Here is a 111933-nt window from a genome sequence, read left to right as displayed (position 1 = left end):
ACGATCAGACCGCGGTCGTCTCCGATACCGGCAGCGCGATGATGCAGTGGACGCCGTCGGCGGTCAGCGTGAAGCGCGTGTCGGCGTCGAGCTGATAGGGCAGGGCGCGCTCGATCAGGTCGCGACCCTGGCCGGCGCCGCCCTGTCCGGGCGGCGGCATCGTCACCCCCTGCTCCCGCCAGTCGATCGTCAGCCACGGCCGACCGTCGGCTTCCGGTGGCGTCCAATGCCAGCGGATCGTCAGCCGCGCCCCCGGCTGGCCGAGCGCGCCATATTTGACCGCATTGGTCGCCAGCTCGTGCAGCGCCAGCGCGAGCATCTGCACCGTCGACGAGCGCAGCCGGATCCCCGCAGGGCCGTCGAGCGTGACGCGGGCGGGATCGCCGCTCATCGCCTCCATCTCGCCGCGGATCAGCTGGTCGAAGCCGATCCGGTCGTGCTCGCCCAGCCGCGACAGCAGGCCGTGGACGCGGCTCAGCGCGGTCATCCGGTCTTCGAAGCGAGCGTGGAAATCAGCGAGGTCGCGACTGGCGTCCATCGCCTTGTGCGCGATCGAGCGGATCACCCCCATTAAATTGCGGGTGCGATGCTGCAGCTCGCCGACCAATGCGGTCTGACGGTTCTCCAGATCGCGCCGCTCGGTGGTGTCGACCATTGCGCCGACCATGCGCACCGCCGCGCCCGCGGCGTCGTAGACGAACTGGCCGCGTGCCGCCATCCAGCGCACCGTGCCGTCGGGATGGACGACGCGGAATTCGTGGACATATTCCTCGCCGCTCGTCATCGCGTGATGCAGCGCGGCCTCGGTCGCGGCGCGGTCGTCGGGATGCAGCCGCTGCGACCAGGTCTGGTAGCTCGGCGTCACCTCGCCGACGGCATAGCCTTCCATGCGGAAATGCTCGTCAGACCAGTGGATCGCACCGGTGGTGACGTCCCAGTCCCACAGGCCGACCTGACCGACCTCGACCGCGCTGCGCAGCCGTTCCTCGCTCTTGGCCAGCGCCGATTCCGTCCGCACCCGGGCCGCCGCCGCCCAGGTCCGCTCCGCCACCTCGTTGACCAGCTGTATATCGGCGGCGGTCCAGGATCGCGGCGCCCCGTGCTGAACGCCGAAATTGACCGTCTCCTCGCCATCGCGCAGCAGCGACACCAGGATCATGGCACGGGCGCCGCTGGCGATCAGCGCGGCGCGGCTGCGCTCGTCGAGCCGCGGATCGCCGGCGACGTCGGCGATCACCACGCGCTCGCCGCGGCGCAGCCAGTCGCTGATCCAGCCGCCGGCGCGCCGGTCATAGTCGACCCGGTCGGGCAGCGCCGCGCCGCGGCGGACGTGCTGGGCGCGGATCACCGCGGTGCGCGCGCCCGCCGGGCCGTCGATCTCACTGTAGAAGGTGCGGTCGACCGCCATCTGCTCGCCGAGCAGCCGCGCCGCATAGCGCAGCAGGTCGGTGGCGTCGGCAATCGACGCCAGCCCGTCGCTGAGCCGCAGCAGGAAGGCCTGCCGTTCCTGGCTGTCGCGCAGGATCTCCTCGGCGCGGCGGCGCTCGTCGACGTCGATATTCATGCCGACCCATTTCAGGATCGCGCCGTCGCGCGCGATCAGCGGCACCGCGCGCACGTTGGTCCAGCGCCAGCGGCCCTCTGCGGCGGACCATAAGCGGAATTCGGCGTTAAACTTGCCAACGTGCATGGCTTCGCGCCACTGCCGCTCGGCATAGCTGCGATCATCCGGATGGATCGCGTCGAGCCAGCCATAGCCCAGCCACGCCTCGCGGCTCTGCCCGGTATAGGCGCGCCAGCTCGGGCTGTCGGCAACGACGACGCCGGCGGGATCGGTTTCCCACACCGCCTGGGCGTGGCCCTCGACCAGCCCGCGGAAACGCTGTTCGCTCTGGTCCAGCCGCGCCGCGGCGATCGCGTCGCGCAGTTCGGCGACCTGGTGCTCGGCGCGTTTCAACTCGGTGATGTCGGTGGTCGTGGTGGCGACGCCGTCGCCCAGCTTGACCGCCGACTGGTAGAACCAGCCGTCGAACTGCTCATGCCTGTATCGTCGCTCGGACCGGTCCGGCACGCCGGTCTCGACCACCCGGCAGAAGGCTTCGAAGATGCCTTCGGCAATCACGCCGGGGTTGCAGTCGAGCAGGCGGCGACCGACCATGTCCTCGCCATAATAAGCGTCGGCGGTGCGGTTGTTGAGCACCCAGCGGAAGTCGACGATTGCGCCGCTGTCGTCGCGCACCGCCTCGAACAGCTGGATCATGTCCATCGAGGCGTCCAGCGTCGCCTGGACGCGGTCGCGGCTGGCCTTGAGCGCCAGTGACTGCCGATGCGCCCGGTTGAGCGAGACCACGACCTGATGCGCGACCGAGGCGAAGCGGGCGAGGCTGGCGAGCAGCCGCGCATCCTCGCCGTCGAAGCGACGCGTCGGATCGTCGTGCATCGCCCAGACGGTACCAATGGGGCGATTCTCGAACTCGAACGGCGACAGCAGCGCTTCGCTGACCGGCACCGGCGAGGGCGCCTCCGTCTGATAGACCCGGCCGGGGTCGCGCAGCAGCAGCGTCGTACCGCGCGCGATCACCTCGCCGCACGGGCTGTCCTCGCGCGGCAGCAGGCTGCCCTCGGCGGCGTCCAGCGCGCCGGCGGTGGCGACCCAGCGGAACTGGCCGTAGCGCCCGCCCGGCTCGAGCAGGCTGATCCCCGCCGACGCGGCGCCAGTCAGCCGCATCGCCGCCTGCGCCAGCCGGTCGAGCACGGTGTCGGGCGCGCTGGTCATCGCCGCGGCGAGTTCGGCGAGCGCGGCATTCTCGCCTGCATGGTCGGGCGCGCGGTGCGGTCGCTCTGCCAGTTCGGCGGTGATGTCGATCGAATCGACCGGCTTGCGGGGCATATCGTCGTCGATTCGAAGCATGGCCGCGGTGTCCCCGCTGGAGGGCAGTGGCCGCCACCATAAGCCGCTCGCCGCCCGTTTCACTATGCCATCTATATGCGAAAGCGGCGTTTCGCCCTCGCATTGCTACGCGGCCCGGGCCTAATCGGCTGGCCCTGGAGGCGCCGTCCGATGGTGGATGCGCGCTCCGACCATGGGGCCATGATGACACCGATCCTTCCCGTCGCCGCCGCCTTGCTGGCGATCCTGCCGGCCGCCGCCGCGGCCCAGAGCGACACCGCGCCGCCGCCCCCCGTCACCGTCAGCGGTTCGGCGGCGATCGTTTCCGATTATCGCTTCCGCGGCGTGTCGCAGAGCGACGACCATCCCGCGGTGCAGGCGGGCATCACGGTCGCGCACGCGAGCGGCCTGTACGTCGGTACCTGGGCGTCGAACCTCGCCGGCTGGGGTACGTTCGGCGGCGCCAACATGGAGCTCGACCTGATCGGCGGCTACAAGACCAAGGTCAGCCCGACCGGCACGCTCGACGTCGGCCTGACCTGGTACGTCTATCCGGGCGGCGCCAACAAGACCGACTTCGCCGAACCCTATGCCAAGCTGTCCGGCACGATCGGCCCCGCCAGCCTGCTCGCCGGCGTCGCCTATGCGCCGAAGCAGCAGGCGATCGGCAAATGGTACGACACCGGCGCGAGCGCGGCGGCCGGCGTCTACGACCATCCGGGCGCCAAGGGCGACAACCTCTACCTGTGGGGCGACGGCGCCTATGCGATCGCCGGCACGCCGTTCACCGCCAAGGCGCATGTCGGTCACAGCTGGGGCCAAAACGGTCTTGGCCCGAATGCCACCGCGGTGACGCCGACGGGGAGCTATTGGGACTGGTCACTCGGCGCGGACACGACCTACCGCAATCTGACGCTCGGCCTCGCCTGGGTCGACACCGACATCAGCCAGCGGCGCAGCGCCTATCTCCAGCCGAGCTTCAGCAAGGGTCAGGACGGCAGCGGCAGCATCGCCGGCAGCCGCCTGCTCGTGTCGCTGACCGCAGCCTTCTGACGACAGGAGCGACACGCATGGACGATCTGATCTGGATCCTCGTCATGGTCGGACTGGTGGCGGCGACGCTCGCCTACGCCCGGCTCTGCGATGCGGCCTGAGGAGGCAAGCATGACCATCGACCTGTGGCTGGCGGCGCTGACCGCGCTCGGCCTGCTCGTCTATCTGGTGGCGGTGCTGATCCGCCCCGAACGTTTCTAGAGGGGGCGGCATCATGACGCTGCAAGGATGGGCCCTGATCCTGGGCTTCGTCGCGATCCTGCTCGCGCTGACCAAACCGGTCGGCGCGTGGCTGTTCGCGCTGTACGAGGGGCGGCGCACGCCGCTCCACGCCGTGCTGTCGCCGGTCGAGCGCGGCTTCTACGCACTCGCCGGCATCGACCCGAATGCCGAGCAGGGCTGGCGCCGCTACGCGCTGCACATGCTGCTGTTCAACGTCGCGTTGATGGTGCTGACCTATGCGGTGCTGCGCCTGCAGGGCATGCTGCCCGGCAATCCGCAGGGGCTGGCGGGCTTGAGCCCGCATCTCGCGTTCAACACCGCGATCAGCTTCACCACCAATACCAACTGGCAGAGCTATGCCGGCGAATCGACGATGTCGAACTTCAGCCAGATGTTCGGCCTGACCATCCACAACTTCCTGTCGGCATCGACGGGCATCGCGCTCGCCTTCGCCTTCTTCCGCGGCTTCGCGCGGCGCGAGACCAAGAGCCTGGGCAATTTCTGGGCCGACATGACGCGCGTCACGCTCTACCTGCTGCTGCCGCTTTGCGTCGTCTACACCGTCTTCCTGATCGCCAGCGGCGTGCCGCAGACGATGGCGGGCGTGGTCAACGTCCAGACGCTGGAGGGGGCACGCCAGTCGATCCTGCTCGGCCCCGTCGCCAGCCAGGAAGCGATCAAGATGCTAGGCACCAACGGTGGCGGCTTCTTCAACGCCAACAGCGCGCATCCGTTCGAAAACCCGACCGCCCTGGTCGACTTCGTCCAGATGCTGTCGATCTTCCTGATCGGCTTCGGCCTGACCTGGTGTTTCGGCAAGGCGGTCGGCAACACGCGCCAGGGCTGGGCGATCCTGGCGGCGATGGTGATCCTGTTCCTGCTCGGCGCCGGCGTCGCCTATGGCGCCGAAGCCGCGGGCAATCCGATGCTCCATCACCTCGGCGTCGCCGGCGGCAACATGGAGGGCAAGGAGGTGCGCTTCGGCGTCGCCGCCAGTGCGCTGTTCGCGGCGGTCACCACCGCGGCCTCGTGCGGCGCGGTCAACGCCATGCACGACAGCTTCACCGCGCTGGGCGGCCTGATCCCGCTGTTCAACATGCAATTGGGCGAGGTCGTCATCGGCGGCGTCGGCGCGGGCATCTACGGCTTCCTGCTGTTCGCTATCCTCGCCGTGTTCGTCGCCGGCCTGATGGTCGGGCGCACGCCGGAATATGTCGGCAAGAAGATCGAGAGCAGGGAGGTCAAGCTCGCCGTGCTCGCCATCGCGGTGCTGCCGCTGATGATCCTCGGCCTCACCGCTTTGTCGTCGGTGACGGCGCAGGGGCTGGCCGGGCCGCTCAACAAGGGGCCGCACGGCTTCGGCGAGATCCTCTACGCCTTCACCTCCGCGGTCGCCAACAACGGTTCGGCCTTCGCCGGCCTGACCGCCAGCACGCCCTGGTACGACGGCCTGCTCGGGGTCGCGATGTGGGTCGGCCGCTTCTTCATCATCGTGCCGATGCTGGCGATCGCCGGCAGCCTGGCGGCGAAGAAGCACACGCCGGCCTCGGCGGGCTCGTTCCCGACCACCGGCGGCCTGTGGGTCGGCCTGCTCGTCGGCATCGTGCTGGTGCTGGGCGGCCTCACCTTCCTGCCGAGCCTCGCGCTCGGTCCCATCGCCGATCATCTCGCGATGGTGAAGGGGCAGTTGTTCTGATGTCCGCCGGCAACCTCATTCGTCACCCCGGACGTGTTCCGGGGTCCACCCTTCCACCCGCACCGCCGTCGCCCGTCGCACGGTGGACCCCGGAACGAGTCCGGGGTGACGGGTCCTTCGGAGTCGCGCGCTGATGGCTCAGACCGCATCCAAATCCCTGTTCACCGCGGACCTGATGGTCCCGGCGATCAAGGCCTCGTTCCTCAAGCTCTCCCCGCGCGAACTGATCCGCAACCCGGTGATGTTCGTGACCGCCAGCGTCGCGGCGCTGCTCACCGTGCTGCTGGTCGTCGGCCACGACGGTCTCGGCGTCGGCTTCAAGCTCCAGCTCGTCGTCTGGCTGTGGCTGACCGTGCTGTTCGGCACCTTCGCCGAGGCGCTGGCGGAAGGCCGCGGCAAGGCGCAGGCGGCGAGTCTGCGCGACACCAAGGCGGAATTGCGCGCCAAGCTGCTGACCGGAGTCGGCGACACTTGGGAACTCGTCCCCGCCACCCGCCTCGCCAAGGGCGACGTGGTGCTGGTCGAGACCGGCGACCTGATCCCGTCCGACGGCGAGGTGATCGCCGGCGTCGCGAGCGTCAACGAGGCGGCGATCACCGGCGAAAGCGCGCCGGTAATCCGCGAGGCGGGTGGCGATCGCTCGGCGGTCACCGCCGGCACCCGCGTCATCTCCGACTCGATCCGGGTGCAGGTGACGGTCAATCCGGGTCAGGGCTTTCTCGACCGGATGATCGCGCTGGTCGAGGGCGCCGAGCGGCAGAAGACGCCGAACGAGATCGCGCTGACCATCCTGCTCGTCGGGCTGACGATCATCTTCCTGATCGCGGTCGGCACCATCCCCGCCTTCGCCACCTATGCCGGCGGCAGCATCCCGGTCGCGATCCTCGCGGCGCTGCTGATCACGCTGATCCCGACGACGATCGCGGCGCTGCTCTCGGCGATCGGCATCGCCGGCATGGACCGGCTGGTGCGGTTCAACGTGCTCGCCAAATCGGGCCGTGCGGTCGAGGCGGCGGGCGACGTCGACGTGCTGCTGCTCGACAAGACCGGCACGATCACGATCGGCGATCGCCAGGCGAGCGAATTCCGCAGCGTCGGCGGCGCCACCCCCGATGCGCTGGCCGACGCCGCACTGATGGCCAGCCTCGCCGACGAGACGCCGGAGGGCCGCTCGATCGTCGCGCTTGCCCGCGACCGCTTCGGTGCCGCCATTACGCGTCTACCCGACGGGGCGGAGGTGATCCCGTTCACCGCGCAGACGCGTATCTCGGGCGTCCGCATCGGCGACCGGCTGATCCAGAAGGGCGCGGTCGATTCGATCCTGCGCGCCAATCCGGGCGTCGGCGAGACGGCGGCGGCGACCGAGCTTCGCCGCATCACCGACGAGATCGCCCGCGCCGGCGGCACGCCGCTGGCGGTGGCGGAGGATGGCCGGCTCTTGGGCGCGATCTTCCTCAAGGACGTGGTCAAGGCGGGGATTCGCGAACGGTTCGGCGAACTGCGCCGGATGGGCATCCGCACGGTGATGATCACCGGCGACAACCCGCTGACCGCGGCGGCGATCGCGGCGGAGGCGGGGGTCGACGATTTCCTCGCCCAGGCGACGCCGGAGGACAAGCTGGCGCTGATCCGGTCGGAGCAGCAGGGCGGCAAGCTGGTCGCGATGTGCGGCGACGGCACCAACGACGCGCCCGCTCTGGCCCAGGCCGACGTCGGTGTGGCGATGAACACCGGCACGCAGGCGGCGCGCGAGGCGGGCAACATGGTCGATCTCGACAGCGATCCGACCAAGCTGATCGAGGTCGTCGGCCTCGGCAAGCAGCTGCTGATGACCCGCGGTGCGCTGACCACCTTCTCGGTCGCCAACGACGTCGCCAAATATTTCGCGATCATCCCGGCGATGTTCGTCGCGCTCTATCCGGGCCTCGGCGTGCTCAACGTGATGGGGCTCGGCACGCCGCAGTCGGCGATCCTCAGCGCGATCATCTTCAATGCGCTGATCATCCCCTTGCTCGTGCCGCTGGCGCTGAAGGGCGTCGCCTACAAGCCGATGGGGGCGGGGCCGCTGCTCGCGCGCAACCTCGCCATCTACGGCCTCGGTGGCCTCGTCGCCCCGTTCGTCGGGATCAAGATCATCGACGTCGCGGTCACCGGCCTCGGCCTGGCGTGACACCGAGAAGCCCCTCCCCTTCAGGGGAGGGGTTGGGGTGGGGCGTCGCCACAGGCGCCGCGTCCGCGGACAGGCCCCACCCCCTTACCCCTCCCCTGAAGGGGAGGGGCTTTGCAGAGGAACGGTACAATGAACCAAGACATCACCTCCGCCCTGCGGCCTGCGATCGTCATGACGATCCTGTTCGCGATCCTGCTCGGACTGGTCTATCCCTTCGCCATGACCGGCATCGGACAGGCGATCTTTCCCGCCCAGGCGAACGGCAGCCTGGTGCGCGATGCGTCCGGCCGCGTGATCGGTTCGACCGTCGTCGGCCAGGCGTTCACCAGCGACCGCTATTTCCAGACGCGCCCGTCCGCCGCCGGCAAGGGCTATGACGGCCTTGCCTCGTCGGGCTCCAACCTCGGTCCGACCGCGCGCGTGCTGATCGACCGGGTCAAGGCGGACGTCGCGAAACGCCGGGCGGAAGGGATGACCGGGCCGCTGCCCGCCGATCTCGTCACCGCCAGCGGCTCGGGTCTCGACCCCGATCTGTCGCCGGAGGCCGCACTGGCGCAGGCACCCCGCATCGCCCGCGTCCGCGGCCTGCCGGTCGCGACCGTCCGCAGCCTCGTCACGCGCGCGACCGAGGATTCGGTGTTCGGCGACCCCCACGTCAACGTCCTTGCCCTCAATCGCGCGCTGGACGCTGCCGCGCGCCGATGACGGCGGGCGAGCGTCCCGATCCCGATGCCCTACTGCGCGCCGCCGCGCAGGAGGGGCGCGGCCGCCTGAAGATCTTCCTCGGCGCCGCGCCGGGGGTCGGCAAGACGTTCGAGATGCTGTCCGAAGGCGCGGCGCGGCGGCGCGACGGCGTGGATGTCGTCGTCGCGGTGGTCGAGACGCACGGCCGCGTCGAGACCGAGGCGCTGGTCCGCGGCCAGGAGGTGCTGCCGCGCCGCGCCGTCCCCTATGAGGGGCGCACGCTGCACGAGATGGACCTCGACGCCGTCCTCGCCCGCAGCCCCCGGCTGGCGCTGGTCGACGAGCTGGCGCACACCAATGCGCCCGGCAGCCGTCATCCCAAACGCTATCAGGATGTCGAGGAACTGCTCGCCGCCGGGATCGACGTCTATACCACGGTCAACATCCAGCACGTCGAGAGCCTCAACGACGTCGTCGCCAGCTTCACCCGCGTCCGCGTCCGCGAGACGGTGCCCGACCGCATCCTCGAGGCGGCGGAGATCGAGGTCGTCGACATCCCGCCCGACGAGCTGATCGAGCGGCTGAAGGCGGGCAAGGTCTATCTGCCGCAGGAAGCGACGCGGGCGCTGTCGCATTTCTTCTCCAAGTCCAATCTGTCGGCGTTGCGCGAACTGGCGCTGCGCCGCGCCGCGCAGGCGGTCGACGCGCAGATGCTCGACCATGTCCGCTCGCTCGGCGTCGGCGGCACCTGGGCAGGCGGCGAGCGGCTGGTCGTCGCGGTCAGCGAATTCCCCGGTGCCGACGAACTGGTCCGCGCCGCGAAGCGCGCCGCCGACGCGCTGCGCGCACCCTGGACGGCACTGTTCATCGACACGCCGCGCACCGCGCAATTCGGCGAGGGGCAGCACCGCCGCCTCGCCCAGACGATGACGCTGGCGACCCAGCTCGGTGCGGCGGTGGCGACGGTGCCGGCACCCAATGTTGTCGAGGGAATCCGCGGCTTCCTCGCCGATGCGCGCGCGACGCAACTGGTCGTCGGCAAATCGAAGCGCTCGCGCTGGTTCGAGCTGCGCCACGGCTCGGTGGTCGACCGGCTGGTCCGCGAGACGCCCGGCGTCACCGTCCACGTCCTGCCCGTCGAGGAGGCGCCGGCACCGCGCGAACGCGTCGCCAGGCGCGGCGCCTGGGGCTCGCCGACCGGCTATCTCGCGACGCTGGCGCTGGTCGCGGCGGTCACCGCGGCGGCGAGCGCGCTGTTCCACGTCCTCAACCTCGGCAATGTCGCCTTGCTCTACCTGCTGCCGGTGATGGCGGCGGCGAGCCTCTATGGCCTGCGCACCGGCCTGTTCGCCGGCCTCGCCTCCAGCCTCGCCTATAATTTCTTCTTCCTGCCGCCGGTCGGCACGCTCAGCGTCAGCAATCCCGAGAATGTCGTGTCGATCTTCGTGCTGCTCGGCGTCGCCATCGCCACCAGCCAGCTGACCGCGCGGGTGCGTGCGCAGGCCGATCTCGCCGCGGCGAGCGCGCGCGCCAATGCGACGCTCGCCGGCTTCCTCCACCGCTTGGGCGGGATCAACGACCCGGCGGAGGCGGCGCGGGTGATCTGTGAGGATATCCGCCGCCTGTTCGACGTGCAGGTCGTGCTGCTCGCGCCCGCGCCGGGCGGCGGCGTCGCGGTGCAGGCGGCGACGCGGTCCGACTACAGCCTGCAGACGATGGACATGGCCGCCGCCAATTGGGCGTTCGACACGGGCAATCCGGCGGGCAAGGGATCGGCGACGCTCGCCGCCTCGGAATGGCTGTTCCAGCCGCTGAAAGCCGGCGAGCGGACGCTGGCGGTGCTTGGCCTCGCCAGCGAGAGCGGCGGCGATCCGGTCCGCGCCGACCGGCTGCCCCTGCTCACCGGCCTGATCGACCAGGCGGCGCTGGTGCTCGAGCGGCTGCGGCTGGAGGCGGAGATCCGCGACGTCGACGCGGTGCGCACCCGCGACCGGCTGCGTGCGGCCTTGCTGTCCTCGGTCAGCCACGACCTGCGCACGCCGCTGACCGCGGTGATGGCTGCGGCCGCCGAACTGCGCCGCGGCGCCGCCGCCGACCAGCAGGGCGAACTGGTCGCGACGATCGAGGGCGAGGCGGCGCGGCTCAACCGCTTTGTCGCCAATCTGCTCGACATGGCGCGGGTCGAGGCGGGGGCGCTCAAGCTCAAGGTCGAGGCGATCGACCTCAGCGATGCGGTCACCGGCGCCGCCCACGATGCGCGCCGCGCGCTGGAGGGGCATGCGGTGCGCCTCGACGTGCCGCCCGACCTGCCTTTGGTCCGCGCCGATCCGCAACTGCTCCACCATTGCCTGCTCAACCTGCTCGACAATGCCGGCCGCTATGCCGATCCGGACACGGAGATCGTCGTCGAGGGCCGCCACCGCCATGGGAGCCTGCGCCTCGCCGTGCTCGACCGTGGCCCCGGCCTGCCGCCGGGCCGCGAGGCGGAGGTGTTCGAGACGTTCCGCCGGCTCGAAGGGTCGGATCGCGCGATCCACGGCACCGGCCTCGGCCTTGCCATCGTCAAGGCGTTCGCGGAAAGCATGGGGATGAGCGTCGAGGCAAGCAACCGGACGGACGAGCGCGGCGCCGCCTTCACCCTGATCTTCCCGCACGCGCTGATCGTGCGCGATGGCGGCGGCGGGCTGTAGATGGCCGCCAAGGTCCTCATCGTCGACGACGAGGTCGCGATCCGCCGCCTGCTGCGCAACACGCTGGAACGCGCCGGCCATCAGGTGGTCGAGGCGCGCGACGGCCGCGATGCGCTCGCCCTCGCGGCGGCTGAGCATCCCGATGCGGTGCTGCTCGACCTCGGCCTGCCCGATCGCGACGGCCTGGGGCTGGTGCCGCTGCTCCGGGGCGACGGGCAGCGGGTGGTGCTGGTCGTCTCGGCGCGCGATGCCACCGAGGAAAAGGTCGCCGCGCTCGACCTCGGCGCTGACGATTACGTCACCAAGCCGTTCGACACCGACGAACTGCTCGCCCGCCTGCGCGTCGCGCTGCGCCATCGCGGCAGCGGCAGCGCGGCGGCGCCGATCGTCCATGCCGGCGAGCTGGCGATCGACCTCGACCGCCGCCGCGTCACCCGCGCCGGCGAAGAGCTGCACCTGACGCGCAAGGAATATGACGTGCTCGCGCTGCTCGCCCAGCACGTCGGCCGCGTCGTCACCCACGATCGCATCATCGCCGCCGCCTGGGGCGGGGACGAGGACCCGCGCATCGAATATCTGCGCATCGTCGTGCGCAATCTGCGCGGCAAGCTGGAGGCGCCCCTGCCGGTCGGCAGCGTCATCGCCAACGAACTCGGCGTCGGCTACCGGCTGCGCGGCGAGGGCTAGGGGCGCCCGACCACTCCGCCCGGTCAGCCTGCCAGTTGCTCCGTCCGCCGTCGTCCGTCGGCGAGCAGCCGCTGGTAATAGCCCCGCGCCCCTGCCACGCTGGAGCGCCGCGCACCGTCCGCGATGCCGAGCCACGCCAGCGCCTCCGCCGCGCGGCTCGCCGGTTCGCGCGGGATGCGCGCCAGCTCGACGTCGAACGGCGCGAAATAGGCGGGCTCGCCCTGCCAGCCGACCAGCCGCGCGCGCGTCTCGTCCGCGCTCCAGCCGTCGTGGTGGAAGCCGATGTCGGCGAGCGCCCGCCCGACGCGGAAGATCAGCCAGTGCAGATGCCCCAGTCGCGCATGCGGATCGGCATAGGGCGCCAGCGTTTCCGCCTGGATGCCCCAGCCTTCGACGAACGCCGCGGCATAGGTGAGGCGCAGTGGATGCGGCGGCGCCGCGCCCTCCAGCCCGAGCTGGATCATATGGCCCGGCAACAGTTCGTGCGCGACGACGCTCGGCAGCGTCCACGCCGGCCGCCGCCGCACGTCACGCAGATCGACGATATAGGCGCCCGGCGCCGTCGGCGTCGGCACGATGCGATAGCCGTTCTTGCCCGCGGCGATCTCGGCGGGCGACAGCGCCCGCACCGAACAGGCCGCGGCCCAGGCCGGCACCGCGCCGACCTGCACGGGGACGCGGCCGCGCGCGGCGTCGAGTTCGCGCGTCATCGCCGCCACCGCCGCGGCGCGGCCGGCATCGTCGTCGGCGAACAGGAAACGCTCGTCCTGCCACAGCGCGCGATAGCGGTCGGCGACGCTGCCCCGCGTCAGGCCGATCGCGCGGAAGCCGCGGTCGGCCCGGGCCTGCAACGCCGTCATCGCTTGCGCCAGCCGCGCCTGGGCGGCGCGTGGCTCGACCGTCCCGAGGCTGCGGCCGAGCAGCAGCCGGTACCAGTCTGCCCCCTGCGCCAGCCGCGCCATGCTGCCGGGCTCCGGGCGGTAGCCCTGCTTCGCGCCGCCGCCGAACCGGGCGAGATCGCGATCGATCGCCAGCCCGGCGCGCGCCGCCTCGACGTCGAGCCGCTCGCGGGTCGCCAGCTTGCGGGTGTCGATGGCGGCGAGGCGGACCAGCGCCTCCGATGGCGGAAGGGCGGCGGCCTCGTCGAGCGCCGCGCGGGTGTCGGTGGTGGAGGGCAGCAGCGGCAGGGCGAGCGCTCCGGCGAGGAACGAGCGGCGGTCAACTTCTGATCTCCCCTCCCGCTTGCGGGAGGGGATGGGGGAGGGCAGTGACCACAAGTCGTTACGTGCGAGAATTCCCTCCCCTAGCCCCTCCCGCAAGCGGGAGGGGGACGGGGGCGTCCCGCCAAGCTCTCTCACCGCCCCACCGCCACCGCATTGTTGAGCAGCGTCACCTCCGGCGCGTCGCCCGCCATCGCAACGCGTGCCGTCACGCCCGCTCTCGCGTCGGCCGGCAGCGTCATCCGCACCTGTACCGTCCTTGGCTTGAGGTCGAGAGGCGCTTCGATCGGCGGGATTGCCGCGCGGGCGAGCTCACGGCCGTCCGCCGCCATCAGCGTTGCGACGCCGGCGCCGGTCGCGACCGAGCCCAGGCTGTGCACGGTCAGCGTCACCTGTCGGCCCTTCACCACCACATCGTCCGCGCCGATGCCGAGATCGGGACGCGCCTCGACCGGCGTGCCGGCCCGGATCAGTTCCGCCTCGATCACCGTCGTGGTACCCGGCGCGAAGGTGACGTCGGTGCCGGCGCTGCGCTCCAGCGTGACCTCGCGCGTGTCTCCGCCGGTCAGCGTCTTGCCCTCATCTTTACTGGTCGCGACGCGCAGCCGCCAGGTGCCGGCGGCGACGTTCCACGTCGACATGCGCGCGCTCTGCGCCACGCCGCTGGTGTTGTAGGCGATGACGCGGAATTTCTCGCGCGTCGCGCCGGGCACCAGGATCGCGACCTGCTCCGCCGCGCCCGGCGTCGCAAACCGCCAGCTGACGGTGTTGCCCGGCCAGGTCATGTTGCGCCGGAGGGCGATGCCGCCCAGCCGCTCGCGCTGCAGGATGTCGTTGGGCTGGTCGACGCGGTCGGACCACCAATGGCCCTCCGTGTACATGTACTGGTGCTGCGCCTTGTCGGTCCACGCCGCTTCGTGCAGCGATGCCAGTCCCGCAAGATTGCCGCCCGCCGCCCAGCGCGCATAAGCCGCGAACGGATCGTCGCCCGCCGTCTTGGCCAGCTTCGCACGGAGCGCCGCCCCGCCCGGCATCGTGTCGAAGGCATTCTCGGCGAATTCGTTGAGCCCGCCCGGCGCCTTGCCGACCCGCGCCTGCACCGGGCGCAGATATCTGTCATCGCCGGTGAAGCGCCACGCCGCCCAGGCACCCTGCAACGGCGTCGTCACGCCGCCCCCGTCGCCGACCCGCGTCGCATCGGTGCGCCAGTTGATCTCGTTGGGGTAGCTCCAGCTGCCGTCGGCATTCTGCTCGCCATGCGCCATCCAGCCGTCGATCACGCCGGTGACGAGGCCACGCGCCGCCGGATTACCGTTGTACAGGCCGATCAGGATCGGCCCATGCAGAACGGTGAAGCTGTACGGCTTCTGCCATTCCCACGGCCCCTCGCGGTACATCTTGCGCCCGCCATACCAGTTGGACGCGAAATGCATGTGGCCGGCAGGGTTCTTGAGGATGACGCCCTGCAGCGCACGCACCGTGTCCATCAGCCGCTCGACCGCCTTGGGCTCGCCCCAGTTGAGATAGAGCCGCTCGGCGTCGCTGTTCAGCCCCTCCTCATAGGCGTGGAGCTCGTCGGTGGTGATGTAGCCGAGTCCGTTGACCCGCATGCCGTTCTTGTAGACCGCGTCGGACAATGCGCGCAGCGAGGCGTTCACCTTGTCCGGCTCGACCCCCATCAGCGCCAGACCCGGCCATTGCTGGGTCAGGTCGACGTCGTCCGAAATGCCGCCGCCGAAGTCGCCATAGGGCACCTGGCGATGGTCGATCCACCATAGCACGAAGTCGCGGGTGATCTTCAGATCGTCGAGCTGCCGCGTCGCCCATAGCGGCACGCCGGCGGGGGCAGGGGGCAGCGCCACCGGCGGCAGGTTTTCCGGCCGGTAGTTGATGTCCGCCCAATAGGCGCGCGCCTGTTCATGGTCGGGCGCGACGCGCAGCAGGTCGGTGATGTCGGCATAGACGCGGCGGTACAGGCCGGCACGCTGCGAGGCGGTATGCTCCTCGACCAGGAAGCCCCAATTGTCCTTCACCTGCGCGAACCGGTCGGCGACATGCTCCTTCAGCGCCTCGGCGCGCGGCTTGAACACCAGCCGGATCTTCGCGCCGTTCAAACTGTCGGCGTCGAAGCCGGCATCGGCGGAGGCGAGCGTCAGGAACAGGCTGTCGTTCGGCAGGATGCGGTCGCGCAGATCGAGCCAGAGCGTGCGCGCCTCGCCCGCGCGGACGGAGACGGACACGTCGATCATGTCGCGCCCCGGCCACAGCGGATCGTGGACGCGGATGTTGAGCGGGATCGTGCCCCCGGACCCGACGCCACCCTTCAGGGCGGGCAGGTCGATGGCGATCCCGTCCAGCCCGTCGTGCAGATTCTGCCAGCCATAGTCCCAGGCGCGCGCCAGCGGCTGGTCCGGGAAGGCATCGCCGAAGCTCGCCGGGATCAGCACATGGACGATCGGCCGGCCGGCGGCGCGGCGCACCGCATTGCCCGATGCACCGGCGGCGCCGGCACCGACCGCCACCTTCATTCCCGCCGACGGCATCGCCACCACGGTGCTGCGTTCCTCCGGCGCGAAACGGCCGGCGATATAGGCGTTGAGCGGCGCCAGCGCCGCCAGCCGAGGCGAGGCGGCGGCATCGACCGTGTAGCTCAGCGTGACGCTGCCCTTCGGCACCGCGCCGGCGCCGACGTCATAGGCCCAGAGCTCCTGGATCGGCTGTTCCTGCATCACGTTGGTGAAATGCAGCGTGCCGCCGGTACGGGGCTTCACCGCATCGACGCTGCGCACGACGCCCTTGGCGCGGGTGGCGAGGGTCTGATCCTTACCGCCGGCGTCCGTCCAGGACAGGTTGCCGTATGCGGCACCGCGGATCTCGACGCGGTTGAACGTCTCGCCGGCGGGCACCGTCAGGTCGTAGCGCTTGCCGCCCTCGACATAGACGTTCCAGTCGGGCAGCTCGAAATAATCGTCGCGCCCCGGCAGCTTCGATCGATTGTAGACGCCGGGCCAGGTCGTCTCGGCGATGCCGTCGACGCCCTTGTACATCCACTCCTTCAGATCCTTGGCGTCGGCGAATTCGACCTTGCGGATGCGCGTCACCGGGTCGGTCAGCAGCGGCGGCGATGTCTTGTCCCAGCCGAAACGGTGCAGCCATGCTGACCTATCCTGGCTGACAGGCTGCGGGGCGGGCTTGCCCTTGGCGGCCAGCGCGGCGACGTCGCCGGCGCCCAGCATCCGGTCATATACGCGAAGTTCGTCAAGATCGGACCCGCGCATGAAATTGTATCGGCTCTGCACCTGATGCGGCGACATCACCCGCCCGGCCAGGCCGAACTGGTCGAGGCCGGAATCGAGGTCGGCACGCTGGTCGAGCTTGGCGACCGGCTTGCCGTCGACGAACAGCTGCACCCCCTTCGCCTCGTCCCAGGCGAAGGCGATATGCCGCCACTGGTCGGGGCTGGGGATCTGGTCGATCCGCCACGACACACGGATGCGCGACAGATTGGTGTCGGTGACGAAGGCGTCGAAGCCGTGACCGTTCCAGTCGATGCGCAGGAACGCCATGTCCCAGCTGGTATGATCGGCGAAGCCGGCGCGGAAGATGACGAAGGGCGCCTCGCCGAGCGGCGCGCGCGGCCGCCAGAAGAAGGACACAGTGCCGCGCTGCGCGATCATGTTGCCCGGCGCGGACCAGGCGACATAGCCGTCGTCCGCCCAGCGCGCCGCGCCGCCGATCGCGCCGTCCGGCACGACGCCCACGTTGCTGCGGAAATTGGGCACCGCCGCCCCGCCCGCGACCTCGGCGGTCAGATCCTTGTCGGCGGACATGCGGAACAGCAGCCCATCGGTCTGCGCCGCGGCCGGCGTGGCGGCGGCAAGGGCGGTCGCCAATGCTAGGAGCGAGTAATGCATAGAGCCTCTCCGTGGCTCCACCCTCATCCTCCCGGCGCTTCTCGCCTCCCGACGCAGCCGGGCAGGAAGGGTGAGGGCGGTTCGTGCTTACGTGACCGGCGGCTTGCTGCCGCTCTGTCTTGGATAGATCAGGCCGCGTCGACCCGCGCCAGCCGCGGGCTGAGCAGGTGGATGACGATCACCGCGATCAGATAGGTCGATCCGGCGACGGCGAAGATCGGCGTGTAGCTGCCCGTCGTCTGCAGGATGTAGCCGGTGAACTTGGCCATCATCATGCCGCCGATCGCGCCGACCGTGCCGCCGATGCCGACCACCGATCCGACCGCGGCGCGCGGGAACATGTCCGACGGCAGCGTATAGAGGTTGGCCGAGAAGGCCTGGTGCGCCGCGGTGGCCAGGCCAACGACGGCGACCGCCAGCCACAGGCTGCTGATGTACTGCGCGGCGAAGATCGGCATCACTAGGAAGGCGCACACCAGCATGGTGATCTTGCGCGCCGCATTGGCGCTGAGCCCGCGCTTCATCAGCCGCGACGACGACCAGCCGCCCGCGACGCTGCCCAGGTCGGAGATCAGGTAGATGACGACCAGCGGCGGACCGAAGCTCTTGAGGTCGAGATTGTAGGTCTTGGCCAGGAAGTCGGGCGTCCAGAACAGAAACAGCCACCAGATCGGATCGATCAGGAACTTACCCAGCGCATAGGCCCAGGTCTCGCGATAGCGCAGGATGCGGCCCCAGCCGATCGGCTGGACGGGGTCGGCGGGATCGCTCTCGATATAGGCGAGCTCGCTCGCCGACACCTTGGCCGTCTCGCGCGGGCGGCGATAGACCGCGATCCACGCGACCAGCCACAGGCAGCTGGCGATGCCGGTGACGATGAACGCCATCCGCCAGCCGAAGGCGAGGGTGATCGCCGGCACGACCAAAGGCGTCACCACCGCGCCGACATTGGCGCCCGCGTTGAAGACGCCGGTGGCGAGCGCCCGCTCCTTGGCCGGAAACCATTCGGTCACCGCCTTGATGCCGGCCGGAAAGTTGCCGCTCTCACCGACGCCCAGGATGAAGCGCGCGATCGAGAACTGGAAGGCGGAGTTGACGAAGCCGCACAGCGTGTGGCCGAGCGTCCAGATCACGAAGGCAATCGAATAGCCGATGCGCGCGCCGACCAGATCGACGATCCGCCCGAAGCTCAGATAGCCGATCGCGTATGCGGCCTGGAACCAGAAGATGACGTCGGCATAGGTCGTTTCCGACCAGCCCAGTTCGGCGGAGATCGTCGGCTTGAGCACGCCGATCATCTGCCGGTCGACATAGTTGATCGCGGTCGCCGCAAACAACAGGCCGCAGATCACCCAGCGATAACGACCGACGCCGGCGGGCGGGGCTCCCTCGTGGACTGTGGTTGCCATCCTCTCGCTCTCCTGGTCTTGGGGCCTCTCAGCGGGCCTTGATCGTGCAGGCGACGGCGAACCGGCCGTCGAAGCTCGTGTCGACCCGGTCGCCGACCGCGACCGGATGGACGCCGGTGACCGCACCGGTCGAAATCCATTGCCCGGCGGTCAGTGCGATCCCACGAGCGGCCATATGCTCGAACAGGAAGCGGGCCGCGCCGAACGGACCGTCGAGCATCGTCGCGGTCGTCGCGTCGCCGATCTGCTCGCCGTTGACCGACAGCGTCACCCGCCAGTCGTTGAGGTCGCCCTCGCGCCAGCCCTCCGCCTCGGCACCGACGACCAGGCCGTTGTTGTTGCCGAAGTCGCTGATCGTCACCGTGGCGCCCAGCGCGTTGATGCCGGGGAAGGGGGAGGAGGCGATCTCGATGCCGACATGCACCGCGTCGATCAGCGCCCGCGCCTCGTCGATCGTATAGGCCGTCTTGGCGGGATCGGGCGCCGTGCCGATGCGCAGCAGGAATTCCGCCTCCGCCGCACCGAAGCCCTCGGCGAAGATCGGCATGGCGACGATGTCGCCGTTCTGCGCGTCGATCACCTGATCGGCGAAGATCGGGCCCGACAGGCGATCGATGCCGTCGATGGGGGGATTGATCCGGCCGACCTTCCAGCCCGCAACCGTGCCGCTTGCCAGGCTGAGCGCATGATCCTGCACGCGATAGGCGTCGGCCAGCGTCGCCGGCACGTCGCCCGGATAATCGGGCAGTGCAATGCCGTCGCGCCGCGCCGCGACGAAGGCGTCCGCGATGCTGCGGCTGTTGTCGGTGGTCACGTCGGGCTGCACTGGCCCCCCTCTCTCTGATCTATTCTCGTTGGCCGCGACGCTATGGGAAACCGGTGTCAATGGCAAGCGCCCGACCGGCGCTATCGCAACAGTTCGTCCCATCGGCCGGCGCCTGCCGCCTCCGCCGAGGCGGTGATCGCGCGCTGCAGCGCATCGTCGCCGGCGATCGTCGGCGGCAGGCCCAAACCGGCCTCGACGAGCCGTCGGACGACCGTGCGCGCGTCGCCATCCGCCGCCGCGGCGGCAAGGGCGGAGCCGTGCGGATCGGCGATGGACACGCCCTGCCGCGATCGCATCATCAGGAAAGCGACCCAGCCCCCGAGCGCGATCGCCACCCGGTGCGGCAATCGACCGGCGGCACGGTTCGCCGCCAGCGTGTCGCCGAGCCGGTAGGGCAGCTTCTGCGAGCCGTCGATCGCGATCTGGTCGAGCCGGTGGACGATCGCGGTATTGCGGAAGCGGGCCAGCACGGCGGCCCGATAGGCATCGAGGTCGAGGCCCGGCACCGCCGGCAATTGCGGGGTGATGTCCTCACGGATCATCGCGTCGACGAAGTGCGCCAGCGGCCCATCCTGCATCGCCTCGGCGACGCTGGCGTGGCCACGCAGCAGCCCGAGATACGCGAGCGTCGAATGCGCGCCGTTGAGGATGCGCAGCTTCGCCTTCTCATAGCCCGCGACGTCGGAGGTCAGGGTGGCGCCCGCGGCGGCGAGATCCGGGCCGAGCGGCACGCCGACATCCTCGATCACCCATTGCGCAAAGGCCTCGCGCTGGACGGCGGCGTGATCCTCGACCCCGATCGCCTCCGCGACTGCGGCATAGAGCGCATCGTCGGCGGCAGGGGTGATCGAATCGACCATGGTGGACGGCACGCGGACCTCGCCCGCGATCCAGTCCGCGAGAGCAGGATCGCGGCCGCCGGCGAAGGCGACCAGCGCGGCGTGCAGCTTGGCGCCGTTCGACGCGAGATTGTCGCACGGCATCGGCACGAACGGAGCGGCGCTGGCGGCACGCCGCGCGGCCAGGCCGGCGACGATCCAGCCGACGACGCTGCGCGGTACCGCGCCACCGTCCGCAAGATCGTGGACGATGTCCGGGTGATCACGATCGAGCGCGCCGTCCGCGCTCAGGCAATAGCCCTTCTCGGTCACGGTGGTGGTGACCAACGTGACGGCCGGATCGGCGAGCAGCGCCAGCGTCTCCGCCGCCGCGTCGGGCGCCAGGAAGCGCGTGTGCGCGCCGATGACGCGCATCGCCGGTTGCGTATCACGGATGGCGAGCGTGTAGAGGCCGTCCTGGTCCGCCAGCGCCGCGACCGTGCCGCGGCTGCGCATCGACACGGCGGCGATGCCCCAGCGCGGGTCCGCATCGAGCAGCGTGTCGATATAGGCGGCCTGATGCGCGCGGTGAAAGGCGCCGGGCCCGAAATGCACGATGCTGGTGCCGATCGGCGGCCGGCTGCGCGGCGCGGCGATCTCGCCGGGCAAGGTCGACAGGGTCGCGCGGGACAGGCGGGTCATAGCGTCACCCCGCGTTTCCAGATTGCGATCTCGCGTTCGTCGTTGCGCTCGGCCGCGGTTTCCTCTCCCGATGCGATCGCGCAGATGCGGTCGAGCAGCGCGATCTCCGCCGCCTCGAACCCCTCTTCGAGGACGAGGCCGGCATCGAAGTCGATCCACCCCGGCTTGCGCGCGGCGAGCGTCGAATTGGATGCGATCTTGATCGTGGGCACCGGAAAGCCGAGCGGCGTGCCGCGCCCGGTGGTGAACAGGATCACCGTCGCCCCCGCCGCGGCGAGCGCGGTCGACGACACCGCATCATTGCCCGGCGCTTCGAGCAGGGTGAGCCCGTCGGTGCGCGCCCGCCCGCCATAGGCAATGACGTCGGTGACGGTCGCCCGGCCGCCCTTCTGCACCGCACCCAGCGACTTTTCCTCCAGCGTGGTGATTCCGCCCGCGACATTGCCCGGCGACGGATTTTCGGAGATCGGCTCGCCGTGATCGATGAAATACTGGCGGAAGCCGCCGATTACGCTAACCATCGCCTCGAACACGTCACGGTCGGCGGCGCGATCCATCAGCATCTGCTCGGCGCCGAAGATTTCCGGTATCTCGGTCAGCACGACGCGCCCGCCGGCGCCTGCCACCGCGTCGCTGATCCGCCCGACCAGCGGATTGGCGGTCAGACCCGAGAGGCCGTCCGAGCCGCCGCATTTGACGCCCAGCACCAGCCGGTCGATCCCAACCCGCTGCCGCGGCGCCCGGGCGAGCGCGGCGAGTTCCTCGACCAACGCGACGCCTTCGCCGACCTCGTCGGCACTGAACTGCGCGGCGAGGGAGCGGACCATCGGATGACGCTCCGCCGGGATGGCGGCGAGCAGTTCGGCAACCTGATTCTCTTCGCAGCCGAGCCCGACGAGCAGCACGCCGCCGGCATTGGGATGGCAGGCGAGACCGGCGAGGATCGCGCGGACACCGTCCAGATCTTGACCGAGCTGCGAACAGCCGTGCGGATGCGTGAAGGCATGGACGCCGTCGACGACCCCCGCCAGTCTGGCCCCGGCCTCCCTCGCGATGCGCTCGGCGGTGCGGGCGACGCAGCCGACCGTCGGCAACACCCAGATCTCGTTGCGCGTCGCCACCCGTCCGTCGGCGCGCACATAGCCTTCGAATGTCGCGGTTGACGCCGTTGCGATTTGGGCTTGGGGCTGGGGATCGTAGCGATAGGCGCCGCTCCCCTCCAATGCGGTCGCCACATTGTCGCTATGGACATGCTCGCCGGGAACGATCGGGCGCGTGGCGCGACCGATCGGATAGCCGAATTTGAGGACGGGTTCGCCGGGCGCGACCGGCGCCAGCGCGACCTTATGGCCACGCGGCACGTCCGCTGCCAAGGTCACGCCCATCGCAACGTCGCCGACGCGGCCATCCTCCAGCAGCGTCGCGACGGTGTCGCGCGCGTCGATTTGCAGCGCTCTGGCCATCATCCTCTCACTGTCTTGGGCGTTCATCGGAAACCGGTGTCAGATAGTGGGTCAAAAATGGCGCCAGCACAAGACTGGTCCGCCTTTCGGAGTCACGCTAGCGTGGGTCATGCGAAAGAGCGGCCAGCCCACGATCAACGACGTCGCCCGCATCGCCGGCGTCTCCAAGAAGACGGTCAGCCGCGTCATCAACCGGTCGCCGTTGCTCGGCGAGGAGACGCGGCGGCGGGTCGAGGAGGTGATCGGCGGCCTGGGCTATATTCCCAATCCGCAGGCGCGGGCGCTGGCGCTGCGCCGCAACTTCCTGATCGGCCTGGTCCACGACAATCCCAATGCGCAGACGGTGATGAACGTCCAGCAGGGCATGCTGGAGGCGCTGCACGGCACCGAATTCGAAATGGTGGTGCGGCCGCTGGATCGCGGTTCGGCGACGATGCTCGAAGACCTGCGCCATTTCCTCGAACGACAGCGGTTGTTCGGCGTGCTGCTGATGCCGCCGGTCAGCGAGAATGACTCGGTGGCGCAATTGTGCACCGATATCGGCTGCCGCTACGTCCGCATGGGGTCGGCGGCCCTGGATACGTCGGGGCGCATGGTCGCCTCGAACGATCGCGAGGCGGTGCGCATCGCCACCGACTATCTGATCGCGCAGGGGCATCGTCGCATCGGCCTGGTCGCCGGTCCGCACGGCTTTCGTTCGGCGCGCGAACGGCGGCTCGGGTTCGAGGAGGCGCTGGCGCAGGCGGGGATCGCGCTGCCTCGGTCGATGGTCGCGGACGGCAATTACACGTTCGAATCGGGGCTGGTCGCGGCCGAGCGGTTGCTCGACGTGATCCCGCGGCCGACGGCGATCTTCTCCAGCAACGACGAGATGGCGGCCGGCGTCATCCATGCCGCCCGCCAGCGCGGCCTTGATATCCCGCGCGACCTGTCGATCATCGGCTTCGACGACACGCCGATCGCCGCGCATGTCTGGCCGCCGCTGACCACGGTGCGCTGGCCGATCGCGTCGATGGCGCGGTCCGCCGCGCTCAAGCTGATCGGCGGCGACGATGACGAGGCCGAACCGGTCGAGGAGCCGTCGCTGTTCCTGTCGACGCTGATCCGGCGCGGGTCGGTGGCGTCGCCACCGGCCTGACCGGGTTGCGCATGGCTCTGACACCGGTTACCAGATCGTCAAGAGGAGAGGAATCGTCATGACCCGGGCGCTCGCATTGCACCCCGACCGGCTGCTGCCGGCCGACCCGACGACGCGCGGCATCGCGCGGGCCTTGTACGCTGAGGTGGCCGACCTGCCGATCGTCAGCCCGCACGGACACACCGATCCGCGCTGGTTCGCGGACAATGCGGCATGGTCGGATGCGACGCAGTTGCTGCTTGCGCCCGATCATTACATCTTCCGCATGCTCTACAGCCAGGGCGTCGATCTGGATGCGCTCGCCATCCCGCATCGTGGCGGCACGCCGGCGACCGATCCGCGCGCGGCATGGCGGCTGTTCGCCGACCATTATCACCTGTTCCGCGGTACGCCGTCGCAGCTGTGGCTCGACCATGTCTTCGCCGAGGTGTTCGGGATGGACGTCGCATTGGAGAGCGCCACCGCCGACCGCTATTTCGACACGATCGGCGAAAAGCTCGCCAGCGACGCCTTCCGCCCGCGCGCGCTGTTCGACCGCTTCCGCATCGACTTCCTCGCCACCACCGAGGGCGCGCAGGACAGTCTCGACGCGCATCATCGCATCCAGGCATCGGGCTGGCAGGGGCGGGTGGTCACCACCTACCGCCCCGACGGCGTCATCGACATCGAGCATGAGGCGTTCGTGCCGGCGATGCGGCGCTTCGCCGAACTGACCGGTGAGGACGTCTACAGCTGGCGCGGCTATCTGGCGGCGCATGCCAAGCGCCGCGCCGACTTCCGCGCCGCCGGCGCGACCGCCACCGACCACGGCCACCTGACCGCGCAGACCGCGAATTTGTCGACCGCCGAGTGCGAGGTGCTGTTCGCGCGCATCGTCGGCGGCGACTGGACGCCCGCCGATGCCGAGCTGTTTCGCGCGCAGATGCTGACCGAGATGGCGCGGATGAGCGTCGCCGACGGCATGGTGATGCAGCTGCATCCCGGCGCCTATCGCAACCATAACGCCGCTCTGTTCGCCAGCCACGGCCGCGACAAGGGTGCCGACATTCCGACGCGCACCGACTACGTCCATGCGCTCAGGCCGATGCTCGACGTCGTCGGCAACGAGCGCGACCTGACGATCATCCTCTTCACGCTCGACGAAAGCGTCTATGCGCGCGAGCTGGCGCCGCTGGCCGGCCATTATCCGTGTCTGCGCTTGGGGCCGGCCTGGTGGTTCCACGATTCGCCGGAGGGGATGCGCCGCTTCCGCGAGATGACCACGGAGACGGCGGGCTTCTACAACACCGTCGGCTTCAACGACGACACCCGCGCCTTTCTGTCGATCCCGGCGCGCCACGACGTCGCCCGCCGGGTCGACTGCGGCTTCCTCGCCCGCCTCGTCGCCGAGCATCGGCTGCAGGACTGGGAGGCGGCGGAACTGGCGCAGGAACTGACCAGCGGATTGGTCCGCCGCGCCTATCGGGTCGATGCGCCGTCGTCTTCCCCTATGGGAAGTGATTTCAAAATGTGCGACAGCGTCGCCGCCTGAGCCTTTCGGAGACTTTCATGTTCGACCGCACCTATTACGCCACGCATCCCGACATGATGGAATGCGTCTCCAATGACGAGCTGCGCGACCGCTATCTGATCCAGAACCTGTTCCGCGAGGGCGAGTGCGTGCTCGTCTACACCCATGCCGAGCGGTTCGTGATCGGCGGTGTCGCGGTGGCGGGCGCTTCGGTCAAGCTGCCCGATCAGACCGAACCCAAGTCGGCCGCCGGCCACCCCTTCCTCGAGCGTCGCGAGCTGGCGATCGTCAACGTCGGCAAGGTCGAGGGCACCGTCACCGTCGACGGCGAGAGCTTCACGCTCGGCAACAAGGATTGCCTGTACGTCACGATGGGCGCCAAGGATGTGCAATTCTCCGGCGAGGGCGCGCGCTTCTATCTCGCCTCCTGCCCGGCGCATAAGGCGTTCCAGACGCGCCTGCTCGGCATCGCCGACGCCAATGCGCTCGAGCGCGGCAGCCTCGAGGAATCGAACGAGCGGACGATCTTCCAGCTCGTCATCCCCGGCGTCTGCGACAGCGCGCAGCTGGTGATGGGCCTGACCGTGCTGAAGCCGGGGAGCGTGTGGAACACGATGCCGCCGCACATCCACGAGCGCCGCAGCGAGATCTACTTCTACTTCGAGCTCGACAATCTCGATACCGACCGCGTCATGCACTTCATGGGCGAAGGCGAAGCGACCCGCCACATCGTCATGCAGAATGAGGAAGCGGTGATCAGCCCGCCCTGGTCGATCCACATGGGCGCGGGGACCAAATCCTATGCCTTCATCTGGGCGATGGCGGGCGAGAACCAAGACTATACCGACATGAACGTGCTGGACATCTGTCAGCTCGCGTAAAACTCCCCTTCCGCTTGCGGGAGGGGCTGGGGGAGGGCGGTTGCGCCATGCCCCCGGCCGGACTGTCGCGACCTGCCCTCCCCTAACCCCTCCCGCCAGCGGGAGGGGAATCTGGAGCTGATATGACCAACCCCTTCGATCTCACCGGCCGCGTCGCGGTCGTCACCGGCGCCAACACCGGGATCGGCCAGGCGATCGCGCTGGCGCTCGCGGCCGCAGGCGCGGATGTCGCCTGCGTCGGCCGTACGCCGGCGGAAGAAACGGTGGCCAAGGCCCGCCAGCTCGGCCGCCGCGCCGAGATCGTCTCCGCCGATCTGTCGACGATCGAGCCGGTTCAGGGCGTCGTCGACGAAACGGTCGAGAAGCTCGGTGGCCTCGACATCCTGGTCAACAATGCCGGCATCATCCGCCGCGCCGATGCGGTGGACTTCACCGAAGAGGACTGGGATGCGGTGGTCGACACCAACCTGAAGTCAGTGTTCTTCCTCAGCCAGGCCGCCGGGCGGCACATGATCGGCCAGGGCAAGGGGCGGATCATCAACATCGCCTCGATGCTGACCTTCCAGGGCGGCATCCGCGTGCCGAGCTATACTGCGTCGAAAAGCGGCATCGGCGGCCTGACCAAGCTGCTCGCCAACGAATGGGCGGCCAAGGGGATCAGCGTCAACGCGATCGCGCCGGGCTATATCGCGACCAACAACACCGCGGCCTTGCAGGCGGACGAGGCGCGCAACCGCTCGATCATGGAGCGGATTCCCGCCGGCCGCTGGGGCGATCCGGCCGATCTGGGTGGCGCCGCCGTGTTCCTGGCGAGCGATGCGGCGGCCTATGTCAACGGGCATATCCTGGCGGTCGACGGCGGCTGGCTGGCGCGCTGAGCCCAAGGCCGCGCGGAGCAGGGGCAAGGGGAGGTAGGACAGCATGGGCAAGTTGCTGGCATTCGGCGAGATCATGCTGCGCCTGTCACCGCCGGGGCGCGAATTGCTGCTACAGACGCCGCGCTTCGACGTTTGGGTCGCGGGCGCGGAGGCGAACGTCGTCACCGCCCTCGCCAAGCTTGGCCATGACGTCGGCATCGCGACGCGCGTGCCCGACAACGATTTGGGCCGTAGCGCGATCACGACGCTGCGCGGCCATGGCGTCGACACCGCCGCCATCCGGTTCGGCGGCGACCGGATGGGCCTGTATTTCGTCACCTCGGGCGCGGGAATGCGCGCCACCGAGGTGATCTACGATCGCGCCGGATCCTCCTTCGCGGAGGCGCCCGTCGACGCCTGGGACTGGGACACGCTGCTCGCCGGCGTCGACCGGCTCCACCTGTCGGGCATCACACCCGCGCTCGGCCCCGTTCCGGCCGAGAGTGCCATCGCCGCCGCCGAAGCCGCCAGCACGCGCGGCATTCCCGTCTCGTTCGACGGCAATTGGCGCGGCAAATTGTGGGAGCGGTGGGAGTCCGATCCGCGCGGCATCCTGACCCGCCTCGTCGCCCATGCCGATCTGATGTTCGGCAATCATCGCGATATTGCGCTGCTGCTCGGCCGCGACTTCTCCGGCGAGGGCGAGGATCGCCGGCGCGAGGCATGCGATGCCGCCTTTGCCGCCTTCCCCAAGTTGCAGACGATCGCCTCGACCGCGCGGCATGTCGAGCATGTCGACCTCAACCGCCTGTCCGCGCGGATCGACACGCGCGACGCGCATGCGCAGACCGAGGAGGTGGTGCTGGCCGGCATCGTCGACCGGATCGGCGGCGGCGACGCCTTCGCGGCCGGCGTGCTGCACGGCCTGCGCAGCGGCGGCGACATCGCCCAGGCGGCGGCGACCGGTTTGGCGCTGACCGCGCTCAAACATTCGCTGCCCGGTGACGCGGCGCTGTTCCGACAGGCCGATATCGACGCCTATCTCGCCGGAGGCCTCGATGTCCGGCGCTGAGGGCTGGACGCGCCGTGGCGCGCTTGGTGCCGGCGCCGCGCTGATCGCCGCAGGAGCGAAGGCGGCGATTGCGCCGGCGGCGCTGGTGCGTTGCCGCGCCGGAGCCTTCGCCGGCAGCGTGGTCGACGGCGTCGGCAGCTGGAAGGGCATCCGCTACGGTCGCGCCGCCCGCTTCCGTGCGCCGGTCGCCGAGCCGCCCGCGCGCACCGTGATCGCCGCCCGCGCCTTCGGCCCGGTCTGCCCGCAGAGGGGATCCTACGGACCGCAGGACGAGGACTGCCTGTTCCTCAATGTCTGGTCGGCCGAACCGCGGGCCGGCGCCAACAAGCCGGTGATGCTGTACATCCACGGCGGCGCCTATTCCAACGGCAGCGTCACCGATCCGCTCAACGACGGGCAGGCGCTGGCGGCACGCGGCGACGTGGTCGTGGTCACGGTCAACCACCGGCTGAATGCCTTCGGCTATCTGTATCTCGCCCGGCTCGACCCGCGCGTCCCGGACAGCGGCAATGCCGGGCAACTCGACCTGATCCTCGCGCTGCGCTGGGTGCGCGACAATATCGCGGCCTTTGGCGGCGATCCGTCGCGGGTCATGGTGTTCGGCCAGTCGGGGGGCGGCGCCAAGATTGCGACGATGATGGGCATGCCCGCCGCTCGCGGCCTGTTCCAGCGCGCCGCAACGATGAGCGGACAGCAGGTCACCGCCTCGGGGCCGCTCAACGCGACGGCGCGTGCGCGCGCCTATCTTGCGAAGCTGGGCGTCGCGACAAGCGACCTGTCGCCGCTGCTCACGCTGCCCACGGCGCGGCTGGTCGAGGCGCTCGACGCGACCGATCCGATCCTCGGCGGCGGGGTCTATTTCGGGCCGGTGCTCGACATGACGTGGCTGACCCGCCACCCGTTCTGGCCCGACGCCAACCCGCAGGGCTTGTCGATTCCGATGATGCTGGGCAACGTCCACGATGAGACGCGCGCCTTTATCGGCATCGACTCACCCCGGGTCCGCGGCCTGACCTGGGACAATGTCGCCGAGCGAATGGCGCCGGAGCTGCGCATCGACATCCTGCCCGAATGGGTCGTGCGCGAATATCGGACCCGCTACCCCGATTGGAGCCCGACCGACGTCTTCTATGCGGCGACCACCGCGGGGCGGAGCTGGCGCGGGCAGGTGATCGAGGCGGAGGAGCGGGCGAAGGCCGGTGCGCCCGGCTTCGTCTACCAGGTCGACTTCACCTCGCGGATCGAGCCGCGGCGCGGTGCCTTCCACACGATGGACATCCCGCTCGTCTTCGGCACCTTGGGCGCGAAGGGCTCGGAGACGGGCACTGGCCCCGACGCCCGCGCCGCGAGCACGGCGATGCAGGAGAGCTTCGTCGCCTTCGCCAAGACCGGTGATCCCAATCACGCCGGGCTGCCGCGCTGGCCGCACTATACGCTGCCGACCCGCGCGACGATGGTGTTCGACGTTCGCACGCATGTCGAGAATGACCCACGCGCCTGGCAACGCGAACTGTTCGCGCGAGTGCCCTATATTCAGCCCGGTACCTGAGCGCGGCGCGCGGCGGTGATGCTGCTCCAGGCATAGAGGGCGCAGCCGGTCCAGACTGCGGCGAAGGTCACGAGCTGCGCCGGCCGCACCGGCTCGCCATAGACGAGCAGCGCCTCGAGGAATTGCAGCGTCGGCGCGATATATTGCAGCAGACCCATGGTCGTGTAGCGCAGCCGCCGCGCCCCGGCGGCGAACATCAGCAGCGGCGCCGCCGTGACCGGGCCGGCGAGGACCAGCAGCCAGCTGAGCTGCGAGTCGTGGCCGAAGGCGCCATGCCCCCCTCCCGCCGCGACGAACAGCACGCCCGCGGCGAGCGGCGCGAGCAGCGCGGTTTCCACGGTCAGCCCACCCAGCGCATCGATCGCCACCACCTTCCGGATCAGGCCGTAGAAGCCGAAGCTCAGCGCCAGCGCGAGGCTGATCCATAGCGCCCCGCCGCCGCTGATCGCCAGCACCAGCACCCCGGCCGCGGCGATGCCGACCGCCAGCGCCTGTACCCGCCCGAGCCGTTCGCCGAGCACCAGCACGCCGAGCAGGACGTTGAGCAGCGGGTTGATGAAATAGCCGAGGCTGGCCTCGACCAGATGGGCATTGTCGACCGACCAGATGTAGACGAACCAATTGACCCCGATCAGCGCCGCGCTCCCGGCCAATGCGAAGAGCGTGCGGCCCCGTGCCGCGGCCAGCACCGCGCGCCAGCGTCCCGTCACGATCAGGATGGTGACGAGCAGCAGCAGCGACCACAGGATGCGGTGCGCCAGAACCTGCAGCGGCGGCACCGCCGCGAGCAGATGGAGGTAGAAGGGCAGCAGGCCCCAGGCGGTATAGGCGCCGATGCCGAACAGCAGTCCGGCGCGCGTCGAAGAACGGTCCCCCATGATGATGCCGGGATGGCGCTTCGGGGGCGGGGCCGCAACCCGAGGCTTGCTTTCGAACCGGCAACGGCAGGTTGCCGTCGCGTGCCGTCACCCGCGCGGGCGGGCGGCGTCGTCGGCGTCGGCGGCGACCTCATCGATCTTGCGGCGCAGGCAGGTGAGGGCGGTGTCGCGCGTCTCATTGCCCTCGCGGACGCAGGCGCGCAGCATCGCGCAGCCGATCCGGTCGACCCTTTTGTCGCCGCTGGAGACGTCGGCATGGCACCAGGCAAGGATGCGACCGCTCGACGCATAATGCAGCCGCATCAGCCGCAAACGCCGGGCGATCACGACGATGTCGTTCGGGTCGCCTTCGACCTTCGGCACCGGCAGTGGCGGGAGGTTGGACTGTTCGGACGGCGCCTCGGCGGCTTCGCGGACGATCTCGGCTTCGGCGCGGGACTTGGGCGACAGCTGCTGGCCCGGTGCCGCTGCTGATTGCGGCGGGGCGGGCAGGGCGACGGTCCGGGCGCCTTCAGGGGAGAGGGCGCAGTCGCCGATGCGTATGGCCTCAACCCCATGGTCCTGCGCCAGGGCGATGCCGCGCTGGGCGATCTCGCTCTTGCGGTCGTAGCGGATCGACACGGCATTATCCCCAAGGTCAGCGCGGACGCGCAGCACGCTGGTCTGTACCTTCGGGGTCAGGCCACCGGCCGAGCGCATGCAGCTCTGCCGGCCGCGCAGCCTCGCGCCCGTCAGGGCGAAGCGCAGCGGGCCACAGATCTCGGCCGACGCGCCGCTGGCGTTCGCTACGGGAAGGCGATCGATGAGCTGCATCAGCACGGCCGTCCTGTCCCCGGCCGCGATGCAGCGCGCCCATGCCCGCGCGCTCCCGCCGCGGCGGGTCGTGTCGAGCACCCGGGTGCTGCTGAACCGCCACAAGCCGCCGTCGATCCGGATGCGCTGGCCGTTGACGATGATGTCGTCGTCGCGCGGTGCGGTCGTGACCGGATCGGATTGCGGCATGGCGGGGATCGCAGCGACCGGCATGGCGAGGCCAAGCGCGAGCACCATTGTCAGCCGCCGCATCCGTGTCGTCATCGCGGCCCTCTCCCCGTCAAACTTCACTAACCTGACGCAAGTGGGGACGCTGCGCCAGTGGGTTCGGCTCGACCCTGGAGCGATACGGTGTTGACAGGAGGCGGCGGCCACGACATCCTGCTGACACCGGTTACCCTAAAGCAGTGGGAGCCGGTCACGGACCGGTCAAAACCGGCCATGCCGATGGGGAGGATTGCTGGACAGGGGCTCTGCCGGGCCCATTCTCCCCTCAAACCGCAAACCGCCGGGGTCCGCACAGCGGAACCGGTGTCAGGAACGGAAAACAGCGGCCCGCCGGGTCGATGGGGAGTGGATGCGATGACCAAGATTTCGAGCCGCCGCCTGGCGCGCCTCGCCGGCGTATCGTCCGGCGCGCTGACGCTGGCGATGCTGCTGCCCGCCGCCGCCTTCGCGCAGGCGGCGCAGATCCCGCAGACGGCGACGCCGGGCCAGCCGCCGCACGTCGATCCGGCCCCGGCGCAGACCGCGGTGGTGCCCGGTGACGCGCCGCAGGATACGGGCGCCGACGTGCGCAACCCCGACGGCACCCCCGCCGACGCGTCGCAGACCGCCGCCGACGGCGGCCCGGACATCGTCGTCACCGGCTTCCGCCGCTCGCTCGACGCCGCGCTCAACGTCAAGCGCGAGGCGGTCGGATCGGTCGATGCGATCGTCGCCGAAGACATCGCCAAATTCCCTGACCAGAACCTCGCCGAATCGCTGCAGCGCATTCCCGGCATCTCGATCCAGCGCGACGCCGGCGAAGGCCGCGCGATCACCGTCCGCGGTCTCGGCGCGCAGTTCACGCGGGTCCGCGTCAACGGCCTGGAAACGGTCGCGACCTCGACCGACGGCGCCTCGTCGAACCGCGATCGCGCCTTCGACTTCAACGTCTTCGCGTCCGAGCTGTTCAACTCGATCGTCGTTCACAAGACCGCCGAGGCGAGCCTGGACGAAGGGTCGCTGGGCGCGGTGGTCGATCTCAACACCGGCAATCCGCTGGGCGGCAAGACCGGCTTCACCGGCGTGCTGTCCGGACAGGCGAGCTACAACGACCTGTCGAAGAACTGGGGGCCGCGCCTCGCCGGGCTGCTGTCGTATAAGAACGATGCGGGCACGTTCGGCGTGTCGGTGTCGGCGGCCTATCAGAAGACCAACAATTTCGAGCTCGGCAACAACACGACGCGCTGGGCGCAGGGCGTGTTCGATTCGGTCAACGGCACGCCGTGCTTCAGCGCGCCCAATCGCGGCGGCACCTATACGGCGGCGGTGGGCAGCGCCTGCGACCAGGTCGCGCTCGCCTTCCATCCGCGCATCCCGCGCTACGGTTCGGTGCGGCACGACCGCGAGCGGCTGGGCCTGACCGGCAGCATCCAGTTCGCCCCCACCGATTCCACCAAGATCTCGATCGATGGCCTCTATTCGCGCTTCAAGGAGACGCGTGAAGAGAAGTGGGGCGAGGTGCTGCTGCGCTCCAACGAGCGGCAGATGGACATCAGCAACTACACCATCGACGCCAACAACAATCTGGTCGCGGCGACGATCAACGACGCCTATGTCCGCACCGAACATTATCTGCGCCAGTCGCAGACCGAATTCTACCAGATCGGCGGCAGCTGGGATCAGGACGTGACGGACAAGTTCCGGTTCACGCTGCTCGGCGGCTATTCCAAGTCCGACGCGACGATCCCGGTCGAGACGACCTTCGTGTTCGACGACCGCGACGCGCAGAACTTCCGCTACGACTATACCAACATGAAGCAGCCGCTGATCAGCTTCGGCACCAGCGTCACCGATCCGGCCAACTTCCAGCTCGCCGAAATCCGCGACCGGCCGTCGGAGACGGTCAACGACTTCCGCACCGCGCAGCTGCGCACCGAATGGGACGTCACCGACGGCTTCCAGATCAAGTCGGGCGCGCTGTGGCGGCGGTTCTCGTTCAACACCAAGGCGTTCGCGCGCGACGCCGTGGTCTGCCCGAACGCTGGCGGCCGTGACGTCGTGCTCGGCACGATCACCTGCACGCCCAACACCAACATCGGCCCGACCGGCGTCTACGGCTTTCCGGCGACCAATCTGGGCGAGCTGTTCACCCTGCCCGACGCCGGCCAGCCGAACGGCACCACGACGCAGTTCCTGATCCCCAACATCGGCGCGGCCGCGCAATATACTGGCCTGTACAGCCGCACGCCGACCGTCACCGTCGGCGATACGCGCAGCGTGTCGGAAGAGGTCAGCGGCGGCTATGCCGAGTTCGACGTCAAGGGCGACATCCTGGGCCTGCGCTATGCCGCCAATGCCGGCATGCGCTATGTCCACACGCTGCAGAAGTCGACCGGCCTGACCTCGACCACCGCCAATGGCGTCACCACCAACACGCCGGTGACGATCGAGCGGACCTATGACGACTGGCTGCCGGCGATGAACGTCGCCTTCTTCCCGGCCAAGGACGTCATCATCCGCGGCGCGATCGCCAAGGTGATCACCCGGCCGAGCCTGGGCAGCCTGACCCCGGGCGGGTCGGTCGACGGGTTCAACTATCGCGTCAACTTCGGCAATCCGCAGCTCGACCCGTTCCGCGCCACCGCCTTCGACCTGTCGGGCGAATGGTATTTCGCGCCGCAGTCGATCTTCTCGGTCGCGCTGTTCAAGAAGAACATCCAGAGCTTCCCGGTGTCGGCGACGCGCAGCGGCACCTTCGCCTCGACCGGCCTGCCGCTCGGTGTCATCCCGGCGAGCTCGCCGGCGGCGCTCAATCCGGAAGGGCAGCTGTGGCAGATCACCTCGCCGGTCAACGGTACGGGTGCGTCGCTGAAGGGCATCGAGATCGCACTGCAGTCGACCTTCCGCTTCCTGCCGGGCTTCCTGCGCAACTTCGGCTTCCTTGCCAATGCGACCTTCGTCGATTCGAGCGCGACCTATACGCAGGGCGGGCCGGCGACGGGCATCACCCGGCCGAGCGGGGCGTTGGGTGCTTTGCCCAACACGACGCGGACCGAGACTCTCTACGGCCTGTCGAAGCGCGCCTATAACGGCACGCTCTATTATGAGGACAAGCGCTTCTCGGCGCGCGGCTCGGTCAGCTATCGCAGCCCCTATATCGACGGCGCATCGGCGACGGGCAACCTGTTCGAAGGCTATAACGAGACGGTCAACGTCGACGCCTCGTTCCGCTACAAGATCACGCAGAACTTCGAACTGTCGCTGGAAGGCACCAACCTCACCGACAATTATCGCAGCCGGTACACCGACCTGTATGCGAACCGCAATTACGAGTATAACCACTTCGGCCGCACGTTCCTGATGGGTGCGCGCTTCAAGATGTAAGGAACACGAGGATGCTCGACCGCCGCCAGGCCCTGATCGCGACACTGGCCGCAGGCCTGGCGGGGCGGGCGGTCGCGCAGACCCCGGCGCCGCGCGCACCGGCCGGGCCGGTGGCGGGCGATCCGTCCGAGACGATCGACCTCTGGCCCGGCACGGCTCCCGGCCTGCCGGCCAATCCGCCGACCGAGGTGACGACGGAGCGGAGCAAGGATCCCGCCTTCCACGACCGGATGGTGATGGGCGTCACCCGGCCGCGCCTCGCCGTGTTCCGACCGGCGACGGCGAACGGATCGGCGCTGCTGGTGATGCCCGGCGGCGGCTATGCGCGCATGGCGATCGACAAGGAAGGCTATGAGATCGGCCGGCTGCTGGCGGCGCGCGGCTGGACGGTCTTCGTCCTTTTCTACCGCCTGCCGGGCGAGGGATGGGCAAACCGTCAGGACGTGCCGCTGGCCGATGCGCAGCGCGCGATGCGGCTGATCCGCGCGCGGGCGGATCGTTATGGCATTCGGTCAGACCGGGTCGGCGCGATGGGCTTTTCGGCGGGCGGGCATCTGTGCGGCGATCTCGCGACTCGCTTCGCTGCACAGGTCTATGCGCCGGTCGATGCCGCCGACCGCGGCAGTGCGCGGCCGGACATCGCCGCGCCCATCTATGCCGTCCAGTCGATGACGCTGCCGCTGGCGCATGCCGGTTCGCGCGAGCTGTTGCTCGGCAAGGACGCGAGCCCGGCGCTGGAGGCGGCGCACAGCACCGCCAACAACGTCTCGGCGCAAACGCCGCCGACGTTCCTGGTCCATGCCGAGGACGACCAGACCGTGCCGGTGGAGAATAGCGTGCGGATGCGCGCGGCGCTGAAGGCGGCGGGGGTGCCCGTCGAGACGCATCTGTTCGAGCAGGGCGGTCATGGCTTCGGCCTACGCGGCGCGGCGGGGAAGCCCGCGGCGATCTGGCCCGAATTGTTCGTCGCCTGGGCGCGGAGCCATGGTCTGGGATAGGCGCGGGGTGACTTTCGCCGCCGCCGCCCTATCTGGCGCGGGATGACCAGCGGCGATCTCCACGACCTGTTCCTCTCGACCCTCGTCAAGGAGGCGGGCGGTACGCGCCGTCACTGGCGACTCGTCGTCGGCGACGTGAAGGTCTATCCGCTCGACACCCATCCGCATTGCAACTGGAGCGTGACGCCGTCCGGATCGGCGGCCGCGACGGGTGAGGTGGAGCGCGTCGCCGACACCCTGCGCGCACGGCATCCGGTGGTGACCGGCTGAACATTGCGACGATCGACGGTGGCCTCATCCTCCTGCCACCGAAGTACAGGAGGGCAGGGCCGGCCCGGCATCGCCGGCGCGCGAGGCGGGCACCCGTCAGGGTGATGCGCAGCGGTGGATGGCGGCTGCGTCGGGGACGCGCCGCCGGCGTTCAGCCGCGCATCGCCGCGACGGTCGGATGCGCCTCGATGATTTCGTTGAGCCAGTCGCGCAGCGTGTCGCGACCCGTCCCGGTCAGCGCCAGCATCGTCACCCGCCGGTCGGCGGCGTCGTCGCTGCCCTCGACCAGGCCGCGGTCCTGCAGCAGCTTGATCCAGCGCAGCGCCGTGGTCCGCGGCACGCCGGCCGCGGCGCAGCAGGCATTGGTCGTCACCGTCGCGCCATGGATGCCGCTGGCGAACAGGAACAGCATGATGTCCATGCCGGGATTGGCGAACAGCGCCGGATCGAAGCGCGTCGCCAATTTGCGCCGCGAGGCGAGGATACCCCCGGCGAGTTCGACGAGACGGTTGTCCTCGTCGTTCAGATCGGCACCGTTCACCCCGTCGATGTTACCGGTGTCTCGCCCCTTCGCGGCGGCAAGATAGCTGCTTTCGCTCACGCCCATTGTTTTTGGCCTCCCCGCACAGGCCATACGCAGCGAAGCAACGAAATCAAGGGTCGTCAGTGATGCTGCCGGAATCTTCTGCCTGCCGATCGCGATATGCCTGCAACTTTGCTGTGAGGTCGTACGCCAAGCTTTCCAAAGTGATCGCGGCAACGCGCTGTTCGGCCGGCGCGGTGGAGCGCAGCACGTCGGCGATCGCCAATTGGGCCTGGGTGATGCGATCGATCGCCTGCAGGCTGTGCATATGCCGGCGCAGCGTGTCTGGGTGCCCGCCCAGGTCGAAGGCGAGGTCGGACAGCGATTGCGTCAGCTCCACCAGCCCGTCGGCCAGCGCCAGCGCCAGCGCCGGCTCGACGCCGTCGATCGGCGCCACGGCTGCCGCTGCCGCTGCCGCCGGGGCGGGATTGGGCCAGGCAGTGGCCACGGTCAGCGCTGGCACAGTTTGAGGATGCTCTTCGACAGCTGGTCGGCGGGCACCGGCTGGCTCGCGAGCTTGCGCTGCAGCGTGAAACCGTCGGCGCGGTTCTCGGCCGGGATGATGCTGTAGCTGCCGCCGCCCTGCAGCGCGCGGACGCCGGCGTCGCCGTCCTCGCCGTCGGCGCCGAGCACCAGTCCGATCGCTTCCGTGCCGCACGCCTTGGCGACCGAGGCGAACAGGATCGAGATCGACGGCCGCTCGCCGGCGACCGGATCGCGCGGCAGCAGGCGCAGCTTGCCGTTCGGCCAGCCATCGACGACGACATGCGTATCGCCCGGTGCGGCGAGGTAGATGGTGCCCTGCTCGATCGCCATGCCGTCTTCCGCCAGCACGATCCTGGGCGCGATCTCCGCCCCCAATTTGTCGATCAGTGTCGCGGCGAGGCCGTTGCCGAGATGCTGGACGACGATCGTCGGCGGGCAATTGGCGGGGAAGGTCCCGAACAGGTCGAACATCGCCTGGGTGCTCGATGCCTCGGCGCCGATCGCGACCAGCCGGCCGTTCCAGTCGAGCGGCGGCGCCGGCGGCGCCTTGGCGGCGGCGGCACGGACCGCGGCGCCCTTGGCGGCCTTGATCCGCTTGCCAAGCTTGGCGAGGATCTTGTCGAACTCCGCGGCGACGGCGACCTTGGGCTTGGGGAAACAGTCGATCGCGCCCAGGCGCAGCGCCTCGATCGACGCCTCTGCCCCCGCCTCGGTACGGGTTGAGAACATGATCACCGGCATCGGCCGCTTTTCCATGATCTCCGCCAGATATTCGAGGCCGCTCATGCCGGGCATCTCGACGTCGAGCGTCATCACGTCGGGGCGCAGGTTCTCGACCATCTGGCGCGCTTCGTCGGCGCCGTCGGCGGAACCGACCACGACGACGTTGGGGATGCGCTCCAGCGCCCCGGAGAGAAGCGCCCGCATCGTCAGCGAATCATCGACGACGAGAACCTTGGTGGCGGCGGCCATGACGAGGGTGTTCCTTCACACGTACGGTAAGAGGTCAGGCGAACTCGGCATAATCGGTGCTGCTGTCGATCAGGCGTTCCAGCGCAAGCACCAGGATCAGCCGCTGGTCGATCGTCGCCAGCCCCTCCAGATAGCTTGCCGCCGGCGTGTCGCCGAGATCGGGCAGCGGTTGCATACCGTCGTCGGGAACAGTCACGATGTCGTTAACGGCGTCGACGATAAGACCCTGTAATTGCTCGCCGATTTTCACGACGATGATGACGTGGCGCGACGACGGATCGGTCACGCCCCAACCCAGCCGGTGGCTGAGGTCGAGCACCGGCAGGACGACGCCGCGCAGGTTGACGACGCCGCGGACATGCGCCGGCACGTTCGGCAGCGGCGTCGCCGGCGACCAGGCGCGGATCTCGCGGATCGCCATGATATCGACGCCGAGCACCTGGTCGCCGATCTGGAAGGTAATGAGCTGGCGGGGCATGAAAGGCTCCTCGAAGGCGGAAGGTCAGTGCAGCACGCGGCGGATCGCCGCGGCGAGCTTTTCGGGATGGAAGGGCTTGACGATCCAGCCCGTCGCGCCGGCGGCCCGGGCGCGCTGCTTCTTCTCGTCGGAGCTTTCCGTGGTCAGCACCAGGATCGGCAGATTGCGATGCTGGTCCTGCTCGCGCACCCGCTCGATCAAGCCGAAGCCGTCGAGCCGGGGCATGTTGATGTCGGTGATGAGCAGGTCCGGGGTGGCGCCGTCCAGCCGCTCCAGCGCCTGGACGCCGTCCTCGGCCTCCAGCACCTGATAGCCTAGGTCGGACAGAGCCGCGCGCAGCAGCATCCGCATGCTGGGCGAATCGTCGACGGTCATGATCGTGCTGGTCACAGCTGGTCCTTTGCTGGGGAAGTTGGTGGCCATCAGAAGAACTCCACGTCGCCGAGGTCGGCGGGCGCGGCGGGGGCCGGGATGACGAGACGCGGGCGTTCGACCGGCCGCTCGCTGGCGATGCGGCAGCGGGCGAGGCCCAGCGTCGGGCGGAATTCGACGCGGCGCGCGCCATGGCCGCCGACATCCTCGCCGACCAGGGCGATCCGCTCGTCGCGCAGGAAGCGGCGGGCGAACAGCGCATTGGCCGCGCCGATGTCGCGGAAGCCGTCGCGTAGCGAGGCGCCGCCGTATAGCCGCGCCTTCAAATTGCTGCGCGTCGCGCCCATCGCGAGCATCGCGTTGATCAGCACCTCCATCGCATAGACGCCGTAGCGTTGCAGGGAACGCATGTCGGTCTCGCCGCCGCCCGGTTCGGCGAGCAGGAAGTGGTTGAGGCCGCCGACCTTGACCACCGGATCGTACAGGCAGGCGGCGATGCAGCTGCCGAGCACGGTGGTCAGCACCGCCTGCGGATTGTCGGAGACGCGCGTCTCGCCCTGCATCACGGTGATGCGGACCAGCCCGTCGGCGGCGCGGGGCAGGCCGCTCATGCCTTGCACTCCGCCATCAGCCGGGCAGCGATGCGTGGCAGCGACAGTTGCACCTCGATCCCGCCGGCCAGCCAGGCGGCCTGCGGCATGCCATAGACCACGCAGCTGTCCTCGTCCTGGCCGATGGTGCGACCGCCGGCGTCGCGGATCGCCTTGATCCCTTCCGCCCCGTCGGCGCCCATACCGGTCAGGATCGCCGCCACGGCGTCGCGGCCGTGCGTCTTGGCGACCGAATGGAACAGACGGTCGACCGACGGGCGGTGGCCGCTCATCTTCGGTCCCTCGACCAGGCGGCAGCGCGGCAGGCTGCCACCGGTCAGTTCGAGATGCTGCGCCCCGCCGGGGGCGACATAGACCTGGCCGACGGCGAGCGGTGCTCCCGGCCGCGCGACCGAGACGGTCGGCGCGGACAGTCGGTCCAGCCGCGCCGCGAAGGTCGGCACATAGGGTTCCGGCATATGCTGGACGATCAGCGTCGGCGGGCAATTGGCCGGAAAGCCGGAGAGCAGCTCGATCAGCGCCTCGACCCCGCCCGTCGACGATCCGACCGCGATCACCGCCCCGTCGCGCGGGGTGAAGTCGGTGGTGACCCGCGGCGTGGCGGGCGCGACCGCGCGGCTGCGCCGGCGGCTCCGTGCCGCCGCCTTGACCAGCGCATTCAGCCCCTCGCCGAGCTGGTTGCCGAAGGCGCGGCTGGGCTTTTCGTAGCAATCGAACGCGCCCAGTTCGAGCGCGCGGATCGTCGCTTCCGCCCCCTGGCCGGTCAGCGTCGACAGCATGACCACCGGCATCGGCCGCAGCCGCATGATCTTGTCGAGGAACTCGAGCCCGTTCATCCCTGGCATCTCGACGTCGAGCGTGATCACGTCGGGGTTGAGCGCCTTGATCATTTCACGCGCGGTGGCGGGCCCGTCGGCGGTGCCGACCACTTCGATCTCGGCATCCTGCGACAGGCTGTGCGCGATCATCGCGCGCATCGTCGGGGAATCGTCGACCACGAGAGCGCGGATCGTCATGCCGCCACCTTCTGGAAGGTGGTGCGGCCGACGCAGGTGAAGCGCGGCGCGACGCTGGGGCTGAGCCGTTCCGAATGGCCGATGTAGAGGAACCCGCCGGGGGCGAGCCGGTCGGCAAGCCGCGTCTGCAGCCGCTCCTTGGTTGGTTCGTCGAAATAGATCATGACGTTGCGGCAGAAGATCGCATCGAACGTGCCGCGCATCGGCCAATCCTCGAGCAGGTTGAGCTTGCGGAAGGCGCACAGCTCGCGAAGCAACGGATCGACCTCGACCTGATGATCAACGTCGCGCATCCAGGTGCGGCGCAGCGGCTCCGGCACGGTCTTGGCGGTGTCGGGCGCATAGCGGCCGGCAGCGGCGGCGGCGAGGATCTCGGTCGACAGATCGGTGGCGAGCAGGCGGAAATCGCTGCGCGCCAGTCGCTGGCCGACCCCGCGCTGCGTCCCGCACATCGCCATCAGCAGGGTATAGGGCTCCTCGCCGCTCGAACAGGCCGCCGACCAGATCCGCACCCGGCCGCGATCCGCCAGACGGCCGTCGAGTGCAGGCCAGGCATGTTCGAGGAAATGGTCGAAATGATGCGCCTCGCGGAAGAAGCTGGTGTGGTTGGTGGTCAGCGCGTCGATCGCCCGCTGGCGTTCCTCGGCGTCGCGATCGATGTGCGCGATATAGTCAGCGAAGCTGGTCAACCGGCAGGCGCGGACGCGCGGCGCCAGCCGCCCATAGACAAGCTGCGCCTTGCCCGGGGGCATCAGGATCCCCGCCTCGCCATAGACGAAGTCTGCGATGCGGCGATGGTCGTCGGCGCTGAACGCGAATTCCGTCGGGCGGCCGGCCGGCATCGTCGCGGGGCCGGGTCGGGCGGCGAGCGCGCTCATGCGGCGAGGCCCAGCGCCGGCGCGCCGTGACGCGGCTCACGCCGCCAGCGCGAGATCAGCGCATCGACGTCGAGGATCAGCGCGACACGCCCGTCGCCCAGGATGGTGGCGCCGGCGAGACCGGGGATCGCCTGGTAATTGGCCTCCAGGCTCTTCACCACGACCTGGCGCTGGTCCTGGATCGAATCGACCATCAGCACCGCCTGGCCATGGTCGGATTCGACCACGATCAGCACCGCGTCGGTCGGGTCCTGCACCGCGCCGGCAATGCCGAGCTGTTCGGCGATACGGTGGACGGGGACGTAGGAACCGCGCACGTCGAGCAGCGAGGCGGTCGGGCCGAGCACCTTCACGCCATCGCCGTCCGGACGCAGGCTCTCGACGATATGGCCGAGCGGGATGACGAAGGTCTGGTCGCCGACCGTGACGATCATGCCGTCCAGCACCGCCAGCGTCAGCGGCAGCGACAGCGCGAAGCTGGAGCCGTGGCCGAGATGCGAATTGATGCCGATGCGGCCGCCCAGCGCCTGCACGTTCTTGCGCACCACGTCCATGCCGACGCCCCGGCCGGAAATGTTGGACACGGTGGCGGCGGTCGAGAAGCCGGGGGCGAAGATCAGATTGTCGATCTCCTCCTCGGTCAGGATCGCGTCGGCGGCGATGATGCCGCGCTCCACCGCCTTGGCGCGGACACGCTTGCGGTCGATGCCGCGGCCGTCGTCGGCGACGGTGATGACGATGCGGCCGGAATGATGCGCAGCAGACAGCGTCACCACGCCCTCTTCGTCCTTGCCCGCCGCCAGCCGCTCGGCGGGGGTTTCGAGGCCATGGTCGACCGCGTTGCGGATCAGGTGGGTCAGCGGCTCGCCGATCCGCTCGACGACGGTCTTGTCGACCTCGGTCATCTCGCCCTCTATCTCCAGGCGGACGCGCTTGCCGGTTTCGACCTCGAGCTCGCGGATGATGCGCGGCACGCGGCTGAACACCGTCTTCATCGGCTGGGCGCGGATCGCCATGGTCGATTCCTGCATCTCGCGCGTCAGGTGATCGAGATCGGTCAGTTCCGAAATGCCGCCGAGCTGGTGCTCCGACAGGCGCTGCGCCAGCATCGCCTGGGTGATGACCAGTTCGCCGACCAGATTGACCAGCCGGTCGAGCTTGTCGAGATCGACGCGGATCGTCTGCACCGGCGCGGTCGCGGCGCTGCGCGTCGTGGCGGCGTCCGGCGCCGCCACAACGGCGGCGGGCTCGGCCGCCGGCACGGCCGAGGCGATCGGGACCGGGGCGGGCGTGGCAATCGGAGCGGGGGCCGGCTCGAAGAGCAGGTCGACCAGCGGCGCATCGTCAATGTCGTCCGCCGGCGCCGCGTCCGCACGGGTCAGAGTCAGCGCGACATCGTCCATGAATTCGAAGATGCCGCGGATGTCGTCTTCGGCGACGGAGCCCGGAATGTGCAGCTGCCAGCCGAGGTAGCTGCGTTCCGGATGCAATTCGCCGAGCGGCGGCAGCGCCGACAGGTCGACCGCGACCACCTCCCCGCCGAGTGCGGCGAGCTCGCGCAGCAGCAGCAACGGTTCGCCGCCGTGATCGAGCGCGCTGGGCCCGGGAGTGAAGTGCAACTGCCAGCCGTCGTCTGCCGCCCCGGCCGCGGGCGCCGGAGTCTCGCACAGGGCGAACAGGTCGTCGAAATCGTCCAGCGCCGCGGCGACCGGGGTGAAATCGTCGTCGGCGCTTTCTACGTCCACGACGACCGGCTCGAACACGGGCTCCGGCTCCGCTGCGACGGCGGGCTCGGGGGCATGCGACGCCTCGACCAGACGGGTCCGCATCGCGGCGTCATTGGGGGGCGTGGTGCCGTCGCGCGCCGCGGCGACATGGTCGCTCAGCATGTCGAAGGCGGAGACGATCGTGCCCAGCAGCGCCGGCGTCAGAACCAGCGTGCCGTTGCGGACCAGGTCGAGCAGCGTCTCATATTCGTGGGTGAAGCCCTGCAGCCGCTCGTGGCCGAAGGCGCCCGCGCCGCCCTTGATCGAATGGACCGCGCGGAAGATCGTGTTGATCGTCTCCGAATCGTAGGCGCCCTGGCGGACGGCGGCAAAATTGCCCTCCATCGTGGCGAGCCCTTCCTCGCACTCCTGGAAGAAGATTTGCTGGATCTCGTCGAGATTCATGGCCGTGTCTTCCTTCAGGCGGACGGGGCGAGGGCGGCGTCGAGCCGCGCGAGGGCGATCATCCGGTCCAGCGTCTCGCTGGCGTCGTCGATGCGGAAGCCGAGGCCGCGATCGATCGCACAGGCGCGTGCCGCCGCGAGCACCTGCAGGCAGGCCTGCCCGACCCGCGTCACCTCGCTGCCGCCGAGATGCAGCGCCTCGCCCCGCTCGATACGGGCGATCAGGTCGTGACGCAGCGGACCGGCGGCGGACGTGTCGAGCGAGGCGGGAAGCGGATGCACGGGCATGGTGGGCTTTCGTGTGCTGACGGGTGGTTAGAATTCGGACCAGTCGTCGCCGGCGAGCGCGACCGCGGCGCCCCCGCGGCGACCGCCACCGGCCGCCAGCGCGATGCGGCGGCCGGCGTCGGCGGCGCGCTGCTGCAGGCGATGCACCGGGCTGGCGGTGGTCGCGAGGGCAGCAGCGTCGCCGAGCCTGAAGCGGCCGACCTGGCGGGCAAGCTCGTCCGCTTCGGCGGACAGGCTGCGCGCGGCGGCGGTGGCCTGCTCGACCATGGCGGCATTCTGCTGGGTGACGCCGTCCATCTCGCCGACCGCGGTGTTGACCTGTTGCAGGCCGGTCGCCTGTTGTTCCGCGGCGGTGGCGATCTGGCCGACCAGGGTGCTGATCTCGCCGATCCGCGCGATGATCCGGGTCAGTGCGTCGCCGGTCTCGCTGACCAGCTGCACGCCCGATTCGACCTGCTGCGTCGAGGCCATGATCTTGGTCTTGACGTCTTTCGCGGCATCGGCGGAACGCTGGGCCAGCGCCCGCACCTCGCTGGCGACGACCGCAAAGCCCTTGCCGGCGTCGCCGGCGCGTGCCGCCTCGACGCCGGCGTTGAGCGCGAGCAGATTGGTCTGGAAGGCGATGCCGTCGATCACCGAGATAATCTCGCCGATCTCCCCCGCTGCGCGCTCGATGCCGTTCATCGCCTCGACCGCGCGAGCGACGACGCTGCCCGACTGTTCCGCCTCGGCGCGGGCCGCCTCGACGACGCCATTCGCCTTGGTGGCGCCGGCGGCGGTCTGGCGGACGGTCGAGGTGATCTCGTCCATCGCCGCGGCGGTTTCCTCCAGGCTGGCCGCCTGTTGCTCGGTGCGCTGCGACAGGTCGTCCGACGCCTGCAGAATGTCGCTGGACCCGTTGTGGATGCCGGTCGCGGCGGCGCTGACCGCCCCCATCGCCTCGAAGATCGCCGCCATGGCGGTGTTGAAATTGAGGCGCAGCGGCTCGAATTGCGTAGGGAAGGGCGCGTCAATGCGATAGGCGAGATTGCCCTGCGCCAGCTCACCGAGACCTTGGCCGAGGCCTTCGGCCATGTGGCGCTGCGCCTCGGCGGTGTTCGCCTCTTCCATGTTGCGGCGGAAGATCGCCATCGCCGTGGTCATCCGGCCGACGCAGTCGCGATTGTCGGTATAGGCGATCGGGCTGTGCAGATCCCCGGCGGCGAGCGCCTCCATGCGCACCACCGTGTCGACATAGGGACGACAGATGACGCGGCCGGCGAACAGGGTCGTGGCGACCATCGCGGCAACGGTGAGCGCGGAGACGCCGATTTCGATCAACGGCGAACTGTGGATCGCCCCCGTCGCGATCCCCGCGGTCACCGTGACCGCCGCCGCCCCCAGCGCCGTTTGCACCAGCCCGATGGTCCGGAATTTCACCCGGATCGGCGCGTGCCGTTCGAACCACCCCAACATCCCTGCCTCCTCGCTCCGCGGCCGGCGGCACGATGCCGACAGGCCATGAGCGGGGGAAAATTGCGGGCTTTGCTTAACGACCCGTTGAGCAACCAAATCGAGTGTAATCGGGTAGTTGGTCGACCAACTTCGTGCGTGGCGGCGCGGTCCGGCGCGGCGGGGCTGCCGCGGCGCTCCACCAGGATGGGCCGGGGCGATCCGAAATTGCCGATCAAAATTGGTGTATCGGATCATGGCCGTATCCTGACGAAAGCGCACGGAGTCGATTCGGAACGACGGATCAGAATTCCGACCAATCGTCCTCGGCAACCGCCACCGCGGCGCCGCCACGGCGGCCCCCCGCAGCGGAGCGGGCGATGCGCCGGCCGGCCTCGGCGGCACGCTGCTGGAGCTGGTGGACGGGCGCGGCGGGCGCGACGGCGCGATCACCGCCGATCTTGAACCGGGCGACCTGGCGAGCGAGCTCGTCGGCTTCGGCGGACAGGCTACGCGCGGCGGCGGTGGCTTCCTCGACCATCGCGGCATTCTGCTGGGTGACGCCGTCCATCTCGCCGACCGCGGTGTTGATCTGCTGCAGGCCGGTCGCCTGCTGTTCGGCGGCGCTGGCGATCTGGCCGACCAGCGTGCTGATCTCGACGATCTGGGCGATGATGCGGTTCAGCGCTTCGCCGGTTTCGCTGACCAGCTGCACGCCCGATTCAACCTGTTCGGTCGACGCCATGATCTTGGTCTTGACGTCCTTGGCGGCATCGGCGGAGCGCTGGGCGAGTGCGCGAACCTCCGAGGCGACGACCGCAAAGCCCTTGCCGGCGTCGCCGGCGCGCGCCGCCTCGACGCCCGCGTTGAGCGCGAGCAAATTGGTCTGGAAGGCGATGCCGTCGATCACCGAGATGATCTCGCCGATCTCGCTCGACGCGCGCTCGATGCCGTTCATCGCCTGCACCGCCCGCGACACCACGACGCCGGACTGTTCCGCTTCGACGCGGGTCGCCTCGACGACACTGTTCGCCTTGACCGCGCCGGCCGCCGTCTGGCGTACGGTGGCGGTGATCTCGTCCATCGCCGCAGCGGTTTCTTCCAGGCTGGCCGCCTGTTGCTCAGTGCGCTGCGACAGATCGTCGGAGGCCTGGCGGATGTCGCTCGCGCCGCTGTTGATGCCGCTGGTCGCCTCGGTCACCGCGGTCATCGCCTGGGTCACCGCCTCGAGCGCGCGGTTATAGTCGCTGCGCAGCCGTTCGTATTCGGACGGGAAGGCCTGATCGATGCGGAAGGTCAGGTCGTTGCCGGCAAGCCGGTCGAGCCCCTCGCCGAGCGCGCCGACCACCACCTTCTGCGCGGTGGCGGCATCGCGGACCGCCTCGGCATTGCGGCGGAACACGTCCATCGCCTTGGCCATGCGGCCGATGCAATCCTGGTAATCCGCATAGTGGATCGGCGAAGCGAGATCGCCGCTGGCGAGCCCTTCCATCCGCACGACGGTATCGACGTAGGGCGTGCTGATCAGCTTGCCGCTGATCAGGACGGTCGCGATGGTCAGCACGAACAGCCCAGTTTCGATCCCAACGTAATAGATCCACTGGTTGCTATCCGCTTTGGCGGCGAGATAGGTGGTGGCGATGCCGCATGCCGCCACGAGACCGTGGATTATCAGCAGCACCTTGAACTTTAGCCGGATTGGCGCGACTTTCTCAAACCATGCAAACATCGTCAGGTCCTCGGGGTTGGAGCGGGACGGTACCGTCGGCGATGCATGGGGGTCTCTCCGTCCCGCCTCTGGTCTCTAAGTCCGCTTTGGACGAAACACTTGAAGATCGGGTTAATCATGGCCGATTTGATGACTAACCTTGATTTGGTGCGAAACCGCACCGCGAGTTCATTATAGTGGTTGGATCGCGGACATGACGGTGCACAGCCTGGACGATCGTCGGCCCGTGGTGGCGAGTGACGCCTATGTGGCGCCGGGAGCACAGTTGATCGGCGCGGTTATGCTCGGCGCGCGCGCGTCGGTCTGGTTCAATGCGGTGATCCGCGGCGACAACGACCCGATCGTGATCGGCGCAGACAGCAACGTGCAGGACGGCGCAGTGGTGCATGCCGATCCCGGCGCACCGACGACGATCGGCAGCGAGGTGACGGTGGGCCACCGGGCGATCGTCCATGGCGCGACGATCGGCGACCGCAGCCTGATCGGGATGGGGGCGATCGTGCTCAACCGCGCGGTGATCGGTGCCGATTGTCTGGTCGGTGCGGGCGCGCTGGTGACCGAGGGCAAGGTCTTCCCACCGCGATCGCTGATCATCGGGTCGCCCGCGCGGGTCGCCCGGACGTTGACCGATAGCGAGGTGGCGGGGCTGCGCCTGTCCGCCGCCACCTATGTCGCAAACGCCCGCCGCTACCGTGACGGCCTGAGCGATTAGAGCCGGGCGGCGACGGTCCGGACGAAATCGGCGGTGACGTCCGGCTGGGTCACCGGCAGCATGTGACCGCCGTCGACCAGCATCAGGGTCGCGCGGGGAATTGCCGCGGCGGTGGCTTCGCCGTGCAGCGCAGGAGCAAGGATCGTGTCGCCGCGGCCGAACAGGATGCCGACCGGCATCGCCACGTCGGGATAGCGTGCGACGATCGCCGGCATGTCGCGCCCGCCCGAATCGAGGTCGGCGGCGGCGGCGGCGATATTGCCCGGCCGCTGCGACAGCGCGCCGCCGCCGCGGGTGGCGAAATCGGCCGGCGCGGGTTCGGGCGCGAACACCTCGCGCAGCGTTCGCTCGGCGACCAGCCGGCTCATCGGCGTGCCGACCGTCTGCGCGATCAGCCGGCGGAAGCCCGGCGGGATGGCGGCAAGCGCGCGGAAGGCGTCGGGCACCTCCTGTTGATGCTGGGTGAGCGGCGCGACCAGGGCGAGGCCGCCGATCGTCGCCGGCTCGGTGGTCGCCAGCGCCAGCGCCACGGCACCGCCGAGCGAATGGCCGACGACCAGCGGCCGCGTCAGACCGAGCGCGGCGATCCAGCGCGCCACGATCGCCGCCTGTTCGGCGATCCGCGGCTGCGCACCGCCATGGGCGATCGAATAGCCCGAGCCCGGCCGGTCGACGAGCAGCACGCGATGGTCCGCGGTCAGCCGCTCCGCCATCGCATAGGAGAAGTTGCGCAGCTGGCCGCCAAGGCCGTGGATCATCACGATCGGCGGCTTGGCGGAATCGCCGAGGTCGACATAATGGATTCTGGCGCCGGCGACCTCGCGGAACACGCCGTCTGCCGGCACCAGCCGCTCCGCCTCGCGCGCGACCCATTCGGAATAGCCGGCAAGGCCGAAGCCGGAGGCCGCCAGCGCGCCGCCGAACAGGGAAGCGAGATTGGGCCGATCACCAGGGGGCATGACATTCTCCGCGCGACGATCCGCTTATCATAGCGGCCAATGCTGCACCTGCGAAAGACTCAGGCGGTGACGATCGTTCCATCGATGATGGTCACCGGCCAGCCGGTCAGGCTCTGGCCGACACAGGGACCGCCGACGCATCGCCCGTCGTCGATGCGAAACAGCGCGCCGTGCCAGCTGCAGGCGATCATCGTGCCCGACGGCGTCAGATAGTCGTCGAGCCGCTGCGCCAGCGGCACACCGGCATGCGGGCAGCGGTCGACATAGCCGACGGCGCTGTCGCCGCGGCGGATGACGAAGCCGTGGAAGCGGCCGGCGCGCAGCTGCACCACGTAATTGCGCGCTTTGCCGTCCGGGATCGCGTCGAGCGGGCCGAGCGCGACGCCCGCCGGCGTCGCCGACAGCCGCGTGTCGGCGGTCATTGCGGATCGGCGTCGGGCTGCCGCGACGGATGCGCCGCCTGCACCGCGGGCAGCGCCGCCGCCGCCTCGCCCGCCGCGACCAGCGCCGGACAGGGGGCGAGATCGACGCCGAAGCGATGGGCCGAATAGAGCGCGGGAACGGTGTAGCAATCGGCGATCGTCGGCGCGTCGCCATAGGCGAAGCCGCGCCCGTCGCGCGCCACCGCCGCCTCGACCGCGGCAAGGCCGGTGGCGATCCAGTGGCGGTTCCAGTCGGCGATCGCCGCCTCGTCCGCCCCGAACCGCTCGCGCAGCGCCTGGTGGACACGCAGATTGTGCAGCGGATGGGTGTCGCCCGCGATCGTCGCGACCAGTGCGCGCACCGCGGCGCGACCGAAGGCATCGGCGGGCAGCAGCGGCGGGTGCGGAAAGCGCTCGTCGAGCCATTCGATGATCGCGCTCGACTGGGTCAGCACCTGTCCGTCGACCTCCAGCGCCGGCACCAGCTTGAGCGGATTGAGCTTGGCATAGTCCGCCGCCTTCTGCGCGCCGGTGCGCAGATCGTAATTGACCTGTTCATAGCCGACGCCCTTCAGCGCCAGCGCGATGCGCACGCGATAGGCCGCGCCGGAGCGCCAATAGCCGTGCAGGATCACGGCAGTTTGGCCTTGGGAAAGTCCTTCCACACCGCATCGTAATCGAGCTGCGCGTGGCTCAGCGCGTGCGCGGTGGGGACATAGGGCCAGCAGCTTTCGAGCATGAACGCCATCGTGCCGTCGATCTTGTGCGGCTTCAACTCCGCCGCCGACGCGCCCTGCCAACTGGCGAGGTCGGGACCGTGGCCCGCCATCATATTGTGCAGGCTGATGCCGCCGGGCTGGAATCCTTCTGCCTTGGCGTCATAGGCGCCGGTGATCAGGCCCATCGCCTCGCTCATCACGTTGCGGTGGAACCAGGGCGGCCGGAACGTGCCCTCGGCGACCATCCAGCGCGGCGGGAAGATGACGAAATCGGCGTTGGCGCGGCCCGGCACGTCGGACGGCGAGGTCAACACGGTGAAGATCGACGGATCGGGATGGTCGAAGCTGACTGTGTTGATCGTGTTGAACCGCGCCAGGTCGTAGCGCCACGGCGCGAGATTGCCGTGCCAGGCGACGACGTCGAGCGGGCTGTGGTCGAGCGTCGTCGTCCACAGGCTACCGAGATATTTCTGGATCACCTCGGTCGGCGCGTCCCGATCCTCGAACCAGGCGACCGGCGTCTCGAAATCGCGCGGGTTGGCGAGGCCGTTGGCGCCGATCGGGCCGAGATCGGGCAGGCGGAACAGTGCACCGTGATTTTCCGCCAGATAGCCGCGCGCCGCGCCGTCGGGCAGCGTGACCCGGAAGCGGACGCCGCGCGGCACCAGCGCGATCTGCCCCGGCGCGACGTCGATCCGGCCGAGTTCGGTGAACAGGGTGATCGGCCCGTGTTCGGGGATGAACAGCAATTCGCCGTCGGCATCCATGAAGACGCGGTCGGTCATGTCGCGGGTCGCGGCATAGACGTGGAGGGCGACACCCTCCAGCTCGGCCGGATCGCGGTTCGCCATCATCGTCACCAGGCCGTCGACGAAATCGGTCGGTTCGCTTGGCAGTGCCGCCGGGTCCCAGCGCAGCCGGTTGGGTGCGAGCGGCGCATCGACGGTGCCGGGGGCGAACAATCCGGCGCCCTGATAGCGCTGATAGGGCGGATGCTCCGCGGTGGGACGCATCCGGTACAGCCACGAGCGGCGATTCTCGTGGCGCGGCGCGGTGAAGGCGGTGCCGGACAGTTGCTCGGCATAGAGGCCGAAGGCGGGCCGCTGCGGCGAATTGCGCCCGACCGGCAGCGCGCCGGCTATGGCCTCGGTGGAGACGTGGTTGCCGAAGCCGGGGATGTAATCGGTCATGGGGTGGTGGTCGGTCATTGTTCTGGCTTCCTCTCCTGCTTCCACCACCCCGTCATTGTACCCCGCTCCTGCTCCGTCATTCCCGCGCAGGCGGGAATCTAGACTGGCTGACGGTGCGGCTCCATCGCCGGCGTTAGCGCGTCTGGATCCCCGCCTTCGCGGGGATGACGGTTACGGGATAGGGTTCAACTTCCCGATCACGCGTCGACCGTGATGACGCCGCGCCGGATCTGGTCCAGCTCGATCGACTCGTACAACGCCTGGAAATTGCCGTTGCCGAAGCCTTCGTTGCCCTTGCGCTGGATGATCTCGAAGAAGATCGGCCCGACCATCGTCTCGGTGAAGATCTGCAGCAGCAGCCCCTCCTCGCCGACATTGCCGTCGATCAGGATGCGGTTGCGGCGCAGCCGTTCCAGATCCTCGCCATGGTTCGGCACGCGCTTGTCGACCAGTTCGTAATAGGTCTCGATCGTGTCCTGCAGCTTGACGCCGCGATTGCGCAGCTTCTCGACCGTCTCGTAGATATTGTCCGTGGTCAGCGCGAGATGCTGGATGCCCTCGCCGTTATAATCGCGGATGAACTCCTCGATCTGGCTCTTGTCGTCCTGGCTCTCGTTCAGCGGGATGCGGATCGCGCGGTCCGGCGCGATCATCGCCTGGCTGAACAGGCCGGTCGCCTTGCCCTTGATGTCGAAATACTTCTGCTCTTCGAAGCCGAAGATCTGGCCGTAGAATTCGGCCCACACCCGCATCTGGCCGCGGCGGACATTGTGGGTGAGGTGGTCGAGCAGGTCGAGCCCGACGTTGTTCTGCGCCTCCGCCTCGGCGGCGCCGGGCACTTGGTCCCAATGGTCGTAGATCGAGCCGGCGGCGCCGTGGCGATCGACCAGATACAGCAACGATCCGCCGATCCCCTCCAGTGCCGGGATCTCGTCCAGCGCCTGGCCGGCGGGGGCGGGCTTGGCGCCGCGCGCGATCGCTGCGTCATAGGCCTCGCGCGCATTGTGGACGCGGAAGCCCATCGCGCTCGCCGACGGACCGTGGGCGGCGCGGAAGTCGGCGGCATGGCCGCTGTCCTCCCGGTTGATCAGCAGATTGATCCGGCCCTGCTTGTAGCGGGTGATCGCGCGGGTCGGATGAGTCGAGGCGGCGACGAAGCCCATCGCCTCGAACTGCGCGGCGAGCGCTTGCGGGTCCGGCGAGGTGAATTCGCAGAATTCGAACCCGTCGAGGCCCATCGGATTGACGTCGATATGGTCCATGGCAACCGCTCCTGTCGCGACCCGGATTTGGTATCGCCTGATACCATTCTCCTGCGCCATTGCCAAAAAGGTGTCAACTGATACCAATTATGCCATGGCTGAGCCGCGCCTCGTTCTCGACGAATTCCTGCCGTTCCGCTTGTCGGTGACGTCGAACCTGGTCAGCGGCCTGATCGCGCGCGCCTATCAGTCGCTGTTCGGCCTCTCGATTCCCGAATGGCGACTGGTCACGGTGATCGCCGAGGGCGGCGCGACGACGCAGCAGGCGATCGGCGCACGGACGCGGATGGACAAGGTGACGGTCAGCCGGGCCGCCATCGCCCTGGTCGAACGCGGCCTGCTCGCGCGCCAGGCGAATCGCGACGACCGGCGCAGCCATTTGCTCGACCTGACCGGCGCGGGCCGCGACCTCTATGCCGCCGTCGCGCCCAAGGCGCTCGATCTGGAGGCGCAGATCTTCGCCCATTTCGACCCGGCGGAGGTCGCGCAATTCACCGACATGCTCCACCGCATCGAGAATGTGGCACGGGATTACGAAATATAGGGTGCTCAGGCACATTCTTGCGACATTTCGGCTGTAGCTGCCGCCGTCTTCAGGGACGGAGTATAGCATGCGCGTGGGGCTGGCAGTGATGATGGCGGCGGCGAGTTGGCCGGCGATGGCGGCGGCGCAGCAAGCGAAGGCGAGCGGACAGGCTGCCGCGCAGGCGACCCCTGCGCCCGCCGCGACCAAGCCCGCGACGCAGGAAGAGGTCAGCGACGAGCCCGACATCATCGTCCGCGGCACGCGCAATCTGCCCGGATCGGTGGTCGGCGACATCCCGCCCGAACAGCAGCTCGGGCCGGCGGACATCCGCGCCTATGGCGTCAACTCGGTGTCCGACCTGCTCACCGAACTCAGCCCCCAGACGACCAGCGGCGTCGGCGGCCCGCCGGTGGTGCTGCTCGACGGCAAGCGCATCGCCGGCTTCCAGGAGATTCGCGACATCCCGACAGAGGCGATCGCCCGGGTCGACATCCTGCCCGAAGAGGTGGCGCTGAAATACGGCTATACCGCCGATCAGAAGGTGGTGAACATCGTCCTGCGCCGCCGCTTCCGCTCGACGACGGTGCAGCTCGGCGACACCGTGCCGACCGAGGGCGGCCGCAACAGCGTGCAGGGCCAGCTCGGCCTGCTCAGCATCCGCAACGGCGGCCGGCTGAACATCAACACCAATTACCAGGGCAGCTCGGCGCTGACCGAATCGGAGCGCAACATCGCGCCGACGACCACCGAGAACGGCACCGTCGGCTTCGACCAGCGGCCGTATCGCACGCTGCTGCCGTCGAGCCGCACCCTGTCGACCAACATGGTCTATGCGCGGCCTTTGGGCGGCGTGTCGGCGACGATCAACGGCGAGATCGCGACCAGCGACGGCACCGGCCTGTTCGGCCTGCCGACCGCAACGCTGACCGTGCCGGCGGGCAATCCCTTCGCCACCGGCGGCGTTGCGAGCGTGGTCGGCAACACCTTGTCGGGCGGCGACTTCCTGCCGCTGTCGCAGCGCAACCAGAGCCTGACCGGCCACCTCGGCACCTCGCTCAACGGCCGCTTCAGCCAGAAATGGCTGTGGACGGTGACCGGCACCTATGACCGCGCCGACACGCGGACCTTCACCGAAACCGGCATCGACGCCTCCGCCTTCCAGGCGCGGCTCAACGCCAACGATCCCACCGCCGACCCGCGTGGGCAGCTGACCGCGGCGGACATCGCGCCGGGCATCGCCAACCGCGGCCGCTCGATCTCCAACACTGGCGAGGTCGAGGCGCTGGTCAACGGCCAGCTGTTCCAGCTGCCGGCGGGCGGGGTGAACACCGCGCTGCGCATCGGCGCGCAGACCAGCAGCCTCGACAGCACCTCCTATCGCGCCGGGCTGACCACCACCGGCCAGGTGTCGCGCGACATCGTCAACGGTCGTGCCAACATCGACCTGCCGATCGCCAGCCGGTCGAAGGACGTGCTGAAGTTCCTCGGCAATCTGTCGGTCAACGGCAATGCCGCGCTCGATCACCTGTCGGACTTCGGCACGCTCTATACCTATGGCTATGGCGCCAACTGGTCGCCGTTCGAGGGCGTACGGCTGATCGGATCGGTCAGCCACCAGGACCAGGCGCCGAGCGCCGCGCAGCTCGGCAACCCGACGATCATCACGCCGAACGTCCGCGTCTTCGACTATGTCACCGGCCAGACCGTGACGGTGACGACGATCAGCGGCGGCAATCCCGATCTGATCGCCGGCAACCGGCGCGTCACCCGGCTCGGCCTCAATCTGAAGCCGTGGAGCGAGACCGACCTGACCTTCACGGCGGGCTATACCAACACGCACGTGCGCAACCCGATCGAGAGCTTCGCCTCGGCGACCGCGGCGATCGCGGCGGCCTTCCCCGATCGCTTCATCCGCGACGCCAACGGCAATCTGACCCGGGTCGACACGCGCGGCGTCAATTTCGCCAGCGCCGATTCGTCCTCGCTGCGCTGGGGCGTCAGCTTTTCCAAGCCGATCAAGTCGCGCATCCAGAAAGAGATCGAGGCGTTCCGCGCCGGCACCGGCCCCAATCCGTTTGCCGGCATGAACTTCCCCGGCTTCCCGGGTGGCGGTGGCCGCCGTGGCGGCGGCGATGGCGAGCGGCGGGGCGATGGCCAGCCGGGCGCCGACCAGACGCCGCCGCCGCCGCCGGGGCAGGAGGCCGCGGCCGGCGGGCAGCAGCCGGGCGGCCAGCCCGCTGCTCCGGCAGCCGGCGGTGACGGTCCGGGCGGCTTCGGCGGGGGTCGCGGGCCCGGTGGCGTCGGCTTCGGCGGACGTGGCGGCGGTGGCTTCGGCGGCGGCCGGGGCGGCGGCGGTGGCCGCATCCAGTTCGCCTTCTACCATACGTGGAACTTCACCAACCGCGTGCTGGTCGCCAACGGCGGACCCAGCCTCGACCTGCTCAACGGCGACACGATCGGCCAGGGCGGCGGCATCGCGCGCCACAATTTCCAGTTGCAGGCAGGCTATACCAACAACGGCATCGGCACCCGGCTGGAGGGCAATTACCAGACTGGCACGCGCGTCAACGGCGGCACCGCCGCCCAGCCGCAGACGCTCAACTTCGGCGGCCTGGCGACCCTCAACCTGCGCGTCTTTGCGGATCTGCAGCAGCAGCTGCCGCTGCTCAAGGCGCATCCCTGGGTGCGCGGGCTGCGCCTGTCGCTGGGCGTGACCAATCTGCTCAACAGCCGCCAGCGGGTGCGTGACGCCAATGGCGTGACGCCGGTCAGCTACCAGCCCGACTATCAGGACCCGCTCGGCCGCACGGTCAGCCTAACGATCCGCAAGCTGTTCAGCCCGCTGCCCAATTTCCAGGGGCGCCGGTTCGGCAGCTGATCCGGTCTACAGCCCCAGCCGCCGCGCCAGCCAGCGCGCGGCGGCGTCGGGGCTGTCCTTGTCGGCGTCGCGGTCGACCCGATAATTGGCCTCGCGCATCGCCGTCACCGGAATGCGGCCGACCAGCGGCCGTAGCGCCGCCAGCAGCCGCGCGTCGCGGGCGTGGCTCGGCGCGACCAGCAGCAGCGCGTCGTAGCTCGGGATGGCATGGCGCGGATCGGCGAGCACGGTCAGCCCGTCCGCCGCGATCCGCCCGTCCGACGAGAAGGCGGAGATGACATCCGCCCGCCCGCTCGCCAGCGCCCGATACATGAAGGTCGGGCTGTACGGCGTCGCGCTGGCGAAGCGCAGCCGGTAGGCGTCGCGCACCGCCGCCCATTCTGCTCGCGACAGGAATTCGAGATCGCTGCCGAGCTTGAGGCCGGGCGCCGCGCGGGCGAGCGCGTCGAGGTCGGCGATGCCCCGCGACCGTGCCTCGGCGCCGCGCATCGCGAAGGCATAGGCATTCTCGAAGCCGAGCGGCCCGACCAGCCGCACGCCGTCGGTCCTCGCCGCCCAGCCACCGATCGCACGGACCATCGCCGCGCGTGGCGGCACGTCGGTGCGGTGCATCGCGCCGTTCCACAGCGTCCCGGCATAATCGACATAGACGTCGACGTCGCCACCGGCGAGCGCGCGATAGATCACCGCCGATCCCAGCCCGTCGCGATAGCGGACGGTATAGCCGGCACGGGTCAGCCGGTCGCCGATCAGCCGCGCCAGGATATATTGTTCGGAGAAGTTCTTGGCACCGATCGTCACCGTGCGCGCGCCGCCCGGCCGCGGCCACAGCGGCGCGGTCGCGGCGAGCGTGCCGGCGGCGAGCAGCGCCACCGCCCCGATCCACAGCGGCCGCCGCCGTGTCGCCAGCCCGCGCTCGAGCAAGGCGATCAGCGCGTCGGCGACCATCGCCAGCGCCGCGGCGGCGCAACAGCCGGCCAGCACCAGCGCCCAATTCTGCGTCTGCAGCCCGGCGAAGATCATGTCGCCCAGGCTCGGGCAGCCGACCGTCGTCGACAGCGTCGCCGCGCCGATCGTCCACACCGCGGCGGTGCGGATGCCGGCGACGAGCACCGGCAGCGCCAGCGGCGCCTCGACCAATCGCAATTTCTGCGCCGCGGTCATGCCGACCGCATCGGCCGCCTGGCGCACCGCCGGGTCGATGCCCTGCAGCCCGGCCACGCCGTTGCGGATAATCGGCAGCAGCGCATAGAGGGTCAGCGCGAGCAGCGCCGGCAGGAAACCGAGCGCGGGGATGCCGCCGCCGACCCGCGCCGACAGCCACAGCAGGATCGGATAGAAGAGCGCGAGCAGGGCGAGGCCGGGGATGGTCTGGATCAGGCTGGCGGCGCCGAGTACGACTCGCCCGACCGCCGGCCGTCGCGCCGCGACCACCGCCAGTGGCAGGCCGATCGCCAGCGCCGCGAGCAGCGCCGCCCCGGCGAGCAGCACATGGCTGGCGAGCAGCGGCGGAACCTGCGCTAGCGCGTCCATAAAGCCGCTCATGCGCCGATCGCCTGCAACCGCAACGCCTGGTCGCGCGGCACGGCGACCAGCGCCTGCGCCGCCGCCCCGCCGCGCCCGGCGAGCAGGCCGGCCGGCGTCTCGTCGGCGACGATCCGTCCGGCCTCCATCACCAGCACCCGCGTCGCGAGGAGCAGCGCTTCGGCCATGTCGTGCGTCACCAGGATCGTCGTCAGCCCCAGCCGGTCGTGCAGCGAACGGATCTCCTGCCCCAGCGCGTCGCGGGTCACCGGGTCGAGCGCGCCCAAGGCCTCGTCGAGCAGCAGCAGCGTCGCACCGGGGGCGAGCGCGCGGGCGATCGCGACGCGCTGGCGCTGGCCGCCCGACAGTTCGTGCGGCAGGCGCGTCGCCAGTGCGGCGGGCAGCGCGACCAGATCGAGCAGCGCGGCGACGTCTGGCCGCGGCGACCCGGCGATGCGCGGGCCGATCGCGATATTGTCGGCGACGCTCATGTGCGGGAACAGGCCGATCCCTTGGAAGACATAGCCGATCCGCCGGCGCAGCATCGGCGCCGGGCCGGCGGCGATATCCACCCCGTCGATCAGCACTCGCCCGTCGTCGGGCGCGACGAGGCGGTTGATCGTCTGCAGCAGCGTCGACTTGCCCGATCCGGAGGCGCCGACCAGCGCGACAAAGCTGCCGGTCGCGACGGCGAGCGAGACATGGTCGACCGCGACCGTCGCGCCGAACCGCTTGGTGACGCCGTCGAGGCGGAGCTTTTCTGCTGGCATCGCCGCGAAGGATGGGGGATGCCGGGGGGAAAGGCAAATAAGGAGAGGATGATGAGCGAGGTGCGCGCGATCTTCATCACCGGCGGCGCGTCGGGGATCGGCCGGGCGGTCGGGCGCCTGTTCGCCAGTCGCGGCTGGCGCGTCGGCCTGGCCGACGTCAACGCCGCGCTGCTCGCCGACACCGCGGCGCAGCTGCCCGGCGGGATGATCGAACATTATGTCATGGATGTGCGCGATCGCGACGCCTGGCGCGCCTGCCTCGATGATTTCACCGGCAAGAGCGGCGGCCGGCTCGACGTCCTGTTCAACAATGCCGGCATCGGCACCGGCGGGCCGCTGGCGGACGCCAGCTTCGAGGATATCGACCGCACCGTCGCGATCAACTTCACCGGTGTGCTCAACGGCGCGCGCATCGGCCACGCCTATCTGGCGAAGACACCGGGGTCGGTGCTGCTCAACACCTCCTCGGCGTCAGGCATCTACGGATCGTCCGGCCTCGCCACCTATTCGGCGACCAAATTCGCGGTGCGCGGCCTCAGCGAGGCGCTCGACGGCGAATGGTATCGCGAGGGGATCAAGGTCCGCTGCCTGCTGCCGAGCTTCATCGAGACGCCGCTGCTCGACGGCGTCGCGGGCGGCAGCAACCGCACGATCCGCGAAAGCGTGACCGGCGCAGGGCTGGAACTCACCCCGGTCGACGCGGTGGCGGAGGCGGCGTGGCGCGCTGTCCACGGCGACAAGGTCCACACCTATGTCGGCAAGACCGCCGAACGGCTGCGCTTCGCCGCGCGCTGGCTGCCGGGCCAGCTCAGGAAGCAGATGCGCCGCTCGCTGCGCTAGACACCCTCACCCTTCCGGCGCTTCGCGCCTCCCTCCCTCTCCCAGTGGGAGAGGGAAGGGGCCCGCCCGGCGGCAGCCGGGTGGGAAGGGTGAGGGTGACCCGCTTGCCTCACTCGTCCACGATCGCGTCGATCGCCTCGGCCATCTCGATGTCGCGGCTCGACAGGCCGCCGGCGTCGTGCGTGGTGAGCAGGATCTCGACCCGGTTGTAGACATTGCGCCATTCGGGATGATGATCGGCCTTTTCCGCCATCAGCGCGACCTGGGTCATGAAGCCGAACGCCTCGACGAAGTCGGCGAAGACCAGGCTGCGGGTGATCGCGTCGCGCGCCTCGTCATAATCCCATTCGGGCAGGCCATCGAGCGCATCGGCGCGCTCCGCCTCGCTCAATGCTTCGATCGGGGCGGCCTCGGTCATGCGTCTTCCTTGCTGCGATGGAGGATGACGGGGTATGGCGGACGCGATGAGCGGGCAAGAGGTCATGGGACAGGCGCCGGACGCCGACGCGATCGAGGCGATCGCCCGCGACACGATCGCGCGACTGCCGGCGGCCTTCGCCGCGCATCTGGCGGACGTGGTGCTGATCGTCGAGGACTTCGCCGACGAGGAGACGCTCGCCGCGCTCGGCATCGATCATCCGCTCGACCTGACCGGCCTGTACCACGGCCGCCCGGTCGGCGAGAAATCGGCCTTCGACAGCGCCGCGCTGCCCGATCGTATCCACCTCTATCGCCGGGCGATCCTCGACGAATGGGTGGAGACCGGGGTGCGGCTCGACGACCTCGTCCGCCATGTCACCATCCATGAGATCGGTCACCATTTCGGCCTGTCCGACGACGACATGCACGCGCTGGAAGACGCGGTGGCGGATTGAGCGCCGGGCTGACGCTGGCGGGGGTGGCGGGCGCGCGCGGCGGACGAACGCTGTTCGCGGGCGTCGACCTCGCGCTGCACGCCGGCGACGCGGCGCTGGTCACCGGCCCCAATGGTATCGGCAAGTCGAGCCTGGTGCGGATCGCCGCCGGCCTGCTGCGCCCGGCAGCCGGGCGGGTCGAGCGTGACGGCCCGGTCGCGCTGCTCGGCGAGGCGCATGCGCTCGATCCGGAACGGCCGGTGGCGCAGGCTTTGGGCTTCTGGATCGGCGCGGTGCAGGTCGCGGCGGCGCTCGACGCGCTGGCGCTGTCCCACCTCGCGACGATCCCGGTCCGGCTGCTGTCGACCGGCCAGCGCCGCCGCGCCGCGCTCGCCCGCGTGTTCGGCAGCGCGGCGCCGCTGTGGCTGCTCGACGAACCGGCGAATGGGCTCGACGCCGCCGGGCTGGCGGTACTGGAGCAACTGGTGGCGACGCATCGCGCCGCCGGCGGCATCGTGCTGGTCGCGACCCATGTCCCGCTCGCCTTGCCCGGCGCGGTGACGCTCGACCTGACCCGTCATAGCGCCGCCGACCATACCGCGGAGGCGCGCACATGACCGCGGCCGCCCTGGTCGTCCGCGAGCTGCGCCGCACCTGGGCCGGCGGCGGCGCCTTGTGGCCGGTCGCCTTCTTCCTGCTCGTCGCGACCCTCTTCCCCTTCGCGGTCGGGCCCGACACGGCGCTGCTCGGGCGGATCGGCGGCGGCGTGATCTGGGCGGCGGCGCTGCTCGCCGCCTTGCTGCCGGTCGAGCGGCTGGTCGCGCCCGACCTCGACGCCGGCGTCATCGACCAGCTCGTCGTGCGCGGCGTGCCGCTGCCACTGGTCGCCGCCGCCAAGCTCGCCGGCCATTGGCTGGGCTTCGCGCCGCCGCTGATGCTCGCGGCGGTGCTGGCGGCGGGGCTGCTCGACCTGCCTGCGGCGGTGCTGGTGCGGGTCGAGCTCGGGCTGCTGATCGGCACGCCCGGGCTGGCCGCGCTCGGTCTCGCCACCGGCGCGCTGGTCGCGGGGCTGCGCGGCGCCGGCGCGGTGGCGGGGCTGGTGATGCTGCCGCTGGCGGTGCCGCTGCTGATCTTCGGCGCGGGGGCGATCGGCGAGGGTGGCGGGGCATTGAAGCTGCTCGCCGCGGTCAGCCTGTTGCTCGTCGCCGGCGCGCCCTTCGTGGCGGCGGCGGCGGTACGGGCCGGTATGGACTGAGCTGTCCTACAAGCGCGGACCCGGCTAGGCTTGAGGCGCTGATTCTCATCGTCGATCCATCCCGTGACCGCGTCCGTGCTGCGCGGCGCACATCGGTCGTCGGTGCGACCTTCGAGACTTTCCGTGTGCTGCGGTCCTCCGGGGCGAAGGTTCGACTGCGACCTTCCAGCCGCCAAGCCCCTGAAGCCTCTACGGCGGGGATGCCGCCGCAGTGCGACTTTCCGTCAGCGCGACCAGCGTGCCCAGATCGCGGTCGGCAGCACCAGCCCGCGCGCTTCCTCGCGCACGCCCAGCTCGCCCGCCTCGACCGTACCGGGCAGATCGGCGAAGACCTGCGCCAGCAGCTCGCGCAGCGCGAGCGCGCTCATCCGCACCGCATAGACGGTGAGGAACAGAAAGCGCGATTGCTCGTCGAGCAGCCGCCGGCAGTCGGCGATCAGTTTCGGCAGGTCCTCCTCCAGCCGCCACACCTCGCCCTCCGGCCCGCGGCCGTATTTGGGCGGGTCGAGCAGAATGCCGTCGTAGCGCCGGCCGCGCCGCACCTCGCGCGCGACGAATTTGGCGGCATCGTCGATGATCCAGCGCACCGGCGCGTCGCTCAGCCCCGACAACGCCGCGTTGCCGCGCGCGGCCTCGACCGATTTCTTGGAGGCGTCGACATGGACCATCTTCGCGCCGATGCTCGCCATCGCCAGCGTGCCGACGCCGGTATAGCCGAACAGGTTCATGCAGTCCGGCGCGTCGAGCCCCTCGACCCGGCTACGCATCCAGCGCCACACCGGCGCCATGTCGGGGAAGAAGCCAAGGTGGCGGAACGGCGTCGTCTGCGCGGTGAAGCGCACCTCTTCCCATCTCAGCGGCCAGCCCTCGCGCGGCACCGGCTCGTTGAACTGCCAGCGGCCGCCGCCGTCCTCGTCGGAGCCGGGGACGAATTCGCCCTGCGCGCGCCAATTCTCGGTCGCCGGCGCCCACATCGCCTGCGGCTCCGGGCGGATGAAGCGGAAGCGGCCGTAGCGTTCGAGCTTCCGGCCATGGCCCGAATCGATCAGCCCGTAATCCGCCCAGGGTTCGCCGATCAGCGTGTCGAGCGTCATGCGCGCGGCCGGGCCCGTTCGGCGATGAAGCCGGTGACCGCCTCGAACGTGCCGGGCAAGGTGGCGAACCGCTCCTCGCGCGCGAACAGGTCGCCGAGCCGCGCCGGCAGCGACGGGCGGCTGCCGGTGGCGCGTTCGACCGCGTCGCGGAACTTGGCGGGGTGGGCGGTCGCCAGCGTCACGACGGGCACGTCGAGATCGGCGGCGCGCGCCGCGGCGAGCGCGACCGCGGTATGCGGGTCGATCGTCTCGCCGGCATGCTCGCTCGCCCAGCGCATCGCCAGCGCCATGCCGTCGGCGTCGATCCGGGCCGGCGTGAACAGGTGGCGCGCGAAATCAGCCTGCGCATTGGTCAGCCGCATCGCGCCGTTCGCCTCGAACCCCGCCATCTGCGCCGCCAGCGCCGCGCCGTCGCGGCCGCCGGCGTCGAACAGCAGCCGCTCGAAATTGGACGAGACCTGGATGTCCATCGACGGCGTCGCGGTCGGCACCGTCGTGCCGCGGCTATAGTCGGCGGCCGACAGCGCGCGGTAGAGGATGTCGTTGACGTTGGTGGCGACGATCAGCCGTTCGATCGGCAGGCCCATCCGCGCCGCGACATAGCCGGCGAAGACGTCGCCGAAATTGCCCGTCGGCACCGAAAAGGCGATGCGTCGGTCGGGCGCGCCGAGCCGGACGGCGGCGTAGAAGTAATAGACCACCTGCGCCATCAGCCGCGCCCAGTTGATCGAATTGACCGCGGACAGCTGGAACCGCCCGGCGAAGTCCGGGTCGTTGAACATCGCCTTGACCAGGGCCTGGGCGGTGTCGAAGTCGCCGTCGATCGCAATGTTGTGGACGTTGGGGGCGAGCACCGTCGTCATCTGGCGCCGCTGCACCTCCGACACCCGGCCGGCGGGGTGGAGCATGAAGATGTCGACGCCCTGCCGCCCGGCGACCGCGTCGATCGCGGCGGAGCCGGTGTCGCCGCTGGTCGCGCCGACGATGGTCAGATGCGCGTCGCTGCCGGTCAGGAACCGCTCGAACAGCTGACCGAGCAGCTGCAGCGCGACGTCCTTGAACGCCAGCGTCGGGCCGTGGAACAGCTCGAGCAGCCATTGACCGTGGTCGAGCTGGATGAGCGGGGTCACCGCGGCATGGGCGAAGCGGCCGTAGGCGGCGGTGCACAATTCGCGCAGTTCGTCCTCGGTCAGGCTGCCGGCGACGAAGGGCGCCATCACCGCCACCGCGGTGTCGACGTAGGACAGCCCCTGCAGCGCAGCGATCGCATCGCGGTCGAAGGTCGGCCACGCCTCCGGCACGTAGAGGCCGCCGTCGCTGGCAAGGCCGGTGAGCGTGACCGCGCGGAAATCGAGCACGGGGGCGGACCCGCGGGTGGAATGGTAACGCATCAACGGCTCCGGCGTCGGCTGACCGCGATCCCGTAGATCACCGCGGCGATGGCTGCGAAGAAGAACCATTGCACCGCATAGGAGAGATGGTTGTTCGGCACGCTCGATAGGTCGGGTCGCGCATTGGGGGCAAGCCCCGGCGGCGGCGTGTCGGCGACGAGCAGCATCGTCTGCGGCCGATGATCAAACAGCGTCGCCAGCAAAGGGCGCGCATCGGGCGCATGGCTGATCGTGCCGCGGACCGCACCGCCCCGCCAGGTCGAGCGATAGCGCGGATCGCGGGTGGTGCCGAGCTGGACCTGGAAGCTGGGGCCCTCCACCCCGTCGCGGCAGGTGGCGATCACCCGATAGCCGGCGGCACCTGCCCCGAACAGGCGCTGGCTGACCGGCTCCCGGCACATCGCGCTGCTGCGGCGGAACAGCAGCCGGTCGTCGGGCAGGCGCGGGAAGGCGACCGGCGGCTTGGCCGGGTTGGTCGCCAACTGGGCAAGATAGGCCTCCTTCTTCGGCAGCCGGTCGAGCAACTGCCACAGGCCTAGGCCGATCATCGCCGCCACCGCCAGCGCGACGACGATTGTGGGGATCAGGGGCAGGCGCTTCATGGGCGGGAGTCGATACGCCCTTCGCGCGCGGCGTTGCGGTATTCCGCCGCGAGCAGCGCCGCCTTGGCGATGCGCAGGCTGACGATCACGCCGGCGATGGTCAGCGGGATCCAGAGCAGCAGGTGCACCCAGATCGGGGGATGCAGCTTCACTTCGGTGACCACCGCCAGCGCGGTGACGATCGCGCCGAGGATCAGGGTCAGGAACGCCGCCGGCCCGTCGCCGACGTTGAACTGGGAAAGGTCCAGGCCGCAGGCGCGGCAGGCCGGGGCGAATTTGATCCAGCCGTCGAAGATGGCGGGCTGGCCGCAGCGCGGGCACAGGCCCTTGAGGCCGGCATCAAGGATCGCACGAGTCGCGCTCTCGGGCTCTGCGCCGGGCGCAGGCGCGGGTGACGGTTCGTCCATCAGGCCGTCACCCGTTCATCGGTCAGCCGCCGTGAACCGGCGCGCCCCAGCCGCCCCAGACGTAGATGGTGACGAACAGGAACAGCCAGACGACGTCGACGAAATGCCAGTACCAGGCGGCCGCCTCGAAGCCGAAATGCTGGCGCGGGGTAAAGTCGCCCTTATAGGCGCGGATCAGGCAGACGATCAGGAAGATCGTGCCGATCAGTACGTGGAAGCCGTGGAAGCCCGTCGCCATGAAGAAGGAGGCGCCATAGTTCAGTCCCTTGAAGGGGAAGGGCGCGTGCATGTATTCATAGGCCTGGATGCTGCTGAACAGGATGCCCAGCACCACGGTCAGCCACAGGCCCTTGAGCACGCCGTCGCGGTTGCCCACGCCAAGCAGGCCCCAAAGGCCGGTCTTCGCGCCGCCGCGCTGGTTGTGGATCAGCGCATGGTGCGCCCAGGTGACGGTGGTGCCGCTGGTCAGCAGGATCAGCGTGTTGAGCAGCGGGAATTCGAAGGCGTTGATCACCTCCAGCCCCTTGGGCGGCCATTGCGCGGCGATCGCCGTCGCGCCTTCCGCCGCGCGCTCGACCTGGCCGTCGACGAAGCTCATCGCGGTCGGGAACAGGCTGAAGTCGAAGAAGGCCCAGAACCAGCCGACGAAGAACATGACTTCGGAGGCGATGAACAGGATCATGCCGTAGCGGAAATGCAGTTGGACGACCGGGGTGTGATCGCCGTGATGCGCCTCGCGCACCACGTCCGCCCACCAGCTGTACATGGTGAACAGGACGCCGGCGAGGCCGGCAAAGAAGATCCAGCCGCCGCCGTTCGCCTTGTCCGCCGCCAGATGGCCGCCATGCATCCACATGATCGCGCCGGAGGCCATCACCAGCGCCGACAGCGAGCCGAACAACGGCCAGATGCTCGGTGGCAGAATGTGATAGTCGTGGTTCTTGGCGCCGGCCATTGCGGTGTCCCTGTTATACCCTCTCGGGGTCCGACCCTAGCTTGGCGTCTTGCCGGAATCTACCGGATAAAATGTGTAGGACAGGGTGATCGTCTCGACGTCGCTGGCGTCCGGGTCCTTGAGGATCTTCGGGTCGACGAAGAAGATCACCGGCATGCGCGCCGTCTCGCCCGGCTGCAGCGTCTGTTGGGTGAAGCAGAAGCACTGGATCTTGGTGAAATATTTACCGGCCTGGCCGGGCGTGACGTTGAATGTCGCGGTGCCGGTGATCGGATGATCGCTGGTGTTGGTGGCGAGGAAGAACGCCATGTCGCGCGCACCGACGTCGACCGTGTCGGACGGATTCTCTGGCCGGAACCGCCACGGCATGTGCGGCGCGACGTTGGTGTCGAAATCGATGCGGATCTTGTGGTTCACCGCACCCGGCGCCTGCAGCCCGCGTTGGGTCGTGCCGTTCAGACCGGTCACCTGACAGAACAGGCGGTACAGCGGCACGCTCGCCCAGGCGACGCCGGTCATCAGGCAGATGCCGAGCACCGCGAACAGCGCGGTGCGCAACTGGCGGCGGCTGTTCGGGTCCGCCGCGCCGCTCATGCCATGCCCTGGCGGATCTTGGTCAGCGCGATCGCGAAGACGAGGATGACGAAGGCGCCGAGCAGCACCGCGGTGACGATCGCGCGCGACTTCTGGCGGCGGCGGATCAGATCCTGGTCGTCGGGGGTCATGCCAGCACCCAGCGGTCGACGACCAGCGCGCCGAAAATCACGAAGAGGTAGAGGATCGAATAGCTGAACAAGCGCTTCTCCGGCTTCATGCGGTCGTCGGGCTGGGTATGCCGGGTCGCGACCCGCAGCGCCAGCAAGGCGAACAGCGCGGTGGTCGCGGTGGCGACGACGCCGTAGATCGCGCCGGTCAGCCCGAGCGGCCAGGGCGCCACCGCAGCGATCGCCATCGGAATGGTGTAGAGGCCGATCTGGCGCCGCGTTACCCGTTCGCCGGCGACCACCGGCAGCATTGGCACGCCGGCATTGGCGTAATCGGTCTTCACGAACAGCGCGAGCGCCCAGAAATGCGGCGGCGTCCATAGGAAGACGAGGCCGAACAGCAGCAGCGGCAGGATCGCGACGTCGCCCGTCGCCGCTGCCCAGCCGATCAGCGGCGGAAAGGCGCCGGCGGCCCCGCCGATCACGATGTTCTGCGGGGTGCGCCGCTTCAGCCAGACGGTGTAGATCAGCACGTAGAATAGGATCGACACGGTCAGGATCGCGGCGGCGGCGACGTTGACCGCCAGCCCCATCAGAATCACCGAGAAGGCGCCAAGGCCGACGCCGAAATGCAACGCCGACTGCCGCTCCATGCGGCCGGCGGGCAGCGGGCGCTGCTGCGTCCGGCGCATCGCGGCGTCGAGGTCGGCTTCATACCATTGGTTGAGCGCGCCGGCCGCGCCCGCGCCCAGCGCAATGCACAGGATGGCGGTGAAGCCGAGCACCGGATGGATGCCGACCGGCGCGGCGAGCATGCCGCACAGGCCGGTGAAGACGACCAGCGTCATCACCCGCGGCTTGGTCAGCGCCAGGAAATCACGCCAGTCGGCGGGTGGCAGGATGGGCGTCGCGGCCGTCGTCATGGCGGCGGCTATACGCGTCGTGAGGCCCCTGGGAAAGGGCGGGCGCGCCTGGCCGACGATCGTGCTGATCCAGGTCAAGCCGCCCGAGTCGGGCGGGAACGATCGTGTTTTGAACGGGTTGGCCGGGCTCTTAAGGGAGGATCATGATGGCCACGCGTATCGCCGAGGCACCTGTTCGCGGCTCGCAATTCCTGACCGACAGCTTCCAGCGGGGGCTGGCGCATTGGAACCGCGAACGGCTGGAGCCCGGCTTTCCCGATGCTGATTGGCAGCGCACGCTCGATCGCGACGTGCGGATGCAGCGGCTCGAGGGCGGCTTCCTCGAGGAGTTGCGCGAGGAGGTGGTGGACGAGGCCGCTGCGGCACCGACCGACGTTGACGGGTTCATCGCCTGGTTCGAGGCGCTGAAGCAGAGCGGCCCCGGTCAGCACGATCCGCTGTTCCCGTGGTTGGCGGAGCAAGCGAACCTCGATCAGCTCCGCTGGTTCTTCGAGCAGGAAGCGGCAGGCGAGGCGGGCTTCGACGATCTGGTCGCGATGACCCAGGTCAAGCTGCCGACCCTTCCCAAACTTGAACTCGCGCGCAACTATTGGGATGAGATGGGGCGCGGCCAGGCGGCGGGGATGCACGGGCCGATGCTCAATGCCTTGGCCGAGACGCTCCAGGTCTGCCCCGTGATCGAGAACACGCTGTGGCAGAGCCTGTGCCTGGCCAATGCGATGACCGCGCTGGCGACCAGCCGGCGCTACACCTGGCAATCGGTCGGCGCGCTCGGTGTGATTGAACTGACCGCGCCAGATCGGTCGGCGGCGACGGCGCGCGGGCTGAAGCGACTCGGCTTCACCAACAAGGAGCGCCGCTATTTCGATCTGCATGCGGTGCTCGACGTCAAACACTCCGAGGACTGGAACCGCGAGGCGATCCGCCCTGCCGTCGAGGAGGACCCCCGCCGCGCCACCGCCATGGCGGAGGGTGCGCTGATCCGGCTGAAGTGCGGCGAACGCTGCTTCGCGGCGTATCGCGCGGTGTTGATGGGGTAATTTTCAGGCGCCGAGATTTCCCGCTGGCCTTGAGCTTGTCGAAGGGCGTGCGGCGGTCGCGTGCTCCGACAATCTCAGCACGAACGGGGCAGGTTGGGCCTTCCATGCGTCAGGAGCGGCGTTGGGAAAATTGGGTCGCGCGGAGGCGCGAAGAAGAATGGCTTTGTTCGCGCGGAGGCGCGGAGGACGCGGAGCGGTTGCTCTTCGGCGAAGCCGCTCAATCTTCCAACAAGAAGATCGAGCCGCTAACGCGGCAAGCGCGACACCTCTGCGTGCTCGGCGCGGATTCCCCTTCCTCGCGGCTTCGCGTGAAGAAAACAAGGCTTCCGCTCCACGCCGCCCCAGGGGTCAAACGAACCCCAGGTTCCAGCTCGACTGGTTGTAATTGCCCATGTTCGGCAGGACCGTCGTGAGGTCGCCATTGCCGACGCCGAACCAACTCGCCAGCGTCGCGGCATATTGGTCGACGGAGATCGTCGGTAGCAGCCGCCCCTGACCGACGTCGTCGGCGGTGCCGTTGCCGATCGCCGGTGGCGTGCCATAGAAACGCTGGCCGCGCACCGCGCCGCCCATGACGAAATGGTGGCTGCCCCAGCCATGGTCCGACCCGTCGTCGTTCGATTGCAGGGTACGGCCGAAGTCGGAGGCGGTGAAGCTCGTCACCTTGTCGGCGACGCCCAGCGCCACGGTGGTGTCGTAGAAGGCGCGCATCGCATCCGCGACCTTGCCGATCAGTCCGGGGTGTTGCGCGACGAGATTGTCGTGAAGGTCGAAGCCGCCGATCGACACGAAGAACACCTGCCGCTTCGCGCCCAGCTCCGACGACACGGAGATCATCCGCGCCACCATCTTGAGCTGGTCGGCGAGGGCATTGCCGCTGGGGAAGAGGGTGAAGCCAGAGGCCGGCGCATTGGCGAGCGCGCCCGACACCTGCGCATAGGTGTCGAGCGCGCGCTTTGACACGCGGGCATGTTCGCCGGCAAGGACGTGACCGTTGCTGCCGGTCATCAGGCTGCGCAACGTCGCGGCAGCGGTGGTCGAGCCGTACAGCGTCGAGGCGTTGTTGAGCAGCGCCACCGGACCGCCGGTGCCGACCGCATATTGCACCGCCGACTTGCCGGTCAGATAGACCGCATTGCCGCTGGCGTTGATGCAGGTCAGCGCCGAGGCGCCGTTGCCGCTCTGAAACAGGTCGCCGATGCGACCGCCCCAACCGGAGGTCGCGCCTTCCGGATTGGAGGCCTGGAAATAGCTTTGCTGGTCGTTGTGGCTGAACAGTTTCGGCGGCAGCTTGACGCTGCTCGCCTGATATTGCGCCTTGGTGGTCGGCTGCACCAATGTGCCGACGTTGAGCGCCACCGCCAGCTTGCCCTGATTGAACAGCGGCATCAGCGAACCCATCGTCGGCGCCAGCGCATATTGCCGCCCGCCGGCGAGCGCGGTCGTCGGATTAAGCACCGTATTGGCCAGCGAGTCGCGGGTCAGCGCGATGTTCGATCGGGCGGCCAGATATTTGGCGTAGCTGTCGGCGTCATAGGGCGGCAGCGTGTTGGCATAGTCGTTGCCGCCGTACAGGAAGATGCAGACCATCGCCTTGTAATCGGTGGCGGTCGCCGCCGCCGCCTCGCCGATCGCGGCAAGGCTGGTGATGAAGGGCGTCGCCACCCCGGCAAGCCCGAGCGCGGCACCTCGCTTCAGGAAGGCGCGGCGAGACTGGTCGAGCGAGGCGCAATCGTGGTCCATCTCAGCGCACCATGATGAATTCGGGGGAGGCGAGGGTCAGCAGGATCGCGATGTTGACGCGGGTCTGCGGTCCATTGCTGGCAGTGGCGGCGACGCTGTCGACGGCCGTGCGGATCGCGGTCACCGTCGCGCTGCTCAGCTGGCCGGCGGCGAGCACCAGATTGACCTCGTCGACCAGCGCGGCGCTGTCCGCCGCTTTGGTCAGGATCGCGCTATAATCGGCCTTCACGTCGCCGGTCCCGTTCAGCACCAGCGCCTGCATGTAGTTGACGTAGGCGACGACGCTTTGTTCGTTGGTGATCTGGAACTCGGGCGCGACCAGGCCGGCGCTCGCGATGCCCGTCGCCGGTGGCGTGTAGGCGGGGCGGAAGAAGTTGAAGACGGTCTGGCTGCGCCCCATCGACTGCGCCAGCCGGGTGGACTGGTTGGACGTGTCGCCGATCGCCCAGGCGTTGGACGGCGAGGTCGCGCCAAATGCGCGGGCCCAGGCGGTCAGGCGCATCACCGGCTCGCGCAACTTGCCCGCGGTGGTGCTGGTCAGCGCAGCATCGCTGCGCGCCTCCGTGTCCAGCAGGATCGCCTTGATCACCGCCTTCATGTCGCCGCGCACGCCCGATCCATTGTCGGCAAAGGTCGCCGCGACGCGGCCGACATAGGCGGGCGAGGGATTGCTAGTGACCAGGCGCTGGATCAGCTGCTTCGACACGAACGGCGGCAGATTCGGGTGGGCGAAGATGGTGTCGAGCGCGACCTTGATCGCGGCCATGCCGCCGCCCGTCGTCGAGGTGCCGAGGAAGGTGGCGGTGCCGGTCTCGTTGATCGCGGCGTTCATCACCAGCGGCTGCCGATAGCGATCGGGCGTCGTCGAGACGCTGGAAGCAAGGCTGAGCCCGGTGAAGACGCGCGCCAGCCCGGCGACGTCGGCCTGGGTATAGGTTTCCACCGGTGCGCCGCTGGCACCCGTCTTGACGCTGCCGTCCATGTTCAGCTGGTAGAGGCCGAGCGTGAACAGCTGCATCAACTCGCGCGCGTAATTCTCGTCCGGCTGCGCGCCCGTCGTCGCGTTGGCCTTGCGGTTGTTGAGGAAGGTGAGGAACGACCCCATCGCCGCATTGGTGGTGATCGCGTCCATCAACGCGCGGTAATTGCCGAACGCATTGTCGAGCAGCACATCGACATAAGCGGCGGTGGCGAACTGCTTCCAGTTGAGGTTCACGCTGCCGATGCCGACGACCAGCATGTCGAGCAGCGCCATGCCGATGCGCTGGCGCAGCTGGTCGGGTTCCGCAATCAGCTGCCGCCACATGGTGACGTCGAAGCCCGTCTCTGCATTGATGCTTGCGGCGACGTTGTAGCCGTTGGCGACAAGCCAGTCCCAGTGCGCGGTCGCCCGCGGCAGCGCGAACTGGTCGTCGATCCAGCCTTCGTAGCGGCGGCTGACGACTGCATCGATCATCGTGCGGGTCGCGCCCATCGTCGCCTGCGCTAGGAAGCGGCTGGCCTGCGCCGTGGTGATCGCCGCCGGCGCCACGGTCACCGGTGCGCTCGGTGCCGCCGCCGTGGTGCCGCTGCCGTCGCCGCCCCCGCAGGCGGCGAGCAGAAGCGCTGCGCTGATCGCACCACCGGTCTTTATCGCAGGCACGGCGCTCCCGATGGGCGTCTCGGCCTCCCCGGAAAGCGCCCCCGCGCCTCCACCGTCCGCATCCAGCATTGTTGTATTGATCCCCGCTCCGCGCGCCGACACCCACCTGCCGGCGCCTCGAAGATACTCAACGACATACCCGTCGCGGACTTAACGAAGAAGATTAACGCGGAACGGTCCGGCGCGAAAAGGACCGGTTTGGTCGTAGCCGCAACGAAATGAGTAACGGGGTGCCTCCGCCTCTTAGCTTCGTCTCGTATACGATGGGATGGCAGCTGCACGGGAGTGGCGCGGCATGACGCGGGCCTTGATCGTGATCGACGTACAGGAAGAATATTTTCCCGGTGGGCTGATGCCGTTGTGGCAGCCCGAGGCGGTCGAGGCACGGATCGTCGCGGGCATGGCGCGTGTGCGGCAAGCGGGAGATCGCGTGCTCCTGATCCGCCATGTCGCGATCGAGAGTGGCGGCCCGTTCGCGATCGGCGGCGCCGGGGTGGCGATCCGGTCTGCGATCCTGGCGGCGGCAGGCGATGCGGCCATCGTGCCGAAATCGGTGCCGGATGCCTTCCAGGATACCGACCTGGTGTCTCACCTCGATGGCGTCGACACGCTGTTGCTGTGCGGGATGATGACCCAGAATTGCGTCGTCTTTACCGCGCTGTCGCATGCGGCGGCCGGCTATGACGTACGGGTCATCGGCGATTGGTGCACCGCGCCGACCGAACAGGTCCACCGGATCGCGCTGCGCGCCCTGGCGTCGAAGGTCGAGGTGATCTACGGGGACAGCCTGTAAGCAAAACGCCCCGGCGGAGAGGCCGGGGCGTTTCGCGTCTTCAGGTCGGTAGCGTGCCTCAGTCGATCTTCGGCAGCGTCTCGAACTGGTGGTAGGGCGGCGGCGAGGACAGGGTCCATTCCAGCGTCGTCGCACCTTCGCCCCAGGGATTGTCGGGCGCCTTCTTGCCGGCGATCAGCGACCAGATCACGTTGACGAAGAAGATCGCCATGCCGGCGGCCATGATCTCATAGCCGTGGCTCGCCAGCGCATTCCAGTGCGCATAGGCATCGGGATAGTCCGGGTAGCGCCGCGGCATGCCCTGCAGGCCGAGGAAATGCATCGGGAAGAATAGCAGGTTCACGCCGATGAAGAACACCCAGAAGTGCAGCTGGCCGAGCAGCTCGCTATACATCTTCCCGAACATCTTCGGGAACCAGTAGTAGAAGCCGGCGAACAGGCCGAACACCGCGCCTAGGCTGAGCACATAGTGGAAGTGCGCGACGACGTAATAGGTGTCCTGCATGTAATCGTCGATGCCGCCGTTGGCGAGCACGACGCCGGTGACGCCGCCGACCGTGAACATGAAGATGAAGCCGATCGCCCAGACCATCGGCGTCTTGAAGCTCAGCGAGCCGCCCCACATGGTGGCGATCCAGCTGAAGATCTTGATGCCGGTCGGCACTGCGATGACCATCGTCGCGGCGGTGAAGTACATCTTCACGTTCACGCTGAGGCCGGTGACGAACATGTGGTGCGCCCAGACGACGAAACCGACCACGCCGATCGCAACCATGGCATAGGCCATGCCAAGATAGCCGAAGACGGGCTTGCGGCTGAAGGTCGCGATGATCTGGCTGACGATGCCGAAGCCCGGCAGGATCATGATGTACACTTCGGGGTGACCGAAGAACCAGAACAGATGCTGGTAGAGGATCGGATCGCCGCCGCCGGCCGGGTCGAAGAAGGTCGTGCCGAAGTTGCGGTCGGTGAGCAGCATGGTGATTGCCGCGGCGAGCACCGGCAGCGCGAGCAGCAGCAGGAAGGCGGTGACCAGCACCGACCAGACGAACAGCGGCATCTTGTGCAGCGTCATGCCGGGCGCGCGCATGTTGAAGATGGTGGTGATGAAGTTGATCGCGCCGAGGATCGAGCTGGCGCCAGCAAGGTGGAGCGACAGGATGGCCATGTCCACCGACGGCCCGGGCTCGCCATAGGTCGAGAGCGGGGCATAGACCGTCCAGCCGGTGCCGGCGCCGCCGAAGAAGGGCGAGGCGAGCAGTAGGGTGAAGGCCGGGATGAGCAGCCAGAAGCTGACATTGTTCATCCGCGGGAAGGCCATGTCGGGCGCGCCGATCATGATCGGTACGAACCAGTTGCCGAAGCCGCCGATCATCGCCGGCATGACCATGAAGAACACCATGATCAGGCCGTGCGCGGTGATCAGCACGTTCCAAAGGTGGAGGGCGTGATCCAGGCCGCCGTCACCGCCGGGCAGGAAATTGGCCCAGCCGACCAGATATTGGATGCCGGGCTGGGCGAGCTCGGCGCGCATCAGGCCGGAGATCGCGCCGCCGATGATCCCCGCGATGATCGCGAAGATCAGGTACAGCGTCCCGATGTCCTTGTGATTGGTTGACATGAACCAGCGGGCGAAGAAGCCTGGCTTGTGGTCCGCGTCATGATGGGCGTGGTCGTCGTGGGCGACGAACGCCGCGCCGTGCGGTGCGTGGAGGGCGGTATCGGTCATCTTACTGTCCCGCGTTGCCGGTGGCCGGATTGTCGGTCGCACCCTGCGAGGTGGTGGGGGCGGCGGTGGTGACGTTTTCGGTCGGGCCGGTCACCGCATCGGCGGCCTTGGCGTCCGCCTGCTTGGCCGCGGAGCCGTCGGCGCCGGGCTGCGGGATCACCTTGTCGGACGGCGCCTTGCCGCCCGGCATCGTGCCGCCCTTCGCCTTCACCCAGGCGGCAAACTGCGCCGGCGGCACCGCTTCCACCGCGATCGGCATGAAGGCGTGGCGCGCGCCGCACAATTCGGAGCACTGGCCGAAATACAGGCCGGGCTGCTTGATCGTGAAGCTGGTCTCGTTGAGCCGGCCCGGCACCGCGTCGAGCTTGATCCAGAAGGCGGGCACCGCCCAGCTGTGGATCACATCCTGCGAGGTGGTGATCAGGCGGATCGGCACGCCGACCGGCAGCACGATGCGGTTGTCGGCGGCGAGCAGGCGCGGACCGTCGGCGTCGGTGCGGAAGCGGGCACCCGGCGCGAGCGTCGGATCGCCTTTCTCCTTGAGCATGTTGGCGGTGATCTCGAAGCCGCCGTTGTCCGGATATTGGTAGCTCCAATACCATTGGTTGCCGATCGCCTTCAGCGTCACGGCCCCCGCCGGCGCGGGCTTGAACTGCGCCTGCAGCAGGCCGATCGAGGGGATCGCGATCAGTGCCAGGATGATCACCGGTGCGGCGGTCCACACCACTTCGATGAAGGTGTTATGGCTGGTCTTGGACGGGACCGGATTGGCGGCGCGGCGGAAGCGCACCACCACGATCACCAGCAGTGCTAGCACGAACAGCGACACGACCGAAATCAGCGGGAACAACACCTTGTCGTGCATCCAATGCGCGAACTGGCCGTTGGTGGTGACCTGCGGCTGCAGGCCGATGCGGCCGGCGACCGGATGGCCGACGTCCGCGGCGGCGGTCATCGCCGGGGCGCCGTCCATCGCCAGCACCGGCGAATCCGGCTGGGCTGGTGCCGCCGCCTTGGCGGTGGTCGGTGCGATGTTGGAGACACCGCCGGGACCAGCCGCAGCCTGGGGCGCCGGGGCGCCGGCGGCCTGCGGTGCTGGCTTCGCGGCATTCTGCGCGGTGGCAGGGGCGATCCCCATTCCGGCCAGCACCAGCCCGGCGGCCAGTGCGATGCCCCTCATCGTCTTGCCCATCAGTGTCGTCACCCCGTTCAGTGCCCTCGTCCTAGCGGCCGGGGCCGAAACCCACGAAACCTGTGGCCGTTCGGCCGTTGCGGCACGCCTTTCGCGCCCCTTTTGCCATGGCCTATACGCGGCGACTAGACCCCCCATCAAGCCACGCGCGTGCAAAATAGCGCGGATCGCGCCGCTTGGCGCGCGGCCGGCGCGGTCCTATGGACCGGCGGGACGAGGCCCGACGACGTCGAAACGGCGGGCGACGAGAAAGGACGATCCGATGACCGACGACGACGTGCTCGCCGAGTTCCGTGCCGCGAACGCCTTGCTCGAGGGACATTTCATCCTGTCGTCGGGACTGCGCTCGTCGCGCTATCTGCAATGCGCCCGCGTGCTGATGGACCCGCGCCGCGGTGCGCGGCTGGCGGAGGCGCTAGCAGCTCGGCTGCCGACGGACCTCAAGGCTCGGATCAGCGCGGTGGTGTCGCCGGCGATGGGCGGCGTCATCGCCGGTCACGAGATGGCGCGGGCGCTCGGCGTCGAGGCGATGTTCGTCGAGCGGCCGACCGGCACCTTTGAGCTCCGCCGCGGTTTTCGTCTGGAAGACGGGCAGGAGGTGCTGATGATGGAGGACGTCGTCACTACCGGGCTCAGCTCCCGCGAGGCGATCAAGGCAATCGAAGCGGCGGGCGGCCGGGTGATTGCGGGAGCGGCACTGGTCGACCGCTCGAATGGCGGTGCGGACATCGGCGTGCCCTTCTATCCGTTGATCCGCCTCGACGTGCCGACCTATGAAGCCGATGCGCTGCCGCCCGAACTGGCGGCAATCCCCGCGCTCAAGCCGGGAAGCCGCGCGGCGTGAGCGGCGATCTTCGCCTCGGCGTCAACATCGATCACGTCGCGACCGTACGCAACGCGCGCGGCAGCGGTTATCCCGACCCGGTGCGTGCGGCCTTGCTAGCGGCGAGAGCCGGGGCGGACGGGATCACCGCACATCTGCGCGAGGATCGTCGGCATATCACTGACAACGACATAGCGCGGCTGTCCGAAGCGCTGACCATCCCGCTCAACCTGGAAATGGCGGCGACCGAGGAGATGCTGGACATCGCGCTGCGTCATCGCCCGCATGCGGCGTGCATCGTGCCCGAAAAGCGCGAGGAACGCACCACCGAGGGCGGGCTGGATGCGGCGGGCCAGTTCGATCACCTCGCTCCGATGGTCGCCGCGCTCGGCGGGGCGGGGGTACGCGTGTCACTGTTCATCGAACCCGAGGCGGCGCAGATCGACGCGGCGATCCGCCTCGGCGCGCCGGTCGTGGAACTGCACACGGGGCGTTATGCCGAGCTGGACGGCGAGGCGCGGACGCTGGAACTGCGCCGCCTCTCCGACGCCGCCGCACTCGCCGCCAAGAATGGGATCGAGGTGCATGCGGGTCATGGCCTGACCTATGACAATGTCGGGCCGGTCGCGGCGATCCCACAGGTCCGCGAACTCAACATCGGTCATTTCTTGATCGGCGAGGCGCTGTTTGTCGGGCTGGACGAGGCCGTGCGGCGGATGCGTGCCGAAATGGATGCCGCGCGGTGAGCGACGGGCGATGATCGTCGGCCTCGGCTCCGACCTGTGCAACATCGAGCGGATTCAGGCGTCGCTGGACCGGTTCGGCGGGCGGTTCGAGAACCGCGTGTTCACCGACCAGGAACTGGCACGCGCCGCGCGGCGGCCGTTCACCAAGGCCGGAACGCTGGCCAAGCGCTTCGCCGCCAAGGAGGCCTTTTCCAAGGCGGTCGGCACCGGCTTCAAGCGCGGCGTGTTCATGAAGGACATCGGCGTCGTCAACGCGCCATCGGGCGCACCGACGCTGGCGCTGACCGGCGGAGCCAAGGAACGCCTTGACGCGATGATCCCCGAGGGCCACGTCGCGCGCATCCACTTGACCCTGACCGATGATCATCCCTGGGCCCAGGCCTTTGTCGTGATCGAGGCGATCCCGGACCCCAAGGCATGAAGGAAGCGGTGTTGGACGGCAGCGAGGCGCGTGATCAGGCCACGGGCGGCGGATCGCCGGCGCCGGCCGGACCCGAGGCGGACAAGAAGGCCGGCGGCACCGATTGGTGGGGCGAGATAAAGGGCATCTTCTGGCTGGTACTGATCGTACTGGGCTTCCATAGCTTCATCGCCAAGCCTTTCTACATCCCGTCCGAATCGATGCTGCCGGGCCTGCGCATCGGCGACCGGCTGGTGGTATCCAAATTCACCTATGGTTGGTCCTTCGTGTCGCCGACGATCCCCAACCCCGTCGCGATCTTCGAATCGGTGGTGCTACGCAAGCCGGAGGAAAGCTGGAGCGTCGGCCTGCCGTTCATCCACGGCCGGCTGCTCGGTCGCCTGCCCAAGCGCGGCGACGTCGTCATCGTCACTCCGCCGGGCACGCGCAACGATTACATCAAGCGGGTCATCGGCCTGCCGGGCGACACGCTGGAGGTGCGCGGCGGTACGGTGATCCTGAACGGCAAGCCGGTGCAGCGCGGCCCGCTGCACTATGTCGATCTGCCCGTCGACACCAACAGCCCGTGCAGCGAGAGCGACTATTATGGCGCCAAGCGGCCAGCGCCCGGCGGCGGCTTCGTCTGCCACCTGCCGATCGTCACAGAGACGCTGCCCAACGGCCGCCGTTACGATACGGTCGACCTGGAGCCGGACAGCCCGGGCGACAATTACGGGCCGATCCGCATCCCGGCCGATCACGTCTTTCTGATGGGCGACAATCGTGACCGGTCGGCGGACAGCCGCTTTCCGCTCAGCCAGCTCGGCCTCGGCGGGCCGGTGCCCTATGAGAACCTTGGCGGTCGTGCGGAGTTCATCACCTTCAGCCTCGATGGCGACGCGACGCTCAACCCGCTCACCTGGTGGGGATCGCTGCGCTCGCATCGGGCGGGAATTTCGCTCCACCCGGCCGAGGGTGGTCAATAAGGGGGCCGGCATGGCGCAGACGAAGACGACGCTCGTAACGGATCCGAGCCCCAATGAGCTGCGCGATCCCTTCGTCCGCCAGGAATTGAAGCGCGCCTCCGTCTGGCTCGGCCTGATCGGCGCGATCGCATTGGTCGTGCTGCTGGTCCAGCCGCTGCTGATCATTCTTGCGGGCATCGTCTTTGCCGCGCTGCTCGATGGCGGGGTCAGGCTGCTCGGCAAGGTGCTGCCGATCGGCCGCGGCTGGCGGCTGCTGATCGTCGTGCTGCTCGTCGTAGCGTTCCTGCTTGGTACTTTCTACCTGACCGGCGTGCAGGTGTCGCAGCAGGTCATGCAGCTTCGCTCGACGCTGGAGGTTCAGGCGAACCGCGTCACCGGCTTCCTCAGCGCCCAGGGGCTGATGCCCGGTGCGTCCGACGTCAACGGCATCGTCAAACAGGCGCTCGGTTCGGTCGGGCGCGTGACGTCCTGGGTCGGCACCGCAATCGGTGCGATCACCAGCCTGTTCATGATGCTGGTGCTCGGCCTGTTCCTGGCGATGGAGCCCAATCTCTACGAGCGCGGGCTGCAGTGGCTGGTGCCGAGCGACGCGCGTCCCGAGTTCGCGCGCACCACGCAGCGGATGGGCGAGACGCTGCGCAAGCTGCTCGCCGGGCGTCTGCTCGGCATGGCGTTCGAAGGCGTGTTCACGGGACTGGTGCTGGCGATCGGCGGAGTGCCGATGGCGATGTTGCTCGGCATCATCGCCGGCATTCTCGCCTTCATCCCCAATCTGGGCGCGATCATCACCGGCGTGCTGATGGTCGCGGTCGGCTTCAGCGGTGGTACGCATACCGGCCTGTGGGCGATCGCTACCTATGTCGTGGTGCAGACGATCGACGGCTATGTCGTGGTGCCGATGGTTGCCAAGCGCACCGTCGATCTGCCGCCGGCATTGACGCTGGGGACGCAGATCATGGCGAGCGCGCTGTTCGGCATCCTCGGCCTGGCGCTGGCCGATCCGATGACGGCGATGGTCAAGACCGCGCTGAAATGCCGTGCCGAACGCGAATCGGAGGCGATCGACGCCGACGCTCAGACCAGCGAGTCGAACAGCGTCAGGTAACGTGCGGCGGAATCGGTGCCGGGCTGCGGCACCGGATCGGGCCGGGGCGCGGCCAGCCAGTGGGTCAGTGCTGCCGCGAGCCCGCCGGCATCGTCCCGCTGGACGATGCTACCGAAGCGATGGTCAGCGACGATCTCCGCCACCGCAGGGCTGCAGTCGGTGGTGACGACCGGCGTGCCGACCGACAGGGCCTCGCGCAGCACACCGGGTACACCCTCGTAATCGGACGGTAGCGCCAGCAGCGCGGCACGCGCCATCGCCGGCAGGGGGTCGGCGGTATGGCCGAGCAATTGCACCCGCCGCTGTAGACCGAGCGCGGCCACCTGCCGCTCAAGGGCAGGCCGCAATTCGCCTTCACCCAGAATCGCCAGTGCGACATCGTCGGGCAGCGCGGGCAGGGCGGCGATCAGCCGGTCCCAGCGTTTCTGCGGTACCAGCCGGCCGACGCCGAGCACGAAGCGGCCGCGAGGCAGCGCGGGGAGCGGCGCACCCTCGACGGGCGGGGCGGGCGGATTGGGAATGACGCTGGTGCGCGACAGCATGCGCGTCATCCGTCCCGCCTCCGCCGCGGTGGCCGGCGTCATCGCCACCATATGGTCGAGGAACCAGCGGTGCTGGGTCAGCCAGATGCGATGTGCGAGGTCGAGGATCGGGCCATGATCGCCCCGCGCCGCGGCGTTGGACATCTTGCCGACAATCGGCGGGCAGTCGCGACCGAGCCGCAATCGCGTCCACGCGGCGATGCTGGTATAGAAATTGCCGGCGCAAAAGATGACGTCCGGCCGGCGGTCGCGCACGATGCCGGGCAGGCCGAACTGCGCCAGATAGGTCGGCGTGCCGAGCTCGATGAGATCGAGCCCCGCCGGCATCTCCGCCGCGAGCGGTCCGGCCGTGTCGCCGATCACCAGGGTGACGCGCCGGCCCGCCGCCAGCCAGCCCCGCGCCAGGCGCAGCTGCGCCCGTTCGACGCCACCGCCCGACAAATCACAAGCATAGGTAAGTATATGGCGGGCGGTCATTGGCGCGCGCTTCCTGCCACAGCCTGACCTGACGCGATAGTTACGCTGTTTTCATGTGCACGCCGGGTAGGTTATGGCTATGGGCCCCCATCACCACGTGCGGACCATCCGGGTTGCAGATCGATCAGCGTACACAGCGTTCCGACGCCGACATAGGCCCTCCCGGTTCGCCGATCGCGGGACTGGAACCCCTCTCTTCCATCAAGCGCCGGTGGCCGACGATCATCGGCGGCCTGTTCACGCTGGCGATGCTAGGCGGGCTTGCCCATGAGCTGCTTGGCTCGGGCCTGCACGGGCTGGAGCAATCGGTACCCCGCAACCCGTTGTTCTACGTGACGTTCATCGCGCTGTATTTCATTCCCCCACTGGCCGACTTTCTGATCTTCCGCCGCTTGTGGGGCATTCCTGCCGCCGGCCTGATCGCGTTGATCAAGAAGCGAATCGCCAACGATGTGGTGCTCGGCTATTCGGGCGAGGCATATTTCTACGCTTGGGCGCGGGCACGGACGCATCTGGTCGCGGCGCCGTTCGGCGCGGTCAAGGATGTGTCGATCCTGTCTGCGATCGCCGGCAATGCGGTGACGCTGGCGGTGATCGCCATGGCCCTGCCGGTCGGACGCGAACTGATCCCGCCGGAGATGATCCGCTACGTCTACGGCTCGCTGGCGGTGATCTTCGGCACGTCGCTGCCCTTCCTGATCTTCTCGAAGCGGGTCTTCTCGCTGTCACGCCGCGACCTGTGGTTCGTCTTCGTGGTGCATTGCGGCCGGCTGATCTTCGGTGCGCTGTTCCTGGCGATCGCCTGGGCACTGGCGATGCCGACCGTGTCGGTGGGGACGTGGATTTTTCTGACCGCCGGGCGGATGCTGTTCTCACGATTGCCGCTTTTGCCCAACAAGGACCTGCTTTTCGCCAATTTTGCGATCCTGATGATCGGGCAGGATCAACAATTGTCGGAATTGATCGCGTTCACCGCCGCTGCCGTGCTGCTGGTGCATGCGATCCTGATCGTCGGTTTCGCGATCGAGTCGTTGGTGAGGAGGAAGCGTCAGGCATGAAGACGGCATGGATGGCCCCGCTCGCGATATTGGCCGCCGCAGCCGGCACGACCTTGGCCGTCGCGCAGGCCACGGCCGAAGTGATCGGCATGGATGCCGCCGCCTGCACCGGGCGCGAAGGTCCTGCGATCCTTGCGAACCTCACCGGGCTCAAGGATCGCAAGGGCCGGCTGAAGCTGGAATTGTATCCGGCGAACGAGGATGATTTCCTCAAGGACGACCGCGACCTCGTCGCCGAGGGCAAGACGTTCCGGCGCGTCTGGGTGCAGACGCCGTCGTCGGGATCGGTCGAGATCTGCATTCGCGTGCCGCGGCCGGGTCGCTACGCCCTGTTCGCGACGCACGATCGCGACGGCAAGAACAAGTTCAACTTCTTCCAGGATGGCGCCGGTTTCCCGGGTGGCGCACGGCTCGGCATGTCGCGGCCCAAGCTGCCCCAGGCGATCATCGACGTTGGCAATGGCGTCGCGACCACCAATATCCGCATGCAATATTTGCGCGGGCTCGGCGGTTTCGGGCCGATCAAAGGCAACTGAGATGCGGATCGTCGACGTCAACGAGATTTATTCGCCGACCGGCGGCGGGGTGCGGACGTATATCGACCGCAAGATCAGCGTGCTCGCCAGCATGGGGCACGAGCTCATCGTGCTCGCCCCCGGCAAGGAAGACCGGGTCGAGCACCGCCCCGGCGGCGGTGCGATCCACTACATCAAGTCGCGCGGCATGCCGTTCGATTCCAACTACGGCCTGTTCTGGGATCCGGCGCCCATCCATGCCCGGCTCGATACGCTGGACCCCGACGTGGTCGAGAATTGCTCGCCGTGGCGCTCGGCGTGGATCGTGCTCAATTGGAAGGGGCGGGCGATCCGCTCCTTCTTCATGCACAACGATAATCTCGAGGCCTATGCCAAGCGCTGGTTCAACCGGCTGGCGTCGGAGCAGCGGATCGAGCGGGCCTTTTCCTGGTACGACCGCTATCTGGAGCGCTTCCTGCGCCAATTCGACACGGTGGTCACCAACGGGCCGGCGCTCACCCGCCAACTGACGGCGCGCGGCGTGCGCGTCGACATCACCGTGCCGCTCGGCATCGAGCGGACGCCCTTCTCCCCGGCCTTGCGCGACGAGCAGCTGCGCGCCGCCCTGCTCGCGCAATGCGACCTGCCGCCGGACGCGCATCTGCTGCTCGGCGTGGGCCGCCACCATCCCGAGAAGCGCTGGCCGATGGTCATCGACGCGGCGCAGCGCGCCGGTGCGCGCGTGCCGGTCGGCCTCGTCATCCTCGGCCAGGGCATGGACACCAAGACGCTGGAGCGTCACATCGGCGACAGTCCGCACATCCGCCTGTTCCACCCGGTCTACGACCGCGCGCGCCTCGCCAAGATCATGGCGAGCTGCGATGCCTACGTCCACGGCTGCGGTACGGAGACGTTCGGGCTGGTGCCGGCGGAGGCGCTGGCCTGTGGTGCGCCGCTGATTCTGCCGGACGGCGGCGGCGCGGCAGAACTGGCCAACCCGCTCTATACCGAGAGCTTCAAGGAGCGGGACGCGGTGTCCTGCGCCGATGCCATCCTGCGTATGTGCGCTCGCGATCCGGCGATCGTGCGTCGTGCGGCGGTGGTGGCGTCGGGCAAGGTGCGCACCGACGAGGAACATGCCGCCGAGCTCGTCGCCCATTACGAGGCGGTGATCGCCGCCAAGGCGGGGCTGGATCAGGCGGCGAGAAGGTCCGCGTAACGGGCCGGCGTGTGCCGGCGGAAGGCGGCGAAGGTCCGCGTGATGCTGGTCAGCAATTGCGGCACGCGGACGTCGCCGGGGTGCACCGCGATCCGCACCGTCGACAGCGGCTGGAGCAGCGGGCGCAGCACCGCGGCGGCGGCAAGCGACGACAACTGGCGGGGGCGCGACCGGCTGGCCCAGGTGATCACCGGCCCCTTGGCGAGGGCGCGACCGTTCGCCGGCACCCAGACGCGGGCGTGATCTTCCGCCAGCGCGAAGCCGGCATCGGCAAGCGCAGCCTTCGCCCCGTCGGAATAGAGCCAGGCCGGGGCAATGAAGCCCGCGGCGGGACGACCGGTGATATCCTCGACCAGCGCCTTGCCGCGGCGCATGCGGTCGAGCGCGTCGTCGCGGCTGAGGCCGAGGAATTCGCCCTCGCCAGCGGTCATGTGCTTACCCTTGAGGGCCGCGACCCTGCCCTGATGCGGCGTGTCGTCGCGGTGGAACCAGCCGTGGACGAACATTTCGACGCCCTCGTCCGCCCAGCCGCGCAGCCGCGCCGCGAACGCCGGCGTGATCGGCGCGCCGCCCCAATGGTCCGGCACCACCAGCATCGCCAGCCGCCGGCCGACATGGGGGGCGAGATGGTCGAGTAACCGGTCGACCTCGCTCTCGAAGCGGGGCGAGACGTCGTGGATCGAGGCGAGCAGGCGTTTCATCGCAGGCGCTTATAGACGCGGATCGTCTCATTGCCCATCGGCAGAGCGGCGCTGAGCCGATAGCCGCGGTTCAGCGCATTGGTGACGAACGCATGGGCGGCGGGGCGCTCGCCGGAATAGGGCGGGCGCATCACCACCACGGCCGGCCGCCGGGCAAGGATGCGGCGGATCTCTTCATCCTGATCGACGCCCGTCGCCCCGGCCTCGCGCGCGCGGCCCAAATGGGCGGGGACGATGTAGCGCGACAGGGCACAGCGCCGCGTCGCGACATAGAGCATCGTGCTGCCCGAATAGACGTAGAGGCAGCCGGGACCCTGCCCGACCGCCCGGGTCAGGGTGGCGAACTGGCGTGCTTCGCCGCGTTCGCCGCGGAGGGCAAGAAGCACGATCTGCCCGGCCAAGGCGGCGAGCAGCAGCAGCGCGGGCGTCCTCCAGCGCTGCCAGGCCTCACGCCCCAGCACACCGGCCGCGGCGGCGCAGGCGGGCAGCAAGATCGGCAGGCTGTAATGGTCGAACCACGGCCGGAACAGCAGCACGCTGACGCAGGCGACGCCCAGCCACCAGGCGAGGAACAGCTGGACGGGATCGCGTTCGCCGCGTTTCAGCGCCAGCACCGCGAGCGTCACCAGCGGCGAGATGATCAGGACGATCTGCCCCAGATTGCCAGCGAGTTCGCCGAGCGGATCAGGATTGCGGTGGAAGACCGACAGGAAATTGGCGAACAGGAAGGCATCCCACTGGCCGATCGCGGCATAGCCGGCGGCGGCGAGCGCGGTCGGCAGCAGCGCCAGCGCGACGAGGCCGAGCGCATAGCCGATCAGCGGCGCGATGCGGCGGGTCGCCTGCCATTCGCCGGCGACCAGCCACAGGCCGAAGAACACGCCCTCCAGCAGCGCCGAATATTTGATCTGCAGCGCGATGCCGACCAGCGCCATCGCCGCCGCGCCGAGGAAGCGTCGGTGGCGGGACGTGGCGGAGCGCGGGATCAGCAGCGCGGCCGCGGCGACCAGCGGGTTGTAGAAGACGGGCGACTGGCCGCCCTGCCCGCCGAGCAGGTCGAGCCAGAGGATATAGGCGACGCCCGCCGCGGTGGCGCCGGTGGCGAAGCCGGCGCGGTCGGCGAGCCTCGCGACCTGCCATGCCCCCCAGACCGCCGCGGCGAGCGCGAGCGCCTGATAGGCCCAGATCCCGGCCGGGAAGCCGAGGCTTGCCGGGACCGCATAGAGCAGGAACAGGCCGAGCGGCTTCCGGTCCCACACGTCGACGAACGGCAGGTGGCCGTGCCACAGCGCGCTGCCGGTGAAATAATAGAATTCCTCGTCGACATGGACGACCGGATTGCCGAACGTCAGCAACCGCGCCGCGATGGCGACGAGGATCAGGATCGCGAGCCGGGCGCGCGGGTTCGTCAGGGCCGCCATGGCCGGTCCGGTAGCGGCGGCGCTACCGCTTGCCAAACGAAGTTCAATGTCCGGATGTTGCAGCGGCGCGGCGGGCGGTGAGCAGATAATCGAGCGCGGTCGAACTCGACAGGTCGAAGCCCTTGGCGGGCGAGAAGGCGAGGCCGGTGATGTCGGTCACTGTCAGCCCGGCGTCGACGAGCAGCGCGGTGAGCTCGTCTGGGGTCAGGAACTTGTCCCAATCGTGGGTGCCGCGCGGGATGCGGCCCGTTCCTTCGGCGAGGCCGATCAGCGCGAGGCGCGACAGCGGCGTGCGATTGGGCGTCGACATGATCAGCAGGCCGCCGTCCGCCAGTGCGCCGGCAAGGCCGCGGATGAAGCCCGCCGGGTCGCGGACATGCTCGATCACCTCGAGGCAGGTGACGAGGTCGTAGCGACCGCCCTCGTCCTCGATGCCGTGTGCGCGGTAGGTGATCGACAGGCCCGCCTGTGCCGCGTGGGCGGCGGCCACCGCGATGTTCTCCGCCGCCGCGTCCAGCCCGGTCACCGTGCCGCCGAGCCGGGCGAGCGGTTCGGCGAGCAGGCCGGCGCCACAGCCGACGTCGAGCACGGTCTTGCCGGCGAGCGGCGTGAAACTGGTGTCGTCGCCGTCCCAATGCAGGTCCACCGCGGCGCGGATGTAGCGCAGGCGGACCGGGTTGAGCTTGTGCAGCATCGCCGACGAGCCCTTGGGGTCCCACCAGTCCTGCGCCATGCCGCCGAAATGCGCCGCCTCGCGGGAGTCGATCGTGCCGCCGCCGGCGGAAGGGTTCGTGCTGCTTGCGCTTGCCATGGCGGCTACCTATCAGGGCGCACCCCTTCCCCCAAGGACTTTGAAAAGACAGCGATGGCGCGGATCGTGATGAAGTTCGGCGGCACCTCGATGGCCGGGATCGAGCGCATCCGGAGCGTTGCCGCGCGCGTCAAACGCGAAGTGGAGGCGGGCAATCAGGTCGCCGTCGTCGTGTCGGCGATGGCGGGCGACACCGACCGGCTGGTCGGCTTTTGCCGCGAGGCGTCGTCGCTCTACGACCCGCGCGAATATGACGTCGTCGTGTCGAGCGGCGAGCAGGTGACCAGCGGGCTGCTCGCCATCGCCTTGCAGGCGGCGGGGGTGAAGGCGCGCAGCTGGCTCGGCTGGCAATTGCCGATCCACACCGACGACGCTCATGCCAAGGCGCGGATCGGCACGATCGAGACGGACGCGCTGATCGCCAGCATGGCGGCGGGCGAGGTGGCGGTGATCCCCGGCTTCCAGGGCGTGTCAGACGACGGCAGGATCACCACGCTGGGCCGCGGCGGTTCCGACACGTCGGCGGTGGCGGTGGCGGCAGCGGTGAAGGCGGACCGCTGCGACATCTACACCGACGTCGACGGCGTCTACACCACCGATCCGCGCATCGTGCCGCGGGCGCGCAAGCTCGCCAAGGTGACCTACGAGGAGATGCTGGAACTGGCATCGGTCGGCGCGAAGGTGCTGCAGACCCGGTCGGTGGGTCTCGCGATGAAGGAACAGGTCCGCGTCCAGGTGCTGTCGTCCTTTACCGGGCCGGACGCGCCGATGGCGGATACACTGCCGGGGACGATGATCGTCGGCGAAGAGGAGATTGATGACGTGGAACGCCAGCTGATCACCGGCATCGCGCACGACAAGAACGAGGCGAAGATCACGCTGACCGGCGTGCCGGACAAGCCCGGCGCGGTGGCGAGCATCTTCGAGCCGCTGGCCAATGCCAACATCAACGTCGACATGATCATCCAGAACATCGCCCACAACCATGGCTCGACCGACGTCACCTTCACCGTGCCGTCCGCCGACCTGGCGCGATCGATCGAGACGCTGAACCAGGGGCGCGAGGCGATCGGGTTCGGCGAGCTGGTCCACGACACACGCGTCGCCAAGGTCTCCGTGGTCGGCGTCGGCATGCGCAGCCATGCCGGCGTCGCCAGCACGATGTTCAGCGTGCTCGGCCAGCGCGGCATCAACATCCAGGCGATTTCGACCAGCGAGATCAAGGTCAGCGTGCTGATCCACGAGGACGAGACCGAGCTCGCGGTGCGCGTGCTGCACACCGCCTACGGCCTCGACGCCGAGGTCGCGGCATGAGCATCGGACAGGAGCGGCTGCAGCGTCGCATGGCGCGGGGCGCGGCGTTCCTCGGCAGCGACGTCGCCATCATGGCCGGCGCCATGTCCTGGGTCAGCGAGCGCCATCTCGTCGCCGCCATGTCGAACGCCGGCGGCTTCGGCGTGATCGCCTGCGGCGCGATGACGCCGGCGCTGCTCGACGCCGAGATCGCCGGGACCAAGGCGCTGACCGACAAGCCGTTCGGCGTCAATCTGATCACCATGCACCCCGATCTGTTCGATCTGATCGCGGTCTGCGCGAAGCACGGCGTCGGCCATGTCGTGCTCGCCGGCGGCCTGCCGCCCAAGGGCAGCCTGGAGGCGATCAAGGAGTCGGGGGCCAAGGTGATCTGCTTCGCGCCGACGCTGGCGCTGGCCAAGAAGCTGATCCGATCGGGCGTCGACGCGCTGGTGATCGAGGGGATGGAGGCGGGCGGCCATATCGGCCCCGTCTCGACCAGCGTGCTGGCGCAGGAGATGCTGCCCGAGATCGCCGATGCGGTGCCGGTGTTCGTCGCCGGCGGGATCGGCCGCGGCGAGGCGATCGCCGGTTATCTCGACATGGGGGCGGCGGGTGTCCAGCTCGGCACCCGCTTCGTCTGCGCGACCGAATCGATCGCCCATCCCAATTTCAAGAAGGCGTTCATCCGCGCCTCGGCCCGCGACGCGATCGCCAGCGTCCAGATCGACCCGCGCCTTCCCGTGATCCCGGTGCGCGCGCTGAAGAATGCCGGCGGCGAGCTGTTCACCGCCAAGCAGCGCGAGGTCGCCCAGTCGCTCGACGAGGGCAAGGTGGCGATGGTCGAAGCGCAGCTGCAGATCGAACATTATTGGGCGGGCGCGCTGCGCCGCGCGGTGATCGATGGCGACGTCGAGCATGGCAGCGTGATGGCCGGCCAGTCGGTCGGCATGGTGACCAAGGAAGAGCCGATCGCCGACATCATCGCGACGCTGATGGCCGAGGCCGCGGCGGCGCTGGAGGCGCGGGCGGCCTGAGCGGCCGCCGCGCGGAACGTCTCGAAAGTCTCACCCGTGCGCGGTCGGACCGGCGGTGCGCCCCGCCGATCGCGACGGGGGGTCCGGCGCCGCCGCCGCCGGCCGATCGATCGATCGGCATTAAGCGTGAAAGGTCGCAAAGGTCGCACCCGTCGCAGGCGAGCGGCGGGCGATTCATGCAATCGACGATGAGAAGCAGCGTGGCGGTCGGCCGGCATCGGACGCTGACGACATTCTGTCGATCGAGCTCGAGCCGATGTCATCCGGTCTAACCCCGACGGACGTTGTAGGACAGCGCTTTGGCGGTCGGACGAGGGGCCGCAAGACGGTTACGTCGCGTTAACCATAGAGTGCGATGATCCTTGCCGACGCCGGGGGGCCGGAAGGACAGACGCGATGCGCCGCTCGATTGCCATTTCCATGACGATGCTGGCCTTGACCGCTGGTTGCGCAACCCGCCGTGCGGTGCAGGCGCCGACGGTCGTGGCGACCGTGCCCGCGCCCGCGCCGGTCGCGGTGCCGCTGCCGAGGGGTGCCTATCCGGGCATGCCGGTACCGGCACGGCTGGCCGACGGCCTGTATGCCACGCCCAACCGCGGCCTGACGCCGGCGGCGACGCTGTGGCACCTGCGCGCCGCGCTCAACGTCGCGGCGCTCGCCTGCCGCGGCGACGATGCCGCGACGATCGTCAGCGAATACAACGGGCTGCTGACCAGCCAGAAGAGCGCATTGGCGGCCGCGCAGACGCAATATGCCGCGCAGTACAAGGCGGCGGGCGGCGACTGGCAGGACCGATACGACGACGCGATGACGCGGCTTTACAATTTCTTCAGCCAGGCCCCGGCGCGCGCCGGCTTTTGCGCTGCGGCAGCGGCGACGCTGGCCGATGTACCGGGCGTCACGCCTGCGGAACTGCCGGCCTTCGCCGCCGGGCGGCTGGCGGTGCTGGAAAAGCCGTTCACCGATTTCTACGCCGCTTACGATGCATGGCGCACGGATCGCCTGCGGTTGAACCAGCTGGCGATGGCCAACGTCGTGGTGCCGGCCGGCGTCCGCACGGTGCAGGCGGTGCCGGCGGCGGAGCCGGTCTCGGCGCGGCCGCGGCTGGAGCTCGACACGCGCGCGCTGATGGACACCGCCGTCGCTCAATGATCCTCGGCGAGGCGGAACAGCGCCTCGACCGGTCGGCCGATCACCTTCGCCAGCCGCAGCGCGAGCACAGTCGACGGGATGAAGACGCCGTTCTCCACCGTGTTGATCGTCTTGCGGCTGACCCCGGCCCGTTCGGCGAGCGCGGCCTGCGTCAGCCCGAGCCGCTCGCGCTCCTCCTTGAGGCTGTTGCGCAGCTCGCTCATCGCGCGGCGCGCAGCTCGAGCGTGGCGAAGCTGATCATCGCCGCGAACAGACCGGCGGTCGCCACCACCCGCGACACGTCGTAGCTGGCCAGCATCACGTCATGGGCGAAGGGGGCGGTCGCCAGCGCGGCGGCGAGGCTGGCCCAGAAGCCGGCGGTGCAACTCATCCGCCGGTGTTCGCGCACCACCTCGTCCTCCATCAGCCGGTTGAGCGCGCTGTCCGGCTTCAGCCAGCGTCGCCACGGCAGCAGGGTCAGCGCACAGACCAGGGCGACGCCGAGCCAGAAACCGTCGACGAAGTCGCGGCGCATTACCGTCATGCCGGCTAGCTGCGACAGCAGCAGCACTGCCCCCAAGACATACAGCATCAGCGCCCAGGCGCGGCTCTTGCGTTCCGCCAGTTCGATCGTGTCCATGGCATCCTCCTGTAACCTGCGGGTTACATGTAACCCATGCGTTACATCGGTCAAGCGCTTTCTGAGCGCGGTGGCGCCAACGGGGTTTCGCGGCCCGTCCGGTTGGGTTAACGGCGCTTGCCTATGCGGGAGGACATCGACCAGCCCACGGCAGGACGGTTCGAGGGGCGCGAGCACCTGTTCCCGGTGCGCGTCTATTTCGAGGACACCGACCTGTCGGGCGTCGTCTACCATGCGAATTATCTGCGCTTCATGGAGCGGGCGCGATCGGCGATGCTGCGACTGGCGGGGATCGACCAGCGCGCGGTGTTCGAGGCGGGCGAGGGCGCCTATGCCGTCGCGGACCTGTCCATCCGCTACCGCGCGCCGGCGCGGCTCGACGATGCGCTGCTGGTGGTCAGCCGCGTCGGCATCGTGCGCGCGGCGAGCGTCGTCATTCATCAAACAGTCAGGCGCGGTCCGCTTGTTCTGACCGAGGCGGAGGTGACGGCGGCCTTGGTCGCCGGCAACGGCCGTCCCCGGCGCCAGCCGGCCGCGTGGACCGATATCTACCAACGCCTGGTGTGGCAGGGGACCTAGACATGAATCCGGTGTTCAACATGGATGCGGCGACCTTGTCGCCGGTCGCGCTGTTCCTTCAGGCCGACATCGTCGTGAAGGTGGTGATGGCGGGGCTGCTGCTCGCCAGCATCTGGACCTGGACGCTGATCGTCGCCTTCGGCCGGCGGCTGGGCCGCATCCGCAAGGGCATGGCGCGGTTCGAGCGCGACTTCTGGAAGGCGGAGGACATCGACGCCTTCTACAAGGCGGAGGCGGATCAGGATCTGCCGTCGGCCAAGGTGTTCGCGGCGGGCGTCAAGGAATGGCGCCGCTCGACCGCGGGCGGCAGCATCGACAAGGGCGGCACGCGCGAGCGGCTTGCCACCGCGATGGGCGCGGCGGCGGCGGGCGAGATCGACCGGATCAGCGACAAGCTCAACATCCTGGCGACGATCGGATCGGTGGCGCCTTTCGTCGGCCTGTTCGGCACCGTTTGGGGCATCATGCGCAGCTTCACCGGCATCGCCCAAGCGCAGAATTCGAGCCTCGCGGTGGTCGCGCCGGGCATCGCCGAGGCGCTGTTCGCCACCGCCATCGGCCTGTTCGCGGCGATCCCCGCGGTGATCGCCTACAATCGCTTCAGCCACGGCGTGAACCGGATCGAGGCGGCGCTGGGCCGCTTCGCCGACGGCTTCCACACGACGCTCAGCCGTCAGCTGGATTCGGGCCGGTGAGGGGCCGTAAGCCATTCCTCCCCGGCACGGGGAGGATCTGATGGCGATGAACCTTCCCTCGCAGCGCGGGCGGGGTCGCCGTGCGCCGGTGGCCGACATCAACGTCACGCCGCTGGTCGACGTGATGCTGGTGCTGCTGATCATCTTCATGGTCACCGCGCCGCTGCTCACCGCCGGCGTGCCGGTCAATCTGCCCGACAGCCGCGCCAAGGCGCTCGACCAGGACCAGAAGCCGGTGCAGCTGTCGCTCGATTCGGCCGGCAAGCTGTTCCTCGACGACAAGGAGATCGCTGAGGACGCCCTGCCCGCGCGGCTCGAGCGGATCGCCGCCGTTCCCGCCGGGGGGCAAACGCCGCAGGTGTTCCTGCGCGCCGACCGCGGCCTCGACTATGGCCGGGTGATGCGGGTGATGGGCGAGCTCAACCGCGCCGGGCTCAACCGCGTCGCGCTGGTCACGGTCGAGGGCGCTGGGGAAGGCGCCGCCGGGGGCGCTGGGACGCGCTGATGGATCGGGCGGAACGGATCGGCCTCGGCGTCGCGGTCGCAGGGCATGTCGTGCTCTTCGGCCTGCTGTCGGTCGGCTTCCTGTCCACGCCCAATCCCGAAAAGCTGAAGGCAACGCCGGTCGAGATCAGCCTGGTCAAGGACGTCGCGCCGGAGGCGAGCGCGCCCAAGGCGGAGCAGGCGCCCGCCCAATCCAAGGCGCCCGACGCCGGGGACCCGGAGGATGCCGCGCCGCCCGCCGCCGAGCCGGAGCCGGCGGTGGAGCCCGAGCCGGCGCCGCCCGAACCCAAGCCGGCGCCGCCCAAGCCTCAGCCCAAGCCCCAACCGAAACCCGAGCCGAAGCCGGAACCCAAGCCCGAGCCCGCCAAGCCGCAGCCCAAGCCAAAGCCCGCGCCGAAGGCGGAGCCAAAGCCCCAGCCCAAGTCGAAGCCGGTGGCGGAAAAGCCGGCCAAGCCGGTCGAGAAGCCGAGCAAGGCGCCGGCCAAGCCCGCCAAGGCGGAGGCCAAACCGGCCGAGCGGCCCGCCCCGGCCAAGCCGGCGAGCAAGCCGAGCAGCGCCGCCAAGCCTGCCGCCAGCCGCGGCAACGGCAGCGACAGCGCGAGCAAGGCGGAGCGGCCGCGCGGATCGCGGCTGGGCAGCGATTTCCTCAAGGGTCTGACCAGCGAGCCGTCGACCAGCACCTCGACCGCGCCCAAGGCGGCGAAGATCGACGCCCGCGTCGCCGCCGGGATCAAGGGTGCGATCGAGCGCCAGATCCAGCCGTGCGCGGATCGCCAGGTCAATCCGGGCCCCGGCGCCAACGAGATCCTGACGGTGCTCGACATCAGGCTGAACGAGGACGGCTCGCTCGCCGCGACGCCGCGCATGATCCGCCAGTCGGGTGTCACGGACGAGAACGAACGCTACAAGCAGCGCGTCGTCGACCTCGGCATCGCCGCGTTCAAGGGCTGTTCGCCGCTCAAGCTCCCGGCGGAATATTATGCGGTGCCGGGTGGCTGGAGCCACCTTGCATACAATTGGAAGCTGAAGTGACGCGGGTTGGTATATCCTTTCGCATGACGGGCAATTCGTCATGCCGGACTTGTTCCGGCATCCACGGCGCCGCAAATGCCCTGCGGATCGGATGCGCGGAACGGTGGACCCCGGAACACGTCCGGGGTGACGAGATGACAATCGAGGGTCCGGGAACATGCGCATGATCGGAAAAGTCCTTGCGGCGCTGGCCGCCACCGTCGCCCTGTCGGCCATGACCACGGCCGCCGCGGCGCAGACCGCGCCGCCGGCGCAGCAGCAGCCGGCCGGCCAGCCGCAGGACCAGAGCGGCGCGCCGCTCGAAGTGTCGGTGACCGGCGGCGTCAGCGAGCCGATGCCGATCGCGATTCCCGTGATGCCGACCGCGCAGGTGGTGCAGACGCCGGCCGGGCCGACCGACGCGCTGGGCCGCCAGCTCGCCGACATCGTCGCCAACGACCTGAAGAATTCCGGCCTGTTCACGCCGCTGTCGCCCGGCAAGCTGCGCCCCGTCGGCTTCCAGGAGGTCAATGCGCCGGCGTTCGACTATTGGGGCGGCACCGGCGCGCAGGCGCTGGTGCAGGGCTTCGTCCGCGCCGGCGCCGACGGCAATCTGACCGTCGGCTGCTATCTCTACGACGTCTTCTCCAAGGTCGAGCTGACCCGGCAGGGCTTCGTCGTGCCGCCGTCCGACTGGCGCCGCGCCGGCCACAAATGCGCCGACATGGTCTATACGAGGCTGACCGGCGAGGGCCCCTATTTCGACAGCCGCATCGTCTACGTCTCGGAGACGGGGCCGAAGGGCAAGCGGATCAAGCGGCTGGCGATCATGGACCAGGACGGCGCCAACCACCGCTTCCTGACCAATGGCCAGGCGATCGTGCTGACCCCGCGCTTCGCGCCCAACCAGCAGTCGATCGTCTATATGAGCTATGAGGACAATCGGCCGGCGATCTACGTCTACGACCTCGGCTCGGGCCGGCCGCGGCGGATCGTGCAGAACGTGTCGCTGACCTTCGCGCCGCGCTTCTCGCCCGACGGGCGGTGGATCCTGTTCTCGATGGCGCAGGGCGGCAACACCGACATCTATCGCGTCTCGGCGAGCGGCGGCAGCCCGCAGCGGCTGACCACCTCGCCCGGCATCGACACCGGCGGCAGCTATTCGCCCGACGGATCGAAGATCGTGTTCGAGAGCGACCGTTCGGGCGGCCAGCAATTGTATGTGATGAACGCCGACGGATCGAACCAGCAAAGGATCAGCTTCGGCGGCGGCCGCTACGGCACGCCGGTGTGGAGCCCGCGCGGCGACCTGATCGCCTTCACCAAATTGGGCGGCGCGTTCCGCATCGGCATCATGAGCCCGAACGGCAGCGGCGAGAAACTGCTTACCAACGCCTGGCAGGACGAGGGGCCGAGCTGGTCGCCCAACGGCCGCGCGATCACCTTCTTCCGTTCGAGCCAGGGCGGGCAGGGCAAGGCCGACCTGTGGATGGTCGACCTGACCGGCCAGGTCGAACGCAAGATCCCGACGCCGCTCGACGGGTCGGACCCGGCCTGGGGCCCGCTGCGGCCGTAAGATTTTTCCGTTCCCCATGGGAGACACGATGATGGCGAAGCTTTCCACCACCCTGATGACCGCGGCGGCCGTGCTGTCGCTCGCCGCCTGCGCGCACAAGCCCAAGCAGCTGCCGCCGCCGCCGGTCGACAACACCGGGGGCCTGAACAACCAGGTGCCGCCGTCGAACGGCAACGGCCAGTATGGCAACACCGTCGTTCCGGGGTCGGATGCGGACTTCCGCCGCTCGGTCAGCTCGAACACGGTGCTGTTCGACCTCGACACCTATGACATCGATCCGGAAGCGCGCGCGATCCTCGACACGCAGGCGCAATGGCTGGCCAGCCACCCCAATGTCCGCGCCACGATCGAGGGCCATTGCGACGAGCGCGGCACCCGCGAATACAATCTCGCGCTCGGCGACCGCCGCGCCAATGCGGCCAAGAACTATCTGGTCGCCAAGGGCATCGACCCGTCGCGGCTGACCACGATCAGCTACGGCAAGGAACGGCCGGTGGCGCTCGGCTCGGACGAGGCGAGCTGGGCGCAGAACCGCCGCGCGGTGACGGTCGTCGTCGGCTGATCTCAGCCACGGGCGAGGCGTTGCAGCGCCTCGCCCGTGACGCGCTGGATCGTCCATTCGTCCATGCCTACGGCGCCCATCGCGCGGTAGAAGGCGATCGCATCGGCGTTCCAGTCGAGCACCGACCATTCGAAGCGGCCGCACCCGCGTTCCAGCGCCACGGCGGCGAGGTGACGCAGCAACGCGGTGCCGACGCCGCGCCCGCGGGCCGCCGGGGTGACGTACAGATCCTCCAGATACAGGCCGCGCTTGCCGGTCCAGGTCGAGAAATTGTGGAAGAACAGGGCGAAGCCGAGCGGCTCGCCGTCCGCTTCCGCGATCACCGCCTCCGCCGCCGGCTTCTCCCCGAACAGCGCCTCCGCCAGGTCCGCTTCGGTCGCGACCACCGCATCGGGCTCGCGCTCGAAGACGGCGAGTTCGCGCACCAGATCGAGGATGGTCGGGACATCGGCGGGGGTGGCGGGTCGGATCATGCGGCGGCTTCCGTTTGCGGAGCGGGAAAGGGACGGCGGATCGCCAGCAGGCAGCCGGCGATGATCAGCATGGCGCCCGCCACCGTCCAGAGCGACACGCGCTCGGCGAAGACCAGCCAGCCGAACAGCGCCGACCAGACGAAGGCGGTATATTCGACCGGCGCGAGCACCTGCGCCTCCGCCCGAGCATAGGCCCAGGCGAGGGCGAGCGCGGAACCCGAGCCGAGGATCGCCGCAGCGAGGATCGCGGGCAGTTGGTCGACGGCGGGCAGGCCGCCGAACCATGGTGCGCCGAGCAGCAGCAGGCCGCTCAGTACGAGGCTGGTGAACAGCGCCACCTCCAGCGGATCGGCGACCTGCGCCTGGCGGCGCAGCAGGATCAGGCTGCCCGCGTAGAAGATGCTGGCCGCGACCACGGCGAGGCTGCCGAGCACCGCCTGTTCCGATGCGCGGGCACTGACCTGGCCGAGCGCGATGACGATCACGCCGAGGCTGGCGACCAGCGACCCGCCGATCGCGGCGCGGCGGATGCGTTCGCCGAGCGTCAGGGCGGCGAGAAACGTCGCGATCAGCGGGGCAAGAAAGGTGAGCGCGACGCCCTGCGCCATCGGCACGCGGACCAACCCCCAGAAGAACAGCAGCACCGATATGCCGGCAACCCCGCCGCGCGCCAGATGCAGGCGCAGCGAGGCAGGCGCGGGCCATGGCCGGCGGCGGATCAGGAACACCGGCAGCATCAGCGCCCCGCCGGCGATCGATCGCCACATCACTGCGTTATAGGCGCCGCTGGCGATCGACAGGCCCTTGATGATCGAATCCATTGCCGCATAGACGGCGATCCCACCCGCGGCGACGCCGAAGGCGGTCAGGCTGGAGGAGGGGCGATTCACCGGATCAGCCGGATGTCGAGGCCGAGGGAGGGATCGATTTCCGCCAGACGCCTGTCGCCGGTATAAACCGGCAGCGCGCGTGCCATGGCCAGGGCGAGACACGCACGGTCACCGAGCGAGGCGCCCAGCGCGCGTGTCGGCTCGCGCAAGCTTGCCGCCTTGAGGGCGAGAGGAAGATCGAACGGGACGGTCGTGATCTCGTAAACGTCGAGGATCGACAGCACCGCTTCTGCACTGGCGCCACGTTCGACGCCACACGCGCAACATTCGGAGACGTTGACGGCAGACATCAGGCTGCCGCGCACGATGGTCGCCACTAGTTCCGCGCCGGACTCGCCGAGCATCAGCGCCATTATCGCTGACGCGTCGACGACTGCGGTCACTCCTCGCCCCAGTCGGCGCGGCGTTCTTTGAGAAACGTGTCGACCGTATAGTCGCCGCCGAAGATCGCGCGCGCTTTGGCCTTGGCGTTGCGTACGGACTGTTCGAAGGTCATCAACCGCACACCGCCATCGTCCGTCCGGTCGACGACCAGCGAATCGCCGTCCTTGATGCCGAGGTCGCGACGAATGGTGGCCGGAATCACCACCTTGCCGCCGGCAATTACTTTGGCGTGATAGGTCATGTGTCGATCTCCAGTACCTGGCTTTTAGCACAGGTACCGGAGCGCGTCAGGATCATTCCGCTGCCACCGGCTCCGCCGCGGACGTCGCCGCCTCGATCTCCGCCGCCTTCGCCTCGACCAGCCGGACGATATGGTCGATCATGTCGGCGTCCTGGACATGATGGTCGGTGACGCCCGACAGATAGACCATATGCTTGCCGTTGCCGCCGCCGGTGATGCCGATGTCGGTCTCGCGCGCCTCGCCGGGGCCGTTGACGACGCAGCCGAGCACGGACAGGCTCATCGGCGTGCGGATATGCTGCAGCCGTTCCTCCAGCGCCTGGACGGTGCGGATGACGTCGAAGCCCTGGCGCGCGCACGATGGGCAGGAGACGACGCGGACGCCGCGGTTGCGGATGCCGAGCGCCTTCAGGATCTCGAAGCCGACGCGAACCTCTTCCTCGGGCTCGGCCGACAGCGAGACGCGGATCGTGTCGCCGATGCCGAACCAGAGCAGGCTGCCGATGCCGATCGACGATTTGACGGTGCCGCCGATCAGGCCGCCCGCCTCGGTGATGCCGAGGTGGAGCGGGCAATCGGTCGCCTCCGCAAGCCCCTGATAGGCGGCGACGGCGAGGAACACGTCCGACGCCTTCACCGCCACCTTATATTCGTGGAAGTCGTGGTCCTGGAGCAGCTTGATATGATCGAGCGCGCTTTCGACCAGCGCGTCGGGGCAGGGCTCGCCATATTTTTCCAGCAGGTCCTTCTCGAGGCTGCCGGCGTTGACGCCGATGCGGATCGCGCAGCCGTTCGCCTTGGCGGCGCGCACCACCTCGGCGACGCGTTCGTTGCTGCCGATGTTGCCGGGGTTGATGCGCAGGCATGCCGCGCCAGCGTCCGCCGCTTCGAGCGCGCGCTTGTAGTGGAAATGGATGTCGGCGACGATCGGCACATGCGCCGCGCGGACGATCTGCTTCAGCGCCGCGGTCGATTCGACGTCCGGGCAGGAGACGCGGATGATGTCGACGCCCGCCTCCTCGCAGCGGCGGATCTGGTCCACCGTGCCGCGGATGTCGGGCGTGGGCGTATTGGTCATCGTCTGCACGGTGACCGGCGCATCGCCGCCGACGGGGACATTGCCGACCATGATCTGGCGGCTCGGACGGCGGACGATGTCGCGCCACGGACGTACTGACATGCCCCCCATATACAGCGCGCGGGTTGCGGTTCAAAGGCGCTGCTGTAGGGGAGGGCGCCTGCCATGGCGCGCCCCGTCCCCACATCGCCGATCCCGCGGCATTATGGCCTCGACTGGCTGCGTGTCGCCGCCTTCGCCATCCTGATCATCTATCATGTCGGCATGGTGTTCGTGCCCTGGGGCTTCCATGCCAAGAGCGCCAATGGCGCCGATTGGGTGGTGTTGCCGATGCTGGCGGTCAACGCCTGGCGATTGAGCCTGCTGTTCGTGGTGTCGGGCTATGCCAGCCGCGCGCTGCTCAGCCGGGCGAGCGGGGCCGGCGGCTTCCTGCGCCAGCGGACGTGGCGGCTGCTGGTGCCGCTGGCGTTCGGCGTCGCGGTGGTCGTGCCGCCGCAGCCCTGGGTCGAACTGGTCACCCAGCACGGCTATCGCGCCGATTTCTGGACCTTCTGGAGCCACGATTATTTCCGCTTCGCGCGGCTGGCGGGGATCGGCCTGCCGGCGCTCAACCATCTGTGGTTCGTCCTCTATCTATGGCTGTACACCGTCGCGCTGGCGCTGCTCGTCGCGCTGCCGCGCTGGCCTGGCCTGCAGCTTCGATTCGATCGCCTGTTCGGCGGGCCGCTGCTGCTGATCGTGCCCGCCGCCTGGCTGGTCTGCATCCACGCCTGGTGGTTTCCGATGGGCTATGAGACGCAGGACCCGCTGCACGATCCGATGGCGCACATGATCTACCTGCCCGCCTTTCTGTTCGGCTTTGCGCTCGCCGCCGCGCCGCGGGTGCTGGCAGCCTGCGTCCGCTATCGCTGGCTGGCGGGCGCCGCCGCGATCGCGGCCTATGCGGTGATCCTGGCGATCGAGCTGATGCCGGACGGCGATCCGCCGCGCTGGCTCTACCCCGCTTACGGAGCGGCGCATGCCGTGCAGCAATGGGGGGCGATCGTCGCCCTAATCGGCCATGCCGAGCGGCGCTGGAACCGCGACCACCGTTGGCGCGGCCTGCTGACGGAGGCGGTCTTTCCCTGCTATCTCGTCCATCAGACGATCATCGTGCTGACCGCTTACTGGTTGATGCCGGCAGGGCTCGCCGGCGGCGTGGAATGCGCCATCCTGGTGGTGGCGACGATCGTCGGATCGATGGCCTTCTATCTGATCGGCCGCCGGATCGGCCCCCTGCGACCGCTGATCGGACTGCGCCGCCTTCCTTCGCATAGGGTAACGACGACATGACGGATGGTTGGAGCCTGGTCCTGCACGGCGGTGCGGGGACGATCACGCCGGAACGAATCGGCGCGGCGGCGGAGGCCGGCGCGGGCGAGGCGCTGGCGCGCGCGCTCGATGCCGGCGCGGCGATCCTCGACGCCGGTGGCGCGGCGCTCGACGCGGTCGAGGCGGCGGTGCGCGTGCTGGAGGACGATCCGCATTTCAACGCCGGGCGCGGCGCCGCCTTTACCCAGGCCGGCACCAACGAGCTCGACGCGGCGATTATGCGCGGCGCCGACCGGGCGGCGGGATCGGTCGCGGGGCTGACCCGGGTGCGCAATCCGGTGTCGCTGGCCCGGCGGGTGATGGAGGCGAGCCCGCACGTGCTGCTTGCCGGCGCCGGGGCGGAGGAGTTCGCGGCGAGCCAGGGTGTCGAGACGGTCGATCCCGCCTGGTTCGCGGTCGCCGAGCGCCGCCGCCAGCTCGACGAGCTGCTGGCGCGGGGCGGCGACGCCTTCGACGTCGACATGAAATACGGCACGGTCGGCGCGGTCGCGCGCGACCGGCAGGGGCACCTCGCCGCGGCGACCTCGACCGGCGGCGTCACGGGGAAGCGCTGGGGCCGGATCGGTGATTCGCCGCTGATCGGCGCAGGCACCTATGCCGACGATCGCGCCTGCGCGGTGTCGTGCACCGGATCGGGCGAACAATTCGTCCGCGTCGGCGTCGGCCATGAGATCGCCGCGCGCATCCGCCTGGCCGGCGAGGATGTGGGCGCGGCGGCCGATTCGGCGCTGGCGGAGGTGCGCGCGCTCGGCGGCACCGGCGGCGTGATCGTCGTGACCCCCGCGGGCGAGGCGATCTGGCGCTTCACCACCCCGGGCATGTACCGCGCGCGGGCGACCTCCGCCGGACTACGCGAGGTGGCGCTGTACGGGGAGGCGTGATCGGCTGGCGCGCGCCGACGATCAGCAATCCTGACGCTTCTGTCGGACGCGTTCCGCGGCTACAGCGTTTCCTCATGAAAACGCTTCGCTTTTGTCTCGCCGCGATTCCGGCTCTGGCCCTCACCGCGCCCGCCCATGCCTATTGGGAATATGGCCATCAGACGGTCGCGCAGATCGCCTATGCCAATGTCACGCCGAAGACGCGGGCGGCGATCCGCCGCCTGCTGGCGGAGACGCCCCAGCTCGACACGCCCACCTGTCCGGCGACGACGATCGAGGGCGCCAGCACCTGGGCCGATTGCGTCAAGCCGCTCAAGAACGCCGACGGCAAGCCGCGCTTCGGCTATGCCTATAACTGGCACTTTCAGGACGTGAACATCTGCGCGCCGTTCAGCCTGGAAGAGGCGTGCAAGGACGGCAATTGCGTGTCGGCACAGATCAAGCGCGACGTGGCGGTGCTGCGCGACCATCATGCGAGCGGCAAGGAGAAGGCGCAGGCGCTGGTCTTCCTGATCCACTTCGTCGGCGACCTGCACCAGCCGCTGCATGCCGGCGAGAAGGGCGACAAGGGCGGCAACGACGTCGCCGCGGCCTATGGCGAATACAGCCCGCGGCGGTTCAACCTCCATTCGATCTGGGACGGCACGCTCGCCGAGCGCGCGATCACCAGCGGACCGAGCCTGGTGCGACGCTATTCGCCGGCGGAGAAGGCGCGGATCGCCAGGGGCGATGTCGACGATTGGAGCCGCGAATCGTGGCAGGTCGCGCATGACGTCGTCTACGCCAGCGCGTTGAAGGGCGATCCGTGCGGGCCGAGCCCGGCCAAGGTGACGCTGGACGAGGCGACGATCGAGAAGATCGTGCCGGTCGCGCGGCTGGAAGTGGAGCGGGGCGGCCTCAGGCTGGCGAAGCTGCTCGACCGCGCGCTGGGGTAAAGTTTCCCGGCGCGGGATGGGGACCTGCCCAAAGGAGGGTGGGGGGGCCGGCGCGGCGTTCTGCCGTTAGCCCCCCCCCGTCAGCCCCCTGTCAGCTCCCTGTCAGCCGTTGCGGGCTGACGCCTCCCCGCGAGGCGGGCAGGCATGGGTCATTCAGCCGTCGCGGCCGGGGACGTCGTGGTCGTGCGGTTCCTCGCCCTTGGCCTTGGCCTCATTGTAGCGATCGATCGCCTCGACGGTGATGCGGCGCGCCTCGGCGGCGTCGCCCCAGGTGCCGACGCGCACCCACTTCTTCTTCTCCAGGTCCTTGTAGTGGGTGAAGAAGTGCTCGATCTGCTCGAAGACGATCTCCGGCACGTCCGCCCGCTCGCCGACGTTGCTATAATAGGGGAAGACCTGGTCGACCGGCACGCAGACCAGCTTTTCGTCGCCGCCGGCCTCGTCCTCGAGATTGAGCACCGCGATCGGCCGGGCGCGCACGACGCAGCCGGGGATGAACGGCGAACGCGCGATCACCAGCGCGTCGAGCGGGTCGCCGTCGGGCGACAGCGTGTGCGGCACGAAGCCATAGTTCGCCGGATAGCGCATCGGCGTGTGCAGGATGCGGTCGACGAACAGGGCGCCCGACGCCTTGTCGAATTCATATTTCACGGGCTCGCCGCCGGTCGGCACCTCGATGATCACATTGAGGTCGTCGGGCGGACTCTTGCCGACCGGGATCAGATCGATACGCATGCAATTCCCTTGTAAGAAACCGCGCCTTCCCTCAGCGCGGGGCCAGAAGACGATCGAGCCCGCCTTCGCCGGTGCCGACCTTCTCGAGGCGCGGATAGCGGGGACCGCCATGATAGTCGATGGCGACGTTACGGAACCGTGGCCCATTCTTGACCAGTAGCTGGATCGGCTCCTTCGACGTCTTGGCCGCAACGATCGCGGCTTTCAGGCGATCGCCGCTATACGCCTCGCCGCCGATCGCCTGGATCTGCGTGCCGACGTCGAGACCCGCCTTGAACGCCGGCGAATCCCAGATCACGCCGTTGACGTTGCCGTCTGGGCCGACGTTGAGGCCGATCGAATAAGTGACATCGGTGCCGCGACTCTTCTCCAGGCTGCTGAAGTATTTGGTCGGCGTATCGGTGTAGACGAGCTTGTAGCCGTTCATCGCGAAGCCGTTGACCGGCGCGGGCTTGCCCGTCTCGGTCAGCCGCTGGTTGAGGAAGCCGGCCCAGTCGTAAGGGACGATGCCGTTCAGCGTCTTGGCGACGTCGTCGAACGTATAGGTGACCTCGCCATAATCACCGTCGCGGATGCCGAAGAAGGCGCGGGCGAAATCGTCGATCGACTTGGTGCCACCCGACTTCTGGCGGAGCATCGCATCGACCTCCATCCAGACCATCAGGCCTTCGTTGTAATAATCCTCGCTGCGCTGCCAGCTGGTCCAGCCCTTTGGCCGGCGCGCGGAGATGATCGGATCGTTGGTCGTGTCGACCAGGTCGCGCCACTGACGGCCGGGCGCGAGGTCGTAACTGCCGGCGATCGCGGCATAAGCGTCCAGCGTGTCCTGCTTGCTGACCAGGCCGGAGCGCGCCTGCAGCACATAGCCCCAGAATTGCGTCTGGCCTTCGTACACCCAGAGCAGCGAATCGCGCATCGGCGTGCGGAAATCGGGCGTCCACAGATCGGCGCCGCGGCGGAACTTGCCGTCCCAGCTGTGGGTGAATTCATGCGGCAGCAGATTGCGCGCCGCGACGTTGGAATCCCATTCGGTGAAATAGGTCTTGGCGGTGCCGTCCTCCGACGACCGGTGATGTTCGAGGCCGATGCCGCCGAGCTGGTCGCTGAGCGAGACCAGGAATTCGTAATGGTCGTAATGCTGCGCGCCGAAGGTCTTCACCGCCTGGTCGACGAGCCGCTTGTGCGCCTCGATCTGCTCGGGCTTGGCGGCGAGCAGATCGGGCGAATCGGCGAAGACGTTGAGATTGACGCGCGGCGATAGCGGCCAGGTCTTGCCGTAGCGGCCGGCGAGCACCGGCGAATCGACCAGGATCTCATAATTGGTCTGTTGATAGGCATAGACCGAACCGGCGGCCTTCGACGGCACCGCGCCCGCCGCGGTCCAGCCGGCGGGGAAGCGCGCGGTCATCTGGATCGGGATCTGACGGGTGAAATAGCCGGCCGGATAGAGGCTGACCGAATTGGGCTGCAGGCTGATCAGCGCCGGCGTCGCGACGACGCGGCCCTGATTGCCCTGCGTCGCGGAGATGAACTGGAATTCGACGTCCAGCGTCTTGGCGCCGGCGGGCACGTCGATGTGGAAGGCGTAGACGTCGACGGGATCGCGCGTCCACGGCAGGATACGGCCATTGGCGCGGATCACCAGGCCGGCGAGCTTCTCGATCTCGCCGCGCGGGGCGTGGTTGCCGGGCAGCCACTTCGGGTAGAGCAGCGCGACCGGGCCGCTTTTGGCGACCGGGATCGTCTCCTTGACCCGGAAGATGCCGCGCTCCGTGTCGGTCGCGTCGACGTCGAGCTTGATGACGCCGGGATAGGGCGTGTCGACCGCGTCGGGGATGGTGTCGATGAAGGGGACCGCCTGGGGCGCGGTATTGCCGGCGGGAACCTGGGCCAGCGCCGGAACGGCGACGGCGGACGCGAGCAGGGCAGCGACGAGAAGCTTGGCGTGCATGGAAGGCCTTTGCGGCTGAAGGAATGGCGGGATGTTAGGCGGCTGAAACGTCAGCCGTCCAGTCCCTTCACATCGGCGCCGGCAGAAGGGCGATTCAGTTGCCGCCGCCGCCCAGCACGTTGATCGAGAAGGCGACGACACCGAGATTGAAGACGAAGGCGGCGAGGCACTGGCCGATCGCGACGCGGCGCAGGCGTCGCGAGGCGATCGACACGTCCGACGTCTGGAAGGTCATGCCGAGCGTGTAGCTGAAATAGAGGAAGTCCCAATAATCGGGCTGGTCGCAATCCGGGAAGCACAGCCCACCGGCATCCTTCCCGCCCTTGTCGGCGGCGCTGTAGAACAGATGCGCATAGTGCAGCGCATAGATCATGTTCGAGAACAGCCAGGCGAGCACCAGCGTCACGATCACCAGCACGATTGCATAGATGTCGTTCTTGCCCTTCAGCTCGCCGGCGACCGCGACCAGGATCACCAGCATTGTCGCGCCGGTGATGCCGAGCAGGACGGCGCGATTGGCGTCGTTGTCGCGCGCCGCGCGACGCATGTGGTCGATATCGCCGCGGCGGAACAGCGGGATCAGCGACAGCAGGAAGATCAGGCTGGCGCCGTCGAAGGCCACCATCGTGCCGCGCCCCTTGCCGATCGCCGGGATGAGCAGCGCCAGGCCGGCGACGAACAGGAGCGCGAACAGGGCGAAGCGCGGCGGCGCCACCCGTTTGCCGATTCCCCACCAACGTTGTTGTTCGGTCATATCGCAGCGCTAGCGATTCGTCGGCGGCTCGCCTAGATACCCGGCGATTATGGCCCGTATCGAAACTCCGCGCCGGGTGCGCGGCACCCAGGACATCTTCGGCGAGGAGCAGCGGCGGTTCGGGCATGTGCTCGACACGTTCGACCGGGTGCGGCGCCTTTATTGCTTCGGCCGGGTCGAGGTGCCGGTGTTCGAGGACACGGCGGTGTTCGCGCGTTCGATCGGCGAGACGACCGACGTCGTGTCGAAGGAGATGTACACGTTTCCCGATCGTGGCGGCGATTCGCTGACGCTGCGCCCGGAGTTCACCGCCGGCATCGCGCGCGCCTTCCTAACCGAAGGGTGGCAGCAACATGCGCCGCTCAAGCTGGCAACCAGCGGCGCGGTGTTCCGCTATGAACGGCCGCAGAAGGGACGCTATCGCCAGTTCCACCAGATCGATGCGGAGATCCTGGGTGCGGCCGAGCCGGCCGCCGACGTCGAATTGCTGGTGATGGCGGACCAGTTGCTGCGCGAGCTCGGCATTGCGGACGGGGTGACGCTGCAGCTCAACACGCTCGGCGATGCCGCGACGCGCGACGCGTGGCGCGCGGCATTGGTCGCGCATTTCGAGAGCCATCGCGGCGATCTGTCGGAGGACAGTCTGGTCCGGCTCGACAAGAATCCGATGCGTATCCTCGATTCCAAGGATCCGCGCGACCGCGGCATCGCCGATGCGGCACCCGACATCGACGCTTTCCTGACCGACGAGGCGCGCGCCTTCTTCGACGCGGTCACCGCCGGACTGGACGCGGCCGGGGTGGCATGGACGCGCAACCCGCGGCTGGTGCGGGGCCTCGATTATTACCGCCACACTGCGTTCGAGTTCGTCACGGACCGGCTCGGCGCGCAGGGCACGGTGCTGGCGGGCGGCCGCTACGACGGGCTGATCGAGAGCCTGGGCGGCGCGCCGACGCCGGGTGTCGGCTGGGCGGCGGGGGTCGAGCGGCTGGCGATGCTGCTGGAGGAGCCGGCGCTACCGACGATCGACGCGGTGATCGTGCCGATGGGTGCGGCGGCGGAGACGCGCGCGACCGGATTGCTGGCGGCGCTGCGCCGCGCGGGCCTTGCGGTCGACATGGCATACAAGGGCAAGATGAAGCAGCGGCTGGCGAAGGCCGATGCATTGGGCGCGCGCCATGCGCTGATCCTCGGCGACGACGAGCTGGCGGCGGGTGTCGTGCAGGTGAAGACGTTGGCGAACGGGGAGCAGCGGCAGGTGGCGCTCGGCGATGTGGCGGAGGCGCTGCGGTGACCATAGCCGTCATCCCCGCGCAGGCGGGGATCCAGAACCTCTGCCGGATCGCAAGGGCCGCGTCGCCTGCGTGTCTGGATTCCGGCCTGCGCGGGAGTGATGGGGTGGGAGCGCGGCACGCATGACCACCATCTCCCCCGAACGGATCGCGCAGATCGAGGCGCGGCGGGACGAATTGCAGGCGCTGATGGCGACCGGCGACCTGCCGTCCGACCGGTTCGTGCAGGTCTCCAAGGAATATGCCGAGCTGGAACCCGTCGCGCGCGCCGCGGCGGAGGTGCGGCGGCTGCGCCAGGAGGCGGACAGCCTCGCCTTCATGGCGGAGGACGGCGACGAGGAATTGCGCGCGCTCGCCGCGGAAGAGCTGCATGCCAACAAGGCGGCGCTGGAGACGGCGGACCGCGGCCTCGCGCTGGCGCTGCTGCCGCGCGACGCCGCCGACAGCCGCGCCGCGATGCTCGAAATCCGCGCCGGCACCGGCGGCGACGAGGCGGCGCTGTTTGCTGGCGACCTGTTCCGCATGTACCAGCGCTATGCGGAATCGCAGGGCTGGCGCGTCGAGCTGATCAGCGTCTCCAGCTCGGACGCGGGCGGCTACAAGGAGGTCGTCGCCTCGGTGACGGGGCAGGGTGTGTTCGCCCGGCTCAAGTTCGAAAGCGGGGTCCATCGCGTCCAGCGCGTACCGGCGACGGAGAGCGGCGGCCGCATCCACACCTCCGCGGCGACAGTCGCGGTGCTGCCAGAGGCGGAGGAGGTGGACGTGCAGATCGATGACAGGGACCTGCGCATCGACGTCTATCGCTCGTCGGGGCCGGGCGGCCAGTCGGTCAACACCACCGACAGCGCGGTGCGCATCACCCACCTGCCGACCGGCCTCGTCGTCATCCAGCAGGACGAGAAGTCGCAGCACAAGAACAAGGCCAAGGCGCTGAAGGTGTTGCGCACCCGGCTGTATGAGGCCGAGCGTGAGCGGCTGGCGGCGGAACGGTCGGGCACGCGGCGCGCGATGGTCGGATCGGGCGACCGGTCGGAGCGAATCCGCACCTACAATTTTCCGCAGGGTCGGGTGACCGACCATCGCATCAATTTGACGCTGCATCGCCTGCCCGAGATCATCGAGGGCGAGATGGGCGAGCTGATCGGTGCGCTGATCGCGCAGGACGAGGCGGAGCGGCTGGCGGCGCTGGATGCGTGAGGTGGCCGTCGACCAGCACCCACGCGTCATCCCCGCGAAGGCGGGGATCCAGAACCGCTGACGCCGGCGATCGAGTCGCGACGGTAGCGCGCCCGGATCGCCGCCTTGGCGGGGATGACGAAGGAGCCAAGTCGTGAGCGTCGCGGCTGTGCACACCGCCCTCGCGGACGCCGCCGCCCGTTTCGCCTTTTCACAGACGCCGCGGCTCGATGCCGAACTGCTGCTCGCTTATGCGCTCGGCATCGAGCGCAACGCCTTGCTGCTCGACCTGCAGCGCGAGGTGCCGGCAGCCTTCTGGGACCTCGTCGCGCGGCGCGAGCGGCACGAGCCGGTCGCCTATATCACCGGCTCCCGCGGCTTCTGGACGATCGACCTCGAGGTCGGGCCGGGCGCGCTCGTGCCCCGCGCCGACAGCGAGACGGTGCTGGTTGCGGCCGGCGCGCACTTCGCAGGGCGCGCGCCGTCGACCGTGCTCGATCTCGGCACCGGGCCCGGCACCCTGCTGCTCGCCGCACTGGACGAATGGCCGGCGGCGGGGCTGGGCGTCGATTGGTCGGCGGCGGCGCTGGGCTATGCGCGGCGCAACGCGGCGAAGCTCGGCATGGCGAAGCGGGCGCACTTCGTGCAGGGCGACTGGGCGGCCGCGGTCGACGGGCGCTTCGATCTGATCCTCGCCAATCCGCCCTATATCGGGACGGACGAATGGCTGCCCGACGAGGTGCGGACGCACGAGCCGGCCGCCGCCTTGTTCGCGGGCGGCGACGGGCTGGACGATTACCGGCAGCTCGCGACCCAATTGCCGCGCCTGATCGCGCCGGGCGGCTGCGCCGCAGTGGAGATCGGCCACACGCAAGCGGAGGCGGTTTCGGCGCTGTTCGCGGCGGCGGGTCTGAGGACCAGCGTGCATCGCGATCTCGGCGGGCGCGATCGCTGCCTGCTCGCTACGCCTTGAAAGATCGTGGTCGACGCCACATATTTCGCTTGTAGGACCGCCCCCGCGACCGCTATTGCAGCGACGGGGCACGCATCATCACCGTTATGTGGTTGATCGCAGGGCGATGGCCCGCATCCTTCGTCATGACAGCCGCTGGGGAAGCGGCCATGGCAGGGCCCACGTGTCGCGGTGAACCGCGCGCGGGCGCCGGAAGTTTGCGCCATCGGGTCGGGAAAGCCCTTGGTGGGCAGGAGCTTGGGCCAGTTTGGTTTCACGGACCACATACTCGGATCATAGGACAGTAGCTTGATAAACAATCGGCAGAACGGTCGTCGTCGCGGCCGTGGCGGTGGTGGCAACAACAATGGTCCGCGCCAGGGCGGCGGCCAGGGGCGTCCCGACAACGGCAACCGGATCGACAGTCGCGCACGCGGCAACGCCAACCAGCTGCTCGAAAAGTACAAGAACCTCGCCGCGGATGCGCAGCGCCAGGGCGACCGGATCAACACCGAATATTATCTGCAGTTCGCGGACCATTATTTCCGCGTGATCGCCGATCAGCGCGGCCGGTTCGACGACCAGCAGCCGCGCCGCCAGCAGCCCTTCGACCTCAACGACGACGATGATTACGGCGACGAGGGTGAACCGATCCGCGCGGGCGAGCAGGACGGCGGCGACGCGCGCCAGAGCGAGATGCGCCGCGCGGACGCGCAGGACGACGGTCGCCAGCAGCGCCGGCGTGAGCGCGGCAACGAGCAGCGCAATGCCGATGGCGAGCCGCGCCAGCCGCGCAACTGGGAAGAGCGCCGGCCGCGCCGTACCGATGTCGAGCAGCCGGTCGAGGTCGCCGGCCAGCACCGCGCCGACACGATCGGCGAAGGGGAATCGCTCGAGGCACGGGCCGAAGCGGTGATCGAGGCCGATGCGCCGGCGCCGCGTCGCCGCGGTCGCCCGCGTCGCGACGCGCAGGTCGAGGCTCCGGCCGCCGAGCCGGAGAGCAACGGTGTCGACGCCGACCGCCTGCCGCCGTCGCTGACGCTGGTCGCGAACGATGCCGACGATGCGCCGAAGCCGCGCCGCCGCCGCACCACCCGCACCCCGGCCGCCGAGGCGCCGGCGGCGGAGTGATCCGGCCGATCCTATAAACAAAAGCCGGTCGTCCCCCGCGGGACGGCCGGCTTTTTCGTGTCGGCTTCGCCTGGCGGTGGCGGCGAACCTCAGTCCGGCCTGTCGAACCGCTCGACCTCCTCGTCATGGCCGGTGCCCGAACTGAGGAACACCAGCCCCATCAGCGCTCCCGCCATGACGATCGATCCCCCGACGCCGCCGATCACCGCCAGCATCGTCACCAGATGCAGCGGGCCCTGCACCCAGGCGAGCGCGGCGATTGCACCGGCGCTGACGATCGCCGCCAGCAGCGTCATCCACGCCATGATCGTGCGAAAGCGGCCCCAGGCATGGGCGGCGAGCAAGGGATCGTCGAGGCCGTGGTGCGTCATACCTTTTGCATGTGACGGCAAATCGTGATCTCCTCAATGACCTGAAGCAGGCCGGCACGCACCGGCCGCAGCGAGAAGGAGGAGAGGATGACGATCGCGGCAATCCTGCGGACGAAGGGCGACGATGTCGCGTCGTTGCCGGCGCATGCCCGCGTCGCCGAGGCGGTGGCGTTGCTCGCCGAGCGGCGGATCGGTGCGGTGCCGGTGATGGACGGCGACTCGGTCGCGGGTATCTTCTCAGAACGCGACCTCGTCTATTCGGTGGCGCGCGACGGCGCGGCGGCGCTAGACCAGCCGCTGTCGGCGGTGACGACCAGCCCGGTCGAGCAGGTTGCGCCCGACCAGCCGGTGATCGCGGCGTTGTCGCTGATGACGCGGCGCCGGATCCGCCATCTGCCCGTCGTCGACGGCGGCCGGATGATCGGTTTCGTGTCGATCGGCGACCTGGTCAAATATCGCATCGACCGGATCGAGGCGGAGGCGCAGTCGATGCGCGACTATATCGGCCAGTAGCTCAGGCCGGCAGCGGCCGCTTGCGGACGATGGCGATCAACTCGCGCAACGTGGTGCGGGCGAACAGGACGAGCGTGCCGCCATAGGTGAGCACGCCGACCGCGACGAGGACGGCGAGCCGCGGCGCCGGCGCCAGCGGCGGCAGGGCGCGGTCGACGGCGAGCACGACGAGCGCCATGCCGATGGCGGCCAGCGCGCTCGGCAGGATCGCCGCGAGCAGGTCGCGTGCCCGCACCCCGATCACCGGCAGCGAGCGCCAGCTGCTCACCGCCAGATAGATGGGATAGGCGGCGACCCAGCTCCACGCGAGGCCGATGCCGCCCCAGCGCACGCCGACCAGGAAGGCGGCGGCGAGCACCAACGCACCGAAGGCGCCGTTGCGTGCACCGATGCCCGGCCGCCCCCGCGCGTCGCAGGCGGGACTGTAGAGCACCTGCACCGTCATGAACGGCATCGCCAGCGCAAGCAGGCGGACGACCGGGACGACCTCCGCCCATTTGCGGTCGAGCGCGGTCAGCACCAGCGGCTCCGCGGTGACGGCCAGTCCGGCGTAGAACGGCAGGGCGACCAGCATGATGATGCGCACCGCGCGCAGGAAGCCGCGCGGGATCGCGCCGGGATCGTCCTGCATCCGCGCATAGGCGCTGAACGCCACCTCGTTGAGCGGCGGCACGAATTTGGAGACGAAGATCTGCGCCAGGAAGAGCGCGGTGGTGTAGATGCCGAGCGCGTGCGCGGTGAGGTGACGCCCGGCGATGAACACGTCCGCCTGGCTCTGCAGGAACCAGAAGAACTGGCCGGCCGCCATGATCCCGCCGAAGCGGGCGAGATGGCCCGCACCACGGAAGTCGAAGCTCGGCCACATCAGCGAGCGCGCCCCCCAGGTCAGCACCAATGCCCGCATCGCATAGAGCGCGATCGGCGCGGCGACGAGCGCCCAGACGCCCCAGCCCGCCAGCGCCGCGGCAAGCGCGGTCAGTGCCCCGGTGATCGAGGCGGCGATATTGGCGGTCGCCTGCCGCCGGAAATCCATCGTCCGGCTGAGCAGGGCATAAGGCAGGGCGGCGAACGGGGTGATCAGATAGATCAGCGCCTGGACGCGCAGCAGCCGGGCGACCGCCGGCTGGCCGTAATAGGCCGCCGCGAGCGGCGCGATCGAAAGCTGCGCGACGGCGAGCACGACGTTGAGGGCGATGAGCATGCCGAACAGCTGGCGGATCTGACGCGGCGTCACCGCCTCGCGCTGGATCAGTCCGCTCGCCAGCCCATAGCCGTTGAGCATGTTGAGGAAGACCAGCACCACCCCGGTCATGGCGTAGAGGCCATAATCGCGCGGATCGAGGATGCGGATGACCAGGAAGGTGGCAGCCCATTGCAGGATTTGGGCGACGATCTGGCTGCCGGAACGCCAGATAACCGCCCGGCGAATCTGATTCCCGAGCGATTCTGCGGCGGCAGGGGCGTGATTCGTCGCGGCGTCCATCCGCTGCGGGCTAGACGGAGAGGGCTTCACAACCGGTAAAGCGCAGCTTTTCTGCGGGTTTGCGGACAATCTGAAAGAAAAATGCAAAAAAGTGTTTGACCGTTTGGAACACCCCGCCTAGAGGGGTGTCACCGCAGCGACGGGCCACACGGTTCGCTTCTACGGTCACCGAAAATCAGGCGCCAAGGTCGCCCTCCACAAAGAGGGTAGGACAGGGCGTCGGTTTTTGTCGGCTCTTTGACATTGTAGGTAAGATGAAGGGACATGTGGGCGGCGGCCCCGGGTCTTGGCAACCTCAAGGTGCCAGGTTCTCGGAAAAAGCCAAGCCTATCCTAATGGGTCCCCGTCG

General features: G+C 69.1%; 107 protein-coding genes. 50 read left to right on the top strand and 57 right to left on the bottom strand.

Annotation, left to right across the window (positions count from 1 at the left end):
- Positions 1 to 4 precede the first annotated feature (4 nt).
- Positions 5 to 2911 carry a PAS domain-containing protein gene (locus ACU5AX_RS08970; RefSeq protein WP_446690586.1) on the bottom strand — a complete coding sequence of 969 codons (2907 nt, stop codon included), beginning with the start codon at positions 2909 to 2911 and terminating at the stop codon, positions 5 to 7.
- Positions 2912 to 3094: 183 nt separating this feature from the next.
- Here ACU5AX_RS08970 and ACU5AX_RS08965 point away from each other — a divergent pair, with 183 nt between their 5' ends.
- The 7 genes from ACU5AX_RS08965 to ACU5AX_RS08935 all read left to right on the top strand — a co-directional run bounded on the left by ACU5AX_RS08965 (position 3095) and on the right by ACU5AX_RS08935 (position 12092).
- Positions 3095 to 3943: a TorF family putative porin gene (locus ACU5AX_RS08965; protein ID WP_446690940.1), complete on the top strand. Its 849-nt coding sequence runs from the start codon at positions 3095 to 3097 to the stop codon at positions 3941 to 3943.
- A gap of 111 nt (positions 3944 to 4054) precedes the next feature.
- On the top strand, positions 4055 to 4144 hold the full coding sequence (gene kdpF / locus ACU5AX_RS08960; protein ID WP_198353560.1) for a K(+)-transporting ATPase subunit F: 90 nt from the start codon (positions 4055 to 4057) through the stop codon (positions 4142 to 4144).
- Between the two features lie 13 nt (positions 4145 to 4157).
- Positions 4158 to 5861 carry a potassium-transporting ATPase subunit KdpA gene (gene kdpA / locus ACU5AX_RS08955; RefSeq protein ID WP_446690585.1) on the top strand — a complete coding sequence of 568 codons (1704 nt, stop codon included), beginning with the start codon at positions 4158 to 4160 and terminating at the stop codon, positions 5859 to 5861.
- Positions 5862 to 5994: 133 nt separating this feature from the next.
- Positions 5995 to 8031, top strand: coding sequence for a potassium-transporting ATPase subunit KdpB (kdpB, locus tag ACU5AX_RS08950; protein ID WP_446690584.1), 2037 nt, complete (start codon positions 5995 to 5997; stop codon positions 8029 to 8031).
- A gap of 129 nt (positions 8032 to 8160) precedes the next feature.
- The gene (gene kdpC / locus ACU5AX_RS08945) at positions 8161 to 8736 is read left to right on the top strand and encodes a potassium-transporting ATPase subunit KdpC (RefSeq protein ID WP_446690583.1); all 576 of its coding nucleotides are present in this window, start codon (positions 8161 to 8163) and stop codon (positions 8734 to 8736) included.
- A complete protein-coding gene (locus ACU5AX_RS08940) occupies positions 8733 to 11405 on the top strand; it encodes a DUF4118 domain-containing protein (RefSeq protein WP_446690582.1) in 2673 nt (890 codons plus the stop codon). The genes kdpC and ACU5AX_RS08940 overlap by 4 nt, the downstream gene beginning before the upstream one ends.
- Positions 11406 to 12092, top strand: a complete 687-nt coding sequence (locus tag ACU5AX_RS08935; RefSeq protein WP_446690581.1) for a response regulator transcription factor — start codon at positions 11406 to 11408, stop codon at positions 12090 to 12092.
- Between the two features lie 23 nt (positions 12093 to 12115).
- Here the strand turns inward: ACU5AX_RS08935 and ACU5AX_RS08930 are convergent, their stop codons facing one another.
- The 6 genes from ACU5AX_RS08930 to ACU5AX_RS08905 all read right to left on the bottom strand — a co-directional run bounded on the left by ACU5AX_RS08930 (position 12116) and on the right by ACU5AX_RS08905 (position 22447).
- Positions 12116 to 13369 carry a DUF885 family protein gene (locus ACU5AX_RS08930; RefSeq protein ID WP_446690580.1) on the bottom strand — a complete coding sequence of 418 codons (1254 nt, stop codon included), beginning with the start codon at positions 13367 to 13369 and terminating at the stop codon, positions 12116 to 12118.
- Positions 13370 to 13446: 77 nt separating this feature from the next.
- Positions 13447 to 17226 carry a LamG-like jellyroll fold domain-containing protein gene (locus ACU5AX_RS08925; RefSeq protein WP_446690579.1) on the bottom strand — a complete coding sequence of 1260 codons (3780 nt, stop codon included), beginning with the start codon at positions 17224 to 17226 and terminating at the stop codon, positions 13447 to 13449.
- Positions 17227 to 17354: 128 nt separating this feature from the next.
- The gene (locus ACU5AX_RS08920; RefSeq protein WP_446690578.1) at positions 17355 to 18635 is read right to left on the bottom strand and encodes an MFS transporter; all 1281 of its coding nucleotides are present in this window, start codon (positions 18633 to 18635) and stop codon (positions 17355 to 17357) included.
- Positions 18636 to 18663: 28 nt separating this feature from the next.
- Positions 18664 to 19461 (bottom strand): 2-keto-4-pentenoate hydratase, encoded by a 798-nt coding sequence (locus ACU5AX_RS08915; protein ID WP_446690577.1) that lies wholly within the window; start codon positions 19459 to 19461, stop codon positions 18664 to 18666.
- Positions 19462 to 19541: 80 nt separating this feature from the next.
- On the bottom strand, positions 19542 to 20981 hold the full coding sequence (locus tag ACU5AX_RS08910) for a mannitol dehydrogenase family protein (RefSeq protein ID WP_446690576.1): 1440 nt from the start codon (positions 20979 to 20981) through the stop codon (positions 19542 to 19544).
- Entirely contained in the window at positions 20978 to 22447 is a 1470-nt protein-coding gene (locus tag ACU5AX_RS08905) for a UxaA family hydrolase (RefSeq protein ID WP_446690575.1), read from the bottom strand. Before ACU5AX_RS08905 ends, ACU5AX_RS08910 begins: the two co-directional genes overlap by 4 nt.
- Before the next feature lie 106 nt (positions 22448 to 22553).
- Here ACU5AX_RS08905 and ACU5AX_RS08900 point away from each other — a divergent pair, with 106 nt between their 5' ends.
- The 6 genes from ACU5AX_RS08900 (at position 22554) to ACU5AX_RS08875 (ending at position 29451) form a co-directional block, all read left to right on the top strand.
- Positions 22554 to 23582 (top strand): LacI family DNA-binding transcriptional regulator, encoded by a 1029-nt coding sequence (locus ACU5AX_RS08900; protein WP_446690574.1) that lies wholly within the window; start codon positions 22554 to 22556, stop codon positions 23580 to 23582.
- 58 nt (positions 23583 to 23640) lie between these two features.
- Positions 23641 to 25113 carry a glucuronate isomerase gene (gene uxaC, locus ACU5AX_RS08895; protein ID WP_446690573.1) on the top strand — a complete coding sequence of 491 codons (1473 nt, stop codon included), beginning with the start codon at positions 23641 to 23643 and terminating at the stop codon, positions 25111 to 25113.
- 17 nt (positions 25114 to 25130) lie between these two features.
- On the top strand, positions 25131 to 25973 hold the full coding sequence (gene kduI, locus ACU5AX_RS08890) for a 5-dehydro-4-deoxy-D-glucuronate isomerase (protein ID WP_198353549.1): 843 nt from the start codon (positions 25131 to 25133) through the stop codon (positions 25971 to 25973).
- Between the two features lie 122 nt (positions 25974 to 26095).
- Entirely contained in the window at positions 26096 to 26851 is a 756-nt protein-coding gene (kduD, locus tag ACU5AX_RS08885) for a 2-dehydro-3-deoxy-D-gluconate 5-dehydrogenase KduD (protein ID WP_446690572.1), read from the top strand.
- Positions 26852 to 26894: 43 nt separating this feature from the next.
- Positions 26895 to 27902, top strand: coding sequence for a sugar kinase (locus tag ACU5AX_RS08880; RefSeq protein WP_446690571.1), 1008 nt, complete (start codon positions 26895 to 26897; stop codon positions 27900 to 27902).
- Positions 27889 to 29451: a carboxylesterase/lipase family protein gene (locus ACU5AX_RS08875; RefSeq protein WP_446690570.1), complete on the top strand. Its 1563-nt coding sequence runs from the start codon at positions 27889 to 27891 to the stop codon at positions 29449 to 29451. The genes ACU5AX_RS08880 and ACU5AX_RS08875 overlap by 14 nt, the downstream gene beginning before the upstream one ends.
- On the opposite strand, the gene rarD is transcribed toward ACU5AX_RS08875, so the two are convergent.
- On the bottom strand, positions 29436 to 30329 hold the full coding sequence (rarD, locus tag ACU5AX_RS08870) for an EamA family transporter RarD (protein WP_446690569.1): 894 nt from the start codon (positions 30327 to 30329) through the stop codon (positions 29436 to 29438). The genes ACU5AX_RS08875 and rarD overlap by 16 nt on opposite strands.
- A gap of 87 nt (positions 30330 to 30416) precedes the next feature.
- A complete protein-coding gene (locus ACU5AX_RS08865) occupies positions 30417 to 31406 on the bottom strand; it encodes a hypothetical protein (RefSeq protein WP_446690568.1) in 990 nt (329 codons plus the stop codon).
- Positions 31407 to 31724: 318 nt separating this feature from the next.
- Here ACU5AX_RS08865 and ACU5AX_RS08860 point away from each other — a divergent pair, with 318 nt between their 5' ends.
- From ACU5AX_RS08860 to ACU5AX_RS08850, 3 genes are read left to right on the top strand one after another with little or no spacing between them, the layout of a single operon-like run.
- Positions 31725 to 34733: a TonB-dependent receptor gene (locus ACU5AX_RS08860; RefSeq protein WP_446690567.1), complete on the top strand. Its 3009-nt coding sequence runs from the start codon at positions 31725 to 31727 to the stop codon at positions 34731 to 34733.
- A gap of 11 nt (positions 34734 to 34744) precedes the next feature.
- On the top strand, positions 34745 to 35731 hold the full coding sequence (locus tag ACU5AX_RS08855; protein WP_446690566.1) for an alpha/beta hydrolase: 987 nt from the start codon (positions 34745 to 34747) through the stop codon (positions 35729 to 35731).
- Positions 35732 to 35773: 42 nt separating this feature from the next.
- Positions 35774 to 36001 (top strand): hypothetical protein, encoded by a 228-nt coding sequence (locus ACU5AX_RS08850; protein WP_198353542.1) that lies wholly within the window; start codon positions 35774 to 35776, stop codon positions 35999 to 36001.
- A 151-nt stretch (positions 36002 to 36152) separates the two neighbouring features.
- Here ACU5AX_RS08850 and ACU5AX_RS08845 read toward each other — a convergent pair whose 3' ends face one another.
- From ACU5AX_RS08845 to ACU5AX_RS08790, 12 genes are all read right to left on the bottom strand, one after another.
- Positions 36153 to 36602: a winged helix DNA-binding protein gene (locus ACU5AX_RS08845; RefSeq protein ID WP_446690565.1), complete on the bottom strand. Its 450-nt coding sequence runs from the start codon at positions 36600 to 36602 to the stop codon at positions 36153 to 36155.
- A gap of 52 nt (positions 36603 to 36654) precedes the next feature.
- Positions 36655 to 36981 (bottom strand): hypothetical protein, encoded by a 327-nt coding sequence (locus tag ACU5AX_RS08840; RefSeq protein ID WP_446690564.1) that lies wholly within the window; start codon positions 36979 to 36981, stop codon positions 36655 to 36657.
- 53 nt (positions 36982 to 37034) lie between these two features.
- Positions 37035 to 38042 (bottom strand): chemotaxis protein CheB, encoded by a 1008-nt coding sequence (locus tag ACU5AX_RS08835; RefSeq protein WP_446690563.1) that lies wholly within the window; start codon positions 38040 to 38042, stop codon positions 37035 to 37037.
- Between the two features lie 34 nt (positions 38043 to 38076).
- Entirely contained in the window at positions 38077 to 38520 is a 444-nt protein-coding gene (locus ACU5AX_RS08830) for a chemotaxis protein CheW (RefSeq protein WP_198353540.1), read from the bottom strand.
- A 24-nt stretch (positions 38521 to 38544) separates the two neighbouring features.
- Positions 38545 to 38910, bottom strand: coding sequence for a response regulator (locus ACU5AX_RS08825; protein WP_198353539.1), 366 nt, complete (start codon positions 38908 to 38910; stop codon positions 38545 to 38547).
- Positions 38911 to 38942: 32 nt separating this feature from the next.
- Complete coding sequence (locus tag ACU5AX_RS08820; protein WP_446690562.1) at positions 38943 to 39503, bottom strand: chemotaxis protein CheD; 561 nt, start codon at positions 39501 to 39503, stop codon at positions 38943 to 38945.
- Positions 39500 to 40519: a protein-glutamate methylesterase/protein-glutamine glutaminase gene (locus tag ACU5AX_RS08815; RefSeq protein ID WP_446690561.1), complete on the bottom strand. Its 1020-nt coding sequence runs from the start codon at positions 40517 to 40519 to the stop codon at positions 39500 to 39502. Before ACU5AX_RS08815 ends, ACU5AX_RS08820 begins: the two co-directional genes overlap by 4 nt.
- The gene (locus tag ACU5AX_RS08810; RefSeq protein WP_446690560.1) at positions 40516 to 41397 is read right to left on the bottom strand and encodes a CheR family methyltransferase; all 882 of its coding nucleotides are present in this window, start codon (positions 41395 to 41397) and stop codon (positions 40516 to 40518) included. The genes ACU5AX_RS08815 and ACU5AX_RS08810 overlap by 4 nt, the downstream gene beginning before the upstream one ends.
- Positions 41394 to 43568, bottom strand: a complete 2175-nt coding sequence (locus ACU5AX_RS08805) for a chemotaxis protein CheA (protein WP_446690559.1) — start codon at positions 43566 to 43568, stop codon at positions 41394 to 41396. Before ACU5AX_RS08805 ends, ACU5AX_RS08810 begins: the two co-directional genes overlap by 4 nt.
- A gap of 14 nt (positions 43569 to 43582) precedes the next feature.
- The gene (locus ACU5AX_RS08800; RefSeq protein ID WP_198353534.1) at positions 43583 to 43855 is read right to left on the bottom strand and encodes an STAS domain-containing protein; all 273 of its coding nucleotides are present in this window, start codon (positions 43853 to 43855) and stop codon (positions 43583 to 43585) included.
- Positions 43856 to 43882: 27 nt separating this feature from the next.
- The gene (locus ACU5AX_RS08795; protein ID WP_446690558.1) at positions 43883 to 45310 is read right to left on the bottom strand and encodes a methyl-accepting chemotaxis protein; all 1428 of its coding nucleotides are present in this window, start codon (positions 45308 to 45310) and stop codon (positions 43883 to 43885) included.
- 280 nt (positions 45311 to 45590) lie between these two features.
- On the bottom strand, positions 45591 to 47015 hold the full coding sequence (locus ACU5AX_RS08790) for a methyl-accepting chemotaxis protein (protein ID WP_446690557.1): 1425 nt from the start codon (positions 47013 to 47015) through the stop codon (positions 45591 to 45593).
- A 193-nt stretch (positions 47016 to 47208) separates the two neighbouring features.
- Here ACU5AX_RS08790 and ACU5AX_RS08785 point away from each other — a divergent pair, with 193 nt between their 5' ends.
- Positions 47209 to 47727 (top strand): gamma carbonic anhydrase family protein, encoded by a 519-nt coding sequence (locus ACU5AX_RS08785; RefSeq protein WP_446690556.1) that lies wholly within the window; start codon positions 47209 to 47211, stop codon positions 47725 to 47727.
- On the opposite strand, the gene ACU5AX_RS08780 is transcribed toward ACU5AX_RS08785, so the two are convergent.
- From ACU5AX_RS08780 to hppD, 5 genes are all read right to left on the bottom strand, one after another.
- Positions 47724 to 48686 (bottom strand): alpha/beta fold hydrolase, encoded by a 963-nt coding sequence (locus tag ACU5AX_RS08780; RefSeq protein WP_446690555.1) that lies wholly within the window; start codon positions 48684 to 48686, stop codon positions 47724 to 47726. The two genes, ACU5AX_RS08785 and ACU5AX_RS08780, sit on opposite strands and share 4 nt — an antisense overlap.
- A 59-nt stretch (positions 48687 to 48745) precedes the next feature.
- Positions 48746 to 49108: a Rieske (2Fe-2S) protein gene (locus ACU5AX_RS08775; RefSeq protein WP_446690554.1), complete on the bottom strand. Its 363-nt coding sequence runs from the start codon at positions 49106 to 49108 to the stop codon at positions 48746 to 48748.
- A complete protein-coding gene (gene maiA / locus ACU5AX_RS08770; protein ID WP_446690553.1) occupies positions 49105 to 49743 on the bottom strand; it encodes a maleylacetoacetate isomerase in 639 nt (212 codons plus the stop codon). The genes ACU5AX_RS08775 and maiA overlap by 4 nt, the downstream gene beginning before the upstream one ends.
- Entirely contained in the window at positions 49740 to 51017 is a 1278-nt protein-coding gene (gene hmgA / locus ACU5AX_RS08765) for a homogentisate 1,2-dioxygenase (protein ID WP_446690939.1), read from the bottom strand. The genes maiA and hmgA overlap by 4 nt, the downstream gene beginning before the upstream one ends.
- Positions 51018 to 51214: 197 nt before the next feature.
- Positions 51215 to 52279 carry a 4-hydroxyphenylpyruvate dioxygenase gene (gene hppD / locus ACU5AX_RS08760; protein ID WP_446690552.1) on the bottom strand — a complete coding sequence of 355 codons (1065 nt, stop codon included), beginning with the start codon at positions 52277 to 52279 and terminating at the stop codon, positions 51215 to 51217.
- Positions 52280 to 52373: 94 nt separating this feature from the next.
- Here hppD and ACU5AX_RS08755 point away from each other — a divergent pair, with 94 nt between their 5' ends.
- Together ACU5AX_RS08755 and ACU5AX_RS08750 are read left to right on the top strand one after the other, a co-directional pair.
- Positions 52374 to 52823, top strand: a complete 450-nt coding sequence (locus ACU5AX_RS08755; protein ID WP_198353526.1) for a MarR family winged helix-turn-helix transcriptional regulator — start codon at positions 52374 to 52376, stop codon at positions 52821 to 52823.
- 67 nt (positions 52824 to 52890) lie between these two features.
- Positions 52891 to 55683, top strand: a complete 2793-nt coding sequence (locus tag ACU5AX_RS08750; protein ID WP_446690551.1) for a TonB-dependent receptor — start codon at positions 52891 to 52893, stop codon at positions 55681 to 55683.
- Between the two features lie 6 nt (positions 55684 to 55689).
- Here ACU5AX_RS08750 and ACU5AX_RS08745 read toward each other — a convergent pair whose 3' ends face one another.
- Together ACU5AX_RS08745 and ACU5AX_RS08740 are read right to left on the bottom strand one after the other, a co-directional pair.
- Positions 55690 to 57228, bottom strand: coding sequence for an ABC transporter permease/substrate-binding protein (locus tag ACU5AX_RS08745; protein ID WP_446690550.1), 1539 nt, complete (start codon positions 57226 to 57228; stop codon positions 55690 to 55692).
- Positions 57225 to 57977 (bottom strand): ATP-binding cassette domain-containing protein, encoded by a 753-nt coding sequence (locus ACU5AX_RS08740; protein ID WP_446690549.1) that lies wholly within the window; start codon positions 57975 to 57977, stop codon positions 57225 to 57227. The genes ACU5AX_RS08745 and ACU5AX_RS08740 overlap by 4 nt, the downstream gene beginning before the upstream one ends.
- Before the next feature lie 51 nt (positions 57978 to 58028).
- Between ACU5AX_RS08740 and ACU5AX_RS08735 the strand changes: the two genes are divergently transcribed.
- Positions 58029 to 58817 carry an SDR family oxidoreductase gene (locus ACU5AX_RS08735; protein WP_446690548.1) on the top strand — a complete coding sequence of 263 codons (789 nt, stop codon included), beginning with the start codon at positions 58029 to 58031 and terminating at the stop codon, positions 58815 to 58817.
- A gap of 109 nt (positions 58818 to 58926) precedes the next feature.
- Here the strand turns inward: ACU5AX_RS08735 and ACU5AX_RS08730 are convergent, their stop codons facing one another.
- The gene (locus ACU5AX_RS08730; RefSeq protein WP_198353521.1) at positions 58927 to 59235 is read right to left on the bottom strand and encodes a 4a-hydroxytetrahydrobiopterin dehydratase; all 309 of its coding nucleotides are present in this window, start codon (positions 59233 to 59235) and stop codon (positions 58927 to 58929) included.
- A 34-nt stretch (positions 59236 to 59269) separates the two neighbouring features.
- Here ACU5AX_RS08730 and ACU5AX_RS08725 point away from each other — a divergent pair, with 34 nt between their 5' ends.
- Genes ACU5AX_RS08725 through ACU5AX_RS08715 form a run of 3 tightly spaced genes read left to right on the top strand, consistent with a single transcriptional unit; the run spans position 59270 to position 60926 of the window.
- Positions 59270 to 59692: a metallopeptidase family protein gene (locus ACU5AX_RS08725; RefSeq protein WP_446690547.1), complete on the top strand. Its 423-nt coding sequence runs from the start codon at positions 59270 to 59272 to the stop codon at positions 59690 to 59692.
- On the top strand, positions 59689 to 60288 hold the full coding sequence (ccmA, locus tag ACU5AX_RS08720; protein WP_446690546.1) for a heme ABC exporter ATP-binding protein CcmA: 600 nt from the start codon (positions 59689 to 59691) through the stop codon (positions 60286 to 60288). Before ACU5AX_RS08725 ends, ccmA begins: the two co-directional genes overlap by 4 nt.
- Positions 60285 to 60926: a heme exporter protein CcmB gene (locus ACU5AX_RS08715; protein WP_446690545.1), complete on the top strand. Its 642-nt coding sequence runs from the start codon at positions 60285 to 60287 to the stop codon at positions 60924 to 60926. The genes ccmA and ACU5AX_RS08715 overlap by 4 nt, the downstream gene beginning before the upstream one ends.
- A gap of 224 nt (positions 60927 to 61150) precedes the next feature.
- On the opposite strand, the gene ACU5AX_RS08710 is transcribed toward ACU5AX_RS08715, so the two are convergent.
- Genes ACU5AX_RS08710 through ACU5AX_RS08675 form a run of 8 tightly spaced genes read right to left on the bottom strand, consistent with a single transcriptional unit; the run spans position 61151 to position 67002 of the window.
- Positions 61151 to 62020 (bottom strand): class I SAM-dependent methyltransferase, encoded by an 870-nt coding sequence (locus ACU5AX_RS08710; protein ID WP_446690544.1) that lies wholly within the window; start codon positions 62018 to 62020, stop codon positions 61151 to 61153.
- Complete coding sequence (gene thrC / locus ACU5AX_RS08705; RefSeq protein WP_446690543.1) at positions 62017 to 63411, bottom strand: threonine synthase; 1395 nt, start codon at positions 63409 to 63411, stop codon at positions 62017 to 62019. Before thrC ends, ACU5AX_RS08710 begins: the two co-directional genes overlap by 4 nt.
- Complete coding sequence (locus ACU5AX_RS08700) at positions 63411 to 64013, bottom strand: SURF1 family cytochrome oxidase biogenesis protein (protein ID WP_446690542.1); 603 nt, start codon at positions 64011 to 64013, stop codon at positions 63411 to 63413. The genes thrC and ACU5AX_RS08700 overlap by 1 nt, the downstream gene beginning before the upstream one ends.
- Positions 64010 to 64420: a DUF983 domain-containing protein gene (locus tag ACU5AX_RS08695; RefSeq protein WP_446690541.1), complete on the bottom strand. Its 411-nt coding sequence runs from the start codon at positions 64418 to 64420 to the stop codon at positions 64010 to 64012. The genes ACU5AX_RS08700 and ACU5AX_RS08695 overlap by 4 nt, the downstream gene beginning before the upstream one ends.
- Positions 64421 to 64442: 22 nt before the next feature.
- A complete protein-coding gene (locus tag ACU5AX_RS08690) occupies positions 64443 to 65375 on the bottom strand; it encodes a cytochrome c oxidase subunit 3 (RefSeq protein WP_198353513.1) in 933 nt (310 codons plus the stop codon).
- Positions 65376 to 65411: 36 nt separating this feature from the next.
- The gene (locus ACU5AX_RS08685; RefSeq protein WP_446690540.1) at positions 65412 to 65969 is read right to left on the bottom strand and encodes a cytochrome c oxidase assembly protein; all 558 of its coding nucleotides are present in this window, start codon (positions 65967 to 65969) and stop codon (positions 65412 to 65414) included.
- Positions 65966 to 66100, bottom strand: a complete 135-nt coding sequence (locus ACU5AX_RS08680) for a cytochrome c oxidase system small membrane protein (protein ID WP_269769664.1) — start codon at positions 66098 to 66100, stop codon at positions 65966 to 65968. Before ACU5AX_RS08680 ends, ACU5AX_RS08685 begins: the two co-directional genes overlap by 4 nt.
- Positions 66097 to 67002: a heme o synthase gene (locus ACU5AX_RS08675; protein WP_446690539.1), complete on the bottom strand. Its 906-nt coding sequence runs from the start codon at positions 67000 to 67002 to the stop codon at positions 66097 to 66099. Before ACU5AX_RS08675 ends, ACU5AX_RS08680 begins: the two co-directional genes overlap by 4 nt.
- 146 nt (positions 67003 to 67148) lie before the next feature.
- Here ACU5AX_RS08675 and ACU5AX_RS08670 point away from each other — a divergent pair, with 146 nt between their 5' ends.
- Positions 67149 to 68042 (top strand): iron-containing redox enzyme family protein, encoded by an 894-nt coding sequence (locus ACU5AX_RS08670; protein ID WP_446690938.1) that lies wholly within the window; start codon positions 67149 to 67151, stop codon positions 68040 to 68042.
- Between the two features lie 348 nt (positions 68043 to 68390).
- On the opposite strand, the gene ACU5AX_RS08665 is transcribed toward ACU5AX_RS08670, so the two are convergent.
- The gene (locus ACU5AX_RS08665) at positions 68391 to 69785 is read right to left on the bottom strand and encodes a DUF1501 domain-containing protein (protein WP_446690538.1); all 1395 of its coding nucleotides are present in this window, start codon (positions 69783 to 69785) and stop codon (positions 68391 to 68393) included.
- 1 nt (position 69786) lies between these two features.
- On the bottom strand, positions 69787 to 71427 hold the full coding sequence (locus tag ACU5AX_RS08660; protein WP_446690537.1) for a DUF1800 domain-containing protein: 1641 nt from the start codon (positions 71425 to 71427) through the stop codon (positions 69787 to 69789).
- A gap of 295 nt (positions 71428 to 71722) precedes the next feature.
- Here ACU5AX_RS08660 and ACU5AX_RS08655 point away from each other — a divergent pair, with 295 nt between their 5' ends.
- Positions 71723 to 72220, top strand: a complete 498-nt coding sequence (locus ACU5AX_RS08655) for an isochorismatase family protein (RefSeq protein WP_446690536.1) — start codon at positions 71723 to 71725, stop codon at positions 72218 to 72220.
- 58 nt (positions 72221 to 72278) lie between these two features.
- Here the strand turns inward: ACU5AX_RS08655 and ctaD are convergent, their stop codons facing one another.
- Positions 72279 to 73949 carry a cytochrome c oxidase subunit I gene (gene ctaD / locus ACU5AX_RS08650; protein ID WP_446690535.1) on the bottom strand — a complete coding sequence of 557 codons (1671 nt, stop codon included), beginning with the start codon at positions 73947 to 73949 and terminating at the stop codon, positions 72279 to 72281.
- A 1-nt stretch (position 73950) separates the two neighbouring features.
- Positions 73951 to 75129: a cytochrome c oxidase subunit II gene (coxB, locus tag ACU5AX_RS08645; protein ID WP_446690534.1), complete on the bottom strand. Its 1179-nt coding sequence runs from the start codon at positions 75127 to 75129 to the stop codon at positions 73951 to 73953.
- 274 nt (positions 75130 to 75403) lie between these two features.
- Between coxB and pyrE the strand changes: the two genes are divergently transcribed.
- Genes pyrE through ACU5AX_RS08620 form a run of 5 tightly spaced genes read left to right on the top strand, consistent with a single transcriptional unit; the run spans position 75404 to position 79201 of the window.
- Positions 75404 to 75985, top strand: coding sequence for an orotate phosphoribosyltransferase (gene pyrE, locus ACU5AX_RS08640; RefSeq protein ID WP_446690533.1), 582 nt, complete (start codon positions 75404 to 75406; stop codon positions 75983 to 75985).
- Entirely contained in the window at positions 75982 to 76710 is a 729-nt protein-coding gene (locus ACU5AX_RS08635) for a pyridoxine 5'-phosphate synthase (RefSeq protein ID WP_446690532.1), read from the top strand. The genes pyrE and ACU5AX_RS08635 overlap by 4 nt, the downstream gene beginning before the upstream one ends.
- A 10-nt stretch (positions 76711 to 76720) precedes the next feature.
- On the top strand, positions 76721 to 77131 hold the full coding sequence (acpS, locus tag ACU5AX_RS08630; RefSeq protein ID WP_446690531.1) for a holo-ACP synthase: 411 nt from the start codon (positions 76721 to 76723) through the stop codon (positions 77129 to 77131).
- Entirely contained in the window at positions 77128 to 78096 is a 969-nt protein-coding gene (gene lepB, locus ACU5AX_RS08625) for a signal peptidase I (protein ID WP_198353504.1), read from the top strand. The genes acpS and lepB overlap by 4 nt, the downstream gene beginning before the upstream one ends.
- A 10-nt stretch (positions 78097 to 78106) precedes the next feature.
- Positions 78107 to 79201 carry an AI-2E family transporter gene (locus tag ACU5AX_RS08620; protein WP_446690530.1) on the top strand — a complete coding sequence of 365 codons (1095 nt, stop codon included), beginning with the start codon at positions 78107 to 78109 and terminating at the stop codon, positions 79199 to 79201.
- Here the strand turns inward: ACU5AX_RS08620 and ACU5AX_RS08615 are convergent.
- Positions 79171 to 80220, bottom strand: a complete 1050-nt coding sequence (locus ACU5AX_RS08615) for a glycosyltransferase (protein ID WP_446690529.1) — start codon at positions 80218 to 80220, stop codon at positions 79171 to 79173. The two genes, ACU5AX_RS08620 and ACU5AX_RS08615, sit on opposite strands and share 31 nt — an antisense overlap.
- A gap of 113 nt (positions 80221 to 80333) precedes the next feature.
- Between ACU5AX_RS08615 and ACU5AX_RS08610 the strand changes: the two genes are divergently transcribed.
- From ACU5AX_RS08610 to ACU5AX_RS08600, 3 genes are read left to right on the top strand one after another with little or no spacing between them, the layout of a single operon-like run.
- A complete protein-coding gene (locus ACU5AX_RS08610) occupies positions 80334 to 81278 on the top strand; it encodes a hypothetical protein (RefSeq protein ID WP_198353501.1) in 945 nt (314 codons plus the stop codon).
- A complete protein-coding gene (locus ACU5AX_RS08605; RefSeq protein ID WP_446690528.1) occupies positions 81275 to 81814 on the top strand; it encodes a DUF2141 domain-containing protein in 540 nt (179 codons plus the stop codon). The genes ACU5AX_RS08610 and ACU5AX_RS08605 overlap by 4 nt, the downstream gene beginning before the upstream one ends.
- Position 81815: 1 nt before the next feature.
- On the top strand, positions 81816 to 83012 hold the full coding sequence (locus ACU5AX_RS08600; protein ID WP_446690527.1) for a glycosyltransferase: 1197 nt from the start codon (positions 81816 to 81818) through the stop codon (positions 83010 to 83012).
- On the opposite strand, the gene ACU5AX_RS08595 is transcribed toward ACU5AX_RS08600, so the two are convergent.
- The 3 genes from ACU5AX_RS08595 to ubiG are packed head-to-tail and all read right to left on the bottom strand — an operon-like array spanning position 82988 to position 85945.
- Positions 82988 to 83713, bottom strand: coding sequence for a DUF2334 domain-containing protein (locus ACU5AX_RS08595; protein ID WP_198353498.1), 726 nt, complete (start codon positions 83711 to 83713; stop codon positions 82988 to 82990). The genes ACU5AX_RS08600 and ACU5AX_RS08595 overlap by 25 nt on opposite strands.
- Positions 83710 to 85134 (bottom strand): hypothetical protein, encoded by a 1425-nt coding sequence (locus ACU5AX_RS08590; RefSeq protein ID WP_446690526.1) that lies wholly within the window; start codon positions 85132 to 85134, stop codon positions 83710 to 83712. The genes ACU5AX_RS08595 and ACU5AX_RS08590 overlap by 4 nt, the downstream gene beginning before the upstream one ends.
- 43 nt (positions 85135 to 85177) lie before the next feature.
- A complete protein-coding gene (gene ubiG, locus ACU5AX_RS08585) occupies positions 85178 to 85945 on the bottom strand; it encodes a bifunctional 2-polyprenyl-6-hydroxyphenol methylase/3-demethylubiquinol 3-O-methyltransferase UbiG (protein ID WP_446690525.1) in 768 nt (255 codons plus the stop codon).
- Positions 85946 to 85999: 54 nt separating this feature from the next.
- Between ubiG and ACU5AX_RS08580 the strand changes: the two genes are divergently transcribed.
- The 3 genes from ACU5AX_RS08580 (at position 86000) to ACU5AX_RS08570 (ending at position 89427) form a co-directional block, all read left to right on the top strand.
- Positions 86000 to 87259, top strand: coding sequence for an aspartate kinase (locus ACU5AX_RS08580; protein ID WP_446690524.1), 1260 nt, complete (start codon positions 86000 to 86002; stop codon positions 87257 to 87259).
- Positions 87256 to 88275, top strand: coding sequence for an NAD(P)H-dependent flavin oxidoreductase (locus ACU5AX_RS08575; RefSeq protein ID WP_446690523.1), 1020 nt, complete (start codon positions 87256 to 87258; stop codon positions 88273 to 88275). Before ACU5AX_RS08580 ends, ACU5AX_RS08575 begins: the two co-directional genes overlap by 4 nt.
- Positions 88276 to 88671: 396 nt before the next feature.
- On the top strand, positions 88672 to 89427 hold the full coding sequence (locus tag ACU5AX_RS08570) for a hypothetical protein (protein WP_446690522.1): 756 nt from the start codon (positions 88672 to 88674) through the stop codon (positions 89425 to 89427).
- Here ACU5AX_RS08570 and ACU5AX_RS08565 read toward each other — a convergent pair.
- Entirely contained in the window at positions 89421 to 89630 is a 210-nt protein-coding gene (locus ACU5AX_RS08565) for a helix-turn-helix transcriptional regulator (protein ID WP_446690521.1), read from the bottom strand. The two genes, ACU5AX_RS08570 and ACU5AX_RS08565, sit on opposite strands and share 7 nt — an antisense overlap.
- Positions 89627 to 90046: a hypothetical protein gene (locus tag ACU5AX_RS08560; protein ID WP_446690520.1), complete on the bottom strand. Its 420-nt coding sequence runs from the start codon at positions 90044 to 90046 to the stop codon at positions 89627 to 89629. Before ACU5AX_RS08560 ends, ACU5AX_RS08565 begins: the two co-directional genes overlap by 4 nt.
- Positions 90047 to 90169: 123 nt before the next feature.
- On the opposite strand from ACU5AX_RS08560, the gene ACU5AX_RS08555 reads away from it, so the two are divergent.
- From ACU5AX_RS08555 to pal, 6 genes are all read left to right on the top strand, one after another.
- The gene (locus tag ACU5AX_RS08555) at positions 90170 to 90625 is read left to right on the top strand and encodes a YbgC/FadM family acyl-CoA thioesterase (RefSeq protein ID WP_446690519.1); all 456 of its coding nucleotides are present in this window, start codon (positions 90170 to 90172) and stop codon (positions 90623 to 90625) included.
- A 2-nt stretch (positions 90626 to 90627) separates the two neighbouring features.
- Entirely contained in the window at positions 90628 to 91320 is a 693-nt protein-coding gene (tolQ, locus tag ACU5AX_RS08550; RefSeq protein ID WP_198353490.1) for a protein TolQ, read from the top strand.
- 40 nt (positions 91321 to 91360) lie between these two features.
- On the top strand, positions 91361 to 91825 hold the full coding sequence (tolR, locus tag ACU5AX_RS08545; RefSeq protein ID WP_446690518.1) for a protein TolR: 465 nt from the start codon (positions 91361 to 91363) through the stop codon (positions 91823 to 91825).
- Positions 91825 to 92856 (top strand): cell envelope integrity protein TolA, encoded by a 1032-nt coding sequence (gene tolA, locus ACU5AX_RS08540; RefSeq protein ID WP_446690517.1) that lies wholly within the window; start codon positions 91825 to 91827, stop codon positions 92854 to 92856. The genes tolR and tolA overlap by 1 nt, the downstream gene beginning before the upstream one ends.
- 163 nt (positions 92857 to 93019) lie before the next feature.
- Positions 93020 to 94411 (top strand): Tol-Pal system beta propeller repeat protein TolB, encoded by a 1392-nt coding sequence (gene tolB, locus ACU5AX_RS08535; protein ID WP_446690516.1) that lies wholly within the window; start codon positions 93020 to 93022, stop codon positions 94409 to 94411.
- A gap of 31 nt (positions 94412 to 94442) precedes the next feature.
- Positions 94443 to 94973 carry a peptidoglycan-associated lipoprotein Pal gene (gene pal / locus ACU5AX_RS08530; protein ID WP_446690937.1) on the top strand — a complete coding sequence of 177 codons (531 nt, stop codon included), beginning with the start codon at positions 94443 to 94445 and terminating at the stop codon, positions 94971 to 94973.
- Positions 94974 to 94975: 2 nt separating this feature from the next.
- Here the strand turns inward: pal and ACU5AX_RS08525 are convergent, their stop codons facing one another.
- The 5 genes from ACU5AX_RS08525 to ispG are packed head-to-tail and all read right to left on the bottom strand — an operon-like array spanning position 94976 to position 98141.
- On the bottom strand, positions 94976 to 95446 hold the full coding sequence (locus ACU5AX_RS08525) for a GNAT family N-acetyltransferase (protein ID WP_446690515.1): 471 nt from the start codon (positions 95444 to 95446) through the stop codon (positions 94976 to 94978).
- Positions 95443 to 96336 carry a DMT family transporter gene (locus ACU5AX_RS08520; RefSeq protein ID WP_446690514.1) on the bottom strand — a complete coding sequence of 298 codons (894 nt, stop codon included), beginning with the start codon at positions 96334 to 96336 and terminating at the stop codon, positions 95443 to 95445. The genes ACU5AX_RS08525 and ACU5AX_RS08520 overlap by 4 nt, the downstream gene beginning before the upstream one ends.
- Positions 96333 to 96719 (bottom strand): type II toxin-antitoxin system VapC family toxin, encoded by a 387-nt coding sequence (locus ACU5AX_RS08515; protein WP_446690513.1) that lies wholly within the window; start codon positions 96717 to 96719, stop codon positions 96333 to 96335. The genes ACU5AX_RS08520 and ACU5AX_RS08515 overlap by 4 nt, the downstream gene beginning before the upstream one ends.
- Positions 96716 to 96961: an AbrB/MazE/SpoVT family DNA-binding domain-containing protein gene (locus tag ACU5AX_RS08510; protein WP_446690512.1), complete on the bottom strand. Its 246-nt coding sequence runs from the start codon at positions 96959 to 96961 to the stop codon at positions 96716 to 96718. Before ACU5AX_RS08510 ends, ACU5AX_RS08515 begins: the two co-directional genes overlap by 4 nt.
- A 52-nt stretch (positions 96962 to 97013) precedes the next feature.
- A complete protein-coding gene (ispG, locus tag ACU5AX_RS08505) occupies positions 97014 to 98141 on the bottom strand; it encodes a flavodoxin-dependent (E)-4-hydroxy-3-methylbut-2-enyl-diphosphate synthase (RefSeq protein ID WP_446690511.1) in 1128 nt (375 codons plus the stop codon).
- Between the two features lie 63 nt (positions 98142 to 98204).
- Between ispG and ACU5AX_RS08500 the strand changes: the two genes are divergently transcribed.
- From ACU5AX_RS08500 to ACU5AX_RS08490, 3 genes are all read left to right on the top strand, one after another.
- Positions 98205 to 99371, top strand: coding sequence for an acyltransferase family protein (locus tag ACU5AX_RS08500; RefSeq protein ID WP_446690510.1), 1167 nt, complete (start codon positions 98205 to 98207; stop codon positions 99369 to 99371).
- A complete protein-coding gene (locus ACU5AX_RS08495) occupies positions 99368 to 100291 on the top strand; it encodes an isoaspartyl peptidase/L-asparaginase family protein (protein ID WP_446690509.1) in 924 nt (307 codons plus the stop codon). Before ACU5AX_RS08500 ends, ACU5AX_RS08495 begins: the two co-directional genes overlap by 4 nt.
- Positions 100292 to 100365: 74 nt before the next feature.
- Positions 100366 to 101226, top strand: a complete 861-nt coding sequence (locus tag ACU5AX_RS08490) for a S1/P1 nuclease (RefSeq protein ID WP_446690508.1) — start codon at positions 100366 to 100368, stop codon at positions 101224 to 101226.
- 153 nt (positions 101227 to 101379) lie between these two features.
- Here ACU5AX_RS08490 and ppa read toward each other — a convergent pair whose 3' ends face one another.
- The 3 genes from ppa to ACU5AX_RS08475 all read right to left on the bottom strand — a co-directional run bounded on the left by ppa (position 101380) and on the right by ACU5AX_RS08475 (position 104666).
- Complete coding sequence (ppa, locus tag ACU5AX_RS08485) at positions 101380 to 101961, bottom strand: inorganic diphosphatase (protein WP_198353478.1); 582 nt, start codon at positions 101959 to 101961, stop codon at positions 101380 to 101382.
- Between the two features lie 31 nt (positions 101962 to 101992).
- Entirely contained in the window at positions 101993 to 103912 is a 1920-nt protein-coding gene (locus ACU5AX_RS08480; protein WP_446690507.1) for a M61 family metallopeptidase, read from the bottom strand.
- A 94-nt stretch (positions 103913 to 104006) separates the two neighbouring features.
- Positions 104007 to 104666: a DUF1345 domain-containing protein gene (locus ACU5AX_RS08475; protein WP_446690506.1), complete on the bottom strand. Its 660-nt coding sequence runs from the start codon at positions 104664 to 104666 to the stop codon at positions 104007 to 104009.
- A 49-nt stretch (positions 104667 to 104715) separates the two neighbouring features.
- Here ACU5AX_RS08475 and hisS point away from each other — a divergent pair, with 49 nt between their 5' ends.
- The 4 genes from hisS to ACU5AX_RS08455 all read left to right on the top strand — a co-directional run bounded on the left by hisS (position 104716) and on the right by ACU5AX_RS08455 (position 109217).
- The gene (gene hisS / locus ACU5AX_RS08470; RefSeq protein ID WP_446690505.1) at positions 104716 to 105960 is read left to right on the top strand and encodes a histidine--tRNA ligase; all 1245 of its coding nucleotides are present in this window, start codon (positions 104716 to 104718) and stop codon (positions 105958 to 105960) included.
- A gap of 121 nt (positions 105961 to 106081) precedes the next feature.
- The gene (gene prfA / locus ACU5AX_RS08465) at positions 106082 to 107155 is read left to right on the top strand and encodes a peptide chain release factor 1 (protein WP_446690504.1); all 1074 of its coding nucleotides are present in this window, start codon (positions 106082 to 106084) and stop codon (positions 107153 to 107155) included.
- Positions 107156 to 107288: 133 nt separating this feature from the next.
- Positions 107289 to 108107 carry a peptide chain release factor N(5)-glutamine methyltransferase gene (gene prmC, locus ACU5AX_RS08460; protein ID WP_446690503.1) on the top strand — a complete coding sequence of 273 codons (819 nt, stop codon included), beginning with the start codon at positions 107289 to 107291 and terminating at the stop codon, positions 108105 to 108107.
- Between the two features lie 288 nt (positions 108108 to 108395).
- The gene (locus ACU5AX_RS08455; RefSeq protein WP_446690502.1) at positions 108396 to 109217 is read left to right on the top strand and encodes a DUF4167 domain-containing protein; all 822 of its coding nucleotides are present in this window, start codon (positions 108396 to 108398) and stop codon (positions 109215 to 109217) included.
- A gap of 89 nt (positions 109218 to 109306) precedes the next feature.
- Here ACU5AX_RS08455 and ACU5AX_RS08450 read toward each other — a convergent pair whose 3' ends face one another.
- Positions 109307 to 109588 carry a hypothetical protein gene (locus tag ACU5AX_RS08450; protein ID WP_198353471.1) on the bottom strand — a complete coding sequence of 94 codons (282 nt, stop codon included), beginning with the start codon at positions 109586 to 109588 and terminating at the stop codon, positions 109307 to 109309.
- Positions 109589 to 109675: 87 nt separating this feature from the next.
- Between ACU5AX_RS08450 and ACU5AX_RS08445 the strand changes: the two genes are divergently transcribed.
- Positions 109676 to 110101 (top strand): CBS domain-containing protein, encoded by a 426-nt coding sequence (locus ACU5AX_RS08445; RefSeq protein WP_446690501.1) that lies wholly within the window; start codon positions 109676 to 109678, stop codon positions 110099 to 110101.
- A gap of 1 nt (position 110102) precedes the next feature.
- Here ACU5AX_RS08445 and ACU5AX_RS08440 read toward each other — a convergent pair whose 3' ends face one another.
- Positions 110103 to 111584: a lipopolysaccharide biosynthesis protein gene (locus tag ACU5AX_RS08440; RefSeq protein ID WP_446690500.1), complete on the bottom strand. Its 1482-nt coding sequence runs from the start codon at positions 111582 to 111584 to the stop codon at positions 110103 to 110105.
- Between the last annotated feature and the right edge of the window lie 349 nt (positions 111585 to 111933).

The organism is Sphingomonas benefaciens, assembly GCF_052907485.1.
This window is presented reverse-complemented; position numbering and strand designations above follow the sequence as displayed.

Coding starts and splice junctions, on each gene's coding strand:
- ACU5AX_RS08685 (WP_446690540.1), bottom strand. CDS start 65,969: ATGAGCGGCGCGGCGGACCCGAACAGCCGCCGCCAGTTGCGCACCGCG.
- ACU5AX_RS08750 (WP_446690551.1), top strand. CDS start 52,891: ATGCGCGTGGGGCTGGCAGTGATGATGGCGGCGGCGAGTTGGCCGGCG.
- ACU5AX_RS08450 (WP_198353471.1), bottom strand. CDS start 109,588: ATGACGCACCACGGCCTCGACGATCCCTTGCTCGCCGCCCATGCCTGG.
- acpS (WP_446690531.1), top strand. CDS start 76,721: ATGATCGTCGGCCTCGGCTCCGACCTGTGCAACATCGAGCGGATTCAG.
- lepB (WP_198353504.1), top strand. CDS start 77,128: ATGAAGGAAGCGGTGTTGGACGGCAGCGAGGCGCGTGATCAGGCCACG.
- ACU5AX_RS08475 (WP_446690506.1), bottom strand. CDS start 104,666: ATGACCGAACAACAACGTTGGTGGGGAATCGGCAAACGGGTGGCGCCG.
- ACU5AX_RS08665 (WP_446690538.1), bottom strand. CDS start 69,785: ATGGACCACGATTGCGCCTCGCTCGACCAGTCTCGCCGCGCCTTCCTG.
- ACU5AX_RS08755 (WP_198353526.1), top strand. CDS start 52,374: ATGGCTGAGCCGCGCCTCGTTCTCGACGAATTCCTGCCGTTCCGCTTG.
- kduD (WP_446690572.1), top strand. CDS start 26,096: ATGACCAACCCCTTCGATCTCACCGGCCGCGTCGCGGTCGTCACCGGC.
- ACU5AX_RS08600 (WP_446690527.1), top strand. CDS start 81,816: ATGCGGATCGTCGACGTCAACGAGATTTATTCGCCGACCGGCGGCGGG.
- ACU5AX_RS08900 (WP_446690574.1), top strand. CDS start 22,554: ATGCGAAAGAGCGGCCAGCCCACGATCAACGACGTCGCCCGCATCGCC.
- ACU5AX_RS08880 (WP_446690571.1), top strand. CDS start 26,895: ATGGGCAAGTTGCTGGCATTCGGCGAGATCATGCTGCGCCTGTCACCG.
- ACU5AX_RS08590 (WP_446690526.1), bottom strand. CDS start 85,134: ATGGCGGCCCTGACGAACCCGCGCGCCCGGCTCGCGATCCTGATCCTC.
- ACU5AX_RS08595 (WP_198353498.1), bottom strand. CDS start 83,713: ATGAAACGCCTGCTCGCCTCGATCCACGACGTCTCGCCCCGCTTCGAG.
- ACU5AX_RS08740 (WP_446690549.1), bottom strand. CDS start 57,977: ATGCCAGCAGAAAAGCTCCGCCTCGACGGCGTCACCAAGCGGTTCGGC.
- ACU5AX_RS08615 (WP_446690529.1), bottom strand. CDS start 80,220: ATGACCGCCCGCCATATACTTACCTATGCTTGTGATTTGTCGGGCGGT.
- ACU5AX_RS08560 (WP_446690520.1), bottom strand. CDS start 90,046: ATGGACACGATCGAACTGGCGGAACGCAAGAGCCGCGCCTGGGCGCTG.
- ACU5AX_RS08935 (WP_446690581.1), top strand. CDS start 11,406: ATGGCCGCCAAGGTCCTCATCGTCGACGACGAGGTCGCGATCCGCCGC.
- ctaD (WP_446690535.1), bottom strand. CDS start 73,949: ATGACCGATACCGCCCTCCACGCACCGCACGGCGCGGCGTTCGTCGCC.
- coxB (WP_446690534.1), bottom strand. CDS start 75,129: ATGAGGGGCATCGCACTGGCCGCCGGGCTGGTGCTGGCCGGAATGGGG.
- ACU5AX_RS08490 (WP_446690508.1), top strand. CDS start 100,366: ATGAAAACGCTTCGCTTTTGTCTCGCCGCGATTCCGGCTCTGGCCCTC.
- ACU5AX_RS08580 (WP_446690524.1), top strand. CDS start 86,000: ATGGCGCGGATCGTGATGAAGTTCGGCGGCACCTCGATGGCCGGGATC.
- prfA (WP_446690504.1), top strand. CDS start 106,082: ATGACCACCATCTCCCCCGAACGGATCGCGCAGATCGAGGCGCGGCGG.
- ACU5AX_RS08800 (WP_198353534.1), bottom strand. CDS start 43,855: ATGCCCGTGCATCCGCTTCCCGCCTCGCTCGACACGTCCGCCGCCGGT.
- ACU5AX_RS08860 (WP_446690567.1), top strand. CDS start 31,725: ATGACCAAGATTTCGAGCCGCCGCCTGGCGCGCCTCGCCGGCGTATCG.
- thrC (WP_446690543.1), bottom strand. CDS start 63,411: ATGCGTTACCATTCCACCCGCGGGTCCGCCCCCGTGCTCGATTTCCGC.
- hmgA (WP_446690939.1), bottom strand. CDS start 51,017: ATGACCGATTACATCCCCGGCTTCGGCAACCACGTCTCCACCGAGGCC.
- kdpF (WP_198353560.1), top strand. CDS start 4,055: ATGACCATCGACCTGTGGCTGGCGGCGCTGACCGCGCTCGGCCTGCTC.
- ACU5AX_RS08815 (WP_446690561.1), bottom strand. CDS start 40,519: ATGACGATCCGCGCTCTCGTGGTCGACGATTCCCCGACGATGCGCGCG.
- ACU5AX_RS08575 (WP_446690523.1), top strand. CDS start 87,256: ATGAGCATCGGACAGGAGCGGCTGCAGCGTCGCATGGCGCGGGGCGCG.
- ACU5AX_RS08970 (WP_446690586.1), bottom strand. CDS start 2,911: ATGCTTCGAATCGACGACGATATGCCCCGCAAGCCGGTCGATTCGATC.
- ACU5AX_RS08495 (WP_446690509.1), top strand. CDS start 99,368: ATGACGGATGGTTGGAGCCTGGTCCTGCACGGCGGTGCGGGGACGATC.
- ACU5AX_RS08940 (WP_446690582.1), top strand. CDS start 8,733: ATGACGGCGGGCGAGCGTCCCGATCCCGATGCCCTACTGCGCGCCGCC.
- kdpC (WP_446690583.1), top strand. CDS start 8,161: ATGAACCAAGACATCACCTCCGCCCTGCGGCCTGCGATCGTCATGACG.
- ACU5AX_RS08875 (WP_446690570.1), top strand. CDS start 27,889: ATGTCCGGCGCTGAGGGCTGGACGCGCCGTGGCGCGCTTGGTGCCGGC.
- ACU5AX_RS08725 (WP_446690547.1), top strand. CDS start 59,270: ATGGCGGACGCGATGAGCGGGCAAGAGGTCATGGGACAGGCGCCGGAC.
- ACU5AX_RS08620 (WP_446690530.1), top strand. CDS start 78,107: ATGGCGCAGACGAAGACGACGCTCGTAACGGATCCGAGCCCCAATGAG.
- ACU5AX_RS08655 (WP_446690536.1), top strand. CDS start 71,723: ATGACGCGGGCCTTGATCGTGATCGACGTACAGGAAGAATATTTTCCC.
- rarD (WP_446690569.1), bottom strand. CDS start 30,329: ATGGGGGACCGTTCTTCGACGCGCGCCGGACTGCTGTTCGGCATCGGC.
- ACU5AX_RS08910 (WP_446690576.1), bottom strand. CDS start 20,981: ATGACCCGCCTGTCCCGCGCGACCCTGTCGACCTTGCCCGGCGAGATC.
- ACU5AX_RS08440 (WP_446690500.1), bottom strand. CDS start 111,584: ATGGACGCCGCGACGAATCACGCCCCTGCCGCCGCAGAATCGCTCGGG.
- hppD (WP_446690552.1), bottom strand. CDS start 52,279: ATGGACCATATCGACGTCAATCCGATGGGCCTCGACGGGTTCGAATTC.
- ACU5AX_RS08570 (WP_446690522.1), top strand. CDS start 88,672: ATGCGCCGCTCGATTGCCATTTCCATGACGATGCTGGCCTTGACCGCT.
- ACU5AX_RS08855 (WP_446690566.1), top strand. CDS start 34,745: ATGCTCGACCGCCGCCAGGCCCTGATCGCGACACTGGCCGCAGGCCTG.
- ACU5AX_RS08820 (WP_446690562.1), bottom strand. CDS start 39,503: ATGAGCGGCCTGCCCCGCGCCGCCGACGGGCTGGTCCGCATCACCGTG.
- ACU5AX_RS08905 (WP_446690575.1), bottom strand. CDS start 22,447: ATGATGGCCAGAGCGCTGCAAATCGACGCGCGCGACACCGTCGCGACG.
- ACU5AX_RS08680 (WP_269769664.1), bottom strand. CDS start 66,100: ATGACCCCCGACGACCAGGATCTGATCCGCCGCCGCCAGAAGTCGCGC.
- pyrE (WP_446690533.1), top strand. CDS start 75,404: ATGACCGACGACGACGTGCTCGCCGAGTTCCGTGCCGCGAACGCCTTG.
- ACU5AX_RS08965 (WP_446690940.1), top strand. CDS start 3,095: ATGACACCGATCCTTCCCGTCGCCGCCGCCTTGCTGGCGATCCTGCCG.
- ACU5AX_RS08480 (WP_446690507.1), bottom strand. CDS start 103,912: ATGCACGCCAAGCTTCTCGTCGCTGCCCTGCTCGCGTCCGCCGTCGCC.
- hisS (WP_446690505.1), top strand. CDS start 104,716: ATGGCCCGTATCGAAACTCCGCGCCGGGTGCGCGGCACCCAGGACATC.
- kdpB (WP_446690584.1), top strand. CDS start 5,995: ATGGCTCAGACCGCATCCAAATCCCTGTTCACCGCGGACCTGATGGTC.
- pal (WP_446690937.1), top strand. CDS start 94,443: ATGGCGAAGCTTTCCACCACCCTGATGACCGCGGCGGCCGTGCTGTCG.
- ACU5AX_RS08670 (WP_446690938.1), top strand. CDS start 67,149: ATGGCCACGCGTATCGCCGAGGCACCTGTTCGCGGCTCGCAATTCCTG.
- ACU5AX_RS08730 (WP_198353521.1), bottom strand. CDS start 59,235: ATGACCGAGGCCGCCCCGATCGAAGCATTGAGCGAGGCGGAGCGCGCC.
- ACU5AX_RS08510 (WP_446690512.1), bottom strand. CDS start 96,961: ATGACCTATCACGCCAAAGTAATTGCCGGCGGCAAGGTGGTGATTCCG.
- ACU5AX_RS08850 (WP_198353542.1), top strand. CDS start 35,774: ATGACCAGCGGCGATCTCCACGACCTGTTCCTCTCGACCCTCGTCAAG.
- ACU5AX_RS08605 (WP_446690528.1), top strand. CDS start 81,275: ATGAAGACGGCATGGATGGCCCCGCTCGCGATATTGGCCGCCGCAGCC.
- kduI (WP_198353549.1), top strand. CDS start 25,131: ATGTTCGACCGCACCTATTACGCCACGCATCCCGACATGATGGAATGC.
- ubiG (WP_446690525.1), bottom strand. CDS start 85,945: ATGGCAAGCGCAAGCAGCACGAACCCTTCCGCCGGCGGCGGCACGATC.
- ACU5AX_RS08715 (WP_446690545.1), top strand. CDS start 60,285: ATGACCGCGGCCGCCCTGGTCGTCCGCGAGCTGCGCCGCACCTGGGCC.
- ACU5AX_RS08775 (WP_446690554.1), bottom strand. CDS start 49,108: ATGACCGCCGACACGCGGCTGTCGGCGACGCCGGCGGGCGTCGCGCTC.
- ACU5AX_RS08710 (WP_446690544.1), bottom strand. CDS start 62,020: ATGACGCTCGACACGCTGATCGGCGAACCCTGGGCGGATTACGGGCTG.
- tolB (WP_446690516.1), top strand. CDS start 93,020: ATGATCGGAAAAGTCCTTGCGGCGCTGGCCGCCACCGTCGCCCTGTCG.
- ACU5AX_RS08835 (WP_446690563.1), bottom strand. CDS start 38,042: ATGGCCGCCGCCACCAAGGTTCTCGTCGTCGATGATTCGCTGACGATG.
- tolR (WP_446690518.1), top strand. CDS start 91,361: ATGGCGATGAACCTTCCCTCGCAGCGCGGGCGGGGTCGCCGTGCGCCG.
- ACU5AX_RS08565 (WP_446690521.1), bottom strand. CDS start 89,630: ATGAGCGAGCTGCGCAACAGCCTCAAGGAGGAGCGCGAGCGGCTCGGG.
- ACU5AX_RS08695 (WP_446690541.1), bottom strand. CDS start 64,420: ATGGACGAACCGTCACCCGCGCCTGCGCCCGGCGCAGAGCCCGAGAGC.
- tolA (WP_446690517.1), top strand. CDS start 91,825: ATGGATCGGGCGGAACGGATCGGCCTCGGCGTCGCGGTCGCAGGGCAT.
- ispG (WP_446690511.1), bottom strand. CDS start 98,141: ATGTCAGTACGTCCGTGGCGCGACATCGTCCGCCGTCCGAGCCGCCAG.
- ppa (WP_198353478.1), bottom strand. CDS start 101,961: ATGCGTATCGATCTGATCCCGGTCGGCAAGAGTCCGCCCGACGACCTC.
- ACU5AX_RS08780 (WP_446690555.1), bottom strand. CDS start 48,686: ATGCCCCCTGGTGATCGGCCCAATCTCGCTTCCCTGTTCGGCGGCGCG.
- ACU5AX_RS08925 (WP_446690579.1), bottom strand. CDS start 17,226: ATGCATTACTCGCTCCTAGCATTGGCGACCGCCCTTGCCGCCGCCACG.
- ACU5AX_RS08745 (WP_446690550.1), bottom strand. CDS start 57,228: ATGAGCGGCTTTATGGACGCGCTAGCGCAGGTTCCGCCGCTGCTCGCC.
- ACU5AX_RS08500 (WP_446690510.1), top strand. CDS start 98,205: ATGGCGCGCCCCGTCCCCACATCGCCGATCCCGCGGCATTATGGCCTC.
- ACU5AX_RS08700 (WP_446690542.1), bottom strand. CDS start 64,013: ATGAAGCGCCTGCCCCTGATCCCCACAATCGTCGTCGCGCTGGCGGTG.
- uxaC (WP_446690573.1), top strand. CDS start 23,641: ATGACCCGGGCGCTCGCATTGCACCCCGACCGGCTGCTGCCGGCCGAC.
- ACU5AX_RS08785 (WP_446690556.1), top strand. CDS start 47,209: ATGACGGTGCACAGCCTGGACGATCGTCGGCCCGTGGTGGCGAGTGAC.
- ACU5AX_RS08805 (WP_446690559.1), bottom strand. CDS start 43,568: ATGAATCTCGACGAGATCCAGCAAATCTTCTTCCAGGAGTGCGAGGAA.
- ACU5AX_RS08690 (WP_198353513.1), bottom strand. CDS start 65,375: ATGGCCGGCGCCAAGAACCACGACTATCACATTCTGCCACCGAGCATC.
- ACU5AX_RS08445 (WP_446690501.1), top strand. CDS start 109,676: ATGACGATCGCGGCAATCCTGCGGACGAAGGGCGACGATGTCGCGTCG.
- ACU5AX_RS08865 (WP_446690568.1), bottom strand. CDS start 31,406: ATGACGACACGGATGCGGCGGCTGACAATGGTGCTCGCGCTTGGCCTC.
- ACU5AX_RS08795 (WP_446690558.1), bottom strand. CDS start 45,310: ATGTTGGGGTGGTTCGAACGGCACGCGCCGATCCGGGTGAAATTCCGG.
- ACU5AX_RS08675 (WP_446690539.1), bottom strand. CDS start 67,002: ATGACGACGGCCGCGACGCCCATCCTGCCACCCGCCGACTGGCGTGAT.
- ACU5AX_RS08525 (WP_446690515.1), bottom strand. CDS start 95,446: ATGATCCGACCCGCCACCCCCGCCGATGTCCCGACCATCCTCGATCTG.
- ACU5AX_RS08735 (WP_446690548.1), top strand. CDS start 58,029: ATGAGCGAGGTGCGCGCGATCTTCATCACCGGCGGCGCGTCGGGGATC.
- ACU5AX_RS08790 (WP_446690557.1), bottom strand. CDS start 47,015: ATGTTTGCATGGTTTGAGAAAGTCGCGCCAATCCGGCTAAAGTTCAAG.
- kdpA (WP_446690585.1), top strand. CDS start 4,158: ATGACGCTGCAAGGATGGGCCCTGATCCTGGGCTTCGTCGCGATCCTG.
- ACU5AX_RS08920 (WP_446690578.1), bottom strand. CDS start 18,635: ATGGCAACCACAGTCCACGAGGGAGCCCCGCCCGCCGGCGTCGGTCGT.
- tolQ (WP_198353490.1), top strand. CDS start 90,628: ATGAATCCGGTGTTCAACATGGATGCGGCGACCTTGTCGCCGGTCGCG.
- ACU5AX_RS08830 (WP_198353540.1), bottom strand. CDS start 38,520: ATGCCCCGCCAGCTCATTACCTTCCAGATCGGCGACCAGGTGCTCGGC.
- ACU5AX_RS08555 (WP_446690519.1), top strand. CDS start 90,170: ATGCGGGAGGACATCGACCAGCCCACGGCAGGACGGTTCGAGGGGCGC.
- ACU5AX_RS08810 (WP_446690560.1), bottom strand. CDS start 41,397: ATGAGCGCGCTCGCCGCCCGACCCGGCCCCGCGACGATGCCGGCCGGC.